Raw genomic sequence first — 114,832 nt, forward strand, 5'->3', positions numbered from 1 at the left:
TCAGCATCAGGAACGCTTTCTGAATAATGTTTCGTATAGTTTTAATCAGCGGAATACGCAAATGCGAAATGGCGTCAGAATCGCCCGAAGTCTGGTAACCTGCCTGTAACTCCGGCATCGCTGATCGACGTTCCACGCGAAAACATGATCGAGCAGAGCGGAATACGCATCGGACGGCGGACGGCACGCTATCCAGAGCTCCGGCTGGAGCCGGTGCACGGTGCTGAAGCTGTTCTTTAACCGGTGGATATAAATACGCGTCCCGGTAAAATCCACATTCTGCACCTTCAATCCGGTCAGCTCGCTGACCCGCAGCCCGCGTCGGGCGTTATCCGTTGCCCGCAGCACCCTTTCAGTTTCGTTCAATGTCAGATACAGCCTGTTCTTCATTTCTGATCCCCTGACGAATATATCCAGTCGTTCAGGGGCAGGAAAATTCTCAACATATCCATCGGGAATAATTAACAGAGATCACATTCATGGTGAATCACTATGCTGGCGGTTACGTGCTCCGGCGCTGACGTCGTGCGTGAATCTCAGGCGACACCCCGCTTCGGCGGAAAGTACTGACGGCCGGTGGCTATTCTGTGACGTTATTCGTTGATTTCCCTGTATACCCGTTGCGATTGTCTGTCCGGTATGTGTATGGCATATACCGGGGAAAGGTTTTCTGCCCCGTTCAGTGGTAAAAAAAATCAAAGCAGAGGCTATTCAGATGAAATTAAAGGTTCTTTCCCTGCTGGTTCCGGCACTGCTGGCCGCAGGTGCTGCACACGCCGCGGAAATTTATAACAAGGACGGCAACAAGCTGGATCTGTACGGTAAGGTCGACGGCCTGCATTACTTCTCCGATGACAAAGGTGCCGACGGCGACCAGAGTTATGCCCGTGTCGGCTTCAAGGGCGAAACCCAGGTGAATGACCAGCTGACCGGCTACGGTCAGTGGGAATACAACGTTCAGGCTAACAAGGCTGAAGGCTCTGGCAATCAGTCATGGACCCGCCTGGGCTTTGCCGGACTGAAGTTTGGTGAATGGGGTTCATTTGATTACGGTCGTAACTACGGTGTGGTTTACGACGTGACCTCATGGACTGACGTTCTGCCGGAGTTTGGTGGCGACACATATGGATCAGACAATTTCCTGCAGCAACGTGCCAGTGGTGTGGCCACGTACCGTAATAACGACTTCTTCGGTCTGGTGAACGGCCTGGATCTGGCCCTGCAGTATCAGGGCAAAAACGGCAGCGTATCCGGTGAAGGTGCCACCAACAACGGTCGTGATGCCATGCAGCAGAACGGTGACGGTTTCGGTGGCTCCCTGACGTACGATATTGGTGAGGGCTTCAGCGTGGGCACTGCTATTGCCAGCTCAAAACGCACCGATGACCAGAACCATCTGGATTTTGGCAATGGCGATAAAGCTACCACATACTCCGGCGGGCTGAAGTATGACGCCAATAATGTCTACCTGGCGACCCAGTACACCCAGAGCTACAACGCCACCCGTTTTGGCAGCAATGACGGCGATCATTCGTACGGCTTTGCCAACAAGGCGCAGAACGTTGAAGCTGTGGCACAGTACCAGTTCGACTTTGGACTGCGTCCGTCCATTGCTTATCTGCACTCCCGCGGCAAGAACATCGAGGGCTACGGCGATCAGGATCTGCTGAACTACATCGACCTCGGCGCGACCTACTTCTTCAACAAGAATATGTCCACCTATGTTGACTACAAAATTAACCTGATCGACGACAATAAGTTCACCCGCGACACCGGCGTGGCAACGGATAATATCGTGGCCACCGGTCTGGTTTACCAGTTCTGATGTGATACCAGCGACACCTGAACCGGTCACTGGCTGGCCGGTTTTTTCACCGCAGCATCGGGTATGTGGCAAGAGGCCGACGTTTTTCCCGGCGGAAGTTGACGAACCCGCTTCCTCGTTGCGCTAATGAGTCCGTTATATGCCACTGCTTCATTTTTGTATTAACCGGATTATCAACCCTCATTTTTATACAGCGCGCAACACTGGCCCTTTTGTGTTGCGCTTTTTTATGCCCGACGTCTGCCGTGCCGGGAAGATGTGGCAGCGTGGTGCTGGCAGCGGGTTTTTCGGACCTCGGAATTGGGTTTGTGGGAGAGGCGCAGTTGCATCTGCCTGTATTGACTCCGTTTGTCTCCCGGTTACATCTTCACCGTTGATATTCCCTTAACAGTCAGGAGATGTTGCCATGTCAAAATTATCGGTTGTCCTGCCAGGGGCTACGCTGTCCCTTTTTGCTACCAGCTCTTTCGCAGCCGTTTCGGTATCCCCGCTTAACCAGCATGCTCAGGCTGGTACGCTGAAACAGGACGCTGCGAAGGTCACGAAAAAAAATGCCAAAAAGAAAGCGGTGCGTAAAGCGAAGAAAAAAGTGGTTCGCTCGCGGGTGAAATAATGCATCAGCGCTGTTTTCGATTATGGAACCGTCCTTTAATAAAGATATCTGTTGAATAAACACATCTGGCAGAATGATTACCATTCAAAATGGTCAGTGGTTATTTTTTAAATAAAGCATAACCAATAACACATTCTGAATATTTCAGCGTTACAGTCTTTGTATTCGAAAAGGAATTTTCATGCATAATCCTGAAGCCATGAATGCTGATGAATTTAATGCACGCTCACGGGCTGTGAGAAGAAGCACACTGGTCAGCATTGTGGTCAATATCTTGTTATCGCTTTTTCAGATAGTGGCAGGCGTCTTTTCTGGCTCGCAGGGGCTGATTGCTGACGGTATACATTCCCTCTCGGATTTAGTCGCCGATTTTGTTGTGCTGATTGCCAGCATCAAAAGCCGCCAGCTACCAGACAGCAATCACCACTACGGACACTGGCGCTATGAGAATGGCGCATCGATGATACTGGGTGCGCTGTTATTTTTGGTGGGCGTGGGCATGCTCTGGTCTGCCATCGGGAAAATATTACATCCTGAAACCATCCCGACGGTTCACGTTATCGCCCTCTGGGTTGCCCTGGGAGCTCTTGCGACCAAGGAGCTGTTATTCCGGTATATGTTCGCTGTTGCCACGCGTATCAAGTCTTCATTGCTGATAGCGAATGCCTGGCATGCCCGTTCAGACGCAGCGTCATCGCTGGTGGTAGCGACGGGTATCATCGGGAATCTCATGGGGCATCCGTACTGCGATCCGATTGCGGCACTGATTGTCGGTGTGCTGGTGGCCCGGATGGGGTATACGTTTGCGTTCACTGCCCTGCATGACCTGATGGATCGTTCAGTGGATCCTGTTACAGAGCAGGCAATCAGAGAGACCCTTCTTGCCACGCCGGGTGTTGCTGGCCTTCATGACCTGAAAACCCGAAAGTCCGGTGACCTCATTCTGGTGGATGTGCATATTGAGGTTCCTGGCGAACTGTCTGTTATCGCAGGGCACGATATTGCGGTCGATGCGCATAACAGGGTGCTCACCCGCCACAATGTTCTCAATGTGATGATTCATATCGACCCCTGTGAACCAGGCGTAAGTCAGGTAGGGGCTTATTACGAACCGATGCGATAATCTGCCTGTCGCTCATTAATACACCAATCTGGAGTGCAGTTTGACAGTAACTCTTCCTGAACGTCCGACCGAAGATCTCGCTCACCTCGCCTGGTGCATCCTGGTGGCAGTTGGTCTTGCCAGACAGGAAGGTAAAGCGCTTTCGGGGCTACAGACGCATATGTTCATCATGCAGTGGTTGCTGACGGCGCAGAAACGCAAGCTGCTTCCCCGAACGTTAGCACCGGACATCATCTGGCTACAGGAACAAGGGAAACGTTACGGACCATCAGCGCAGCTTTACAGCAGGGTGGAGTACATCTGGCTCGCCAGCTCTGGCGAACTCACGCAGCAGAGCACGTTGTTTCGCTTTACGTATATGATCGACACGCTTCGGACGATGGGCTGGAAAGATATGTTGTTGTCAGCGAAAGAATGGGCGGCAGGTGGAACCCCGGCGGGGAACGTCTGTGCCATCTACACACCGAAAGATGAGCTGCATACGTCGTTTACCGAAAAGGGCGAACTCATGCGACCGATGGAGTTGCGGCTTACCGGCGATATCAGCGGTATTCCTGCGCTTCTGGCGCAGTGTAATCTGAACGCTGAACGGTTGCCTGATGATGATTATTATTTCGTTTATCGGCTGCTGACTGAACAAAAAAAGAACATTACGTAAAAGGACGCCCGGCCATGAAGGCTGAGCGTCCTGTTTTTTTGCCTTGTATATGTGATGATATAACATCAGTAATGAATCATTCAGGCAGAGAACCTGCCAGATTTTTCGCTGAAACACTGCTGGTGGTTTTCTCCGTTACTACTGACCGTGGTTCTGTGGTCGTCACCGTTACAGATGGAGCCGATCCCGGCTGAATGTGCAGAAACGATGCCAGCATGGTTCGCAATGTTTCCGGGCTCGTGTTGTCAGCTAATAACGCCGCCAGCACCGATGGTAACCTGCCGTCAATCTCACCCAGCGCGATCCCCGCCAGTAACGCTGTGCGCGATAGTTCACCGCGATCGCCCCGGTGATGCGCCTCTATCCTCGCATCTGCAAAGCGCTCGCTGGCATGTGTTTCAGGGCGCAGGTAAATCAGTACTTTTCTACGAGTCATGACCACCTCTGTTAACCAATGGCTTTCAGACCATGAACCAGAGCAAACTGCGGCTCCTGTGCCACAAAGAAACGATCTTCGCGCAGGTTAACATGAGTACGAATGTCATCAGACAGCAGACAGGCCCCACCACCCACGACAGCCACATGGGTATAACCCTTAAAGCGATCAATCGCCTCCAGCACCCGCGCCCGGTATCGCGCAATACCGCTGTGGATAGCCTGCTTTATGCCATCGACAGCACGCGGGTCGTTGATATTGTTCGCCAGGTACGTATCGTCGAAACGCTTAATAATCAACCGATCCACGTTGTGGCGGGACAACGCCATACCGGATTTACGCAATGCCTGCTGCACTTCATCGGTCACCAGCGACACCCCTAACGCCGGATCGCCGTAGATACGTGATACCGAAGACATCTGACCCGCGACCTGTGAGATATCAAGCGTCGTCCCGCCAAGGTCAACAATCAGTACTGAGTTAGAGGACGAAAGTTGGTCGCACAGCGCAATCCCGGCAGGAATGGACTCCGGGCGTACGGTAACGCGGGTGATGGTGAATACGTGACCGTTATTCAGCATCACCGGTTGCAGCAGGTTCTGTTTCTTGCGCTCAATGTTATCAAGTCTGTACTGTGCATCTTCGTCGTAGAACTCTGCCAGCGGCAGCGTTACCACAATATCCACGCACTGTGGCGTCAGTGCGCTGGTCTGTAGCGCATGCTGCACAGCGACGGCATTGAGTGGGCTGTACTGCCATTCGATATTGCTGGTGGTCAGGGAATCGGGGGAAATAAGGTCAAAGGAGTATTTCTCTTTGCCTGCGGTGTAGTTAAACGGCTTACCGCTGCCAAACGTGGCTGACCATCCGCGTTTGAAGCTGTTGGGGCTGAGGTGGGTAAAGGTTCTGCCGTGCTGCTCCCACAGCATTTTGATATGGGTCGAACCATCGTCGATATAAATGCGCATATTGCACCTTAGTTGAGTCAAATGTGAGTTGAGATTGAGCCGTCTGGCATTAACAGGGGTGTGAAGAGCGGTTATTGAGTCAAAGCTGAGAGCACAATGAGATGAATCAGCGCCAGCGAGCGCTCAATGAGAAATGGCAGTATTGCCAGTAAGACAAATATGAGAAATCCGTAAAACCGGATATATTGGTTATTAGAACCTATCCCAAAAGGAATTGTCAGGTAATAAATAATGGCAATTTCTGAGGGCGAAAGATGGCGAGCAACAAGTGGCAGATCAGTGATCAACTTTGGGAGAAAATGGCACCCCTCATCCCGGAACATAAAACTCAGCATCCGCTGGGTACGCATCGCCGGCGGGTTGATAATCGCGCTGCAATGAACGCCATTTTCTTTGTACTCAGAACAGGTTGCCAGTGGAATGCCCTGAATGCCACAGAGATCTGCTCGTCAAGCTCAGCCCACCGACGGTTTCAGGAGTGGCGGGATGCTGGAGTGTTTGAACGCTTCTGGCAGAACGGCTTGCTTGCCTGCGAACATCTGGACGGCATTGACTGGTCATGGTTATCGATGGATGGCTGCATGACCAAATCACCGCTGTCAGGAACAAAAAACAGGCCGCAACCCCACGGACAGAGGGAAACAAGGCGTAAAGCGCAGTTTGATGACGGATGCCAACGGGCTTCCTCTGTCGCTGGTCGTTGCAGCGGCGAACACGCATGACATCAAACTGGTTGCGGATACACTCGATGCTCTTCAGACGGGGCGTCCGGGGCAAAAACTCAGGCTATGCCTGGACAAAGGCTACGAAGCGGGCTGGTTGAAAGCATACCTGCAAAGCCGCCATTACGAGCCTCATATCCAGTCCCGAAAAGAGGAATCAGATGCCAGTAAATCCGCGGACTTCAAGGCCCATCGCTGGGTCGTCGAGAGGACTCATAGCTGGATGAACCGCTTTCGCGGGGTCCTGATACGTTGGGAAAAGAAGTCTGAAAATTACGAGGCCATGTTGCATTTTGCCTGTGGTCTCATCGTATGGAATAAAGTCCTATTGAGATAGGCTCTTAGCAAAGTGCATTCGTTTATTTCCTTTTTAGGCGTGAAATATAATATTCAATCAGATAATATATACCTGAAATATTTTTCAATTAAATATAATTTATAAATATCGTACTTCAATAGGGTTATTGCATTCCCTCTGATAAAATAACAACCTCAGCTTATACATGACTGGCTGGATTTACACTCATCCTTCAGTATTTATTTTCTGGACATGAGTAATATACCTGCCAGCCAGGTACAATGTGTTCAAATGTTGGGTGTTTCACGTTGTAGCAGCCATTGATCCAGCTCTGCTTCCAGCCACCCTACAGATTGTTGCCCCAGTCGCCGCTGTTTTGGAAAAGTAGCATCGTAGCGTGGCGACTTCGGATTGAGCCAGTCGTAAATGGTTGAACGGGCGATGCCGAGTTTGGCTGTAAGTGCACGCATGCGAAGAATCTTCACGGTCGGGGTATGGACGATCATTTTTCTACCTCATTAAACTGTTCGAAATTAAGTTGTCTGTTGAATAACGATTTGCCGTTATTCGTCACCTGAGCCGACTGGCTGGTATGCGATGGATTGTAATGAGGTCGAATGGTGTCTAAAATTGGCAGTTATCACTTACTTTTATTGACACTAACTTATGCCAGCGACAACCCCCTTACAGAAAGCAGCGTTTGATGCCATCGACAGTCTTCACTTCAGTCAGGTTGTAATGAGTCTCATATACGGCGAGCCCGCTGCAGAGTGGTATCCGCACATACTTGGCAGAATCAGCGGTCTACTTGCGAAAACAGGGATAACCGGAAAACAGGCTGAGATAACCCGGCACTATCTGCTGGCTGCTCTTGAAATTTATCTGTCTGTTGACAGCAACTATTTTGCTAATATGGCTGAGCATCATAAAGAGTCTGATGCTGGCGGTACGCCTTATAACAGGGTGATGCATGAACAATTTGCTGAACACGCCCGAAATTTTAGTATCGCCATGCTCTGCAATATTGCCCGTGAGAATGATGTGGACAGTGAATTCCTTCTTGGGGCAGCGGAAGAGTTGATGAATGATAAGGCGCTGGCATTATCATCCATGCCGTATCTAATCAGATACAGACTAACTGAATGTTGCTATGCGCTGGAATATCCCGATGCTCCTCTCGGTTTTTATCGGGAACTGGCGAGTAGAGAGATTATTTCATGCAGGAAATACTCACACAAGGCTCCGACTACTGTAAATGAACCTGGTTCAGAACTATCACTGCTTTTCATCCGGGCAGGCTTGCTGTTTGAGTTTAAAATGCTGCAAAGATCACTGGCTGTAATGATTTCTGTCCAGGAGAACGGCTCTATTGTTTTTCCTGCTCTTGACGCCAGAATGCCTCGTACAGACCGTAAAATTATTGCTGATTACTATAAAAAGATTGTTGATATCTGGTTACTGGAGGCACAGACAAATTCTTCGATATCTTTTAAGTGTAACAACCATGTTTCGGATAAAGATGCCGAACTGCTACTTAAACACATAAGCAGATTTTATTTTCATAAACGAATGTTTGGTGGCACGCAGGGAAGCTGGTTGGGGACACTGGGAGCATTTGATATTGAACTCAGCCGTTGGGAAGAACCAGGGACAGCAATTTATTATGAGAGTAATAATAAACATACAATCTCGGATAAAACAAGTTCGAAGTTTAAAGTGTATGGGTTTAGTATATCAGCAAGAAACTTGTACTTGCGGCATAAGGTGATAAAAAAAGATAGTTACTCTAAAGTTCGATATTATTGTGGTCTTTTAATGAATCAGCCATGCATGATCCCCTGGTATCTAAATGACAACAGCTATTACGACATGGCTCTGAAGTTTGAAGAAGTAGAATAACCATCGGGTATTCATATGCCTACCTGTTAATATAACCTCGGCTGGACTTGCATGATGGTTATGGTATACAGGTAGTACCTGTAGTTCTGTACCAGTCAAACGCTGATGAACAGTTAAGCCCCAAAAAAAGAAAAGCGCCCCGAAAGGCGCAGAGTAAGTTTATTTCACTGCTGAAAACACGTAATCAGCCCATGCCTGCATCATCGGACGGCGTTCATCCAGCAAATCTGTGCGGTGATAGGCGGCTTCAGATTTATTTTTGATCGTGTGCGCAAGGGCTCGTTCTGCAATATCGTGGGAATAGTGATGCTCACTACACCAGTCACGAAAGCTGGAACGGAAACCGTGAGCCACTGCGCAACGACCCGCCGTGTCGCTAATGGCTTTTGTTTTGCGCAAAAATGAAGTCAAAACCATATCAGTGAGTACAGTTTGATTCCTCGGTGAGGGGAACACCAGTTCTTCGTGCATTCCTTTCATTTGCTCCAGTATTTCAATGGCCTGACTGGAGAGCGGAACTCTGTGTCGAAGACTGCCTTTCATGCGCTCAGGAGGTATGGTCCATATTTTGCGCTTAAAATCGACTTCGGCCCAGTGCATTGCTCGCGCCTCTCCGGAGCGGCAGGCTGCCAGAATGACGAATAATAACAATGCACGGGTAACGTTGTAGCGGTCGTCGCTGTATACGCGGGAAGCAATATATAAAGGAATGATTTTCCATGGCATGGCTGGTTGATGTTCAGTGCGTATACTGACGCTGACTTGCTGAGGGAGAAGGTGATCGACGACATCGACAGGATTTGCAGAGCAATATCCGTGCGCCCATGCCCATTGCATGATTTTGTGGATCCGCTGCTTAACCCGTCCGGCAGTCTCAGGGATTGTCATCCAGAAAGGGCGTAGCACATCAGCGATGTTTGCCGGAACGATTGCATCAAGAGGCACTGAACCTAATGAAGGGAATACATGTTGTTCGAGAGTGGAAATCCATTGTCTGGCGTGTTTTTTGTTACGCCATCCTGGAAGTAATTCAGTGTGGACTTTCCTGGCCGCTTCTTCAAAAGTTGGGATAACGACTTTTGTTGTTTCTGCCTTTTTGAGTTCAAGGGGATCATCACCAGATGCCAGTTGTTCGCGCATAGACTGAGCCAGACGGGAAGCTTCGGCGATGCTGATTTCAGGATATGTTCCAAGACCTGCATTGCGGCGTTTTTGCGTTACCGGGCTGACGTAACGAAGAACCCATTTTCCGCGACCTTTCGTCGAAGATGGATGAAGAGTTAAACCAGTGACACCCCCATGTGGAAGAGGTTTGTCATCAGGTTTGATATGACGGGCTTTAGTATCAGTAAGTAATGCCATGAACCGTAAATCCTGTTATTTCGGGTATGCCACCAGTATGCCATTCAGTATGCCATCAGTTAGGCGCTTATCTAAGTTTAAGTTGATTTGTATTAGACGAGGATTTTGTTAATGTTGCGTGGTGTATGGTATTTTTATTGGGTTAGATGATGAGGTTGGCTTGTTTTGGATAAATATAGAGCAGACGTCCGTTCCGCCACTATTCAGAAGGCCTGAATCAGAAATGATTCAGGCCTTCGTCGTTTCTTCGTCTGCAAATCTTCTTTATCCGCCCCCCCTGTCTTTATTAACAAAAAGTTAATATCTGTGGTGCAATTAATTAACATTTGATCAATGATAGTGCACAATTTGCACCGTATTTGTGCATTTTGCCACCGATTGTCATTATGGCAGCGGAGCAGATGTGTAATTTTGTAAAAAATAATTCACAGAAAATCATTCGCTTATCTCCATCCCTTCAGAAAGTTCATGAACCAATGATTTATTGGTTCGTTTATTGCTTAATCATTAGCACGGTAAGTAGCACGTCATATCAATAACTTATCGTTAATAAAAATAAAGTAATGATGATAGCGAGCGAACCAATATGGAAAAACCGTCACGGTTTCTGGCCAATTCCAGCACCGCGCTTGAGCAGCTGCGCGGACTGATCAACCAGCATGAGTCAACACCAGGCACTCCGCTGCCCACTGAACGTGAGCTGTCGGAGACTCTCGGCGTAGGACGACGTGAAGTACGTCGTGCGCTGGATGTGCTGGAAGAGGAGGGGCGGATCTGGCGTAAACAGGGCAAAGGGACCTTTATAGGCCCGTCTGCACCTGTTGAACCTCTGGCCCTTCAGGGATTGGTTCAACAAACCAACCTTCTGGAAGTCATGGAAGCTCGTCTACAGCTCGAACCCGGCTTAGCCCGGCTTGCGGCACTGCGTGCCACCAGGGAAAACCTCGCGCTTATGCAGCGCATGCTGGAACGCATTGATAAGGTCAGCCCGGACGACCGCGATCTCAACGAACTCTGGGATAGCGCATTTCACCGCGCCATTGCCGAGGCTGCCGGTAATCGCCTGATGCTTGGCCTGTTTGATGCCATTGATGCCGTCAGACGTGAACCGGGCTGGCAGCATTTGCGCGAATTAGCCCGTACACCCGAGCGGGTTGATCACTATAACGACCACCATCAAAAAATCATGTCTGCGATTATCCATCGCCAGCCTAATGAAGCAGCGGCCGCCATGCGCGAACACCTGCTTAGCCTGCAGTCAGCCCTGATTCAGGCTATTCACCTTGAGGACGACTTCACGCTATGACGACGATCCCGTTTAAGGACCCCACGCCTGTACTGCGGCTGCAAAATCTTAACGTAACGTTCGCCGGCTCTCCGGTGAGCGTGCTTGATGGTATTTCACTGACGGTCAACGCGGGAGAAACGCTGGCGCTGGTGGGGGAATCCGGCTGCGGGAAAAGTATCACCTCATTAGCGCTGATGGGCTTACTGCCCGCCAGCGCACAGATCGTCAGCGGCGAGATGCAGTTCCGTCGTCACGACTTACGAAAGCTTTCACCGCGGGAATATGCCGATCTTCGCGGCAGCGAACTGGCAATGATTTTCCAGGAGCCAATGACCTCGCTCAACCCTGCCTTCACGCTGGGAGACCAGCTCAGTGAAGCGGTGATGCGCCATCAGAAACTTTCTCGTGCAGAGGCGATGAAGGTTGCGCTGCAGATTCTGGAGAAGGTGCAGATCCCGGCAGCAGAAATGCGCCTGAAAGCGTATCCGCACCAGCTTTCCGGGGGGATGCGTCAGCGCGTGATGATTGCGATGGCGCTGATTAACCATCCACGTTTGCTGATTGCCGACGAGCCGACAACCGCGCTGGATGTGACCATTCAGGCGCAGATCCTCGCGCTGCTTAATACCCTCAAAGAAGAGACCGGTACGGCGGTGTTAATGATCACCCACGATCTGGGCGTGGTGGCGGAAGTCGCGCAGCAGGTGGCGGTAATGTATGCCGGACAGGTGGTAGAGCAGGGGAGCGTGGAGGCCATTTTTGCCGACCCGCAACACCCGTACACCATTGGGCTGATGGGCTCGATACCGTCCCTCGGCGCACGTAAAGGCGCGCTTTCCACTATTCCCGGTGCCGTTCCGCTGCCGGAATCCATGCCCAAAGGGTGCCGGTTCGCTACCCGCTGCCCCTTCGCGCAAACGCGGTGTCATGACGAAAAGCCGTCGCTGACGGCGATGGGGACCGACCATCAGGTGGCCTGCTTCCGCGTGCCGCTGGAACAACATATTGCGCTGGGAGAAATTGCATGACGACGCCCATTCTTGAAGCCCGGGACCTGAGCAAGCTTTTTCCCGGCCCTAAAAAACTGTTTACCCCAGCACGTTTTGTCACCGCGGTCGATCGGGTTTCCCTCTCCGTCATGCCTGGTGAAACGCTGGCGATTGTGGGCGAGTCCGGATCCGGAAAATCGACGCTGGGCCGTCTTCTTCTGCGCCTGCTGGCGGCCAGCGAAGGACGCGTATTTTATCAGGGTGAAGAGATCACTCACGCCTCGGGAGCGCGTCTGAACCAGCTGCGGCGGGAGCTGCAGATCATCTTTCAGGATCCTTTCGCATCGTTAAACCCGCGCATGACGGTCGAGCAGATCGTCGGTGAGCCGCTGTGGCTACACCAGTCGATGAAGAAAGCCGACAGGCAATATCGGGTGGCGGAGCTGCTTAACACCGTAGGGCTGCCAGCGGCCTGGGCGCAACGTTATCCGCACGAATTTTCCGGAGGGCAGCGTCAGCGAATCGGCATTGCGCGTGCGCTGGCCTCCGGGCCAAAGCTGTTGCTGGGGGACGAGCCGGTCTCCGCGCTGGATGTCTCGGTTCAGGCGCAGGTGGTCAACCTGCTGGAAAGCCTGAAGCACCAGCTGGGGCTGACAATGGTGATTGTCGCCCATGGCCTGGCGGTGATTCGCCATATGAGTGACCGCGTGGCGGTGATGTATCTCGGGCAAATTGTTGAGCTTGCGACCGTCGACGAAATCTTTGATGCCCCGCTACACCCCTATACGCAGGCGTTAATCGCCTCCGCCCCCCAGATGCAGCCAGGCGCGCCGCGTGTGGCACCTCTGCTGCAGGGGGATTTACCGAACCCGGCCAGCCCACCGTCAGGCTGCCGTTTCCATACCCGTTGTCCGTATGTCACGGATGAATGTCGCCAGGTCGAGCCGATCAATCAGGTGCTGGACGGGGGACGCCAGATTGCCTGCCATCGCTGGCAGGAGATTAACCGCGATCGCAGTGTTATCCAGATAGCACCGCCATCCGCAGCCTTTCTGCGCCGCCGCGCGCTGTTTGAACACGCGGCCACTCACTCCTCCCTTCCTTCAAGGAACTCATGATAATGACAATGCGTAATTCTCTTTTGACCGTACTGGGAAGTGTTATGTTGCTTGGCGCGGCGCTGCCCGCCCATTCTGAAAGCGTACTGCGAATTGGTCTGGGGGCGGATCCGGACATGCTCGATCCGCATCTTGCGCGCACCTATTATGGCCGTTTCGTCTTTGCCTCTCTGTGCGACCGGCTGGTGGACGTGGATGAGCATCTGAAAGTGGTTCCCGGGCTGGCGAAATCGTGGGCCTGGAGTGACGACGGCAAAACGCTGACCATGGATCTGCGTGAAGGTGTGACCTTCCATGACGGTGAAAAATTTGACGCCGCCGCGGCAAAATACAACCTCGACCGCGCGCTGACGTTAAAAGGTTCGCTGCGTAAAAGTGAAATCTCGTCCGTTGAGTCCGTTGAGGTGACAGGCCCGATGCAGATTGCCCTGCATCTGAAAACACCTGATGCCGCACTGCTGATGCAGCTTACCGATCGCGCCGGGGCGATGATGGCACCCGACGCCGCGAAAAAGCCTGACTTTGCCGCCCATCCGGTCTGCTCTGGCCCCTATAAGTTCGACAGCCGCGTCTCGCAGGACCGTATCGTTCTGACGCGTTTTGACAACTACTGGAACAAAGACGCTTACCACTTCGACAAAATTATTTATCTGCCGATCCCGGATGCTTCCGTGCGTCTGGCTAACCTGCGTGCCGGAGATCTCGATCTGACCGAAGGCATTGCCGCCAGCGACGTGAAAACCGTAGAAGCCGACAGCAAACTGGCGCTGGCGAAGGTGACCGGTCTGGGTTATCAGGGCATTACCTTCAATATCAATAACGGCAAGGTCCCGGCGAACGATCCGTTTAAGGATGCCCGCGTGCGTGAGGCATTTTCTCAGGCAATCGATCGCGATGCGTTAAATCAGGTGGTCTTCGAGGGGCTGTACACCCCGGCAAACCAGGCGTTTTCTACCGTAAGTCCGTATCACGTTAACCTGCCGGTGCCACCACGCGATGTCGACAAAGCCAAAGCGCTGTTGAAAGCGGCAGGCGTCACTACGCCGCTGAATGTCAATCTGCTGGTGCCCAACAACCCAACTTCACAGCAGGTCGGTCAGGTACTGCAGGCGATGGTCGCAGAGGCTGGCTTTAACCTGAACCTGCAAATGACCGAGTTCGCCACGCTGCTCGACCGCCAGCAAAGTGGTGATTATCAGCTGAGCTTCTCTGGCTGGTCGGGTCGTCCGGATCCGGATGGCAGCATCTACGGCTTCATTAACAGCAAAGGCACCCTTAACGACGGTCGTTACAGTAACGCGCAGGTGGATGAATGGCTGACGCAGGCGCGCCTGAGCAACGACAAAGCCGTCCGTCAGCCGCTGTACGACAAGGTGGTGAAACAGCTGCAGACGGATATGCCCATCGCCTACCTCTATTTTGAACCGCGTATTTTTGGTCTGAACAAGAGCGTGCAGGGCTTTAAACCGTATCCGGACGGCATTGTGCGTCTGGCTGGCCTGACGCTGGCGAAATAACTGGCCTGAGGAGAACCCATGCTGGAACTGATTTGCAAACGTCTGCTGCTGGCCATCCCGACCTTACTGCTGGTGAGCATGATGGTGTTTGGCCTGCAAAAACTGCTGCCCGGCGATCCGCTGATCGCCATGGCCGGGGAGGAGCGCGATCCGGCGGTGATCGCCCAGCTGCGTGCTGAGCTCAATCTCGATGCGCCCATCCCTGTGCAGTACTTCAACTGGCTGACGCGCGCGCTGCAGGGCGATCTTGGTGTCTCCTTACGCACTCACGAGCCGGTCACCCAGCTCATTGCCAGCAAACTGCCGGTGACGCTGGAGCTGTCGCTGCTGGCGATGATCATCGCGCTGGTGTTTGGCATCAGCATGGGGATCCTCGCGGCGGTCAATAAAAACAGCTGGGTCGATCACGGTGCCAACTTTGTGGCGATCTCGGGGATCTCGATACCGCATTTCTGGCTCGGGATCCTGTTGATTCTGGTCTTCTCGGTCAATCTGCAATGGCTGCCAGCGTCGGGGTTCGTGCCGTTTAGTGAAAATCCGATCCAGAACCTGCGTACGCTGTTGTTGCCTGCCTCGGTACTGGGAACGGGGCTGGCGGCCACGCTGATGCGCCATACCCGCGCCTCCATGATCGCGGTAATGAAGGCCGATTACATCCGCACCGCACGGGCTAAAGGGCTGTTGCCAAAGGCGGTGATTTTAAAGCATGCGTTTCGCAATGCGCTGGTTCCGGTGATCACCCTGACCACGCTGCTGTTCGGCGAACTGCTGGGTGGCGCGGTACTGACCGAACAGGTCTTCACCATTCCAGGGTTCGGCAAGATGATCGTCGATTCGGTCTTTAACCGTGACTATGCGGTGGTGCAGGGGGTGGTGCTTATCGTGGCGATCGGTTTCCTGCTGCTGAACCTGCTGGCCGACGTGCTTTACGTTCTTATCAACCCGAAAATGCGAGGTTAAGCATGGCGGAACTGACAACTCAAACCATTGCCGCGGTTCAGCCCCGTGCGCAGAACCGGGTGCTGAAGAAATTTCTCGCCAATAAAAGCGCGGTGATGGGTGCCGTAGTGGTGGGCTTTTTTGTGCTGGTGGCACTGCTGGCACCGTGGATCGCGCCTTTTGATCCGGTGAAAGCCAATTTCCTGGCGGTGCGTAAAGCGCCTTCGGCGATGTACTGGTTTGGGACCGATGAACTGGGCCGCGATATTTTGTCCCGCATTATCTGGGGGGCGAGAACGTCGTTGATGGCTGGCTGTATGTCGGTGGTGATCGCCGTGGTCATTGGCGTTCCGCTGGGGCTGGTGGCGGGTTACTTCCAGAAGATGTGGGACGGCGTGATCTCGCGTTTTATTGAAGCGCTGCTGGCCTGTCCGTTCCTGATCATGGCGATCGCGCTCGGGGCGTTTCTGGGCCCAAGCCTGACCAACGCCATGATCGCCATTGGCCTCTCCGCAATGCCGATCTTCGCCCGCCTGACGCGCGGCCAGGTGATCGCCATTCGCAACGAAGAGTATATCGACGGCGCAAGGGCAATTGGCCTGCCGGATCGCTGGATCATCATTAAGTATGTGTTACCCAATGTGATGTCTCCGATTCTGGTGCAGGCCACGCTGGCCATTGCCTCGGCAATCATTGCTGAAGCCAGTCTGTCGTTTCTGGGGTTAGGCCAGCAGCCGCCGAACCCGTCTTGGGGCTCAATGCTTAATACCGCGAAAGGTTTCCTTGAGCAGGCTCCATGGATGTCTGTATTCCCCGGTGTGGCGATTTTTCTTGCCGTGCAGGGCTTTAATTTACTCGGCGACGGGCTGCGCGATGCGCTCGATCCGCGCCATGACTAAGGAGTCATGATGACCAAAGCGCTTGATTTCACTTCCGGTTACGATTCACGACGCCCGCCGATGATGGGCCACAACGCCGTGGCGACATCTCAGCCGCTGGCGGCCCAGGCGGGAATGAAAATGCTGCAGCTCGGCGGGAACGCGGTTGATGCGGCGGTTGCAACCGCCATGGCGTTGACGGTGGTTGAACCCACCGGCAACGGTATTGGCAGCGATGCCTTTGCCATCGTCTGGGATGGTGAAAAACTCCACGGCCTGAACGCCTCTGGCCGCTCGCCTGCCAGCTGGCACACGGATCTGTTTGCCGGGAAAACCGCGGTACCAGAAATTGGCTGGGACGCCGTCACCGTGCCGGGTGCGGTATCGGGCTGGGTGGCGCTGGCAGAACGTTTTGGCACGCTGCCGCTCACTACGCTGGCGCAACCGGCCATTGAGTATGCGCGTAACGGTTTTCCGGTCTCCCCGTTGATTGGCCATCTCTGGCAGCGGGGTTATAACAAGCTGAAAGATCAGCCAGGCTTTAGCGCCTGCTTTGCACCGGAAGGGCGTGCTCCCCGGGTTGGCGAGATCTTCCGTAACCCGGCGCAGGCTCATTCGCTGGAGCTGATTGCCAGAACCAACGGTGAAGCGTTTTACCGCGGCGAGCTGGCGCAGAAAATTGCCGCTTTCGCGAAAGAGCATGGCGCGCACCTGACGGCAGAGGATTTGGCCAATCATCGTGTGGACTGGGTAGAACTGCTGTCGCGTGATTTTGCCGGTGGTTCAGTGCAGGAGCTGCCGCCAAACGGGCAGGGCATCGCCACGCTGATTGCGCTCGGTATTCTGGAGCAGTGTGGAATTGAAAAACATCATCCGGATTCCGTGCAGTCGCTTCATCTGTCTATTGAAGCGATGAAACTGGCGCTGGCGGATCTCGATCGCTACGTCGCTGATGAAGAACACATGGAATTCGCGGCCCAGGCGTTGCTGAGCGATCGTTACCTGGCGTCGCGCGCGGCGCTTATCGACCCCGATAACGCCTCCGATTTCGTCTACGGTTCGCCGACGCAGAGCGGCACGGTCTACCTGAGCGCTGCAGATTCCAGCGGTATGATGATCTCCTTTATTCAGTCCAACTATATGGGCTTTGGATCCGGGATTGTGGTGCCGGAGACCGGGATCAGTCTGCAAAACCGCGGCTGTGGCTTTGTGCTGGATCCAAACCATCCGAATGCGCTGGCGGGCAGTAAGCGTCCGTTCCACACCATCATTCCGGGCTTTGCGATGGACGGCAACGGTAAACCGCTGATGTCCTTTGGCGTCATGGGCGGCCCAATGCAGGCGCAGGGGCATATGCAGATGGCGCTGCGCATCATGCTGCACGGGCAAAACCCACAGGCGGCAATTGATGCGCCTCGCTGGCGCGTGGTGCAGGGCAGGGAAGTGATCGTCGAATCGACGTTCGATCGCAATACTATCGCCGCACTGCGTGAGCGCGGGCACCAGATCGTGGTGGAAGATCCGCTCCAGGATTACAACTTCGGCGGCGCGCAGGTGATTTATCGTATGCCGGAAGGGCATTATGTGGCGGCGACAGAGAGCCGCAAAGACGGGCAGGCGCTGGTGAGTTAATGATGTCCCCTCCCTCTACCTGTGAGAGGGAGGGGAAACCGTTATCCAATGCTAAAGGGATCCGCATCCTGCCATGCCGGAAACTTCTCGCGATATTCCTTCAGGGCCGTTAGTGACAATTCAGCATCAATGCGCGTTGCCTGATGCGGCTCGGCGGTGGCAATAATTTCACCCTGCGGGTTCACCACCCGGCTATCCCCCCGATAATGATGCCCGTTGCCATCGGTCCCCACGCGGTTACAGCCGACCACATACGCCTGGTTTTCAATGGCGCGTGCGACCAGCAGCGACTGCCAGTGCAGGGAGCGCGGGGCAGGCCAGTTGGCGACATACAGCGCCAGGTCGTAATCGTTGCGGTTGCGTGACCACACCGGGAAGCGCAGGTCGTAGCAAACCAGCGGCAGAATACGCCAGCCGCGCCATTCGAACACCACGCGTGTATCACCCGCTTCATAGTGATGATGTTCATCTGCCATGCGGAACAGGTGGCGTTTATCATAAAAATGCACTTTCCCTTCCGGCTCGACCAGCAGGAAGCGGTTGACCGGCCCGCGTTCGGTTTGCAGCGCAGCGCTGCCGGCAATCAGCGCATTGGTTTGCTGCGCTTTGGCGTGCATCCAGGCGACCACCTCTTGCTGTGGCATTGACTGTTGCGCCGCTTCCATGGCGAAGCCGGTAGTGAACATCTCCGGCAGGACAATCACATCACGCCCGGTAATGCCTTCCAGTTGACGATCAAAGTGGCGCAGGTTGGCAGGGCCGTCCATCCACACTAAAGGTTGCTGCAAAATCGAAATCTTCAGACCAGGCACAATTCAGACTCCTCAAACGACCACTTTTTGACACTGTAGCACGACATAAAGAGAAAATGTGGCAATAAAAAACCCCGCGCGTGGCGGGGTTTGTAGAAGCGAAACGCGTTATGCAGCTTCAGGTTTGCGGACCTTCTCCGGCAGCTTTACCGGCTGTGTCGCCAGCTCATCCGGGTCGAAATCATCCACGTTAATGCTGCGCAGACGGCTCTCTTCGGCTTTCACCAGCAGAGCGGCTTCATCATTGTTGATGATCCCGCCCGTCAGGGCCTGTTTCGCCAGTTCATCCAGGCGGGTGAACGGCAGGTTTTTGCCCAGCTGTTTGCAGATCTTCTGGTGGATGGGATCGGCAGCCATCACGTCCAGCAGCGCTTCTTCCAGCAGACCAACCGGGTTATGCGGTGTTGGAGCCAGATACTGACCGCGGCCGATACGGGAACGGGTTGCGCTCGGTACCTGCAGGATCTTCGCCACTTTGTGATCCAGTTTGTCAGACGGCGCCAGATGATGACGACCGGTCGGGAAGATCACCACGCGAAGGGCGCCTGCAACAAAGCGGTTCGGGAAGTTCGCCAGCAGATCGTCAATGGCCTGTTCCGCCTGATACATCGCATCCTGAACGCCCCAGTGAACCAGCGGCAGATCGGCTTCCTGACGGCCTTCATCGTCGTAGCGTTTCAGGACCGCAGAGGCCAGGAAGATTTGGCTCAGCACATCACCCAGACGGGCAGAGATACGCTCGCGACGCTTCAGGCTACCGCCCAGCACCGCCATAGAAACATCTGACAGCAGAGCGAGGTTGGCACTCAGGCGGTTAAGATGCTGGTAATAACGCTTGGTCGCATCACCGGTTGGCGTGGCGCTGGTAAGACCGCGCGTCAGACCCAGCCAGAAGCTGCGCACCTTATTACTGCCCACATGACCGATATGTTTGAACAGCAGCTTGTCGAAAGCATCCACGTCGTTATTCTGCGCGGCGGCCATCTCTTCCAGCACATAAGGATGGCAACGGATTGCCCCCTGGCCGAAGATCATCATGCTGCGGGTCAGAATGTTTGCCCCTTCAACGGTGATGGCAATTGGTGCGCCCTGGTAGCCGCGCGCCAGGAAGTTGCCCTCGCCGAGCATAATGCCTTTACCACCCGCAATATCCATTGCATCAATGATTGACTGCTGTGCGCGGTGGGTACAGTGATACTTCACGATAGCTGACAGCACGGCCGGTTTTTCGCCCAGCATAATGCCGTAGGTAATCAGGGAAGCGGCAGCATCCATCACGTAGGCGTTGCCTGCGATACGTGCCAGCGGCTCTTCGATCCCTTCCATCTTGCCGATAGAGATTTTGAACTGACGGCGGATATGGGCGTATGCACCAATCCCCATCGCGACAGATTTCAAACCGCCGGTCGAGTTCGACGGCAGGGTAATACCGCGGCCAACCGACAGACATTCCACCAGCATGCGCCAGCCCTGACCGGCCATTTTCGGACCACCGATGATGTAATCAATCGGTACAAAGATATCCTTGCCGCGGGTTGGGCCGTTCTGGAACGGTACGTTCAATGGGAAGTGACGACGACCAATTTCAACGCCTGGGGTGGAGGTTGGGATCAGCGCACAGGTAATGCCCAGATCTTCTTCACCGCCCAGCAGTTTTTCCGGATCGGAGAGCTTAAAGGCCAGGCCCAGCACTGTCGCGATAGGGGCGAGCGTAATATAACGTTTGTTCCAGGTCAGGCGCATACCCAGCACCTGTTGGCCCTGCCATTCACCCATGCAGACGACGCCGGTATCCGGGATCGCACCCGCATCGGAGCCCGCTTCCGGGCTGGTCAGCGCGAAGCACGGAATTTCCTGGCCGCGTGCCAGACGCGGCAGGTAGTGATCTTTCTGCTCTTCGGTACCGTAGTGTTGCAGCAGTTCACCCGGGCCTAACGAGTTCGGCACGCCAACGGTGATCGCCAGGATCCCGGAAACGCCTGCCAGTTTTTGCAGGACGCGGGCCTGAGCGTAAGCGGAAAACTCCAGACCGCCGTACTCTTTCTTAATGATCATCGCGAAGAAGCGGTGTTCTTTCAGATACGCCCACAGTTCTGGCGGCAGGTCCGCCATTTCATGGGTAATCGCGAAGTCATTTGCCATGCGGCACGCTTCTTCCACCGGACCATCAATAAAGGCCTGTTCTTCAGCGGTCAGACGCGGTTGCGGATAGTTGTGCAGCTTTTTCCAGTCCGGGTTGCCCTGGAACAGGTCGCCTTCCCACCAGGTGGTACCGGCATCAATCGCTTCTTTCTCCGTACGCGACATGGGCGGCATCACTTTGCGGAAGCCTTTGAACACCGGCGCGGAGATCATCGATTTACGCATCGGCGTAAAGTTAAACGGCAGAAGAATGATGGCCAGCGGGACTAAAAGCCAGATATTCCACAGGCCAGCGACGCCAAGCGCAGCCGTCCAGGCCAGCAGAATCAGACTGCTCAGGAATAAACTCACCCGGTGATAGAACAGCACACCGAGCAGAACAACGGTTGCGAGAATGCTCAAAATCATCATAAAGAAAAGCTCCCTTGCTTGTAGGAGGTCTGACCACTTGTGATGATATGGTTGTAGTTGATGTTATTTCCTTTAGCAATGTGTTTACAAAATAATTACAACCTGGTTCACATTGTTCAGGTTTAAGCCGGCACGAAAACGCAAAACGCCAGACGATTCGCATGGCTTTAGCTTCTCGCTTTTCCCGCTATCCGGTACACTCCACTGTGTTATTTCATCAATACTGAAGGATTATCCTCATGTACCAGGATCTTATTCGTAACGAACTGAACGAAGCGGCGGAAACGCTGGCTAACTTTCTGAAAGATGATGCCAATATTCACGCTATTCAGCGCGCAGCGGTCCTGCTGGCCGACAGTTTCAAGGCCGGCGGTAAAGTGCTCTCCTGTGGTAACGGTGGTTCCCACTGTGATGCGATGCACTTTGCAGAAGAGCTGACCGGGCGTTATCGTGAAAACCGTCCGGGCTACCCGGCGATTGCGATTTCCGATGTGAGCCACATTTCCTGCGTCAGTAACGATTTTGGTTATGACTATATCTTCTCTCGCTACGTCGAAGCCGTGGGCCGTGAAGGTGACGTGCTGCTGGGTATTTCGACGTCCGGAAACTCGGCTAACGTGATCAAAGCGATTGCCGCAGCGCGTGAAAAAGGGATGAAAGTCATCACCCTGACCGGTAAAGATGGCGGTAAGATGGACGGTACGGCGGATATCGAAATCCGTGTTCCACACTTCGGTTATGCTGACCGTATTCAGGAAATTCACATCAAAGTGATCCACATCCTGATCCAGCTGATCGAAAAAGAGATGGTTAAGTAAGACTTCGCTGGGGGCATGATTGCCCCCGCTGTTGTGGAGGTGATGTATGTGCGAATTGCTCGGGATGAGCGCCAATGTGCCAACCGATATCTGCTTTAGCTTCACCGGGCTCGTTCAGCGCGGCGGGGGCACCGGGCCGCATAAAGACGGCTGGGGCATTACCTTCTACGAAGGCAAAGGATGTCGCACATTCAAAGATCCCCAGCCCAGCTTTAATTCCCCGATTGCCAGACTGGTGCAGGACTATCCCATTAAGTCCCGCTCGGTGATTGCCCACATCCGTCAGGCAAACCGTGGGGAAGTGGCGCTGGAAAATACCCACCCGTTCACCCGCGAGCTGTGGGGCCGTCACTGGACCTACGCGCACAATGGCCAGCTCTCCGGCTATAAGTCGCTGGAGACGGGCAATTTCCGTCCGGTCGGTGAGACCGACAGCGAAAAAGCGTTTTGCTGGCTGCTGCACAAGCTGACGCAGCGTTATCCGCGCACGCCCGGCAACATGACCGCCGTCTTCAAATACATTGCGTCGCTGGCATCAGAACTGCGTGAGAAGGGCGTGTTCAACATGCTGCTGTCTGACGGGCGTTATGTGATGGCGTTCTGTTCGACCAATCTGTTCTGGATCACGCGCCGCGCGCCGTTTGGCGTCGCCAAGCTGCTTGATCAGGATGTGGAAATTGATTTTCAACGAGAGACTACACCGAATGATGTGGTCACAGTGATCGCGACCCAGCCACTGACGGGCAACGAAACCTGGCAAAAGATTATGCCAGGCGAGTGGGTCTTATTTTGTCTCGGGGACCGAGTAGTTTGATGCCAGCTGTGGCTGGACGACTTCGTGGCTCAGCGGCTTGCTGACCACATAGCGGCCATCGACAACCGAGACAACCGGCGGCTTGTGCGTCTGCTCAAAGTAGTCGTAACCCGGTTTCAGCTGTTTCCAGAAATCCGCGTAGTAGGAGTACTTGTGACGTGCCATGTTGGCATCGGTCATGCGGAACGGGTAGATGCTGACCTGAACGTTCGGCTGACCAAAGACCAATGCGCCGGTGACAAACTGGAAAATCTCATCAATGCCGGTATCGGTCATCGCATAACAGCCGATAGACACGCATGCACCGTGGATCATCAGGTATTTGCCTTCATAACCGTGGGCACGGTCATAGGCGTTCGGGAAGCCAATGTTAATGGCTTTATAGAAGCGGCTGTCAGGTTTTAGCTGGCTACGCTGAACGTTGTAAAACCCTTCCGGACTTTTGAAATCGCCCTGACGCTGTTTTGGCCCCAGACCACCGGAGTAGTTACAAATCTTGTAACTATCAAGCAGCTGATATGTCTCGCCCATTTTTACAAACAGATCGAGTGTGCGTTCTTCCTTGAAGATTTGAATATAAACCGGTGATCCCATTAACTGCTGTTTATATTCTTTGCTGACCGGCGTGGTTGAGCTATTGCTGCTGAGCAGCCCGGCAAACGATACGCACGGAATCAGGAGCATCGCAATGAACAATGCGATTTTACGCATACTACTAGTTCCTTGATAAAACTAAGACCAAATTGCCAGGACGGCAAAAGAGACCCGAAATCAGATTATTCTGTTAGGTGCGCTCACATTAGCACCGCCATAGATTTTCGCAAGAGCCGGACGGTGAGTTTACAAATTAGTTTTACTTTATAAACCATCAAAATCGCGTTGGCTCCAGGAACTTTGCGTAATACCTCGCACTTTAGCGCCTGCAACCGAGGTTTTGGTGCCCGAAAAACAGCGAAAATGGTACACTTCGCCCCCTCTGGATTGAAGTTCATGGAAGCTTGCTAACCACATGTTTAAAATCAGAAAAGGACTTGATCTGCCGATTGCAGGCGTGCCCGAGCCGCACGTTTCGCCTGGCGCAAGTGTCCGCCATGTCGCCATTTTGGGCGATGACTACCTGGGAATGCGTCCCTCAATGCTGGTGCAGGAAAGCGATCGCGTCATTAAAGGACAGGCGCTCTTCGAGGACAAAAAAAATCCTGGCGTTATGTTTACGGCCCCCGCGAGCGGTACCGTGGTGGCAATCAATCGCGGTGAACGTCGCGTCCTGCAGTCGGTGGTTATCCGTATTGAAGGCGACGAACAACGTGAGTTTTCCCGTTTCGACGCAGCAGACCTCGCCGCCCTGAGCCGGGAAGCCGTTCAGGCACAACTGCTGGCGTCCGGCTTGTGGACGGCGTTTCGCACGCGACCTTTCAGCAAATCGCCTGTTCCGGACACGCTTCCGGCCGCTATTTTCGTCACCGCCATTGATACCAACCCGCTCAGCGCGGACCCGGAGCCCATCATTCTGGCGCAGCGTAACGCGTTTGATGCCGGGCTAACCGTGTTAACCCGTCTGACCTCGGGGAAGGTCCACGTCTGTCAGGCGGGCGGCGGCAAACTCGGGGGCCATCCGCAGGGGCAAGTTACGTTTAATACGTTTGCAGGCCCGCACCCGGCGGGGTTAGTCGGAACGCATATCCACTTCCTGGAGCCGGTGAGCCTGACGAAACAGGTCTGGCATCTGAATTATCAGGACGTGATTGCCATTGGTAAGCTCTTTACCACCGGTGAACTGTGCGCTGAACGGGTGATCGCCCTCGGCGGGCCACAGGCAGCAAATCCACGCCTGGTGAAAACGCTGCTGGGTGCGGACATTAATGAACTGCTTGCCGGTGAAACGAAAGAGGGTGAAAACCGTCTGATTTCCGGCTCGGTGCTCAGTGGCCGTCATGCGGCTGGCGCGCAGGCGTATCTTGGGCGCTTCCACTTGCAGGTCAGCGTGGTTCTGGAAGGTCGCGAGAAAGAGCTGTTCGGCTGGGTTTTGCCGGGCGCTGAGAAGTATTCCGTGACCCGCACCACCCTTGGGCACTTCCTGCGTCGCAAACTCTTTAATTTCTCGACCAGCACCCACGGCGGAGAGCGCGCCATGGTTCCGATTGGCAACTACGAGCGCGTTATGCCGCTGGATATTCTGCCAACTCTGCTGCTGCGCGATCTGCTGGCCGGCGACACCGACAGTGCCCAGGCGCTGGGGTGCCTCGAGCTTGACGAAGAAGATCTGGCGCTCTGTACCTATGTCTGTCCGGGAAAATACGAATATGGACCGGTATTGCGCGAGGTGTTAACCCGCATTGAGCAGGAAGGATAACTGATGGGCTTAAAACACCTCTTTGAAAAAATAGAGCCGCACTTTACGCACGGGAAGCTCAGGAAGTACTACCCGCTGTATGAAGCAACGGCGACCATTTTCTACACGCCGGGGCTGGTCACAAAAGGGGCGGCACACGTCCGCGATGCTATCGACCTCAAACGAATGATGATTCTGGTCTGGTTTGCGGTCTTCCCGGCCATGTTCTGGGGTATGTACAACGTTGGCCTGCAGACCATTCCGGCGCTGCATCATTTATATGATGCCCCACAGCTGGCTCAGGTTATCCAGTCGGACTGGCACTACCGCCTGGCCCAGACGTTGGGCGTCAGCTTTGCAGCCGATGCCGGCTGGATAAGCATGATGACGCTGGGAGCCGTATTCTTCCTGCCAATCTACATCACGGTGTTTATCGTGGGGGGCTTCTGGGAAGTGCTGTTCGCCATTATTCGCAAACATGAGATCAACGAAGGCTTCTTCGTGACGTCGATTCTGTTTGCCCTGATTGTTCCACCGACGTTGCCGCTCTGGCAGGCGGCACTGGGGATCAGTTTTGGCGTGGTGATTGCCAAGGAGATCTTCGGTGGCACCGGGCGCAACTTCCTCAACCCGGCACTGGCCGGGCGAGCTTTCCTGTTCTTTGCGTATCCGGCGCAAATCTCGGGCGACCTGGTGTGGACGGCCGCGGATGGGTTCTCGGGTGCGACGCCGCTTTCGCAGTGGGCCGCGCACGGGGGCGAAACGCTGGTTAACAACGCCACGGGTCAACCCGTGACCTGGCTGGATGCCTTTATTGGCAACATTCCCGGCTCTGTTGGGGAAGTTTCCACGCTGATGATTTTACTCGGTGGCGCCATCATTCTTTTCGGACGCGTCGCGTCGTGGCGCATTGTCGCAGGGGTAATGATTGGCATGGTGTTAACAGCCACGATGTTTAATTTCATCGGTTCTGCCACCAACCCGATGTTCTCCATGCCCTGGTACTGGCATCTGGTGCTGGGTGGGTTCGCTTTCGGCATGATGTTCATGGCCACCGATCCTGTCTCTGCGTCCTTTACCGACAAAGGTAAATGGAGCTATGGCGTGCTCATTGGTGCGATGTGTGTCCTGATTCGTGTGGTCAACCCGGCTTATCCGGAAGGGATGATGTTGGCCATTCTGTTTGCCAATCTGTTTGCGCCGCTCTTCGACTATCTGGTCGTGCGCGCCAACATTAAGCGGAGGAAAGCGCGTGGCTGAAAGCAAGAATAACGACAGCATCGGCAAAACGCTGCTGGTGGTGCTGGTCCTTTGCCTGGTCTGTTCCATTGTCGTGGCTGGCTCTGCCGTGGGATTAAAACCACGGCAACAGGAGCAGCGTGCGCTGGATAAACAACGCAACATCCTGGCTGTGGCCGGATTAATGCAGGAAGGGATGAGTACAGACGACGTGGCTGAACTCTTCGCGGAGCGAATTTCGGCGCGTCTGGTGGATTTAAAAACCGGCCAGTTGCTGGATAAAGACCCGACGAAATTTAACCAGGCGCTGGCACTGAAAGACCCTGAGATGAGCCTGACGCTGGAGGCATCGCAAGATCCCGCTGGCATCAAGCGTCGCAGTAACCTCGCCGAAATTTACCTTGTGCGCGATGAGCAGAAGCGGGTGCAGGAGGTCGTGCTGCCGATATACGGCAACGGGCTATGGTCGATGATGTACGCCTTTGTGGCACTCGATACGGATGGTCGCACGGTGAAAGGGATTACCTATTATGACCAGGGCGAAACGCCGGGGCTCGGCGGTGAGGTTGAAAACCCTAACTGGCGCGCGCAGTTTGTCGGCAAGAAAGTGCTCGACGATAACGGACTGCCTGCCCTGAAGGTGATGAAAGGGGCTGCGCGTCCGGGTGACGAATATGCCGTAGACGGGCTTTCCGGGGCAACGCTCACGTCAAAAGGGGTGCAGCACAGTTTTGATTTCTGGATGGGCGAGCTGGGCTTTGGTCCTTTCCTGAAAAACGTACGTGAAGGAGCGCTGAACAATGGCTGATACGGGTGAACTGAAAGAAGTCAAAAAGGTGCTCATTGGCCCGCTGCTGGCGAATAACCCTATTACCTTACAGGTACTGGGCGTCTGTTCGGCGCTGGCGGTCACGACAAAACTGGAAACCGCGCTGGTTATGACCGTCGCGGTCACGCTGGTGACGGCATTTTCCAGCATGTTTATCTCCATGATCCGCCACCACATCCCGAATAGCGTGAGGATCATTGTGCAGATGGCGATCATCGCGTCGCTGGTGATCGTGGTCGATCAGCTATTGCGCGCTTTCGCGTATGAAACGTCAAAACAGCTCTCGGTGTTTGTCGGCCTGATTATCACCAACTGCATCGTAATGGGGCGTGCCGAAGCTTATGCAATGAAAATGCCTCCGCTGGCGAGCTTTATGGATGGGATCGGTAACGGTCTCGGTTACGGCGTTATCCTGCTGACCGTTGGGTTCCTGCGCGAGCTGATTGGCAGCGGTAAGCTGTTTGGCGTCACGGTGCTGGACACGGTACAAAACGGCGGCTGGTATCTGCCAAACGGACTCTTCCTGCTGGCCCCAAGCGCATTTTTCATTATCGGTTTGCTGATCTGGCTGATTCGTACCCTGAAGCCAGAACAGCAGGAAAAGGAGTAACCGACGATGGCTCATTATCTGAGTTTATTTGTGCGCGCGGTGTTTGTTGAAAACATGGCACTCGCGTTTTTCCTGGGCATGTGTACGTTTCTTGCCGTTTCCAAAAAGGTATCGACGGCATTTGGTCTGGGTGTCGCGGTCACGGTGGTGCTCGGCTTATCTGTACCGATTAACAACCTGGTGTACAACTTTGTGCTGCGCGACGGTGCGCTGGTAGACGGTGTCGATCTCAGCTTCCTGAACTTCATCACCTTTATCGGTGTGATTGCGGCGCTGGTACAAATCCTGGAGATGATCCTCGACAGGTATTTCCCGTCGCTATACAACGCGCTGGGGATTTTTCTGCCGTTGATCGCGGTGAACTGCGCCATCTTTGGTGGCGTATCGTTTATGGTTCAGCGTGATTACAACTTCAGTGAATCCGTTGTGTATGGTTTCGGCTCCGGCATCGGCTGGATGCTGGCTATCGTCACCATGGCGGGGATCCGCGAAAAAATGAAATATGCCAATGTGCCTGCGGGTTTACGTGGCTTAGGGATCACCTTTATCACCACCGGGCTGATGGCGCTGGGCTTTATGTCCTTCTCCGGTGTGCAGCTATAAGGGCTAACAGATGGAAATTATTCTTGGCGTGGTGATGTTCACGCTGATTGTACTGGTGTTGTCAGGGCTGATTCTGGCGGCACGCGCGAAGCTGGTGAATTCCGGCGACGTGGTGATTGATATCAACGGTGAGCCGCAAAACCAGATCCGCACGCCGGCGGGGGATAAACTGCTCAATACGCTCTCCGGCAACGGGATCTTTGTCTCCTCGGCCTGCGGTGGCGGTGGCTCCTGCGGTCAGTGCCGCGTCACGGTGAAAGAGGGGGGCGGGGATATTCTGCCCACTGAGCTGGCGCATATCACGAAGCGTGAGGCAAAAGAGGGTTGCCGTCTGGCCTGCCAGGTCGCGGTGCGCCAGGACATGAAAATTGAGCTGCCGGAAGAGATCTTCGGGGTCAAAAAATGGGAGTGCGAAGTTATCTCTAACGATAACAAAGCGACTTTCATTAAAGAGCTGAAGCTGCGCGTGCCGGAAGGGGAAGATGTTCCGTTCCGGGCAGGGGGATACATCCAGATTGAGTGCCCGGATCACACCGTGGCGTATGCGGACTTCGACGTTCCGGATGAGTACCGTGCCGACTGGGACAAATTCAATCTTTTCCGTTTTGTGTCTGACGTTAAAGAACCGACGCTTCGCGCCTACTCAATGGCCAACTACCCGGACGAGAAGGGCATCATTATGCTCAACGTGCGTATCGCCACGCCGCCGCCGAATGTGCCTGATGCACCTCCGGGCGTCATGTCGTCGTATATTTGGTCCCTGAAACCGGGTGATAAGGTGACCATCTCCGGTCCGTTTGGCGAGTTCTTTGCTAAAGAGACCGAGGCTGAAATGGTCTTTATCGGTGGTGGCGCGGGCATGGCACCGATGCGTTCGCACATTTTTGACCAGCTCAAGCGCCTCGGGAGCAAGCGCAAAATCAGCTTCTGGTACGGGGCACGCTCGCTGCGAGAGATGTTCTATGATGATGAGTTTGAGCAACTGGCGCGTGAAAACCCAAACTTCACCTTCCATGTGGCCCTCTCCGATCCGCAACCGGAAGATAACTGGACCGGCCACACGGGGTTCATCCACAACGTGCTTTATGAAAACTACCTCAAGCAGCATCCTGCGCCAGAGGATTGCGAATTTTACATGTGTGGGCCGCCAGTGATGAACGCTGCAGTCATTAAGATGCTAAAAGATCTGGGTGTGGAAGATGAGAACATCCTGCTGGATGACTTCGGGGGGTGATGATGCTGACGTTTCTGGCAACTTTCGCGGTTTTTTTGCTTGTTGTACTCGGCATGTCTCTGGGCTGGATCATAAAGCGTAAAAGCATTCAGGGCAGCTGTGGTGGTATCTCCGCGCTCGGGATGGAAAAAGTGTGCGACTGCCCCGAACCCTGCGACGCCCGTAAAAAACGCATGGCGCGTGAGGCCCGGCGGATCCTGTAGTGAATCCGGTGTTTTCCCTCTTCCAGGAGGAGAGGGGAAACACACTTCTCAACTCTCATTTCTTTACTGTATACTTATCCAGTGATGAGTGAGGGCTTACTATGCGCAAAATAATCCATGTCGATATGGACTGCTTTTTTGCCGCAGTGGAGATGCGTGACAATCCGGCGCTGCGGGATATACCTATTGCGATTGGCGGTAGCCGTGTCCAGCGCGGTGTGATCAGTACCGCCAACTACCCTGCGCGTAAATTTGGCGTGCGCAGCGCTATGCCAACTGCCATGGCGCTAAAGCTGTGCCCTCATCTCACACTGTTGCCCGGCCGATTTGAAGCCTACAAAGAAGCCTCCCTGCATATCCGCGAGATCTTCTCTCGCTATACCTCGCTGATTGAACCTCTGTCACTGGACGAAGCCTACCTGGATGTCACTGACAGCCTGCACTGCCACGGCTCCGCAACGTTAATGGCGCAGGAGATCCGCCGGACTATCTTCAACGAGCTAAATCTGACCGCTTCCGCGGGCGTCGCACCGGTGAAATTTCTCGCCAAAATAGCGTCTGATTTGAATAAACCCGATGGTCAGTACGTCATCACTCCGGAAGAGGTTCCGGCGTTTTTAAAAACGCTGCCGCTCGGCAAAATCCCCGGCGTGGGGAAAGTGTCTGCTGCAAAGCTGGAAAGTATGGGATTACGGACCTGTGAAGATGTACAGCGAAGCGATCTGGCCATGCTGCTCAAGCGTTTCGGTAAGTTTGGTCGCGTGCTGTGGGAGCGCAGTCAGGGAATTGATGAGCGCAGCGTGAGCAGTGAGCGGCTGCGTAAATCGGTCGGGGTTGAACGCACGCTGATGGAAGACATCCATGACTGGTCCGAGTGTGAAGTCATTATCACTGACCAACTTTATCCCGAACTGGAGCGGCGGTTAGCGAAAGTAAAACCCGATCTGCTGATTGCCCGTCAGGGCGTTAAGCTGAAGTTTAACGATTTCCAGCAGACGACGCAGGAGCATGTCTGGCCGCGACTGAATAAAGACGATCTTATCGCCACCGCGAGAAAAGCCTGGGAAGAACGACGGGCAGGGCGGGGAGTCAGGCTGGTGGGGTTACACGTGACGCTGCTGGACCCGCAACTGGAGCGGCAGCTGGTATTGGGGTTATAGCAGGCGGATTTGTCAGCCCGGCAGGCAACGTGCTACCGGGCATCATACGGCGAATTACTTAGCAGGGATCGCTTTCAGCAGTTCAGTCAGCAGAGTCCAGTAATGACCCACGCTTTCAATATGAACCTGCTCATCCGGCGAGTGCGGGCCGGTAATGGTTGGCCCGATAGACACCATGTCCATGTTCGGATACGGTTTCTTGAACAGACCACACTCCAGACCGGCGTGGATCACCTGAATGTTCGGGGTACTGTTGAACAGACGCTGGTAAGTTTCACGCACCAGCGCCATCACCGGGGAACTGGCATCCGGCTGCCAGCCTGGGTAGCTACCTTTTGCGGAGGTGCGCGCACCCGCCAGTTTACCCAGAGACTCCAGCATGCTCACCACATACTCTTTACCGCTGTCGATAAGCGAGCGGATCAGGCAGATGATCTCCGCGCTGTCATCACTCATGGTGACCACGCCCACGTTCAGGGAGGTTTCAACCACGCCTTTCGCGACGTCTGAGTTACGAATTACGCCGTTTGGCGTCGCGTTCAGCAGCTGAACGAAGGCGTCACGAGACGGGGAGGTCAGTGCCGCTTTGTCGGTAGTCACGGACTCCAGCACCACGGTCAGGTTCTTCTCTTTCGCTGACAGTTCGTTTTTCAGGATATCCAGGTATACGCTGGAAAGCTTTTTCAGCTCGTCAGCTTTAGCTGCGGGTACTGCCACGGTCGTGAAGGCTTCACGCGGAATGGCATTGCGCAGTGTGCCACCGTTGAAATCCACCAGACGCAGATCCAGCTCAGCCGCGTGGCCAGCCAGGAAGCGTGCCAGCAGTTTGTTGGCGTTGCCCAGACCCAGGTGAATATCACCACCGGAGTGGCCGCCTTTCAGCCCTTTCAGCGTCAGCTTGAAGGTCTGGAAACCAGCAGGGATCGCTTCGCGTGACAGTGGCAGGGTAGTGATGAAATCAATCCCGCCGGCGCAGCCCATGTAGATCTCACCCTCTTCTTCAGAGTCGGTGTTGATCAGAATGTCCGCCTGCAGCCAGTTCGCCTGCAGACCGAACGCGCCGTCCATGCCTGCTTCTTCCGTCATGGTCAGCAGCACTTCCAGCGGACCGTGCTCAACGCTGTCGTCCGCCAGGACGGCCAGAGCAGACGCCATACCAATGCCGTTATCTGCACCAAGGGTCGTGCCGCGCGCTTTCACCCAGTCGCCATCGATGTAAGGCTGGATAGGGTCTTTGGTGAAGTCGTGAACGGTGTCGTTGTTTTTCTGTGGAACCATGTCCAGGTGCGCCTGTAGCACAACCGGTTTACGGTTTTCCATGCCTGCGGTCGCCGGTTTGCGGATCAGAATGTTGCCAACCTGGTCGCGTTCAGCATGCAGACCTTTTTCCTTCGCCCAGCCTATAATATGTTCGGCAAGCTGTTCTTCATGGTAGGAAGGGTGGGGAATGGAACAGATTTTGGCAAAAATATCCCACAGTGGCTGTGGAGATAATTGAGACAGTTCAGACACGATAAGTCTCCTTGTCGATGCCCTGCAAAGCGAGTTGCAGGTCACAGGGTTAGCAGGTTAATAGTTACCACAAGACAGGCTTGCGAGATGCAACTGAGAATACCACTTTCTCCGGTGGCTGGTAGCATAAAGCATGTAAAAACTCAGGCTCCGGGCGCTAAACACTGGTTTTTAGTGCGTCAGATCTCTATAATCTCGCGCAACCTATTTCCCCCTCGAACACTTTTTAAGCCGTATACAAACAGGCTGGGACACTTCACATGAGCGAAAAATACGTCGTCACCTGGGACATGTTGCAGATTCACGCACGCAAACTGGCTGCGCGTCTGATGCCTTCCGAACAGTGGAAAGGCATTATTGCCGTCAGCCGTGGCGGTCTGGTACCGGGGGCGCTGCTGGCACGTGAGCTGGGTATTCGTCATGTCGATACCGTATGCATCTCCAGCTATGACCATGACAACCAGCGTGAGCTGACCGTGCTGAAACGTGCGGAAGGCGACGGTGAAGGCTTCATCGTTATCGACGACCTGGTTGATACCGGCGGTACCGCGGTGGCTATCCGCGAAATGTATCCAAAAGCCCACTTCGTCACCATCTTCGCGAAGCCAGCAGGCCGTCCGCTGGTTGACGATTACGTGATTGATATCCCTCAGGATACCTGGATTGAACAGCCATGGGATATGGGCGTGGTATTCGTACCGCCAATCTCTGGTCGTTAATTCTCTTACGCACTTATTTAATGCCCGGTGATACCGGGCGTTGTTTTTTTTAGTCTGACGCGCGTTACAATGGTCTCTATATGACGTATTCATGGAGGCAACGTAATGACGCAGGCGAATCTCACCGAGACTCTCTTCAAACCCCGTTTCAAACATCCTGAAACGTCGACGCTGGTGCGCCGGTTTAATCCGGGGACCATGCCTGCCGTCCAGTCTGCATTAGACGGTAAAAACGTGCCCCACTGGTACCGCATGATTAACCGTCTGATGTGGATCTGGCGCGGTATTGATCCCCGTGAAATCCTTGATGTGCAGGCGCGTATCGTGATGAGCGAAGCCGAGCGCACCGACAGTGAACTCTACGATACGGTCGTGGGTTATCGCGGGGGAAACTGGATCTACGAATGGTCTAAACAGGCGATGCTCTGGCAGCAAAAAGCCAGCCAGGAAGAGGATGCCACGCTCAGCGGCAAACACTGGCTGCATGCGGCCAACCTCTATGCTATTGCCGCATACCCGCATTTGAAAGGTGATGAGCTGGCCGAGCAGGCTCAGGCGCTGGCGAATCGCGCCTACGAAGAGGCCGCTCAACGCTTGCCGGGCCGGATGCGCGAGCTGGAGTTTACCATCCCGGGTGGCGCGCCCGTCACCGGGTTCCTGCATATGCCAGAAGGCGAAGGCCCGTTCCCGACCGTTCTGATGTGCGGCGGGCTGGATTCACTGCAAATCGACTATTACAGCCTGTATGAGCGTTACTTCGCACCAAAAGGGATCGCGATGCTGACGCTGGATATGCCCTCAATTGGCTTTTCATCCAAATGGAAACTGACTCAGGACTCGAGTCTTCTGCACCAACATGCACTAAAAGCGCTGGAAAACATTCCATGGGTTGACCACACGCGTGTTGCTGCATTTGGCTTCCGCTTTGGCGCCAACGTCGCCGTGCGTCTGGCTTACCTTGAAGCTTCGCGCCTGAAGGCCGTCGCCTGTCTCGGTCCGGTGGTGCACGCCCTGCTCAGCGATCCGACCCGGCAGGGCCGCGTGCCGGAAATGTACCTTGATGTGCTGGCCAGCCGCCTTGGCATGCATGATGCATCAGACGAAGCGCTGCGCGTTGAACTCAATCGTTACTCGCTAAAAACGCAGGGGTTGCTGGGACGGCGTTGTCCTACGCCGATGATGTCAGGGTACTGGAAAAACGATCCCTTCAGTCCCGAAGAGGAGTCACGCTTAATCACTTCGTCATCTGCGGATGGCAAATTGCTTGAGGTACCGTTCAGCCCGGTGTACCAGAATTTTGACAAAGCATTGAGAGAGATCACACGCTGGATCGCGCAGAGATTGTGTTAATAGATTGCTAAATTTTGCTGGTTTGGTAAAACAGTGGCTTCACAAAAGGAGATCGCAATGACGTTACCGAGTGGACACCCGAAAAGTAGACTGATCAAGAAGTTTATGGCTCTCGGCCCGTATATTCGAGAAGAGCAGTGTGAAGAAAATCGCTTTTTTTTCGACTGCCTGGCTGTATGCGTCAACGTGAAGCCTGCACCCGAAAAACGTGAATTCTGGGGCTGGTGGATGGAAATGGAAGCGGAAGAAAAACGTTTTACGTATAGCTACCAGTTCGGCCTGTTTAATAAAGACGGCTACTGGCAAACAGCCCCTATCAAAGACCAGGAAGTGATCGACCGCCTGGAGCATACTTTGAAAGAGTACCTCGAAAAGGCAAGAGCACTGCTGGCCACCCTGGATCTGAAGCTTGAACCCGCGGATAACTTTTCCAGCGAAGCGGTTAAGCTGACGGCGTAATCGCGATATTTCTCTCTTCGCGAGGGATGGGGTGAGGGCAGTAAACCCGACCCCCTCCAGGCAAAAAAATCCCGGCATCTGCGCCGGGATTTTTTATTTCAACAATATCAGAACTGGTAGGTCATACCCAGAGCAACGATGTCATCACTGCTCACGCCCAGTTTATTGTCGTCATCAATCTGGTTGATTTTATAATCAACAAACGCGGACATATTTTTGTTGAAATAATAGGTCGCGCCCACGTCGATGTATTTCACCAGATCTTCGTCACCCACACCTTCGATATCCTTGCCTTTAGACTGGACATAACCCAGGGACGGACGCAGACCGAAATCGAACTGGTATTGTGCAACAACTTCAAAGTTCTGAGCCTTATTCGCAAAACCACCCGAAATTGGGGTCATATTGCGGGTTTCAGAGTACATCGCTGCCAGATAAATATCGTTAGCGTCATATTTCAGACCGGTTGCCCATGCTTCCGCTTTTTTACCTTCACCGCGCGTCAGCAGGTTTTGTGCGTTAGTACGGTCAGAGTTGGTGTAGGCACCGCTGACGGCGAAGTCGCTGCCACCGAAGTCATAGGTCAGAGAGGTACCGAAACCGTCACCGTTCTGTTTTTTGACGTCGCGGTTTTCGTTTTTGCCCTGATACTGCAGGGTCATATCCAGGCCATCAACCGCACCGAAGAAGTCGGTGTTACGGTAGGTGGCAAGACCGCTCGCACGTTTGGTCATGAAGTTATCAGTCTGGGCTGAAGAGTCACCGCCGAACTCAGGGAACATATCGGTCCAGGCTTCAACGTCGTACAGTGCGCCCAGGTTACGACCGTAATCCAGAGAGCCAATGTCTTTCAGTTTCAGACCAGCAAACGCCAGACGCGTTTTCTGTGTAGAGTCGCTTTCTGCTTTGTTACCGGCAAATTCAGCTTCCCAACGGCCATAGCCCGTCAGCTGATCGTTAATCTGTGTTTCGCCTTTAAAACCGAAACGGACGTAAGTCTGGTCACCATCTTTAGTGTCATCATCGCTGATGTAGTGCATTGCTTTAACTTTGCCGTATACGTCTAGTTTATTACCGTTTTTATTATAAACTTCGGCTGCGTGTACAGATGCGGAAGCCACAACGCCCATTACCACTAATGCCAGTGTGCTCTTTTTCATTTTCGATCCTGTCTTATAAACGCGCTAAAAAAATTCGCTGGACGATAAGCTCATGCTTAAGTCCCGTGAAAAAACAGAAAGGGTTTTAACGTTACGCAATGAAACTTTTATGACAAATTAAGAATAATTTTAAAAAACTGTGATTTATTATTTCGGTAATAAAACTGTCAAATTTTGCCGCTACGCTTCCTGATCCCGCGCAACAAAGTGTTTCGCGATGTGCTAAGGCAGTTGGCAACGGGGCTGACACCTGTTAAAACGTTCGTTTGACATCATTTTCCCTTATCGTTGAACGGCAGAGAATCATGAGTGACAGCCAGACGCTGGTGGTAAAACTCGGTACCAGTGTTTTAACAGGCGGATCGCGCCGCCTTAATCGCGCCCACATTGTTGAGCTTGTACGTCAGTGCGCTCAGTTGCATGCCGCAGGGCATCGTATTGTAATTGTGACCTCCGGGGCGATTGCCGCCGGGCGTGAACACCTGGGTTACCCCGAACTCCCCGCGACGATCGCTTCTAAACAGCTGCTGGCCGCCGTGGGACAAAGCCGACTCATTCAACTCTGGGAACAGCTGTTTTCTATCTATGGCATCCACGTCGGGCAGATGCTGCTGACGCGTGCGGATATGGAAGACCGGGAGCGTTTCCTGAACGCGCGCGATACGCTGCGCGCGCTGCTGGATAACAACATCGTTCCCGTCATTAACGAAAACGATGCCGTTGCCACCGCTGAAATCAAAGTGGGTGATAACGATAACCTCTCGGCGCTGGCCGCGATTCTGGCAGGCGCAGATAAATTACTGCTCCTGACCGACCAGCAAGGGCTCTTCACCGCCGATCCGCGTTCAAATCCAGATGCTGAACTGATTACCGATGTACACGGTATCGACGATGCGCTACGCGCCATCGCAGGTGACAGCGTTTCAGGCCTCGGGACCGGCGGGATGGGGACCAAACTGCAGGCTGCCGACGTGGCATGCCGTGCCGGTATCGACACCATCATTGCCGCGGGCAGCCGTCCTGGCGTGATTGGCGACGTGATGGAAGGCATCTCCGTGGGAACCCGTTTCCACGCGCAGGCCTCACCGCTGGAAAACCGTAAACGCTGGATCTTTGGCGCACCGCCGGCAGGCGAACTCACCGTTGATGAAGGGGCGACCGCCGCAATTCTGGAAAGAGGGAGCTCATTACTTCCTAAAGGAATTAAAAGCGTGACAGGCAACTTCTCGCGTGGTGAAGTGATCCGTATCCGTAATCTCGAAGGTCGTGACATCGCCCATGGCGTAAGCCGCTACAACAGCGATGCCCTGCGCCGTATTGCGGGTCACCATTCACAGCAGATCGACGCCATTCTGGGTTATGAATATGGCCCGGTTGCCGTGCATCGTGATGACATGATTATTCGTTAAGGAGCCAGAAAATGCTGGAACAAATGGGCGCAGCCGCGAAGGCCGCCTCTTACAAACTGGCGCTCCTTTCCAGCCGCGAGAAAAACCGCGTACTGGAAAAAATCGCTGATTATCTGGAATCGCAGTCGCAGGAGATTCTGCTCGCCAACGAGCAGGATCTGCTCGAAGCGCGTCGCAATGGCCTGAGCGAAGCAATGCTCGACCGCCTGGCGCTGACCCCGGCACGTCTGAAAGGCATCGCTGACGATGTCCGCCAGGTCTGCAATCTTGCCGATCCGGTTGGTCAGGTCATTGATGGTGGGCTGCTCGACAGCGGGCTGCGCCTTGAGCGTCGTCGCGTGCCGCTGGGCGTGATTGGCGTGATCTATGAAGCCCGTCCCAACGTTACGGTTGATGTCGCTTCCCTGTGCCTGAAGACTGGCAACGCTGCCATTCTGCGTGGCGGGAAAGAGACCTGGCGTACCAACGCCGCGACCGTAAACGTTATCCAGCAGGCGCTGGAAGAGTGCGGCCTGCCGGCAGGTGCCGTACAGGCAATCGAGAGCCCGGACCGTGCGCTGGTGAACGAGATGCTGCGCATGGATAAATACATCGACATGCTGATCCCACGCGGTGGCGCGGGCCTGCACAAGCTGTGCCGTGAGCAGTCGACCATTCCTGTGATCACGGGCGGTATCGGCGTGTGCCATATCGTGGTTGATGACAGTGCCGAGATTGAACCGGCGCTGAAGATTATCGTCAATGCCAAAACCCAGCGTCCAAGCACCTGTAATACGGTTGAAACGCTGCTGGTGCATCAGGGCATCGCCAACACCTTCCTGCCTGCGCTGAGCAAACAGATGGCCGAAAGCGGCGTGACGCTGCACGCGGATGCCAACGCGTTGGCACTGCTGAAAGACGGCCCGGCGTCGGTGGTACCGGTCAAAGCGGAACAGTACGACGACGAGTTTCTGTCGCTGGATTTGAACGTGAAGGTGGTTGCGAGCCTTGACGATGCCATTGCTCACATCCGTGAACATGGTACCCAGCACTCGGATGCGATTCTGACACGTACCCTGCGCAATGCCGATCGCTTTGTGAATGAGGTGGACTCCTCCGCCGTGTACGTGAATGCCTCAACCCGCTTCACCGACGGTGGCCAGTTCGGCCTGGGCGCAGAAGTTGCTGTCAGCACGCAAAAACTGCATGCAAGAGGCCCGATGGGCCTGGAAGCACTGACCACCTACAAGTGGATCGGCTTCGGTGATGATACGATTCGTGCGTAAATAATCACGGGTGATGCAAAAATAGCCGTTTGATTCAAAAGGGCATTGACGCATCACCCGGTTAGATCTAACCTTTTGCCCCGTGGTTACGCTCGTAACCGGCCTTTCAGGGCCGATATAGCTCAGTTGGTAGAGCAGCGCATTCGTAATGCGAAGGTCGTAGGTTCGACTCCTATTATCGGCACCATCCTAACGTCTCCTCAGGCCGACTAAATTTCACCAAAATCCCTTATATCCTGCGGTCTGAAACCTTTTAGTACCTCCACGTCTACAAAAATCTCCTGAAAATCAATGGTCAGTAGGTGCAAGGGTATTTGCAGTTCGGTCTTAAGTAGGTATCTCCAGGTGAAACTTAATGCCACTAAGAGAAGGCTTACAAGTTGTCCGATGGTGATGGTCTGTATTTCTTGATCAAACCTTATGGCGGCACATACTGGCGCTTAAAATATCATGTAGCCGGTATAGAGAAGCTGGGTTAGTCGGCAGAAGGTTTACGGCTGGATAGCCCGCGGTGAAATCGTTATTTCAGGCGAAAAAGTGGATGTCGACGCATCACATGCTAAACAAAATTCCGCCGGTGCTGGCGAACACCAGACTGAAATGACGTGGGGGCAGGCTGCCGCATGGGTATGGGAGCATGACGGCGGGAAAGCGCTGCTGGCAGAGATGGATGCTGGCCAGCGGATAGAGGCCGCTGCCGCTGAGCTGGGTTTTGATATTTAGCACGAGCCCGAAGAGCAACTGCTGATTCTCTTCCGGCCGGATGAAGAAACCCACAGCTTCTATGACAAAGACCGTGCAGCAGGCGCTTTACGGTTTCTTCGTTCTGAGCTGGCTTACGTTACCACAATGCACCCCGATACGCTGGATGACTGGAACAAAACTGGTTTAATGTCACTCTGCCTGCTGGACGGCGAAAAACTGTAAACCCCCCAGCCCCTCAAACTTGACACTTTTTCGCGAGAAACTGGGAAAAGTGTCAACCCAACCTAACGGATCCTGACGCCTACGAACAGCAGCTACAGCAGAAGTGTAAAGGGCTGGCGTTGAGATTTGTTGAGCCTTGGCTGTTAGCTTTTGTTAATCCTGATGCGAAGCAGGGCAGGTGTCAGCCTGTTATGGTTTGTTATGCCTTACTAGGGAAAACTAGGGGGAAAGTGTCAACTGCTACCGCTTCAGAAAACTTCAGGTACACGAACTCGTGAAGGGGAGGTGTTAAGCACTCCCCCTTTGCAACCATCCTCGAGCCTCTTTCAGATCGCTGTTCTGGTTTGCCCGGACACTGGCGTTCAGATTGAGTTGTCAAAAGTTGTCACCCACCGGCAGCGCCAGTGGGGATTTTTGGCAGAACGCGCTCTAAGTTACAGTTGCTTCATTGTGAAAGCTTGAATTTGAGATAAACCAGAAAAACATCCTAACATCGCAAGACTATAATGACAGTTAAAACAGTTGGTTAATGTATTTTTGTCAAATTTAAACACTTTTAGTTGAACAACTAATTTTGCCAAACCAACAGCAAAAATGAATAAAATTATGGAGATTTAATCCGCTATTGACATAATGATGTTCACTATACTCATGCAGGACAGTCGAGCATTTTATGAACATTTTAATCATCCCTCGAGAGCAAAGAATCCCTTATTCAGGGGTAAACACAGCTTATTTACATGTTGATCGCTGGGATGATTATTCGTTCATAACAATGTTTTATTTGTCTTTACATGATGAATCAGGAAATTTGCATGAAATTGGAAATGTCAAAATTGGATTTCAAGGGCAAGTTATTGGAAAACCAACATATACAACCTTAGGACATGCATTTCAGGCTTTACCAAATGGATATTTTTCAGTTGGTCAAGACGTGGAATATTATCAAAAAATATTTAACCTTTCCGATTCTATCAAAAATAAAATTCTTGAATCATTAAAGGATATAGCTTATTCAACAGAGGCCATGGCAATAGCCGAGACAGAAGCTGTTTTTAAAACATCTCTTCTTAGAGGTGTTAGTTTGTCAGTTATCAAAGGACAGTTCACTAGGGTTATAGAAGGAAAAAATCCATTAACAAACTTTAAATTTAAATTCTTGAGGCCTGCTACGGAAAAGATGTCAGGTATAGAGTTGATATTTAAAGTTGAAATAGACGAAAAACCCAGTACGAATATTCATGCAATAATAGGTAGAAATGGAGTAGGTAAAACAACCCTACTAAATGGAATGATTGAGGCAGTGACCAGCAGAGGGCAATCAAATTCAAAATTTTATGATGTTGAAGGCTTCTCTGAAAGTCCAATAGGAAAAGATTATTTTAGTAGTTTAGTGTCAGTCTCTTTCAGTGCTTTTGATCCTTTCGAACCTCCAACTGAACAAGATGATCCTTCAATGGGAACATGTTACTTCTATATAGGTTTAAAAAAAGAGGGAGAAGTACTTAAGGGTCTTAATGATATTCATGAAGATTTTATTCAAGCATTAAAGCAATGTTTTAGCCAAGGCCCTAAAAAAAATAGATGGGTTAGCGCTATTGATACTCTTGAATCTGACGAAAATTTTGAAAGTATGGATCTTAAAGACCTTGTGCGTTTTACCGGTGTAGATTTAGTTAGTAATGCTCGAAAATTAATTAAGAAAATGAGTTCAGGACATGCTATTGTTTTATTAACCATCACGCGATTAGTTGCTACTGTGGAGGAAAAAACATTAGTTCTAATCGATGAACCTGAAAGCCATCTACATCCTCCATTACTTTCAGCCTTTATTCGAGCTCTATCAGATTTGTTACTTGACCGCAATGGTGTAGCACTCATCGCAACACATTCACCAGTAGTTCTTCAGGAAGTGCCAAGAAGTTGTGTTTGGAAACTCAATCGCTCTCGATTAGTAACCGTAGTGCGTAGACCAGATATAGAAACTTTTGGTGAAAATGTTGGGGTTTTAACGAGAGAAGTTTTTGGTCTAGAAGTAGTGAAATCGGGTTTTCATGACTTATTAACAAAATCTGTTGAATCAGGTCTATCTTATCAAGATATCATTGATGAATATAAAGGTCAGCTTGGGGTTGAAGCAAGGGCATTATTAAAAGCTTTAGAAATCCACCGGGATAGGGGGGCCAACTAGTGTTTAAACTTAAAAGACCAATATATACTTATGGTAATGCATTAACTTTATGTTGTAATGGAATTACTGGGAATAACGCTTTGCTAGAAAAAGTTCATAATGCTTCAGCTGATTTGGAGTTACAAGTAAGTGCTTATGAAAATTCAGCATTAACTGAAGAACTATTCACAATTCAACCTATCAATATTGATGGTGTTGCAGACCCTATAATATTAAATGATTTGAAAAAGTCAGATTTCATAAAGTTATACAATAATTATTTGGTCGGAATGACGAAGCCAGCAAGAGTAATTTATGATGTACTTATATCGTCAGCTAATGAAAAATGTCCTTTTTGTGGTGGGATAGGGCGTCCAAGGAATCTAGACCATTACTTACCTAAGGCATATTTTCCACAGTTTGCCATTGCACCGTTGAATCTTGTTCCATCCTGTCGCGATTGTAATATGGACGGTAAGGGAGAGAATTTTGCCATATTAGCTAGTGAGCAAATACTTCACCCCTATTTAGATAATGATCGTTATTTTAATGAGCAGTGGATTTTCGCACGATACTTAGCGGGTGCCCAAGGTGAACCTGGGGTAATTGAATATTTTGTTTCTCCTCCTAATGAATGGGACGCAAATCAAAAAGAGCGTGTGATAAAGCATTTTAATGATTTTAATTTGTCGTTAAGGTATTCGAAAGAAGCAAGCGCAAGACTTGGCACCTTATTGTCTCAATATAATGGATTGCTTCAAATACCATTGGATAAAGAAACATCGAAGCAAATTATATTTCAGACAGTTATAGACAATGCGCCATTTGTCAATCATTGGGAAAGGGTAATGTGTTTGGCACTTCTGCGAGATCTTTAGTATAGCAAAAGTTTTATTCCAGCTCATTCGGGACAACCAACCTGCAAACGGCATTGTATAAAGATGGATGATTAAAAATTTTGGGGGTATCTTTGGGGGTACCTTGCGTATTGTTTTTCAATATTATCTAAATAAATCAATGATTTTTCATCTAGAAATTGTTCCTATTATCGAATCGCCAGGTACTATGTCATTCATCACCTTGCCTGAATATAAGTAAAATAAAAGGCATACAAGAATCCAAATGTGCCTCAATATCGGTTTTCTCAACGGGATCAATTAAACCAATCGCCGCCTGCCGAAGAGGTTCGGCGACACACATGGCGAGTATGACTTTGGCACAGGTATCTGCAGGTAACATCGGCAACCAGCCCTGTTTTTGCTGTCGTGTAATCCACTCAGTGAGTAATTGTTGGCCGCGCGCTATGCCATTTTCATTGTATTTCTTGAGGAGATCATCTTTGCCAGGAAATTCACTATTGAGAAGACGAAACATTTTCACGGCCGTTACTGATAGCGCCTGACCACAAATCGCAGCCAGTAATTTTCTTAACGCCGGTAAAACGTCATTCTTATCTTTCGGATCGCTCTGCAGGAGTGGGGCATAGTTATCCGTCCAGTTTCGAACCGAAAGGCCAAGCAATTCCTCCCTGTTTTTCGCAAAGCGATAGACGGTCTTTTTGGCAACGCCTGCATGCGATGCAACCGCCTCAATTGTTGTGGCGTCATAGCCTTTGTCAAAGAGCAAGGCCATCGCGCTACCAATGATTTGTTTCTTCACCTCTTCCTCAGGGACTGAGGGACGTCCGCGTGGTTTGGTTGGTGAGGTCATCCTGGAGATTCCTTTTCGCTTGTCATACGACCATTCTATCGGTAATGTTTAGGAAACGCACTTCGTTTCCTAAATGGTGCGAATTTCCCAATGCTAATGGAGAAAAAAATGCGACAACACGATATTGCCAGGCCCTGGCTGGATTATTCGACATTGCTTGATCCTTCTCCCATGCCGCTGGAGACAGGTATTAAACGTCTGGATGACGGGAGTCTGCTGGTCGCCGTACGCACCGATTTACATGGCTGCAAAGGACGTATGATTAACTGGTGGTTTACCTTCTTTGAAACGACGCAGCATATAAAATGGTGGCATCCCGTTGATCATGTTGAACATCGTGGATGGGATGCCAACTGGAAGCGTGGGGAAAGTTTTTACGGCGCAAGCATCCATGCAGTTGAATCATTAGCTGAAATCCCTCCCATTCCCGCGCGTCTTAAATTCCATCACCCTGCATCGGTATTTGGCGAAATGGCTGTCGACAAGGCAATGGCGGATGGGAGTGTCTCGGCAATCATTGCCGCAAGGATAGGCTTCGGTGAAAAAACTGAACTGGATAGTCAGGGCGACCCGCTGGACGGACAAATGCTACATGTTGTCCGGGATACGCCTTTTGGGTGTGTGCTGCGTAGCCGGTTTATTCTGGGTATGAGTAATGACGACCACGCTGAACCTGCCGATGACGTTGGATTAGCGCTTATGCGACACTGTTATACAGAGTTCACGTTCTTGTCTCGTTTCCTGCCTTCTCTGTATTACGGCGAGAAAGCGAATGATGAGAAAATTGCGCTTCCCTGGTAACACGCAGGTTTAACTGCTCAGGTAAACCTGTTGACGAGGGTAATCATGCCCACCGTGTATTACCGGGCCAGACCAACGTTATCTCAAGCGTGACGCACACTGGCTAAGCAGTGATGCCTGGTTTAACCAACGCGTAGCCAAACCGGCATCACTTCATATCTGAAATGAAGTCAGCGTAACAAAATCAATCGACAGATTTTACTGTGATTCCAGTAATGCTGAAATCGTTACCATCGCCGCTGGCTTTATGGCTGAAAATTTCCAGCACATTATCGCCCTGCGCCGCCGTAAACTCTCCTGACAGCGTGACCCACTCGCCTTTCACGGCAAGTGCTGTAACCGAGGTAATATCCTGGCCTGCCACCCGCAGTGACAGTTCGGGTATCACCTTGTAGTCATTATCCCTGCGAGCCTGAAGGCTGAAGCGATAGCGTTTCCCCGGCAGGAGTTCCGAATAATGTTTATAAAGCAGCACACCATTGTGTGTCCGGCCTTTAACATTGGTGGTCGGAAAACGAATCATGGTCGCGCCACCTTCTGAGTAAAACTCATGCTCAGGCGTTGCCGGTCCGAACTGCCAGTGATTCAGATGATTATTCGTAAACTTACTCTCATCCAGGAATGGTTTTGCTGGCGGCTCGGGACTGACAGGGGGAGTGTCCGGCGCAGCGGGGGGTGAGGAGGGGGGCACCGGTTTGTTGTGATGTTCCTGACACGGGCAAGGGGGCGTTTTCTCTTTGCAACGACAGTCGCTGGCGCAAGCGTCAATCAGGTTCTTAAGTACATCGGCAAGCGTATTCACCGCCCGGACAATCTCAGGGGCCTGTGCGCACAGATCGCTGCCATTACCAGGCGTCTTCGCTGGCGTTTTACCTTCCAGCGCATCTGCTTCTTCTTTTTTGTTCGCCACGCTGTCGTGTTGCGTGGCCTTACTGGCGCAAATGGTGCTTTTTAAAACCGAGGCAAAATCGGCAATGCCGGAGGTGTAGATATAATGCTCACCACCCGTACGAAGCGCCAGGCGCTTGTATTCCCGAACCATGGCTTTCTCATCATCTGGGGTGGGATAAGGTAATGAGACATGAGGCGTGCCCAGATAGGAGTGGATTTTGACACCGTACTCCAGGGCGGTGGCAATGGCATCATCGCAGGCTTTGATGCGGTCCGCATCCAGGGTCATCTCCCCGCCTTTCAGACTTTCGTCTCCCAGCACAAAAACATTCTTTTCAGCGCCGTCACGCCAGTTGTAATGACGGATAACGTCCTCCGCAGCAGGCGCCACATCTTCCTGAGCGGGGTTCCCCTCTTTGACATACTCTCTGCCTTTCAGGGCGGACGGGTTAGCACCGGCCTCGCTCGTCAGGAACTGACGGACCGTTTTATTAAATTTGGTGCCGGCAAAAACGCCTTCGATACCCAGAAAATCAGTTCGTAAATCCGAAGGGCAGGCTTTTCTGGCCTCCTCAATGGCGCTCTCAAGTTTTGCACAGAGCGCTTCCGCTTCATCCTTCATTGAAAGACTGCTGTCGATGATGAAAACCAAATCAACTTTTTTATTGTCCATAATGCTCATATCAGGGGCTCCATTAACGTTCATTTTTGTTTTCCAGTGAACCGGCAGGGAAGGCCGTGAATGGCACGTTGCCTCCCTGCGGGCATTTCAACCGAGCACAACAAACCTGACGTCATAGCCTCCCGTATTATTGGCGTATTCAGACGCAACATTTGTATCGTTAAAAATGAATGAAATTTCGCCATCAGCAGGGACTTCCCAGTCGCTACCGCCGCTTCCGATACCGTAAATATGCTCACCCGCTTTGATCAGTAATTTCCCCGCCAGTGCTTCTGGCAGGACAAAAGTGGGATCCGGTTTTTGCGCTGACGGATGCTGGCTGTCGCCGTCAGGTCCAAAGCTGCGACCGCGGCTGTCGTACTGAGCGGTACCGGCTGCAATTAGCATCACCTTGTCCCCTTTGCTCACGGATACGCCGGTGTGGGTCCAGTCACTGCGCGTTGCGGGAACATGACCTTTCCAGTCCGCCTTTTGAGCCGCCGCTTTCTTTTCGTCTTCAGCGATATACACAACCGCGCTGAAAGCGCCGCTGTTGTCGCGATGTGAAGAGTCACTGACCACGAGAATCAGCTCACCGTCTTCCGGTACTGACCACTGGTAAACACCACTGCCAATGTCATAGCTTTTTCCGGATGCACTGAATCGGGCTTTCAGCACCTTATCGTTCCGTAAGACAAAGCCCTCTTTTAGCCTGCCGTATGGCGATGCCAGGGCGTAGTCTTCTTTACCGTATTTAATCCATCCTTCCGCAATAATACTGATTTTTTGCCCGGCTTTTAGTTTAAGTCCGGTATTAATGCCCGTGTCAGCAGTTGCGTCAATATTGCCCGACCATGCAGGTGAAACAGTCATATAATTCTCCGTAATCGTGACAGCATCCAGCTTGTCAGTGGTATGAGGTAATAAATAGTCTACAGATAATGTTTTTTGTTACTAAGGGGTACGGCATTCACAATCAGAATATAAACAGATACGCCACTCAGCAAATAATATTCTGGAAATGATGCTGGTGATTTCTGTTCGTCTCCCGTCTGCTGCAGTTCTGTGAATTAAATATTAGGATTAATCTCATGCTGTGTTTTGTTACTCCAGAGCGGTAATGCGTGTGAGTGAGAGGTATATGTTGAAACCAAAAGAGTAATGCACATGGTAACTAAGTGGATATTTGTTAACCCATTCCTTTTCCGTCGGGGAGGCGTGAAATTAAGTGGAAAGGTAGATGTTTTTTATTGGACGGATATCACGGCAGGCGGTGCTGTAATGCGCCCTCTCACTGCTTTGTGTACCTATTATTACCGCCATTCGAGTATGGTAATTAATTTACTAAAGGTATAATTACAGTCATGATTAAAAGTGCGATTACTCCTATAGTTAACATTAAAATCAATTGCAAATCAGTTACTTAGTGTTTGGTTGTGTTGATGGATTTATATAATCGCAGCGTAAAAAAAGAAATAGCATTATTCTTTCGACATAAGTCTGGAAAAGATAAATATATTCATATGCATCCATGATGAAATGTTATGAATACTAAATGTGATGTCTGTCACATGCAGGGGAGTTTTGTCTTTGATTGATGCAAAGCACGCATCAAATGTAATGTTAATGAAGTTTGATAAAGGAGAATAGCATGACGGCTAAGCCAGAATGGTCCGGAGAAGTTCCTGCAAATATTCCTGCCGGTATTAATACAGGCCTGCAACTGAATGCCGGTGATGAGATAACGATAATGGCCTCTGGCTGGATTAAATACGGTAAAGAAGAATTTGCGCTGGCGGTGCCGGATGGCAGGGTGAAAGAAGGGCTCATTACCTGCAATGATAAGGTGCTGAAGGCGAGATTTGATACCTCTGGGAAAGGTTATGATATAGGCGGTGGAGTATATAAATGGGCGGCTCCCCAGAGCGGTATCCTGCATCTGTATATTGCCGATACAGAGGCTGGATACTCTGATAATACCGGCAGTTTCAGTGTCAATGTATACCGGTAAGAACGGGGCGTTTCGGATACAGCGATTTCAGCCCCATTGATATGGCGGCAGGGATTATGTCCGGCGTTCTCAAACCGATATCTTATTCATTCCAATATTATTCGCAGAACTCAGCAGATGATAAGAAGACTAATCAACAATATTCTCTGGTACTCTACCGGGTGGGTGTTTTTTGGCCTGATAGTGCTCAGTGGAATCGCAGGGGGACTGGCAGCTTCAGTCCTGCATTTTACTACAACGGATGCATTCCTGGCCGCATTTTGCCTTTTTCTGTTGCTGTCATTGCCCGTTTGCTTCTGGCTGCACCGGTTATCTCGCATACACCGGCGTCAGTAATGTATACGCCCACAAGGAGTGTCCCTGTGAGCGTGTAGTGTTTTCAGTGCTGAGCATGCACAGTCGCGTTACTGGCGCTTATCCTGCAACGTCTTCAGGGGTAAACGCCATACGTCATAGCGCTCCTGGCCAGGTTTGACCGCGCCAGCAAAATGGTCGTTCAGGCTGCTGGAGGTAAAGATCAGGTCCCCGTCCGGATTGATGGCCGGCGTGTCCGGCCAGTGTACGCCGTCGTTTGACGCCATCAGGGTCATTGAGCCGCTCTTCGGTTCATACCTGACAATACCGTTGTGTGTCACATCGGTGATATAGAGGTTGCCTTCGGCATCGGTCACGATACCGTCGGTATTGCCTCCCACCGAACCAAGATCCCGGATCTGCGCCGCAATCTGCGCATCGTCAGCACCTGGCTTTCGCAGAATGTCAGTCGGTACCGCAAATGCATGGGTCCCTGTCGTTACCGTCCAGTAGAGCGTGCCGGTATCCGGAGACAGCGCAATACCGTTGATGCCAATCAGTAATGGATGACCAGGCCAGACTTCAGCCCCGTGCGAGACCACCTTCACACCCGGCTCAATCTGCAGGTCTGGATGACGGTCGAGCACGCGTCGGGCAGTGCCGGTTGCGAAATCGGCGATGATAAGACCGACGCGGTTCTCAGGCGCACTGCGCGAGCCGCTGTCGGAGATATAGGCGACACGGCGCGTCTCATCAATAACCACATCATTGAGGAAGCTCGCCTTGCGGTCTGCCACGCCATCCAGTGGAATGCGTTTGATTGTGCGGCCGGTATTCAGATCCAGCACCATCAGTTTCTGCGAACCCACGGGGGATTCCGCTTCTCCCGCGACGAACCCCATATCCAGGGCCCACAGCCAGCCATTCTTACGGTCAATATAGAAGCCAAGCACGTTACGCAGGTTCTGATCGGGAGCGGTTTCCACCGCATTCCCCTCGCGGGACGGAAATGCCGTGAGGCGCGCCGGTCCGGTCTGAACGGTCGTATCAAGAATACTTAACGTCGCGGGTGCACCGGCTGAAACCAGTCGAGGGGTACTGACAAAGGCTCTTCCCATTGCATCAAAGTGGATGCCTGCGATGGGCGCGTTAACCGAGCCGGAAAATGGCGTCGGCGTTTCCCCCTTCTCAGGCGTATTCCAGGTTACGCCGGTATAGCTGCGCCAGCGCTCAAGAGGGGCCTGGTTCGCTGCGCTGGCTACGCTCGCAAAAGAGAACAACATTGCCATCGCGATGGCGGACATATTACGGGTACGTTTGAACATTTCTATGCTCCGGTAAATAGGGGAAAGCAGGGGACACTGATTCCCCTCAGGTCATTACGGCTGCTGCATTAAAGAATGGAGCGGAAGGTGCCGCCTTCGACGCGCACCGCGGCGCCGTTAGAGGCAGCGCCCAACGGGCTTGCCAGCAGCGCGACCATCGCGGCTATCTCATCAGCATCGATCATTCGCGCGATAAGAGAGCTGGGGCGGTAGGTCTGGAAGAAATTCGCTTCGATCTCCTGGTCGGTCATACCCGGTGCAGGCGCGGTCTGGCGCAGGTATTCGATAATGCCGTCGGAGCGGGTCGCTGAAGGCAGTACGCTGTTGACCGTAACGCCCGTCCCCTTCGTGAGTTCGGCCATACCGCGCGAAACGGCGAGTTGCGCCGACTTACTGACGCCGTAATGCACCATGTCTGGCGGCGTGAATGCGCCGACTTCGCTCGACATAAATATCACCCGGCCCCAGTTGCGTTCCAGCATGCGCGGGAAGTAATGCCGTGACAGGCGAACGCCGGACATGACATTGATGTTGAACATGTTCAGCCACTCATCATCGGTGATGTCGGCGAAGTCTCGGGCTTCGTAAAAGCCCAGGTTGTTGATGAGAATATCGGTGTCAGGGCAGGCCGCGATCAGGGCTTTTGCCCCCTCAGCGCTTGCCAGGTCGGCAACGATGGCGGTGACCTGCGCCTGAGGCTGAGCGGCGGTAATGTCTGCCACGGCGTTTTGCAATTTCGCGTGGTCACGACCAGTAATGGTGACGGCCACGCCTTCGCGCGCCAGCGTGCGGGCGATGGCCAGACCAATCCCCGCGGTTGCGCCAGTAACGAGTGCTGTCTTACCGGTGAGTTGAAGATCCATGATTTTACCCTCTGGTGATGAATGCGCACACTTTACTCATCGCCCAACTGGAGATAAATTAGCGGAATTGAAAAACATTTGTTCCTGAAAGAGCATAATGAGCAGAAAATTCGATTATCTTGGCGATGTTGAGGTCTTCATCGCTGTCGTTGAACACGGCTCATTTACTGCTGCTGCCGTCGCCCTGTCCACCACGCCCTCGGTGTTGAGTCGTGCGGTTTCTCGCCTTGAGACGCGTCTGGGACGACAGCTTTTACAGCGAACCACCCGTCGGGTAGGCCTGACCGAGGCAGGGCGAGTCTATCTGGAGCAGGCGCGCTCTGCTTTTTCCCTGCTGGATGAAGCCGAACGTGATGGGCAGGGTCAGGAAGGCGACCTGACCGGACGCGTGCGCATGAGTGTACCGACTACCTACGGTCACTATCGTCTGCCGCCCTTGCTGGCGCAATTCTCCCAACACTACCCGCGCGTTCAGGTGGATCTGAACATCACCAACCGCAACGTCGACCTGATTGCTGAAGGGTTCGATCTGGCGATTCGTTTGGGTCAGATGCCCGACAGTGGTTTAGTCGCGCGTAAACTGGAGGATGCCGCTTTGCTGCTGGTCGCATCACCCGCGTACCTTCACAGGATGGGGACTCCGCAAACGCTGGAAGATTTGCACCGACACATGTGTCTGCCGTTTATTTTGCCGCGCACCGGTCGCATCGCTCCGTGGGTGTTTCGGGAAGACGAACGCGATGTGGACTGGCTACCCGTTTCACCTATCGAAACATCGGATGATGTGCTTGGCGTCGTCTCCCTGGCTGAACACGGTATGGGGATTTGCCAGAGCTATGAATTTATCGTCCAGGACAGGATACAGCGCGGTCAGCTGGTGGAGGTGCTTCCTCACCTTCGCGGACGCTCGCGGCCGTTCTCGGTGATCTTCGCGCCACACCGGCGCCAGTCCGCTGCCACCCGCGCGATGATTGATCTCCTGACCAAGCAATAACGACAAGGGAAGGGTGCAATATGAAAAAAACGTCTTATTCGTTTTTGATTCCAGCGATTGTTGGGGTATTGACGCTGGTAATTTGTTTTATTACCTGGCGCGTAGAAATTTACCGTGTGACATTTATTAACGCTCTCGCAATGCAATACATCGCGACCGGCTCATTGCTCTTGTCGCTGGCTTTGATGGTCATTTTTATCTGGAAGGGACGGTTGAAAGGCTGGCCATTTTCTGAGCGTCTAAAAGTGTTCATTGGCACCTTTTTTATCAGCATGCCTCTCGCCATTTTCGTCGTCTTTACGGCGGTTTATTTACTGGATGGGAAAGTGTCGTCCTGGAGTGCTCCTTACAAATATAAATCTGTAGGCAGATATAATTGTGAAGGGGCTGAAGTATATGAACCTGAACTGAAAGAGAAGATACGTATTTGTCACCCAATGGGCGACTATCAACTCGATAACACCTTATATGTTGAAAAACGCAGTAATGCGCTGGGTATCGTGGTGCTTTGGGCTATCACGCGCTCATGAACAGGGGAAAGCCTCAGTGGCGCAACATGAGGTCTAGCCCGCCTCCAGCATCCCAAAACTTACAATCCGCGATCGGCCCAGTTCTTTAGCCCGGTACAAAGCCACATCGGCTGCACGCAGCAGGTTGTCACTCTGGGCGTGCTGCGGATAGCTGGCGATACCAATCGAAACATCGACTGGCCCAATCTCCGTGAGTCCATAACGTAGCGACAACCCTTGTACGCCGTTGTAAATCTGTTGAGCACAGTCATGCGCTTCTTCTTCATCAGCACCGGAAAGCAGTACTAAAAACTCCTCCCCGCCGTAGCGGAAAGCCATTCCGTTGTCATGGGTAGCCCGCTGAACAATCGTCGCTACGCTTTTAATAACCTGATCACCCGCTTCATGGCCAAACCGGTCATTAATGTTCTTGAAGTGATCGATATCGATCATCATGCAACTCAGTGGTTCGCCGTTACGAATGGCCTGTGTCATTTGGGTATGAAGCGTATCTTCCAGATGATGGCGATTGCGCAAGCCGGTCAGCGGGTCGAACAAAGCTTTTTCCAGCAACGCATCGCGTAGCCGCTGGTTTGCCAGCGCCAGACCGAGCGCTTCGGCCATCAGTTCGAGATAAGCACGGGCAGGGGCATTTTCCGCGGTGATATTCTGGAATGAGAGCAGACCAATGGCCTCGCCCTGGGCAATGAGCGGCACGCACAGCGAACGATAAGCCAGTGATTCCGGCAGATGATAGCAGGCGATATCCGGCTTACCGCTGAACGGGGGATGGCTCTGACCACGCCTTACTGCCCAGCATTCGTCAGGATGAAACGTCATCTCCTCTCCCGTGGGGGAGAGCCACTGGGCAACGCAGCGCATCTGCCAGGGATCGCGGTCAAGGACATAGAGCCGGCCAGGGACCCCCGGGGCGATATTGGGGGCAAACATCTCCGCCACGTTGATAACATCGGTAAAGTTCTCACACCCTTGCAGCCGCTGCGTCATGCGGGCCAGCAGTTCGCGGACAGCCCAGTCGGCGTCGCGCTCTTTTTCCAGCCGTTGCCGGGCAAGGCCGTTTTCACGAAAAATACGGATCGCCTGCGCCATATCGCCAATCTCATCAATCTGATTAAAATTCGGCGTTTCGACGGCGTAATCCTGCGACGCCAGACGGTATACCACGTCGCTCAGACGCACCACGGGGCGCAGCACGCGACGTTTCAGGATAAAGCCCAGGACAAACAGAAACAGCAGGGCGGTCAGGCCAACCATCAGTTCAGAGGCCGTACGCAGCGCTTTCGATTTTTTGGTGGCATCCTGCACGGACGCAATCACCCGCTTGTCGAGGATCTGGCGAAAGTGATCAATCTGGTTTTGTGCGCGTTCCAGCGCCTGCTCATAGGGGGCACCATAAAGCAGGGCAATGGCCTGAGCATCTTCTCCCCGCTCTGTACTGGTCAGGGCCGTCTGCTGTTCATCCTGTAGCTCATCGATAATCTTGAGACCTTCCCGCAGCAGGGACAGCTCCTCATCGGACGCGCCGTTATCGCGCAGTTTATCCAGCCTCAGTTCGACATTTTTCAGGTTGTTCTCTGACTGGCTGTATTGTCTGAGGGTTTGCGGATCTTTTTTTATCACGTACAGGCGGGCTAAATCGGACTGCGCCCAGGCGTCGGTTTCAATATCCTCCGTCAGCTCATCAAAGCGCTGCCGCTGTTCAACGGCGTGACGTTCCACGGTGTCGGCATTGGATGCCATCAGCATGATGATGCCTGAGACAAGGGTCAGGCAGACCGTGGCACCATAGGCCCAGTTAGTTATCGTTGCGATTCGCACCTGTGGATCCTTTTACGACATGAGAAGGATGGCGTTCTTTCAAATTATAGAAAACGTTTGATTTAAGGCGAAAAAAAAGGCGGCACAGTGCCGCCTGGTGTGGTCTTTATCGTCATATCATCACAAATCTGGAGGGTTTTTTCCTTCCTCGATGAAATCCGCATCCAGCTCTTCGGCGTTACCCGCGTGATCGCGACCGGAGAACAGGTTCCAGCAGGCGATGAACAGCGCAGCGATCAGCGGCCCAATCACAAAGCCATTAATGCCGTACAGCTCCATCCCGCCAAGGGTTGAGATGAGGATCAGGTAGTCCGGCATTTTGGTGTCTTTCCCCACCAGCAATGGACGCAGAATATTGTCCACCAGCCCGACAATGATGACGAAGAAGCCAACGATAAAGAGACCCTGCCAGAGCTGATGCGTGGCGAACAGGAAGATGGCGGCCGGCACCCAGACAATGGCCGAGCCGACGGCCGGAACCAGCGAAAGGAACGCCATCAGCGCGCCCCAGAGTACGCTACCGTCAATACCAGCGATGGCAAATGCAATCCCGCCGAGCGTGCCCTGAACCACCGCCACTACCGCCGTACCTTTTACCGTTGCCCGCGAGACGCCGACGAATTTGGCGAACAGATGCTGTTTGGCAAAATCAGACAGAGGAAGCGAATCAAGGATCTGGCGTACCAGATACGGACCATCTTTCAGCAGGAAGAACAGCAGATAAAGCATGATGCCAAAGCTGATCGCAAAGCCAAACGTCCCTTTACCAATCAGAAACGCGCTGCCGGCCAGATACTGTCCGCCCTGCAGGGCCACATCGGAGAGTTTTTTCTGGATCTGTGCCGCGTTCGTCAGATTGTGGTCCGCAAGGAAGCCGCTGGCCCAGCCTGGCAGGTGGTTAAAGATGCTCGCCACCACTTCCGGGAATTGGGTGTTGTTCGCTTGCAGCTTGGTGTACACCACGTTCAGTTCAATGGCGAGCGATGAAAAGATCACCATCAACGGGATAAAGACGATGAGGCAGATAATGCCGATGGTTAACAGCGAAGCCAGTCCGTTGCGATCGCCCATCGCCGCGCGCAGCTTGTTTTTTACCGGGTTAAAGATAACGGTAAGAATGGCGGCCCATAAAATCGCGGAGAAGTAGGGGGAGAGCACGTCGAAGAAAGCCCAGGTGACAAGGGCGAGTATGAAGATAAAGAAACCTTTGGTCAGTCCGTTAAAGCGCATCAGTTGATCCTGTAACGATGAAACTGTGTCGACTATAGAACTGATTGAGGGATTTACCAAGAATTGCGCCACTGTAAAATCCCGCGTATGAACCCGCTCCTTACGGATACCACTTTCGACTGACCGAAGAACGCCAGGGTCCGCGCCATGCTGTAAGTATCTGCTTGCGGAGGTGCTTATGGCCTGGCGTCCGTTCCTGTATGTGATCCTCACAACCCACCCCAGACTCAGCGCGCGGCGCGCCCGATTACGTCTGGTCGTCTAGCTTTTTCTTAACAATCGCGGTATAACACACCTTCTTTGGATGTTTAGATGTCCATACGTATAGAAGGTAATATGCAAACACAACAAGAAAATGGGCAGCTTAAGCGCACCATGAAAACACGCCACCTGATTATGCTCTCGCTGGGTGGGGTCATTGGGACAGGGCTATTCTTCAATACTGGTTATATCATTTCAACGACCGGGGCCGCGGGAACGCTGCTGGCGTACCTGATTGGCGCGCTGGTGGTCTGGCTGGTGATGCAGTGTCTGGGCGAACTTTCCGTTGCGATGCCGGAAACCGGCGCGTTTCACGTCTATGCCGCCCGCTATCTTGGCCCGGCAACAGGCTATACCGTGGCGTGGCTTTACTGGCTTACCTGGACGGTGGCGCTCGGGTCGAGCTTTACCGCCGCCGGGTTCTGTATGCAGTACTGGTTCCCGCAGGTGCCCGTCTGGACGTGGTGCGTGGTGTTCTGCGTGGTGATCTTCGGCCTTAACGTCATCTCCACGCGCTTCTTTGCCGAAGGCGAGTTCTGGTTCTCGCTGGTGAAAGTCATCACCATTATTGCCTTTATTATTCTTGGCGGCGCTGCGGTGTTTGGCTTTATCCCGATGCAGGACGGTTCTCCCGCGCCGGGCTTAACCAACCTTACCGCCGAAGGCTGGTTCCCGCACGGCGGCCTGCCCATCCTGATGACCATGGTCGCGGTGAACTTCGCCTTCTCCGGGACAGAGCTTATCGGTATCGCGGCGGGTGAGACGGAAAACCCGCACAAGGTGATTCCGGTTGCCATTCGTACCACCATTGCCCGGCTGATCATCTTCTTTATTGGTACCGTGTTTGTGCTGGCCGCGCTGATCCCGATGCATCAGGCGGGCGTGGAAAAAAGTCCGTTTGTACTGGTGTTCGAAAAGGTCGGTATTCCGTACGCGGCTGATATTTTTAACTTCGTGATCCTGACGGCCATCCTGTCGGCGGCGAACTCGGGCCTGTACGCTTCTGGCCGCATGCTCTGGTCACTCTCGAATGAAAAAACGCTGCCGCGTTGCTTTGCGCGCGTTAATAAAAACGGTGTACCCATGACGGCGATTTCTGTTTCAATGCTTGGCGGCGTACTGGCGCTGTTCTCAAGCGTGGTGGCACCGGACACGGTGTTTGTCGCACTGTCCGCCATCTCAGGCTTTGCTGTGGTGGCGGTCTGGATCAGCATCTGCGCGTCGCATTTTGTCTTCCGTCGTCGCCATCTTCAGTCTGGTCAGCCGCTTTCCGCTCTGCAGTATCGCGCGCCGTGGTATCCGCTGGTGCCGGTGCTCGGCTTTATCCTCTGCGTGGTGGCCTGTGTTGGTCTGGCGTTTGACCCGAGTCAGCGTATTGCCCTTTATTGCGGGCTTCCGTTTGTTGCCCTGTGTTATGGTGCCTACTACCTGACCCGAAACATTACATCGCAGGAGCCTGAACATGTCGCAGAATAATCCGCTTACCGCCATCCTTGAAAAACAGCCATTTGTGGTGCTGGATGGCGCGATGGCGACGGAACTGGAAGCGCGCGGTTGTAATCTTGCAGACAGCCTGTGGTCTGCCAAAGTGCTGGTTGAAAACCCGGATCTTATCCGCGACGTTCATCTGGACTACTATCGGGCGGGAGCGCAGGTGGCGATCACCGCCAGCTATCAGGCCACGCCTGCGGGGTTTGCCGCACGAGGCCTGGATGAGGCGCAATCCCGTGCGCTGATTGGCAAAAGCGTGGAGCTGGCGCGTAAGGCGCGCGAAGCGTATCTCGCGGAAAACCCTCATGCAGGCACGCTGCTGGTCGCGGGATCGGTTGGGCCGTATGGTGCATACCTGGCGGATGGTTCTGAGTATCGCGGTGACTACGTGCGAAGCGCAGAAGCGTTTACCGATTTCCATCGCCCGCGCGTGGAAGCGCTGCTGGATGCCGGGGCAGATCTGCTGGCCTGCGAAACGCTGCCATCCTTTGCTGAAATCAAGGCGCTGGCGGCGCTTCTGGCCGAGTATCCCCGGGCCCGGGGATGGTTCTCGTTTACCCTGCGTGACAGCGAGCACCTCAGCGACGGCACGCCGCTGCGCGAGGTGATTTCTGCGCTGGAACGCTATCCGCAAATTGTGGCGCTGGGGATCAACTGTATCGCGCTGGATAATACCACCGCGGCACTGAAACATCTTCACAGCCTCACCGCACTGCCGCTGGTGGTCTACCCGAATTCGGGGGAGCATTATGACGCCGTGACCAAAACCTGGCATCACCATGGCGAAGCCTGCGAAACGCTGGCGGGCTATTTACCCCAGTGGCTGGCGGCCGGGGCGAAGTTGATTGGAGGATGTTGCCGGACCACGCCGAAAGACATTGCGGAGCTAAAGGCGCAGCGCTGATGCCGTGTGTCGTCTGATGCATTCACCTCATCCCTCTCCCGTCGGGAGAGGGAGCCAGAATAAACCCCACAAAATTCACTATCCTTTGCCACTTTTTTTCTAAAAACGAATCGGAATTAACGATTCTTTTTTATTCCTTTATCAAAATTCCTGCGCCGGAAATACTGCCCTCATAACAACAAGGGGAGCAGTCACAATGGCAATTTCATCGCGAATTACACTTCTCGGCGCGCTGGCGCTGTGGGCATTTCAGGCACAGGCGGTAGACGTTACCGTCGCGTATCAAACCTCTGCGGAACCGGCAAAAGTTGCGCAGGCGGATAACACCTTCGCCAAAGAAAGCGGCGCGAAGGTGGACTGGCGTAAATTCGACAGCGGGGCGGCCGTCGTGCGCGCATTAGCGTCCGGCGATGTGCAGATTGGCAATATCGGTTCCAGTCCGCTGGCGGTAGCTGCCAGCCAGCAGGTGCCTGTTGAGGTTTTCCTGCTGGCGTCACAGCTCGGGAACTCTGAAGCCCTGGTCGTGAAGAAAAACATCACCCGGCCGGAAGATCTGATTGGCAAGCGCATCGCCGTGCCGTTTATCTCCACTACCCATTACAGCCTGCTGGCGGCGCTCAAACACTGGGGCATCAAGCCGGGCCAGGTGCAGATCATCAACCTGCAGCCACCCGCAATTATTGCCGCCTGGCAGCGTGGGGATATCGATGGTGCTTACGTCTGGGCACCTGCCGTGAATGCGCTGGAAAAAGACGGCACCGTGCTGACCGATTCCGAACAGGTGGGGCAGTGGGGGGCGCCGACGCTTGACGTGTGGGTCGTGCGTAAAGACTTCGCGGAGAAACACCCTGACGTGGTGAAGGCGTTTGCTAAAAGCGCCATTGACGCCCAGCAGCCTTATCTCAGCAACCCCGATGCGTGGCTGAAAGAGACGGGCAATCTGGAAAAACTGTCGCGCCTGAGCGGCGTTCCGGAAGCGGACGTGCCGGGGCTGGTGAAAGGCAATACCTATCTCACGCCTGCACAACAGGTCCAGCAGCTCAATGGGCCGGTCAATAAAGCGATTGTCGATACCGCTACGTTTCTGAAAGAGCAGGGCAAAGTGCCTGCGGTGGCGACAGATTACAGCCAGTACGTGACCGATCGCTTTGTGAAATAAGGGGGAAGCGATGCTGAATATTACAAATCTGTCTGCTGATTACGGCGGTAAACCTGTGCTGGAGGAGATCAACCTGACGCTGGACAGCGGTGAATTGCTGGTCGTGCTGGGTCCGTCCGGGTGCGGCAAAACCACGCTGCTGAATCTGATCGCCGGGTTTGTACCGTATCAGCAGGGTTCCATCCAGCTGGAAGGGAAACGGGTCGAGGGTCCGGGTGCAGAGCGCGGCGTGGTCTTTCAGAGTGAAGGGCTGCTTCCGTGGCGCAACGTGCAGGAAAACGTCGCCTTCGGCCTGCAGCTTGCGGGGATTCACCGTGAACAACGGCTGGCGACCGCGCGTGAGATGCTAAAAAAGGTGGGGCTGGAGGGCGCTGAAAAACGTTTTATCTGGCAGCTTTCCGGTGGCCAGCGTCAGCGGGTCGGGATTGCCCGCGCGCTGGCGGCAAACCCACAGCTGTTGCTGCTGGATGAGCCGTTTGGTGCGCTGGACGCCTTCACCCGTGAGCAGATGCAAACGCTGCTTTTGCGCCTGTGGCACGAAACGGGCAAGCAGGTACTGCTGATCACCCACGATATCGAAGAGGCGGTGTTTATGGCGACCGAACTGGTGTTGCTTTCGCCGGGGCCGGGGCGTGTGCTGGAGCGGTTGCCGCTCAGCTTTGCCCGTCGCTATGTGGCCGGTGAACCGGTCCGCAGTATCAAATCCGATCCGCTGTTTATTGAACAGCGCGAATATGTTTTAAGCCGCGTATTTGAGCAACGGGAGGCATTCTCATGAGCATTGTCTTCAGTGAAAAAACGCGCCGTCCTCGTCTCGCGTTACGCTGGCCGTTCTCTCGCCAGATCACGCTGAGTGCGGGCACGTTGCTGGTATTGCTCGCGGTCTGGTGGGCAGTGGCAGCGCAACAGTGGGTTAGCCCGTTGTTCCTTCCGCCACCGGGACAGGTGCTGGCGAAACTCATCACCATCGCCGGGCCGCAGGGTTTTATGGATGCCACGCTCTGGCAGCATTTAGGTGCCAGTCTGGCGCGTATTCTGGTGGCGCTGCTGGCGGCGGTAGTGATTGGCATCCCGGTGGGTATCGCGATGGGGCTGAGCCCGACGGTGCGCGGCATTCTCGACCCGCTGATTGAGCTATACCGTCCGGTCCCACCGCTGGCCTATCTGCCGCTGATGGTGATCTGGTTTGGCATCGGGGAAACCTCGAAAATCTTGCTGATTTATCTGGCGATTTTTGCCCCGGTTGCTATGTCGGCATTGGCTGGGGTGAAGAGTGCACAGCAGGTGCGTATCCGCGCGGCGCAGTCGCTTGGTGCCAGCCGTCTTCAGGTGCTGCTGTTTGTGATTTTACCGGGCGCGCTGCCGGAGATTTTAACCGGGTTGCGCATTGGCCTCGGGGTGGGCTGGTCAACGCTGGTGGCGGCTGAGCTGATCGCCGCCACGCGCGGATTAGGGTTTATGGTGCAGTCGGCGGGAGAGTTTCTGGCGACTGACGTCGTGCTGGCAGGGATCGCGGTGATCGCCGTGATCGCCTTTGGATTAGAACTGGGGTTGCGCGCGCTACAGCGACGTCTGACGCCCTGGCATGGAGAAATACAATGAGTGAACGTCTGACCATCACCCCGCTGGGGCCATATATTGGTGCGCAGGTCTCCGGCCTGGACGTGACCCGTCCACTGAGCGATAACCAGTTCGAGCAGTTGTACCACGCGGTGCTGCGCCATCAGGTGGTGTTCCTGCGCGAACAGGCGATCACCCCGCAGCAGCAGCGTGCGCTGGCCCTGCGCTTCGGCGATCTGCATATTCACCCGGTCTATCCCCATGCGGAAGGCGTGGAGGAGATCATCGTGCTGGATACCCATAACGATAATCCGCCGGACAACGACAACTGGCACACCGACGTGACGTTTATCGAAACGCCACCTGCTGGGGCGATACTGGCGGCGAAACTGTTGCCGGACACCGGTGGAGATACGCTGTGGGCCAGCGGTATCGCCGCCTTCGAGGCGCTGTCCGTACCGTTCCAGACGCTGCTGAGCGGGTTGCGGGCCGAACATGACTTCAAAAAATCCTTCCAGGAGTACAAGTACCGGAAAAGCGAAGAGGAACATCTGCGCTGGCAGGACGCGGTCGCGAAACATCCGCCGCTGCTGCATCCGGTGGTGCGTACGCACCCGGTGACCGGTAAGCAGGCGTTATTTGTGAACGAAGGCTTTACGACGCGGATCGTAGACGTGCCGGAAAAAGAGAGCGATGCGCTGTTAAGCTTCCTGTTTGCCCATATCACCAGGCCGGAATTTCAGGTGCGCTGGCGCTGGCAGGAGAACGATCTGGCGATCTGGGACAATCGCGTGACGCAACACTATGCGAACGCGGATTATCTGCCGCAGCGTCGGATTATGCAGCGGGCGACGATTTTAGGGGATAAACCGTTTTACCGTGCGGGCTGATGCCTTCACCTGACCCTCTCCCGACGGGAGAGGGGAAAGCAGGGTTACAAATGCGCCTCAATATAGCGCTGATAGCGATTCGCCTTCAGATAACACAAATCCACCAGCACCAGGCCATCAACGCAGTTGTTGAATGCCGGGTCGCTCCCGAAATCAATAAACTGTACGCCACCCGGTTCGCACAGCTCGGAATACTGCTTGTAGAGCGGCGGAATGCCGCAGCCCAGATTGCCGAGCAGGGATTTCAGCTTCGTCAGATCGTCGACATAATCCACGCCGCCAAACTGCGCCAGCACATCCGGAAGCGATGCCGGGTAGGGCTGGCGTGACGCCGCGAGCGGATGGCTTGCCGGGAACCAGAGGCGGTAAAACGCCACCAGCAGATCCCGCGCGGCAGGCGGTAAGCCGCCGGATATCGAGACCGGACCAAACAGATAGCGGTAGTGGGGATAACGCGCCAGATAGGCACCAATGCCTGACCACAGATAGTCCAGACCTCGGCGTCCCCAGTAGCGCGGCTGAATAAAGCTGCGCCCGAGCTCAATGCCGTGCTCCAGCACATCCTGCATTTTGTCGTCGTAGTGGAACAGGCTGTAGCTGTACAGTCCTTCCGGCCCCCGACGCTCCACTTGTCTGGCGGTGGGCATAAAGCGATACGCGCCGACAATCTCCAGATCCTCATCGTCCCATAAGATCAGATGCAGATAATCATCATCGTAGCTGTCAGTGTCCCGGCGTTTACCGCTCCCTTCTTCCACCGCGCGAAAAGCAATTTCACGCAGGCGGCCCAGTTCGCGTAGCAGTGGCGCCTCTTCCTGGCCGTTACGCTGCCAGAGATAGATGGATTTTCCATCGCCGGTTTTGCCCAGACATTCAGCCTGCGCCAGCTCGCGTTTTAGCGTAGCCCGGTCTTCCGGACGGGCAATGGCGCACTGGGTTTTAAAGACGCCAGGCACTCCCTTGCCAAGACGTATCACGTGCTGACGGCACTTTTCGGCCATCTCACGCGACGAAAGGGTGGCGCTATACCAGTCACTCCAGGCAATCTGCTGACCGATTGTAATCGGCAGCTGGCTATGGCGACGGCGGAACATCTGCTGCATCAGCAGCAGCATGGATAACGTCGGCGACACCAGCGTGCTGGCATAAAAGAGGAGGCTGTTGTGCGCCTGAATATGTACCGGCAGCAGCGGGGCGCGCAGTTTGGTGGCGAGTTTGATAAATCCCGAGTGCCATTTTTTATCGCGAATGCCTTTTCGCGTCGGCCGGGAAACTTCACCCGCCGGGAAGAAGATCAGCACGCCCGCGTTTTGCAGATGTTGTTCCATCTGTACCAGCGACGTTTTTGCCGTTCTGCCGCCCATATTATCGACCGGGATAAACAGCGAGCTTAGCGGCTCCAGGTGGGTCAGCATCCGGTTGGTCACGACTTTGACATCGCGTCGTACGCGTGAGACGGCGTACATCAGCGCCAGCCCGTCCAGAGTACCTGTCGGGTGGTTGGCAATGATAACCAGAGGGCCATGTTCGGGGATTTGTTCGAGATCGCGGGCGGAAACGGTGCAGAGAATATCAAGGTGCTCCAGAACTTGCTCCACCATATCCAGTCCTTTCAGGTGGCGGTGTGCTGCGGCAAATTGCTGGAATTCTTCTTCGTAAAACAGCCTTTTTAACAGACTTTTTTGCCAGGGTGCCGGCCTCGCCTGAGGCCAAAGGTCATCGAGAACGCTATCGAGACTAAACATGATCACTCCTCCTGCCGTCTTGCGATGACAGTAGAAGGGGGAGATGTCGGTTGTATTGCAGTTTGGTGAAGTTTCGTGAGGCAGGGAGAGCAGGCCGGGTCAGGCGAAACCGCCCCCCGGCACCGTTGCGCCTTAGCGCAGAATTTTCTTCTCAGCCAGATCCAGCGCAAAGTAGCTGAAGATCAGATCCGCACCCGCGCGTTTGATCGCACCCAGGCTTTCCAGGATCACTTTCTCTTCATCGATCGCACCCGCCATGGCGGCGAATTTGATCATCGCATACTCGCCGCTGACCTGGTACGCGCCCAGCGGCAGCGAGGTGCGTTCGCGAATATCACGCAGGATGTCGAGATAGGCTCCCGCCGGTTTCACCATCAGGGCGTCTGCGCCCTGGGCTTCATCGAGCAGGGATTCACGGATAGCTTCCCGACGGTTGAGCGGGTTCATCTGATACGTTTTACGATCGCCTTTCAGCGCCGTACCGGCTGCTTCACGGAACGGGCCGTAGAAAGAGGAGGCGAATTTGGTGGAGTAGGACATGATGGCCGTGTCGGTAAAACCGGCAGCATCCAGCGCCTGGCGGATAGCCTGCACCTGCCCGTCCATCGCAGCCGATGGCGCGATGAAATCAGCACCCGCAGCGGCAGCAACCACCGCCTGCTTACCTAAATTCAGCAGGGTAGCATCGTTATCCACACCGTGATCGCACAGCACGCCGCAGTGGCCGTGAGAGGTATATTCGCAGAAACAGGTGTCGGACATCACGACCATTTCCGGCACGGTCTCTTTGCAAATGCGCGACATACGGGCGACCAGACCGTCCTCTTTCCAGGCATCGCTGCCGGTGGCGTCAGTATGATGGGAGATGCCGAAGGTCATCACCGAGCGGATCCCTGCATTGGCGATACGTTCGATTTCACGCGCCAGATGTTTTTCAGGAATGCGCATCACGCCAGGCATGGCTTCGATGGCCTTGTAGTCGTCAATCTCTTCTTCAACAAAAATCGGCAACACCAGATCGTTTAAGGTCAGTGTTGTCTCTTCAAACATAGCGCGTAGTGCGGGTGACTTGCGCAGGCGACGGGGACGAGCAATTAAATCGGTCATGGTATGCCTGAGGTTTGTGGAACAAAGAGGGTTAGTGTACCTCAAAGTGAAAGAAGGTGTTTTACCAAAGTGGGCATTTTGTCGAGGGGAAAATCCCGATGCCAACGCGTTATGCGATCAATAATATACACCCTTCCACTGGCGTTAATTGTTTTCGAAATATTGGTTTTATTTCTATGATGAAGTAAATATATCATTGAAAATGATCTATTTATTTTTATTATATTTGTTATCTTTATAAGGGGGTGTTTTAACTTACTGTTTTATAATCATTATTGATGGCGTTGTATCGCTGCTGCATTATTTTCATGTTGTTTGTCTGAATGCGGACTTAATGGAATGATTCATTGAACCTTTTCAGATTGAAAATGCATAATTCCCTCCGCAATTAAGTATTGCAAAATCGTTAGATGGACAAACTTGCTTACGTCCCTGAGGAGGGATGACCCAATGCAAACATGGAAAAAGAAACTGGTTGTATCACAACTTGCATTAGCCTGCACCCTGGCTATCGCTTCTCAGGCCAATGCGAAGGATATTTCTGGTACGACATATAATACCTTCGGATATGATAATACGGCAGCTGCACCCTGGTATTATGGTTACGCTGACTGGGATTACTCTGATGCGACGCACGATGGTGATATTTATCCGGTGATTAATAAATCCACCGTGAATGGTGTTATATCAACCTATTATTTGGATGATGGTATCAATGGGCGGGCGAATGCGCTGAGCATTTCCAACAGCACCATTAATGGCATGATCACTTCAGAATGCATGACCGCGTCATGTGCTGATGGCGTGGATACGGACGGCACAACCCATTCTCAATACGACCGTTTTAGCCTGACCGTCGATAACTCCACGATCAATGATACTTACGAGCATTATGCGTATGACGTTGTGAACGGGGAAAATACGGAAACGCACTATCTGGACACCTATGCGCTGGGCAATGCAATTACCCTGGATGTGGAATCGGATATTGTTATTCAGAATAACTCTCACATCGCCGGCATTACCCTGACTCAGGGGTATCAGGAACAGGATAATACCCCGTATGACGGTGTGGAAGGTGTGGCGAACAGCAGCAATGTCTTTACCGACACGCTGCTGGTGAAAGACTCGGTGCTGACCTCTGGCGCATACAGTGACCTTGGCACCAGCGGGTTCTATGGTCAAACCGCGAAGCCGAGTGATTACGGTGAAACCAATGCCACTGCGGCTGACGACGCGGCGCTGATTGTTGCTGCCAGCGCGTCTGACAACGCGATGCAGACCACCGCCATATTCGATCACTCCACGATCACCGGCGATATCCTGTTCTCCAGTACCTTCGATAACAACTTCTACCCGAACGGCGATCCGGCAACCGATACGACGGCTGACGGTATATACAACCCAACCACCAACGGCTGGGATGACACCGATAAGCTGGACGTCATGCTGACCAATGGCAGCAAATGGGTCGGCGCAGCGCAGTCCAGCGTTGAGGCCATCGGCACCGCGCAGATGTATGGCCTGGGCTACAGTGACGTTGACTGGCGCACCCTCTCTCCAGATAGCATCTGGCCGGATTCCACGTTCGACAATAATGGACATGTCGCGGGTGAAGCGGTCTATCAGAGCGGTCTGTTCAACGTCACGCTGGATAACGGCTCTGAGTGGGATACCCGTAAGCTCTCTAACATCGACACGCTGACGGTGAATAATCATTCGCAGGTCAATGTTGAAAACTCGGGCCTGCTGGCTGATTCCATCACCCTGTCCAATGCTTCATCTCTGAACATCGGTGACAATGGTGCCGTGGCAACCGACAGCCTCTATCTGGACAGCGACAGCCGTGCGGCCCTGACAGAGGAAACCGCGGAGCTGTATGCCAATACTATTACCGTGGACAACGGTGCGGAGCTGTCTCTCGGCCTCGGCCAGGTGGATACGCACAATATGGTGTTAACGGATGGCGGCGTGCTGAACGTGGCCAGCCGTGATTACGTGTTGAACAGCGATCTGAACAACGCCCGCTATATCACCAACGATATGAGCAAAGCCGATTACGACTACGGCGTTGTGGCACTCAACGCTGACGGCCATCTGGCCGTGAATGGTGACGTGGCAGGGAATTACGCCGTGCGTATCGACAACGCCACCGGCGCCGGCTCTGTTGCTGACTATAAAGGCCAAGAGATTATCCGTGTTTATGACAACAACACGGAGACCCGCGCCAGCTTCACTGCGGCAAATAAAGCCGATTTAGGGGCATATACTTATCAGGCGCAGCAGAAAGGCGACACTGTTGTTCTGCAACAGCAAGCGCTGACCGATTATGCCAACATGGCGCTGAGCATCCCGTCTGCCAACACCAACATCTGGAATCTGCAGCAGGATGCAGTTAGCGCGCGTCTGACCAACAGTCGTCATGGCCTGGCGGATAACGGCGGGGCATGGGTAAGCTACGTTGGCGGCAACTTCGACGGCGATAATGGCGTTATCAGCTACGATCAGGACGTGAGCGGTATCATGGTTGGTCTGGATACCCTGATTGACGGTAACAATGCGAAGTGGATCGTCGGTGGTGCGGCAGGTTTCGCCAAAGGCGATATCAGCGATCGCACCGGTCAGGTGGATCAGGACAGCCAGACGGCAATGATGTACGCGTCCGCGAAGTTTGCGAACGATCTGTTCATCGACAGTTCCCTGAACTACACCCGATTCAACAACGATCTTTCCGCGACCATGAGCAATGGTCAGTATGTTGACGGTAACACCACCACCGACGCCGTTGGTTTTGGGTTGAAACTGGGCTATGACTGGAAACCAAACCTCTCTGGTTATGTGACGCCATACGCGGCCGTGTCGGGTCTGTTCCAGTCCGGTGATGACTATCGCCTCAGCAACGACATGCGCATGGATAGTCAATCCTATGACAGCCTGCGTTACGAAGCGGGTGTGGATGCCGGTTACACCTTTAACTACGGCGGTGACCAGGCGCTTACGCCCTACTTCAAACTCGCTTATGTCTATGACGACGCTGATAACGATGCCGATGTTAACGGTGACAGCATTGATAATGGCGTGAAAGGCTCCGCAGTGCGGGTTGGTCTGGGTACCCAGTTTAGCTTTACGAAGAACTTCAGTGCTTACACTGATGCCACTTATCTGGGCGGCGGTGACGTTGACCAGAACTGGGGCGCAAATCTGGGTGTGAAATATACCTGGTAATAAATAAAAGCGGGGGATAAGCCCCCGCTTTTTTATAGATGACAATAAAAAATAATAGTGAACCGACAAATACGGATGTCTTGAGGTCTGCATGAACGTTAATGCGAAACCACTTTCTGAATTAAGCCGGCTCGAAGCATGTTTGATAGCAGCCAGTACCCCGTTTAAATCTGCTCCACAGCAATTAATTACCTCGGGCAAGGGGAGTGAGCCTTGTACCTACGTATTCCAGACCGGCGTTATTGAAGTTTATCGTCATTCAGACGATCTGCTGGTTGGCATTGCGTCAGCCCCTTTTATTTTTGGCCTGTCTGCCGTAGTGATTAACCACAGTCAGGAATACAGAGTCACTGCCAAAACGGCCTGTACCGGTTTTTATTTGCCCGCGGCGACCACCCGTCAACTCATTCAACAGCATTCGCTCTGGAAAGACGCGTTTTGCTGGTTATCCTGGATAAATTACATTCTGGGCAAACGCGACAGGCAACTGGTGGGAAATAACTCCTATCACCAGATCCGCGCAATGCTGCTGAATATGGCCGAGTGGGATGAAACGCTGCGTTCAAAAATTGGTGTGATGAATCATATACAGCAAAGCACGCGTATTTCACGCTCTGTCGTTGCCGAAGTGCTCGCTGCTTTGCGACAAGGCAACTACATCAATATGAGCCGGGGCAAACTGGTCAGCATCAACCGTTTGCCCACGGAATATTAAGGCTGGATGGAGGCGGTGAGCACCTGGGCTTTATTGGCGCTCAGCTCAGCCACCAGGTTATTGATGCCATCGCTCATATTGACGAAACGCGTATTTGGAGAGCGGGTGACGACCACAAACGCGCCCACGTTGGACTGCGGGATCATCGCCATATAGGTGATGAATCCACCGCCGCCACCGGTTTTCTGAATAATGCCCGGTCGGCCATTTTTGGGTGCCATATAGACCCAGCCCATGCCCAGCGCGTCGGCTTTACCCGGTACGTCCATGCCGATCACGCGGTGCAACTGGCTACGCTGGTAAATCAGGGTCTGCATGCGATCGGCCTGGTGACTGCGCGCATAGAAATCTGATGAGAGGAACTGCTGCATCCAGCGCATCATGTCGCCTGGCGTTGAATAGACCCCACCACTGCCGATGGCTGCCAGGGTGTTATTACACGGGCTTGCGCCTTTCTCTGCCACCATCAGGCGTCGGCACTGATCCGGAGAAGGGGTAAAGGTGGTGTCCTTCATGCCGAGCGGGCGCGTTATCTGCTCTTCAAAGAGTTGCGGGTAAGGTTTGCCTGCTGCCGTCGAGAGCGCATCTGCCAGCAGGTCAAACGCCAGGTTTGAGTAAGATGCCTGTGAACCCGGGGCCGATTTCAGCGTGGCGGTGCTCAGGTAGTTCCAGCGCTGTTCGCGCGTTGGCCAGACAAAAACGTCACGGTGCGCCGCGCCGCCGGGTTGTTCGCGAGGCAGCGCGCTGGTATGGGTGGCAAGGTTTACCAGCGTGATGGGCGTGCCCTGATAGGTTGGAACGCGTGCGCCTGGCGGCGCATATTTGCTGAGCGGATCGTCGAGCTTGACCACGCCCTGATCGAGTAATTTCACCAGCATTTCGCTGGTCATCAGCTTGGTTAAGGACGCAATGCGGATCACGGAATCCAGCTGCGGGTGAACGTTATTTCCCGGTCGCGTTTCGCCAAAGCTGCGAAATACGCGCTGGTTGCCGTCGATGACCACCATCGCCATCCCGGTCGCGCCACTGCCGTAATAGATAAGGTTCGCGTAGCGATCGGCAATATCTGAAGCCAAAACGGGGGCCGTCAGCGGCTGAGCTGCCTGGGCGGTGGAGAAGCTCACCGCACACAGCGCGGCAAAAGAGAGCAGACAACGTTTCAACGAAAAGCATCCATGAATTGAATGAGAAAAGTAATGGGTATTTATACTACTAAAGCGCACGGTGCAATGCCCCGAATTGCATAACGATAGCGAGAAAAACGTAACCATGGGTAAATAAGCATAATTTCCTGGCGACCAGTCTCCCATTTTGTGACATCGGCCGTATGATAGAGGCCAGTGTCACTCAATCTTGCGGAGAACGATATGTCAGTGAAGCGTGTGGTTATGGTTGTCGATATGCAGCAAGGGGTGTTTGCAACGCCGCGTTACCAGCGCGAAAAATGTGTTTCGCTTATCAATCAGCTCACGCAGGCCGCCGAACGGGTGATTTTTATTCAGCATACCGGTGAAGGCGGTCTGGAAGAGGGGAGCGAAGGGTTTGCGCTGCTGCCTGAACTCCATCAGCCCGCTGACGCGCTTTACGTCACCAAGACCGCCTGCGATGCATTTTATAACACCGCACTTGAAGCGGTGCTGCGCGAGCAAGGTATTCGCGAGTTTGTCATCTGCGGCTGTGCCACCGATTACTGTGTCGACGCGACCATCAAGAACGGGGTCAGCCGTGGCTATCACATTACCGTGGCGGAAGATGCCCATACCACGGCTAATCGTCCGGCAGCCGACGCGCCCATTCTGATTAATCATTACAACGACGTCTGGCGTGACTTTATTGCGCCGGCTAATCCTCTCGCGGTGAAACGCACCGAAACAATTCTCGAAAACTGGAAAGCGAACTAATAATTAACCCTCGGGTCTGACCTTTTTGCCTGCGCCGTCTGGCTCAGGCGAGATTTTCGTGTGGTGATGTGTTGAACACAGCAACAGCCATAACAACAAGAAGGATGCATTATGTTTAAGTCTTTTTTCCCAAAGCCGGGGCCTTTTTTCCTGTCGGCATTTATTTGGGCACTGATCGCTGTCATTTTCTGGCAGGCTGGCGGCGGGGCGTGGCTGGCCCGCATTACGGGCGCAACGGGTGACGTCCCGATCAGCGCCGCTCGCTTCTGGTCGCTTAGCTATCTGCTGTTTTACGCCTACTACATGGTATGCGTTGGCCTGTTTGCCCTGTTCTGGTTTGTCTATGCGCCGCACCGCTGGCAATACTGGTCGATTCTGGGAACCTCGCTGATTATCTTTGTGACCTGGTTCCTGGTGGAAGTGGGGGTGGCAGTAAACGCCTGGTATGCCCCGTTCTACGACCTTATCCAGACCGCGCTGAGTTCGCCGCATAAGGTAACCATTAACCAGTTTTACCATGAGGTGGGCATTTTCCTCGGTATCGCGTTGATTGCGGTGGTGATCGGGGTGATGAACAACTTTTTCGTCAGCCACTACGTTTTCCGCTGGCGTACCGCGATGAACGAACACTATATGGCGCACTGGCAACACCTGCGTCATATCGAAGGTGCAGCACAGCGTGTGCAGGAAGACACCATGCGTTTTGCCTCCACCCTTGAAGACATGGGCGTCAGCTTTATCAACGCCATCATGACGCTGATTGCCTTCCTGCCGGTGCTGGTGACGCTCTCGGCTCACGTGCCGGATCTGCCTCTTGTCGGTCATCTGCCGTATGGGCTGGTGATTGCGGCGATTGTCTGGTCTCTGATGGGGACGGGGCTGCTGGCGGTGGTCGGGATTAAGCTGCCGGGGCTGGAGTTTAAAAATCAACGCGTGGAAGCGGCTTATCGTAAAGAGCTGGTCTACGGTGAAGATGATGCTAATCGTGCCTCGCCACCAACCGTACGTGAGCTGTTTGGTGCCGTGCGTCGCAACTACTTCCGTCTCTACTTCCACTATATGTATTTCAATATTGCGCGCATTTTGTATCTGCAGGTCGATAACGTTTTCGGTTTGTTCCTGCTGTTCCCGTCCATCGTTGCGGGTACGATTACGCTCGGTTTGATGACCCAGATAACTAACGTTTTTGGTCAGGTGCGTGGCTCATTCCAGTATCTGATCAGCTCCTGGACCACGCTGGTGGAACTGATGTCCATCTATAAACGTTTACGCAGCTTTGAGCGTGAGCTGGACGGCCAGGAACTGCAGGAAGTTACCAATACATTTAGCTAATACAGGGAGTTGCTATGACCTTTGCCGTACCGCGTGCGTTACCGTTGTCCTTACTGGCCGCTCTGGTGCTGGTGGGGTGTGCCGAAAAAGGGGCTGCCCCGCTTAAAGAAGGGGAGAAGCCTGTTGATGTGGCAAGCGTTGTGCGGCAAAAAATGCCCGCCAGCGTGAAAGATCGCAATGCATGGGCGGATGCGCTGGCAAAAACCTTTGAAAGCCAGAAGATTGCTCCTACCGAGGAGAATATCTGCTCGGTACTGGCGGTGGCGCAGCAGGAATCAATGTACCAGTCAGACCCGGTCGTGCCGGGTCTGAACAAAATAGCCTGGAAAGAGATCGACCGCCGTGCGGAATCGATGCATATCCCGGTATTCCTCGTGCATACCGCGTTTAAGATCACCTCGCCAAATGGAAAAAGCTACAGCGAACGGCTGGACACGGTAAAAACCGAGAAACAGCTCAGCGCCATCTTTGATGATTTCATCAGCATGGTGCCGATGGGGCAGACACTGTTTGGCTCACTTAACCCGGTACACACCGGCGGGCCGATGCAGGTCAGCATTGCCTTTGCGGAAAAGCATACCGACGGCTACCCGTGGAAAATCGACGGTACGGTGCGTCAGGAGGTCTTCTCCCTGCGTGGCGGCCTGTGGTTCGGCACTTATCATCTGCTGAACTATCCGGCGAATTACAGTGAGCCGCTGTACCGCTTTGCGGACTTTAACGCGGGCTGGTATGCCAGTCGTAACGCGGCGTTTCAGAATGCGGTCAGCCGCGCAAGCGGCGTGAAGCTGGCACTGGATGGCGATCTTATTGCCTATGGCAGCAGCGAGGCTGGCACCACGGAGCGGGCGGTGCGGAAATTATCGAACAGGCTTGGCATGAGTGACAGCGACATTCGCCATCAGCTTGAGAAAGGCGATAGTCTGGCGTTTGAGAAAACCGATCTCTACAAGAAAGTCTTTACGCTTGCAGAACAGAAAAGTGGGAAAACATTACCGAGGGCAATCCTGCCGGGTATTCAGCTGGAAAGCCCGAAGATCACGCGTAACCTGACAACCGCCTGGTTCGCAAAACGCGTGGATGACCGCCGGGCTCGCTGTATGGGGCTTTAAAAGCGACGGCGAAAACGCAGTACTAATGCCACAACGCCTAAAATCATACACCCTGCGAGGAAAGGAATCAGGCCAAAAAGGGTGCTTACGCCAAAGCCAATTTCCACTCGCGGGCGTCCGTTATCCTGCACCTGCATCAGGTGTTCATAGACTCCTGGTGCATGAACCAGCATATTGAGTAGCTGCGAACCCGCCCAGAAACAGAACAAGACAAACAGGGCATAAGCGATATTACCCGCCGTGGAGGTTTTTGGTTGTTTACCGCCAAAAATCGGTTTCGACAATGTAAAGTCAGCCATCACGACCTCCCGATAAATCACTCTGTTTTATATGCGTCTTACAGGGTGAGTTTGACAGGTCATAGCATTTGTCAATATCAGAATCGTGTTAATTTACCCTAAGGAATTCTCCTGGATTGTCGAATTCTGCAGCGCATCACAATTTCTTAACTTAATTGAAACAACAGCGTGTTTCAGAATTTCCGCATCAGCCACAGACCTCGTCATAAATCTGTGAGAGGATATCTTTTTTTCCTGCCGGAGTTGTCATGAAGCTCACTTCCAAACTACGCCGTGACTGGCATTACTACGCCTTTGCTATCGGGCTGATCTTTATTCTTAACGGTGTCGTGGGGCTGTTGGGATTTGAAGCAAAAGGGTGGCAAACGTATGCCGTGGGTCTGGTGACCTGGGTTATCAGCTTCTGGCTGGCGGGGATGATTATCCGCCGTCGTCCTGAAGAGACGACAGCGGATGAGACGGAAACGGCGAAGAGTCCCGATTAACCGTTTACGGAGCTTTTCAGGGCGCTGTCCGCAGCATGACGCTCCAGCGCCAGTTCAATCAGGCGGGTGATGAGTGCTGAGTAGCTTAGCCCGCTGGCCTGCCACAGCTTGGGATACATGCTGATGTTGGTGAAGCCCGGCAGGGTGTTGATTTCATTAATCACCACCTCGTTTTCAGGCGTCAGGAACACATCCACGCGCGCCATGCCGCTGCAGCCGAGCGTCTGATAAGCGTTAATCGCGATCGCGCGGATCTTATCGTTGATTGCCGGATCGATATTCGCAGGCACAACAACCTGGGCGCCTTTATCATCAATGTATTTGGTGTCGTAAGAGTAAAAATCACTGTTTAACACCACTTCACCGCAGGTGCTTGCCTGTGGGAAATCGTTGCCCAGCACGGCGCACTCAATTTCGCGGCCTTTGATGCCCTGCTCAACCACCACTTTATGGTCAAACTCAAACGCCAGGCTGACCGCTTGCGTGAACTGCGCTTCGCTTGTCACCTTGCTGACCCCGACGGAAGAACCCTGGTTTGCGGGTTTCACAAACAGCGGCAGGCCCAGCTGACCGGAAATCTGAGCGAAGCTGTGTTGGTCACGGTTGGCGCGGGTGAGGGTGACAAACGGCGCAATATTCAGCCCCGCATCACGCAGCAGGCGCTTGGTGACGTCTTTATCCATGCAGGCAGCGGAACCCAGCACATCAGAACCGACAAACGGCAGGTTGGCCATGCGCAGCATCCCCTGCAGCGAACCATCTTCGCCAAGGGTGCCATGAACGATAGGGAAGACCACGTCAATCTGGGCAAGAGACTGCGCATTACCGGCGTCGATGAGTTGCCCTTGCACCACGCCGGGTACGGTCGCGACGCTGATTGCAGAAGGATTGAGGGCGATATGCGCCGGATCGTCAGCATTTAACAGATACTGGCTGGCATCGTTGACATGCCATTGCCCCTGTTTATCTATGCCCAGCAGCACCACGTCGAAACGGCTTTTATCGATTGCATCGACGATATTTTTGGCCGATTGCAATGAAACCTCGTGCTCCGCTGATTTTCCCCCAAAGACAATACCTACGCGCTGCTTTGCCATCTCACTCTCTTCCAGTCTGACGAAAAACCAATAACATACCACGATGCCCAGCGGGTTTCGCGGCCTTCTGCCATAATGTTTTGGGGAATGTTAAGGGGGGAGCGTGAAAGGAAAAACTCTGCTGACCGTTTTCATTATTGTGGGTGTCGCAACGGTGGGGTATCGCTGGTTGCCGTCTTACTACAACCCTTTCACGCCGCTACATCTCGACGACCCGCCAGGCCGCATTACCCAGTATAAGCTTCGGAACTTAACGCCCCAGGCGTGCACGAGCCTGTTATCACAGGCCAATCAACGCGCGCTTATCCGCACACAACCGGTCGCAGACAGCGGTGGGGAGTGTCCACTCCGTAACGTCGTCCGGGTACGTAACTTCGGTCCGGTCAGCCTGAACAGCAGTTTCCTTGCGAGCTGCCCGCTGGCGCTCAGTTCTGCCTTGTTTATCAGCCAGCAGGCCCGGCCACTCACCAGACGCTATACGGGAAGTGAGCTGACGCGTATTGAGCATCTCGGCAGCTTTGCCTGCCGCAACATTTACCATCGCCCCGACGCGCGACGCAGTGAACATGCTACGGCAGAGGCGCTGGATATCACGGCGTTTGGGCTGGCAAACGGTGAGAGGGTCACGGTACAAAACGGCTGGAAGGCGACAAAAATGCAGCCATGGCTGAAAGGCATGCTGGCGGCGAGCTGCAGCTATTACGGTAACAGCCTGGGGCCAGAGTATAACGCTGCCCATGCCAGCCACTTTCACCTGGGGATGCGCGGTTTCGGTCTCTGCCGCTGAAGCATAATATTCCGTCAGAAAATGGATGATTTGTGACTTATTTCACAAATATGATGACTGGGAAGATAAAACACCAAAGTCGGCAAGGGCGCATCTCTGGTGCGACGTCATTACGCGTAACTTGCTAATCTGTCGGCGAATTCGCCTAAAAATGAAGACTATTTCTTTTATGGAATCCTGGAAAGTTAATCTCATCTCGGTCTGGTTCGGGTGCTTCTTTACCGGGCTGGCCATCAGCCAGATATTGCCCTTCCTGCCACTGTACGTGTCGCAGCTGGGAGTTACCTCCCATGAAGCGCTCTCCATGTGGTCAGGTCTGACGTTCAGCGTCACGTTTCTGGTCTCTGCCATCGTCTCGCCGATGTGGGGGAGTCTGGCCGACCGCAAAGGGCGCAAGCTGATGCTGCTGCGCGCATCGCTGGGGATGGCGATAGCCATTCTGCTGCAGGCCTTTGCCACTAACGTATGGCAGCTCTTTTTCCTGCGAGCGGTGATGGGGCTGACGTCCGGGTATATTCCGAATGCCATGGCGCTGGTGGCCTCGCAGGTGCCCCGTGAACGCAGCGGCTGGGCGCTGAGTACGCTCTCTACTGCTCAGATAAGCGGGGTCATTGGCGGCCCGCTGCTAGGGGGCTTCCTCGCCGATCATGTGGGGTTGCGCGCGGTGTTTATCATTACGGCCATCCTGCTGGTGGTCAGTTTTCTGGTCACGCTCTTCCTCATTAAAGAGGGAGGACGCCCCGTCATCAGCAAAGCTGAACGCCTGAGCGGCAAGGCCGTTTTCGCCTCGCTGCCCTATCCGGGCCTGATGATCAGCCTGTTTGTGACCACCATGGTGATCCAGCTTTGCAACGGTTCGGTCGGCCCGATTCTGGCGCTGTTTATTAAGTCGATGGAGCCAGACAGCAATAATATTGCTTTCCTCAGCGGGATGATTGCCGCCGTCCCGGGCGTATCAGCCCTCATTTCGGCGCCACGCCTTGGAAAACTGGGCGACAGGATCGGCACGGCGCGTATCCTGATGGCCACGCTGATTTTTGCGGTGGTGCTCTTTTTCGCAATGTCGTTTGTCACTTCTCCGTTTCAGCTTGGCGTGCTGCGGTTTCTGCTGGGCTTTGCAGATGGTGCGATGTTACCCGCGGTGCAAACATTGCTGGTGAAATATTCCAGTGACCAGGTAACGGGCCGTATTTTTGGCTATAACCAGTCGTTTATGTATTTAGGTAACGTTGCCGGTCCGCTTATGGGAGCCGCTGTTTCGGCAATGGCCGGTTTCCGTTGGGTATTTGCTGCTACCGCTATTGTGGTGCTGATAAATATAATTCAACTGGCTATTGCACTGCGTCGCCGCAGACAAATGGCAGAGGCGAAGTCGGCGCGATAGTCGTTTCGTAGATGTATTATATATTCTTATGGTCGCCGCATTTTTATATAACTAAATGCGGCGTTTTTTATAGAAAAACGTTTCGCTAAAAGCCGCGAGGAATCTATTTTTCCTGCCGTATCACTTTTGCATAACATAATAAATTTCTTCTCTTTGCATAATGGATTCAGAATGCTAAGTTCAGACAAAACGGATAAGGAAATAGCACCATGAAAAATCTCATTGCTGAGTTGTTGGTCAAGCTTGCACAAAAGGAAGAAGAGTCAAAAGAGTTGGTCGCCCAGGTTGAAGCGCTGGAAATTGTGGTCACCGCGCTGCTGCGACAAATGGCGAAAAACGAACAACAGACGTTGATTGAGAACGTTGAAGGCGCGCTGGAAAGCGTCAGACCCGATTCCCAGGTGCCGGTTGAGGATGCTGAAATGCTCCGCCAGTACGTAAAAAAGCTGTTAAGGCATCCTCGCAACTAAACCATCACGGAACCTGACGGCGTGTCATAGAATTGTCATGCAGGATGCCTATAGTCGCTCTGTTTTATTTTTTATGTATTTGTACATGGAGAAAATAAATTGAAACAGAGCGCACTTTTCATCGCATTACTTCCCCTGTTAATGTCACCCGCTATTTATGCCGACAATCACAATACTAGCGTGCTGCATAATCGTGCGGCCAAAGGGGATATCACCCAGCCAGGCGGCGCGCGTCGGTTGACTGAAGATCAAACCGCCGCCATTCGCGCTTCGCTGAATGAGAAACCCGCTAAAAACATTATTCTGCTGATTGGCGACGGGATGGGCGATTCCGAAATAACGGCAGCACGAAATTATGCCGAAGGCGCGGGCGGCTTTTTTAAAGGTATCGACGCACTGCCTCTCACCGGACAATATACCCATTACGCGCTGGATAAAAAAACCGGTAAACCCGATTACGTGACGGATTCTGCTGCCTCTGCCACTGCGTGGTCCACCGGTGTGAAAACCTATAATGGTGCGCTGGGTGTGGATATTCACGAAAAAGATCACCAGACCATTCTGGAGATGGCTAAAGCGGCGGGACTGGCTACCGGCAACGTCTCTACGGCTGAACTTCAGGATGCAACGCCAGCGGCGCTGGTAGCGCATGTCACCTCGCGTAAATGCTACGGCCCGTCTGTGACCAGCGAAAAATGCCCCACTAACGCGCTGGAAAAGGGCGGTAAAGGCTCGATTACGGAACAACTGTTGAACGCACGTCCTGACGTGACGCTGGGCGGCGGGGCGAAAACCTTCGCGGAAACCGCAACGGCGGGCGAATGGCAGGGCAAAACGCTGCGTGAGCAGGCGCAGGCTCGCGGCTATCAGCTGGTGAGTGATGCATCTTCTCTGGCGGCGATTACCGAAGCAAGCCAGGATAAACCGCTGCTGGGTCTTTTCTCTGATGGCAATATGCCGGTGCGCTGGGAAGGGCCAAAAGCGTCCTACCACGGCAACATTGATAAACCTGCCGTAACCTGTACGCCAAACCCAAAACGTACCGACAGCATCCCGACGCTGGCAGCGATGACCGATAAAGCGATCTCACTGCTGAGCAAGAGTGAAAAGGGCTTCTTCCTGCAGGTGGAAGGCGCGTCGATCGATAAACAGGATCATGCGGCTAACCCGTGCGGTCAGATTGGCGAGACGGTCGATCTGGACGAAGCAGTGCAGAAGGCACTTGAGTTCGCGAAGAAAGACGGCAATACCCTGGTGGTCGTTACCGCAGACCATGCGCACGCCAGCCAGATCATCCCAGCGGATACCAAAGCACCGGGCCTGACGCAGGCGCTGAACACCAAAGATGGCGCGGTGATGGTGTTGAGCTATGGCAACTCTGAAGAAGAGTCCATGGAGCATACCGGAACCCAGCTGCGCATCGCAGCATACGGTCCGCATGCGGCAAACGTGGTAGGGCTGACCGATCAAACGGATCTGTTCTACACCATGAAAGCGGCTTTAGGGCTGAAATAATAAAAGCCCGGCGGAAATCACATCTGCCGGGTGGTTTTTTTCCTGTCACGAACCAGACTTACAGTGAATGTTCACAAAAGGATGGTGCAATGAAAACAACATTACTGGTTACTCTGCTCTCGGGTCTGTTCCTGATCTCATCGGCGAACGCGGAAGAGAAAACATTAACGCCGCAGCAGCAACGCATGACCACCTGTAATCAACAGGCGACCGCACAGAGCCTGAAGGGCGATGCCCGTAAGACCTACATGAGCGGTTGCCTCAAAAACGGTGCCGCGAAACCGGGTGAGAAAAGCCTGACGCCGCAGCAGCAAAAAATGCGCGAGTGTAATGCGAAAGCGACCGAACAGTCCCTGAAAGGCGACGATCGCAGCAAGTTCATGAGTGCCTGTCTGAAAAAAAACGTGTAGTCCTATCGGGTGAGTGGCCCCGGCGGCTCACCCGAAATTTCATACTTTCCCCGTAAGCCCCCTCTCTATAATTTGGGAAATATTTCAGAATATTCCCAAAAATGATGAATGATGAATCTTATTACAATATAAAGCGCATTCGGGAAGAGTGGAATATGACCCTTTCTCAGGATGACCCACACCGTACCGGGATCCCGTTTGCCCGGCGAGCCCGGCTGGCGCGTGTTGTCGGACTGGCAGCGATGTTCTTCACCCTCTCTGGCGTGCTGGTCACCTTTTCTGTATCCGGCGTCTGGTGGTTGTTCCTGGTGGGGTGGGCATTTATCTGGCCCCATTTCGCCTGGCAGTGGTCCTGCCGCTCTGCTTCTCCTCATCAGCAGGAACGTTTTAATCTGAAGATTGATGCCATTATTGCCGGGCTTTGGATCGGCATGATGGGGATCAATGCGCTACCTACGGCAGCGCTGCTGATGATGGTGGGAATGAACATGATGGGGGCCGGCGGCTGTCGGCTGTTTTTTACCGGCATCATGTTAACCCTTCTGTCTTCCCTGGTGACGCTCCCCGTCGTGGGCCGGGTGGCTGTCTTTAACCCGGAGCCTCTGGCATGGGGCTTAACGCTTCCCGTGCTGGTGTTATATCCGATGCTTTTTGCCTGGCTCAGCCATCGTACTGCCATCAGGCTTGCAGAGCATAAACGGCGGCTGGAGCTGATGAGTACTCGCGACGGCATGACCGGCGTCTTTAATCGCCGGCACTGGGAAGTGCTGCTGAGAAATGAATTTGAACACTGTCGCCGCAACCACTGCACCGCCACGATTTTGCTTATCGATATCGATCATTTTAAGAATATCAATGACACCTGGGGCCACGATGTGGGTGATGAAGCGATCATTGCCCTGACGCGGCAACTGCAGCTAACGGTGCGTTCCGGGGATGCGATAGGCCGTTTTGGCGGGGATGAGTTTGCGGTGATCATGTCCCGGACGGCGGCAGACAGTGCCATCGCCGTGATGTCACGCGTACATGAGCGGCTGGAAACGCTGTCGTTACCGTGTGCGCCCAAGGAATCTCTGCGTATTAGCGTCGGTGTCGCGCCCTGGGGACCGCAGTTCGGGCACTATCGGGAGTGGTTAAAAGCGGCCGATGTGGCGCTGTATAAAGCGAAAAATGCCGGACGCGGCCGCACCGAGGTGGCCGCCTGACGTCCGGATCAGATAATCAGGATTTACTCAGTTTCTCTGATTTTTCCATGCATTTTGTCATCGCTTCAATAACGGCCGAACGGAAGCCGCGCTCTTCCAGCACCCGCACCGCCTCGATAGTGGTTCCGCCAGGCGAGCAGACCATATCTTTCAGTTCACCCGGATGCTTACCGGTCTCCAGCACCATTTTGGCAGAGCCCATCACGGCCTGTGCAGCGAATTTATACGCCTGCGCTCGTGGCATACCGCCAAGCACCGCGGCGTCGGCCATCGCTTCTAAAAACATAAAGACATACGCAGGCGCTGAACCGCTCACTCCCACTACCGGATGGATCATGGATTCGGCAATGACTTCCGCTTCACCGAAGCAGCGGAAGATGTTCAGGACATCCGCCACGTCTTCCGACGTCACCAGCGCGTTAGGTGTGACGGAGGTCATGCCGGCGTTGACCAGTGACGGGGTATTCGGCATAGCACGTACGATTTTACGGTCATGACCCAGCGCGCGCGCCAGCTGATCGAGCGTGACGCCCGCGGCAATCGATACGACCAGCGTCTCTTTGTTCAGGCTGGTGGTGATGTCGCTCAGCACTTTGATCATGATGTTCGGCTTGACGGCGCCAAAGACAATATCGGCTACCTGAGCCACTTCCTGGGCGCTTTCGGCTGCGTTGATCCCGTACCGATCGCGTAACGCGGCGACGTTGTCCGGTGATGGGGTGTAGACCCAAATCTGACCCGGCAGCACCTGTCCGCTGGCGATCAGGCCACCCAGGATGGCTTTGCCCATGTTACCGCAGCCGATAAACCCGATTTTCTTATCCATCACGATTCTCCGTCATTATGCGTTGTTTTCTCTGATTGATAGCTTAACAACGAAATGCAGGCGACAATAGTCGGCAGAATCATTATGGGGAGACAATATGGCGATTTGGGTTGATGCGGACGCGTGTCCGAATGTGATTAAAGAAATTTTATTCCGCGCGGCCGAGCGCGTGCAGATGCCGCTTACGCTGGTGGCGAACCAGAATATTCGCGTACCACCTTCCCGATTTATTCGCGCGTTGCGGGTTCCGGCTGGCTTTGACGTGGCGGATAACGAGATTGTGCGTCTGTGTAGTCCCGAGGATCTGGTGATCACGGCGGATATCCCGCTGGCCGCGGAAGTAATTGAAAAGGGAGCGGCGGCGCTGAACCCGAGAGGGGAGCGTTATTCGCCGGCGACCATTCGTGAAAGACTCACCATGCGTGATTTTATGGATACGCTACGCGCCAGCGGCGTGCAGACCGGCGGGCCAGACAGCCTGTCCCAGCGCGATCGCCAGCAGTTCGCCGCAGAGCTTGATAAGTGGCTGCTCGAAGTCAAGCGTCGCACTGCGTAATGATAACCATTGTCACTTTGTGGTACAGTATGGCCTCCGCAGGGTTGTCATCCCGTACCGCTTTGCAGTAAAGTAAACGCAACATCTTCTGCAATTATTTCTTTACGCTCTTCGGCCATCCGGCATCAAGGGGAACACCTGGTTATGACCCAACCCATCTTTTTAGTTGGCCCCCGCGGCTGTGGGAAAACCACCGTTGGCCTGGAACTGGCACGCGCGTGCGATCGTCAGTTTGTTGATACCGACCACTGGCTGCAAACCGAAGCCGGGAAAAGCATCGCGGAAATCGTTGAGCAAGAGGGGTGGGAGAGTTTTCGCGCTCTTGAAACGGCCGCGCTGAAGGCGGTCACCACGCCGTCTGCTGTTATCGCAACCGGTGGCGGCATTGTTCTCGCCGAGTGTAACCGTCGCTTTATGCGTGAAAAAGGGATTGTCATCTACCTCAGCGCACCCGTTTCGGCCCTGGTAGGGCGGCTGGAAGCATTTCCGGAAGAGGGGCAACGTCCTGCGCTGACCTCCCGGCCGCTCAGCGAAGAGGTGAGCGAAGTGCTGGCCGAACGCGATGCGTTATACCGCGAAGCGGCACACCACGTTGTGGATGCTTCCGCTTCACCCGAGGACGTGGTAATTCAGATTATTACCGCCCTGCGTTTGGCTTGTGCCAGCTAAGCGGCGTCTATACTTATAGCTCAGACATAAAAAAAGGATGAGCTATGCCAACCAGACCTCCCTATCCACGTGAAGCACGCATCGTTACCGTTGAAAAAGGCAATGGCGATCAAACCGTCACCTGGTATCAGCTGCGTGCCGATCACCCTAAACCAGACTCTCTGATCAGTGAACATGAAACTGAACAGGAAGCGCTGGATGCCAAACGGCGCTACGAAGATCCTGATAAGTCGTGAATGAATTCCTAAAGGGCTAAATACCGTGCCTGAATCACACTTTTTACTCATCGCAAATGTTAAGCAGGAGTTAATATTTAGTTATTACAGGTAACTCCGTAACGGGCAGGCGATCTTTACATTTCGCGATGGAGATCACCTGCTACGCTTGGTGCTGTTTTGTTGAAAAAACGAACTGTGCAGCGTAGTGAGCCTGTACCTGTGTGAAAGATTTAGCGGTAATGGAAGGCGATGAAGATGAAGGCGACGTTGGCGATCCTCACTATTGGTGTGGTCCCTGTAAGCGAAGTGTTACCGCTCTTAACCGAGCATGTATCTGAACAACAGATAACGCATCTAAGCCTGCTGGGGAAGATGAGTCGGGAAGAGGTCATGGAAGACTACGCTGTAGAGGCGGGGGAGGATCCCCTGGCGACGTTATTAAGTGACGGTAAACTGGCGCATGTTTCGCGTCAGAAAATCGAGCGCTCGCTGCAGAGCGTAATAGAAGTGCTCGATAATCAAGGCTATGACGTTATTTTACTGATGAGTACTGCACCTGTTAAGGGACTCATCGCGCGTAATGCGATTTTGCTGGAGCCGATGCGGATCATTCCGCCGCTGGTGGCCTCCATTGTTGACGGGCATCAGGTGGGGGTCATTGTTCCCATTGAAGAGCTCATGGACAACCAGACGGCAAAATGGCACGTACTCGAAAAAATGCCTTTGTATGCGCTGGCCAATCCCTTCTGGGACAGCGAGGCTGCGCTGATTGAGGCAGGACGGGAACTGTTGGAGAGAGGGGCCGATGTGTTGATTCTGGACTGCCTTGGATTCCACCAGCACCACCGTGACTTACTGCAAAAGGCGCTGGATGTCCCGGTGCTGTTGTCCAATGTTCTGATGGCCCGGCTGGCCGCAGAGCTGTTGATCTAATGATTTTGCGTGACAGGTGATGATCATGGCCCCTATAGTGAATTTTTATCTAAAAATATAAGGGCCAGTTCATGCTTCAAAGTAACGAATACTTTTCCGGTAAAGTGAAATCCATTGGTTTTACCAGCAGCAGCACTGGCCGCGCCAGTGTCGGCGTTATGGCTGAAGGGGAATACACCTTTGGTACAGCCGAAGCTGAAGAGATGACGGTGATCAGCGGTGCGCTCAACGTCTTACTGCCGGGGGAAACAGAATGGAAAGTTTACTCTGCCGGACAAGCGTTCAACGTCCCTGGCCACAGCGAATTCCATCTGCAGGTTGCTGAACCGACCTCTTATCTGTGCCGCTACCTGAAATAAAACGTTTTATACCCTCTCCCTGTCGGGAGAGGGTCACTGCAGGCATTACCGCTGCGCTTCGCCGCCGAGGCCTTCTACCAGATTCTGAATTAACGCTGCCAGCTCTCCGGTCATCAGGATAAAGTCCGCGTCAAAGCGCTGGGCGTAATCTTCACGATCGATATCTTCGTTCTGATCGCGCAGCTCATCGCAGAATTTCAGACGCTTCACCGAGCCGTCATCGCACATCACAAACTGAATACGCTGCTGCCAGTCGAGTGCCAGTTTGGTCACCACTTTGCCCGCTTCAATGTGAACGGCGATCTCGTCGCTCACCAGGTCCTGCTTTTTCGCGCGGATCACGCCGCCATCTTCGAGCAGGGCTTTGAGCTCAGCTTCATCAAGGATCTGGAAGCCCTGGGCCGCTGTACCGCTGCGCACCCATTCGGTCAGGGTCAGTTCAATCGGCGTTTCCAGCGCCAGCGGAACGACCGGTAACGATCCGATGCTTTTGCGCAGCAGGGCCAGCGTATCTTCCGCTTTTTTGGCGCTGGCGCAGTCCACCATGATCAGCCCGTTAACGGTATCGATCCACATCATTGTCTGGCTGAAACGGCTAAAGGCGCGCGGCAGCAGAGAGTGAAGAACTTCGTCTTTCAGCGAATCTTTTTCGGTTTTTTTCAGCTTGCGACCCTGTTCGGCTTCAAGCTTGAAAATTTTCGCTTCGAGCGCCTGCTTGACCACCGGCGTGGGCAGAATTTTTTCTTCTTTGCGGGCGCAGACGATGATTTGACCCGTGCTGCTGGCGTGGGTCAATGCATCGCTTTGTGAACCCATTGGAGGAACCCAACCGGTTTTTGCCATATCCTGGCTACCGCAAGGGGAAAAGCTATAAGCGGCTAACTGTTTTTCCATCTCTTCTGCACGCAGCGAAACGTCGCGGCTGAGACGGTAAACCATCAAATTTTTGAACCACAGCATGATAATTTCCACGGCCTTGTCGTTAAATCAGCGGGCATGATAACGAATTGTCGCATCGCTTGCATTGCTAATCGGGAAGCGGGCTTCTACTCTGTTGATAATCAAAATAATGAGGAGTGTCTTGTGCGTATTGGGATTGATTTGGGCGGCACTAAAACAGAAGTCATCGCACTGAGCGAGCAGGGGGAGCAACTGTTCCGCCACCGTCTGCCTACGCCGCGCGATGATTATCACCAGACTATCGAGACGATTGCCCGGCTGGTCGTCATGGCTGAGCAGGCGACAGGGCAGACCGGCACCGTTGGGATGGGGATCCCGGGGTCAATCTCGCCCTATACCGGGGTGGTTAAAAACGCCAACTCCACCTGGCTCAACGGTCAGCCTTTTGATAAAGATTTAAGTCAGCGCCTGAACCGGGAAGTGCGTCTGGCAAATGACGCCAACTGTCTGGCCGTCTCCGAAGCCATTGACGGTGCCGCCGCAGGGGCCCAGACCGTTTTTGCGGTCATTATCGGGACCGGCTGTGGCGCAGGCGTGGCCCTGGGCGGGCGTGCCCATATTGGCGGCAACGGTACGGCGGGCGAGTGGGGACATAACCCCCTGCCGTGGATGGATGAAGATGAACTTAAATACCGCGCCGAGGTGCCGTGCTATTGCGGCAAGCAGGGCTGTATTGAAACGTTTATCTCCGGCACCGGTTTTGCCACCGATTACCACCGCCTGAGTGGCCAGCCACTCAAGGGGAACGAGATTATGCGCCGGGTCGGGGAACACGATCCGGTGGCTGAGCTGGCTCTCAGCCGCTATGAAATGCGGCTGGCGAAATCCCTGGCGCACGTGGTGAATATCCTTGACCCTGACGTGATTGTGCTCGGCGGCGGGATGAGCAACGTCGACCGTTTATATGCCACGGTGCCGAATCTGGTGAAGCAGTGGGTCTTCGGCGGCGAGTGTGAAACCCCGATCCGCAAAGCGGTGCATGGGGACTCCAGCGGCGTGCGCGGCGCCGCGTGGCTCTGGCCACTATAGCCTTCTCCCTCTCCCTACGTGAGAGGGGCGGGATGAGGGTGCCCTCATGCAGGGCACCCTCACTCCACCGCAAACACCTTATCCAGCTTGCTATACCCCAGCCCGTTAATCTTCTTCACTTTGATCTGCACCGGGATCCGCTCTTTCATCGCCTCGACGTGGCTAATCACGCCAATGGTTTTCCCGGTGGCGTTCAGCGCGTCGAGCGCATCCAGGGCGGTATCCAGCGTTTCGCTGTCGAGCGTGCCGAAGCCTTCATCCAGGAACAGCGAATCGATGCGTGTCTTGTGGCTCACCAGATCGGAAAGCGCCAGCGCCAGTGCCAGGCTAACAAGGAAGCTTTCGCCGCCGGAGAGGGTACGGGTATCGCGCACCGCGTCCGCCTGCCAGGTATCCACCACTTCGAGTTCCAGCGCATCGCTGACCTTGCGCTGCAGCAAATAGCGCCCGTGCAGGCGATTTAGCTGCTGGTTGGCAAGCCAGACCAGATTATCCAGCGTGAGCCCCTGGGCAAACTTACGGAACTTGTCGCCGGTGCTGGAACCTATCAGCGAATTCAGATAGCTCCAGTCATCGGCCAGCCGCGCGGCCTCTTCAATATGCTGCATGAGCACCTGCTGGTGCTGACGGTTATCGCTGTCCTGTTTAAGTTGCTGGCGGATCTCACCCTGATGAGTGGTGTTCTCCCGAAGCTGTTGCCCGAGTTGCTGTAGCTGCAACTGCAGGGTTGGCGCGTCGAGTTCCAGCCCTTCCGGTCGCTGCGTCTGATGAGCCCGCAGCTGCTGGTTTGCCTGTGCGAACAGCGGAGTTGCCTGCTGAAGCTGGTTTTCCAGGGTCTGCTTACGGTGTTCAAGACGGCGGATGGTCTCTTCATCAAGCAGTGCAGCCAGAAAGGCCTCCCGATCGGCGAAGCAGCTTGCGGTCAATGCGGCGGTGAAATGCGTCGTGGCGTGCTGCAGCCGTTCGCTTTCAAGGCTTTCCTGCTGTTGCAATGTGGCAAGCTGGCTCTGAAGAGAAACGCATTCGTCGTGCGTTTCGCGCCAGTTATCAGGAATGGCCGGTTCGGTTTCTGTGTCGTTTGTGGCGGGCAGGGTGTCGAGTAGCGGCATCAGAGCCGTCATGCGCTCCTGCATGACGCCATGCTGAGTCTGTTTTTCCTGCCACTGTGCGAACTCGGTTTCTCGTTCGTTCAGCCAGGCAGCCTCTGTGCCTTCCTCCGGGACGTTGAGTGACAGCGTGAGCAGGGTCGTTTCCAGCGCCTGGCGCGTGGCCGTCAGTTGCTGTTGATACTGACGCGCCTGCGCGTCCTGTTCATTCAGCTGTTGCTGCAGCGTCAGACGCTGGCTCAGCTGGTAAAGCTGACGCTCATACTGCTCTTGTTCGTTCATCCACGGGGCAATATCTTCCTGAATATTCAGAGTGATATTCAGGGACGCGCAAACGGATTGCCACTCTTTAGTGAGCGCTTGCTCCTCCTGAGAGAGCGTCTGAGCGTCGTCTGTCTCACGCTGGATCTGCCGGGTCAGGGCATTCACCTGGCCGAGAACTAACAATCCTTCCTCTTTAAGCGCAGCGACCTCTTTGGCTAACTGGTCGCGACGCTGCTGGTTGGCACTCAGCTCCAGCGCCTGATAGGCAGTGACCGCCGGGTGCGAGGTTGAGCCGCACAGCGGGCAGGGCTGTCCCGCCTGCAGCTGCGCACGCTCTGCCTCCAGACTTTTAATCTTCTCTTCCTGTCTGCAGAGCGTTTCAAGATCCAGATAATGTTGGTTTTTCTCCTTGTACTGCTGGCGGCGCAGCGTCAGCGTTTCATTGAGTTTTACCTGCTCTGCCTGGGCTTTCTGCAGGCTTTCACCGTTCTGGCGCAGACGTTGTTGCAGCGGCAGATAACGGGCCTGAAGCGACATCAGCCGCTGGCGGAAAGTCCATGACTGAGCCTGTTGCTCCATCGCCACGCTGACCTCGTCAGCCGTGAGCGTCAGGGCGTTTTCCGGCATCTCTGCCAGCTTCTGGCGTAATTCAGCAATGCGCGTGGAAAGCGTGGCGATCTGATTTTTATCGCGATTCAGCTGTGCAAAATGGGCGCGCCAGCCTGCTATCTCCTGGCCCCACTGACGATACCGCTCGTACTCTGCCAGCCACTGTGCCAGCGCCGTAAGGTCGGTCTGCAGTTGTGCATGGCTACGCTGGGCCGTATTACGGATACGCGAGCGCAGCGCGGTTTTTGCTTGTAAGCGAGCATTTACTTCAACAATGCGTTGCTTCGTTTGCCCCAGTCGGGTGGTTTGCTCTTGCTGGCTGTCCCACAGTGGTCGCAGCTGGGCGGCGGGGTGAGCAAGCTGGAGCGTTGCCAGCTCGGGCGCAGCCTCGGTCAGTGCCTGTTGCGCCTGTTGCTGCAAGGTGGCAACGCGTTGCTGCTCACGTATAAGCTCGTCATTGCGCGTAAGCCACTGAAAATCTTTCTGTTGATTCTGCTGTTGCGCCAGCAGCGTTTTTTCTTCGTCAGTAAGTGCCTGCAAACTTTGCTGTAACTGCTGCTGTTGCTCTTCACTCAACAATACGACGCCTGCAGCCTGTGCTTCATACACCTCAAGGGCGTTACGCGCGGCTTTGTGTTTCTCAAACACCATGGCGGAAATCTGACCGTAGATCTCGGTTCCGGTCAGTTCTTCCAGCAGTTCGGCGCGGTCGGAAGGTCTGGCATTGAGGAAGGCGGCAAATTGCCCCTGAGAGAGCAGCATTGAGCGGGTAAAACGGCCATAATCCAGCCCGGTGAGGGCGGCCGTTTGTTCCAGTTTATCCGACACTTTGTCGGCCAGAATTTTACCGTCCTCACAGCGTGCCAGCTCGACGCGTGGGGCCTGAAGATTACCGTCGGGCTGATTTCGCGCGCGGTTCTGACTCCAGAAAGCGCGATAGGCAATACCTTTGACTTCAAACTCAACTTCGGCAAGGCATTCGGCCGTGTCGCGCGTCATCAAATCGTTTTGTGCCTGGGAGACTTTCTGCAGACGCGGCGTTTCGTGATACAGCGCCAGACAAATGGCGTCGAGCAGGGTCGTTTTCCCTGCGCCGGTAGCCCCGGTAATCGCAAACAGTCCGTTGCTGGCAAACGGCTCCGCGGTAAAATCGATTTTCCACTCACCCTTCAGTGAGTTGAGATTTTTCAGACGCAGGCTGAGGATTTTCATGCGTTTTCTTCCTCATCGTTCAGGGCATGCAGGGTGTGCGTAAACAGCTCGTTCAGCCGTGCGCGTTTCGCGTCGTCAATCTCCTCGTGGGAGAGCCGGCGTTCAAAGACCTCTTCCACCCTGAGTTCGCTGAGCGTTTCGCGCTGAGCGCCAAGCAGAATTTTCTCGCGCTGCTCGCGGCTGCGGCGCACCAGCAGCACCTCTACCGGCAGGTCTTCCGTGAGTACCTGAATTTTACGCTGCACATCATGCAGGTAGTCGCCGCTGGCGATCTCAATATCCAGCCAGACCGGCGGGTTTTGTTCCACGCCGCGCCACTGTTCAAGCTGGGCGCTGATGGCGTCCAGATCGCCTTTCAGCACCGCCAGCGGCTGGGTGACGGGCACTTCCAGCGTGTCGACGGCGCTGAGCTTGCCGTCGCTAAAGCTCACCAGATGGACACTTTTGGCTTTGCCGGTCTCATCAAAACTCAGCGAGATGGGCGAGCCACAGTAGCGAATGTGCTCGCAGCCGCCGATAACCTGCGCCCGGTGGATATGCCCGAGGGCAATATAATCCGCGGGCGGGAAGTTTTGTGCCGGGAAAGCATCCAGCGTGCCAATATAAATGTCACGTACCGCGTCGCTTTTGCTGGCCCCAACGGTGGTGAGGTGCCCGGTGGCAATCACCGGAATCGCCTGGTCGCCGCGAAGGGCACAGGCCTGGGCATGCTGCTGGTGGTAATAGTCGGTGATGGCCTGCAGCAAATGCTGCTGTTTTTCTGCGCCGGAAAGCCCCGCCTGGCTTTGGACAATATCGCGCGGGCGTAAAAATGGGATCGGACACAGTACCGCACCCGGCGTCCCGTCGCGCTTTTTCAGGATCTGCGGCGCATGTCCTGCGCTGGCCACCACGGTAGTATTGAGAAACGCCAGAATATCGCGGGATTCATTTAACGTTGCGACGGAATCATGGTTGCCGGCAACAATCACCAGATGACAGCCCGTTTGCTGCAGATTGACGACAAAACGGTTATATAACTCGCGCGCATAGCTGGGGGGCGAGCCGGTATCGAAGATGTCACCCGCCACAATAATGGCGTCCACCTCATGAGAGCGGGCCGTATCCAGCAGCCAGTTCAGGAACGCTTCGTGTTCAGCCGCCCGGCTTTTGCTGTAAAAATTTTGACCCAGATGCCAGTCAGAGGTGTGTAGTATGCGCATTGCTGATCCGTGGCGAAAAAGAGAAAGCAGGATTATAAACTGTCAGGGAACAGAAAATAACCGCTGTAATAAAACAACAGTTTGCCCTTTATAGTGGTACTGTTTTTCATAAATCTGTCATAAATCTGACGCATAATGACGCCGCATTACAAACTTGTAACTTAAATAAGATAAAACAGGGCAAAGTATGGCGAGACGTATTCTGGTCGTAGAAGATGAAGCTCCGATTCGTGAAATGGTGTGCTTCGTGCTCGAGCAAAATGGCTTCCAGCCGGTTGAGGCGGAAGATTATGACAGCGCGGTGAACCAGCTGAATGAACCCTGGCCCGATCTGATTCTGCTCGACTGGATGTTGCCTGGCGGCTCCGGGCTGCAGTTTATCAAACACCTGAAACGTGAAGCGCTAACCCGCGATATACCGGTTGTGATGCTCACGGCGCGCGGTGAAGAAGAGGATCGCGTACGCGGTCTGGAAACGGGGGCGGACGATTACATTACCAAACCGTTCTCACCGAAAGAGCTGGTTGCCCGCATTAAAGCCGTGATGCGCCGCATTTCACCGATGGCGGTGGAAGAGGTGATTGAGATGCAGGGACTGAGCCTTGACCCTACCTCACACCGCGTCATGACCGGTGAAAATCCCCTCGATATGGGGCCTACCGAATTTAAACTTCTGCATTTCTTTATGACTCACCCGGAGCGCGTATACAGCCGCGAACAGTTGCTGAATAACGTCTGGGGAACTAACGTGTATGTCGAAGACCGGACGGTTGACGTACATATCCGCCGCCTGCGAAAAGCGCTGGAACTGAGCGGCCACGATCGCATGGTGCAGACGGTCCGCGGCACGGGTTATCGTTTTTCAACCCGTTTCTGAACAATGACAGGAGTGTGACGCGTGCTGGAACGTCTGTCATGGAAAAGGCTCGTCTTTGAACTGATCTTATGCTGTATTCCGGCCTTCATTCTGGGGGCCTTTCTTGGATATTTGCCGTGGTTTCTGCTGGCGTCGGTTACCGGGCTTCTGATCTGGCATTTCTGGAACCTGCTGCGCCTCTCGTGGTGGCTGTGGGTTGACCGAAGTATGACGCCTCCGCCGGGAAGCGGAAGCTGGGAGCCGCTGCTGTACGGTCTGCACCAGATGCAGATGCGTAACAAAAAGCGGCGTCGGGAGCTGGGAAGCCTGATCAAACGCTTCCGTAGCGGCGCTGAGTCGCTGCCGGATGCTGTCATTCTGACGACCGAAGAAGGGACGATCTTCTGGTGTAACGGCCTCGCGCAACAGCTGCTGGGCCTGCGCTGGCCGGACGATAATGGCCAGAACATCCTCAACCTTCTGCGTTATCCCGAGTTCACGCTGTACCTGAAAAAGCGTGATTTTACCCGCCCCCACAACCTGAAGCTCAATAATGGGCGCCATCTGGAAATCCGTGTGATGCCTTACAGCGACCAGCAGTGGCTGATGGTTGCCCGTGATGTCACCCAGATGCACCAGCTGGAAGGGGCGCGACGCAACTTCTTTGCCAACGTCAGCCACGAATTACGCACTCCGCTGACGGTGCTTCAGGGGTACCTGGAGATGATGCAGGAGCAAACGCTGGAAGGCGCGCCGCGCGAGAAGGCGTTGCATACGATGCGTGAACAAACGCACCGTATGGAAGGGCTGGTGAAACAGCTGCTGACGCTCTCGAAAATTGAGGCCGCCCCCTCGCTGGCATTGAATGACACCATTGATGTGCCGATGATGCTGCGGGTGGTGGAGCGCGAAGCGCAGACGTTAAGCCATAAAATGCATCAGCTGACCTTCGAGGTCGACAACACGCTCAAGGTGCTTGGCAGCGAAGATGAGCTGCGCAGCGCCATTTCTAATCTGGTGTATAACGCGGTGAATCATACGCCAGCGGGGACGGATATCGTGGTGCGCTGGCAGCACACGCCAACGGGCGCTGAGTTCAGCGTAGAGGATAACGGGCCGGGGATCGCACCTGAACACATCCCGCGTCTGACCGAGCGCTTCTACCGGGTGGATAAAGCGCGCTCACGGCAGACCGGCGGCAGCGGTCTGGGGCTGGCTATTGTGAAACACGCGGTGAATCATCATGAAAGCCGTCTCGATATTCAAAGCACGCTGGGTAAGGGAACCCGCTTCAGTTTCGTTATCCCGGAACGATTAATTGCCAAAAAGATCGCCTGACGACAGGCGTGTCAGTTTACCTTTCCACGGGCCAGCGTTTGCTGGCCCGTTTGCTTTGCAGTCAAGCGAAACGCGGCTGAATATTATACGGCTGGCTGTTTTTTGTTCGCATGATTAGCCATGGGTTTTTCTTATAATTAGCGTATTGTGCTGGTCTGATTTTTGATGCTGGCATATTGTTCTGGTTTCACGATCCCATCTTGCCTTTAAACGTTATAAGCGTTTAAATTGCGCCCCAGATACTGTCATACCGACTGTATTTGCGTGGTAAATCGAAAAACTATTCTTCTCCACGCCAGGACGGGAGCATATCCCGCTGAAATTGAGCAAATTTTCCGCTGTATCGTCCCGTCAGGGATAGCGAAAATCTCAATGTTTTCAACACCACATCCACAGGCAGTAAGGTTTTATGACCCATCACTTAAAATCGCGTGACATCATCGCGCTGGGCTTTATGACATTTGCGCTGTTCGTTGGCGCAGGCAACATCATTTTCCCTCCAATGGTTGGCTTACAGGCGGGTGAACACGTCTGGACCGCTGCGTTTGGTTTCCTGATTACTGCTGTGGGTCTGCCGGTACTGACCGTCGTCGCGCTGGCGAAAGTCGGTGGTGGCGTTGATAGCCTCAGCACCCCGATTGGCAAAGTGGCCGGCATTCTGCTGGCGACCGTCTGTTATCTGGCCGTTGGCCCGCTGTTTGCGACCCCGCGTACCGCGACCGTATCCTTCGAAGTGGGGATTGCCCCGCTCACTGGCGATGGCGCGATGCCGCTGTTTATCTACAGCCTGATCTACTTCGCGATTGTGATTCTGGTTTCCCTCTATCCGGGCAAGCTGCTGGATACCGTGGGTAACTTCCTGGCTCCGCTGAAAATCGTGGCGCTGATTGTGCTGGCGGTTGCGGCCATCGTCTGGCCCGCAGGCCCGATTAGCGATGCGATGGACGCCTATAAAAACGCCGCGTTCTCCAACGGCTTTGTGAACGGCTACCTGACGATGGATACGCTGGGCGCAATGGTGTTTGGTATTGTTATCGTGAATGCCGCACGTTCCCGCGGCGTAACGGAAGCGCGTCTGCTGACTCGCTACACCATCTGGGCTGGCCTGATGGCCGGTGTGGGGCTGACGCTGCTGTACCTGGCGCTGTTCCGCCTGGGCTCAGATAGCGCCATACTGGTCGATCAAAATGCCAACGGCGCGGCGATCCTCCATGCTTACGTACAGCACACCTTTGGTGGTGCGGGTAGCCTGCTGCTGGCGGTACTGATTTTCCTGGCGTGCCTTGTCACCGCCGTGGGGCTGACCTGCGCCTGCGCTGAGTTCTTTGCTCAGTATCTGCCGCTCTCTTACCGCACGCTGGTCTTTATCCTGGGCATCTTCTCCATGGCGGTGTCAAACCTCGGTCTGAGCCACCTGATTCAGGTCTCTATCCCGGTGCTGACGGCCATCTATCCGCCATGTATCGTGCTGGTGGTGCTGAGCTTCACCCGCCCGTGGTGGAACAACTCGTCGCGAATTATTGCGCCAGCCATGTTTATCAGCCTGATTTTTGGTATCCTTGACGGGATTAAAGCATCCGCCTTTGCGCAAATACTGCCAGCCTGGACACAGCGTCTGCCGCTGTCCGAGCAAGGCCTGGCCTGGTTGATGCCTACCGTTGTTGCACTGGTTCTGGCTATTATCTGGGATCGTGCTGCAGGGCGTCAGGTCGCATCGAACGCCCATTAATCAACGGCAACAAACTGTTTAACCACGGGGCTTAAGGCCCCGTGGTTTTTTGTTTTTTTCGAGTTGAATGGCAAGATTTAAATGGAAAGCACTAACAAACTCAAACGTGGACTCAGCACCCGCCACATTCGCTTTATGGCGCTGGGATCCGCTATCGGTACCGGTCTTTTTTATGGCTCGGCAGATGCCATTAAAATGGCCGGTCCCAGCGTTCTGCTGGCCTACATCATCGGTGGCGTGGCCGCGTATATTATCATGCGCGCCCTTGGGGAGATGTCGGTTCACAATCCGTCTGCCAGTTCGTTCTCGCGCTATGCGCAGGAAAACTTAGGCCCGCTGGCGGGCTTCATCACCGGATGGACCTACTGCTTCGAAATTCTGATTGTGGCTATTGCCGACGTTACCGCCTTTGGCATCTACATGGGCGTCTGGTTCCCCGCGGTTCCGCACTGGATCTGGGTGCTGAGCGTGGTGCTGATCATCTGTGCCGTCAACCTGATGAGCGTGAAGGTGTTTGGTGAACTGGAGTTCTGGTTCTCCTTCTTCAAAGTTGCCACCATCATCATCATGATTATCGCGGGCTTCGGGATCATCATCTGGGGTATCGGCAACGGCGGTCAGCCAACGGGGATCCATAACCTCTGGAGCAACGGCGGCTTCTTCAGCAACGGCTGGCTCGGTATGGTGATGTCGCTGCAGATGGTCATGTTTGCCTACGGCGGGATCGAGATTATCGGCATTACCGCCGGGGAAGCGAAAGATCCGGAGAAATCCATTCCGCGCGCCATCAACTCAGTGCCAATGCGTATTCTGGTGTTCTATGTGGGGACGCTGTTCGTCATTATGTCCATCTACCCGTGGAACCAGGTGGGCACTAACGGCAGCCCGTTTGTGCTGACCTTCCAGCATATGGGCATCGCGTTTGCCGCCAGCATCCTGAACTTTGTGGTGCTGACCGCCTCGCTTTCGGCAATCAACAGTGACGTCTTTGGCGTGGGCCGCATGCTGCACGGAATGGCGGAGCAGGGCAGTGCGCCTAAGGTGTTTGCCAAAACCTCTCGTCGCGGCACGCCGTGGGTGACGGTAATGGTAATGACCGTAGCCCTGCTGCTGTCGGTCTACCTGAACTACATCATGCCGGAGAATGTGTTCCTGGTGATTGCGTCGCTGGCGACCTTCGCGACCGTGTGGGTGTGGATCATGATCCTGTTGTCGCAGATTGCGTTCCGTCGCCGTCTGTCACCGGAAGAGGCGAAAGCGCTGAAGTTCAAAGTGCCGGGTGGGGTGGTGACAACCGCTGTCGGTCTGGTCTTCCTGGTCTTTATCATCGCCCTGATTGGCTATCATCCGGATACCCGTATCTCCCTTTATGTGGGCTGCGCGTGGATCGTCCTGCTGCTGCTGGGCTGGATGTTTAAATGCCGCCGAGACCGTCAGCTGGCGCAGGCACAGTAATCTTCCCTCTCCCCGCAGAGGGACTGGAAGGAGGCATCCGCTCACGCTGATGCCTCCTCCCCCGTCCTCCTCCCTCAATAAACCTCGTCATGATGAGCTAACCTTAACCACCCTGTGGCAAGGTGACGTCAATTTCATCAAAGGGGATTCGTGATGTTAAACGCCTGGCACCTTCCGGTTGCCCCATTTGTTAAGCAAAACAAAGACAACCTTGTGATTACGCTCTGGCTGGCGGGGGAAAATCAGCCTGAACGCGTGACGCTACGCGCCGAAATTGATAACGAAGAGACCGCGCTGAAAATGCATAAGCAGCGCAGCCAGCCGCAGCCCGGGATCACGGCGTGGCGGGCAAACATCGATTTAACCCGTGGACAGCCGCGTCGTCGCTACAGTTTTAAACTGCTGTGGAATAACCGCCAGCTGTGGTTTACCCCGCAGGGGTTTAGCCGTTTTCCGCCGGCCCGGCTGGAGCAGTTTGCCGTCGATTACCCGGACAATGGCCCGCAATGGGTTAACGATCAGGTGTTTTACCAGATTTTCCCGGACCGCTTTGCCCGCAGCGAAAAGCGCACTGCAGACCAGGACAAGGTTTATTACCACCACGCAGCAGGTCACGACATTATCCTCAAAGCATGGGATGAACCGCTGACCGCGCAGGCGGGTGGCTCGACGTTTTACGGTGGCGATCTCGACGGGATCAGCGAAAAACTCCCGTACCTGAAAAAACTGGGCGTGACGGCGCTGTACCTTAACCCGGTGTTTAAAGCCCCGAGCGTGCATAAATACGACACCGAAGATTATCGTCATGTTGATGAGCAGTTTGGCGGCGATGCGGCGCTGCTGCGCCTGCGACAGAACACTAAAAACGAAGGGATGCGCCTGATTCTGGACGGCGTGTTCAACCACAGCGGGGATTCGCACGCGTGGTTTGACCGTCATAACCAGTCGATGAGCGGGGCATGCCATAACCCGGATTCGCCGCAGCGTGACTGGTACAGCTTTAATGAAGAGGGCTACGCGCTGGACTGGCTGGGCTACCCAAGCCTGCCGAAGCTGGATTTCCAGTCGCCTTCTCTGGTCAACGAAATCTACGGCGGTGAAAACAGCGTTGTCCGCCACTGGCTTAAGGCGCCATGGAACATGGACGGCTGGCGTCTTGACGTGGTGCATATGCTGGGTGAAGCGGGCGGAGCGCGTAATAACCTTCAGCACGTTTCAGGTATCACCCGCTCAGCGAAAGCCGCGCAGCCGGAGGCCTTTGTCTTTGGCGAGCATTTTGGCGATGCACGCCAGTGGCTGCAAGCCGATGCAGAAGATTCGGCCATGAACTACCGCGGTTTTACCTTCCCGCTATGGGGATTTCTGGCGAACACCGATATCTCTTACGATCCGCAGCATATCGACGCCGAAACCTGTATGGCATGGATGGATAACTACCGCGCCAGCCTGTCGCATCAGCAGCAGTTGCGGATGTTTAACCAGCTGGACAGCCACGATACCGCACGTTTTAAATCCCTGCTTGGCAAGGATGTGGCACGTCTGCCGCTGGCCGTTACCTGGCTCTTCACCTGGCCTGGCGTGCCGTGCATTTACTACGGTGATGAGGTGGGGCTGGAGGGGAACAACGATCCCTTCTGCCGCAAAACCTTCCCCTGGGATCCGGCGAAGCAGGACAAGGCGCTGCTCAGCCTGTACCAGCGTCTGGCTAAGCTTCGTAAACAGAACCAGGCGCTGCGTTACGGTGGCTGTCAGGTGGTGTATGCCCACGATAACGTGGTGGTGTTTGCCCGCGTCTACAACCAGCAACGCGTGCTGGTCGCCATCAACCGCGGAGAAGCCTGTGAAGTGGTGCTGGATGACTCTCCGTTGCTGCACGTGAAGGCGTGGCAACGCAAAGAGGGTAAAGGCACGATTCAGGAAGGCATTCTCTCCCTACCGGCCATTTCCGCCTCCGTCTGGTTCGGAAATTAATCGTCATCAGCAACCGGTTTATTTCCCGGTTGCTGAAAATTCCCCTAAGTTGTTCGGTTAATTTCAACAGAGGGGACAAATATCTTTACTATCCGCTCAATCAATTCTCGCTATACTCAAATTGCTTTATCAGTCAGGGCCCTTTCTCATATAGCACACCAAAACGTTGGCTTTTAACACATTGATTAAAAGGTACTTTTATGTCTATTCGTGAACTGATTGACCCGTCCAATTCCGTACTGATTTTTATCGATCACCAACCGCAAATGTCTTTTGGCGTGGCAAATATTGACCGTCAGTTATTAAAGAATAATACGGTGGCTCTGGCAAAAGCAGGCAAAATTTTTGATGTTCCGGTTATCTACACCTCTGTCGAAACAAAAAGCTTTAGCGGATACATCTGGCCAGAATTGCTGGCGGTTCACCCGGCGGTTAAACCGATTGAACGTACCTCTATGAACTCCTGGGAAGACGATGCGTTTGTTGCGGCAGTGAAAGCAACGGGCCGCAAGAAACTTATCATCTCAGCCCTGTGGACCGAAGTTTGCCTGACCTTCCCGGTGCTGATGGCTCTGGATGAAGGGTTTGAAGTTTATGTAGTGACCGATACTTCCGGCGGTACCTCCGTAGATGCCCATGAACGTGCGATTGACCGTATGGTTCAAGCGGGCGCGGTTCCTGTGACCTGGCAGCAGGTGCTGCTTGAGTATCAGCGCGACTGGTCTCGCAAAGGCACTTACGACGCGGTCATGGACCTGGTCCGTGAGCACAGCGGTGCTTATGGCATGGGCGTTGACTATGCCTACACCCTCGTTCACGGCGCGCCAGAACGCAAAGCGTAAACCTTTCAGGGCGGGGTTCTCCCGCCCATTAATGACCAGGAAACTATTATGGCGCACACATCACATGTCACGCTGGTGATCACCCACACCTTGCTGCCGGGTCAGGCTGAGCGATACGAACAGTGGCTGGGTAAGATCATGCCCATCGCGGCGGAATTTCCGGGGCATCTTGGCGCGAACGTCATCCGGCCGACCGACGGACAACATCTGTGGACGGTGATAATCCGTTTCGACACCCTCGAACACCTCTCTGCATGGACCCAGTCCGATACCCGTAATGCGCTGGTAAAAGAGATTGAACCGCTGCTGGCGGAAGGCGATAAAACCGAAGTGCGTACCGAGGCGGCGTTCTGGTTTACCCCACCGGAGCCTCATGTGCGTAAGCCTAAACAGTGGAAACAGTTTCTCATTACCCTGCTGGTTATCTTCCCCAGTACCAACCTGGTGCCGCTGGTCACCGGTGCGTTGCTTCCTGGCCTGAAAGGTACGTTGTTACTGCATCTGATTAACGATGCCTGTGTGGTCGCGCTGGTGGTCTGGCTGTGGATGCCCATCGTGACCCGTCTGTTTGCCGGATGGCTCAAAAAAGCCTGATTCGGCTGAAAGGAGTACGTTATGTCTCAAACTGCCACACTGATCTTAACCAAAGGTAAGATCCATACCCTCGATCGCGAAAACCCGCTCACGGAAGCGGTGGCTATTGCTAACGGCAAGATCCTGGCGACGGGCAACCACGATCGCATTATGAGCTATGCGACGCAGGGAACGCAGATTGTCGATCTGAAGGGAAGTACGGTGATCCCCGGGCTTAACGATTCGCACCTGCACCTGATCCGCGGCGGGCTGAACTACAACCTCGAGCTGCGCTGGGAAGGCGTACCGTCGCTGGCGGATGCGCTAAGGATGTTGAAAGATCAGGCCGATCGTACACCTTCACCTCAGTGGGTTCGGGTGGTGGGCGGCTGGAGCGAGTTTCAGTTCGCCGAACGCCGGATGCCGACCATCGAAGAGCTTAACGAGGCGGCACCGGATACGCCGGTGTTTGTCCTGCACCTCTACGATCGCGCCCTGCTTAACCGCGCCGCGTTGAAAGCTGTCGGCTACACCAAAGAGACGCCAAACCCGCCGGGCGGGGAGATTGTGCGTGATAACCACGGCAACCCGACCGGGCTGCTGATCGCTAAACCTAACGCGATGATCCTCTACGCCACGCTGGCAAAAGGACCGAAACTCCCCATTGAGCAGCAGGTTAACTCCACGCGCCAGTTTATGCGTGAGCTTAACCGTCTGGGGCTGACCAGCGCCATTGATGCCGGCGGCGGCTTCCAGAACTACCCGGAAGATTACGAGGTGATTGCCGAACTGCACGCCAAAGAGCAGATGACGGTGCGTATTGCCTACAACCTCTTCACCCAGCGCCCTAAACAGGAGCTGGAGGATTTTGAGCGCTGGACCGATATGCTCAAACCGGGGCAGGGCACAGACTTTTATCGTGCGAACGGGGCAGGAGAGATGCTGGTCTTCTCGGCGGCGGATTTTGAAGATTTCCTCCAGCCGCGCCCGGATCTGCCGCAAGGGATGGAAGACGAGCTGGAACGCGTGGTGCGCCACCTGGTGGAAAACCGCTGGCCGTTCCGGCTGCATGCCACCTATGACGAATCCATCAGCCGGATGCTGGATGTCTTTGAGAAGGTGAACCGTGAGATTCCGTTTAACGGCCTGCACTGGTTCTTTGACCATGCGGAGACCATTACCGAGCGTAATATCGAGCGCGTCAAAGCGTTGGGGGGCGGTATTGCGGTGCAGCACCGTATGGCGTTCCAGGGCGAATATTTCGTCGACCGCTACGGCAAAGAGGCGGTGAAACACACGCCGCCGGTAGCGAAAATGCTGGAACTGGACGTGCCGGTTGGGTTAGGAACCGACGCAACCCGTGTGGCGAGCTATAACCCGTGGACGGCGCTTTACTGGCTGGTCTCCGGGCGAACCGTCGGCGGCCTGGCGATGTATGACGACAATAACCGCCTGCCGCGTGAGGTAGCGCTGGAGCTGTGGACCGCAGGCAGCGCGTGGTTTTCCAGCGAGCAGGGTAAAAAAGGCCGTCTGGTTGAAGGGCAGCTTGCGGACCTGGTGGTGCTGTCGAAAGATTACTTCAGCGTGACGGAAGAGGAGATCAAGGGCATTGAATCGGTGCTGACCGTTGTGGATGGCAAGGTCGTGTATGCCGCCGGTCATTTCAGTCCGCTGTCACCGCCGCCGATCCCGGTTGTGCCGTCGTGGTCACCGGTCGTGAAAGTCCCGGGGCATTACCGCTCTGCGCCGCCTGCAGCCAGCAAAGTGGGGGCGGTGGTACAGATGCACCAGTGCATTGGTAGCTGCGGGGTGCATGGCCATGCGCACGGCATTGCGCGGCAATCGGATATCCCGGTATCTGATGACCAGGCATTCTGGGGCGTGCTGGGGTGCTCGTGCTTCGCGTTTTAACGTGTGAAAGTGAGATCGTACAAAACAAAAAGGCCCGCTAATGCGGGCCTTTTCCGTAAACCGTGCCGATTACAGGCTGGATACGTTCTCAGACAGGTATTTAGCAACGCCGTCCGGAGACGCGTTCATACCTTCTTTACCTTTTTCCCACTGAGCCGGGCACACTTCACCGTGCTCTTCGTGGAACTGCAGCGCGTCAACCATGCGCAGCATTTCGTCGATGTTACGACCCAGTGGCAGATCGTTAACAACCTGGTGACGAACGATGCCGTTTGCGTCGATCAGGAAAGAACCGCGCAGTGCAACACCAGCGTCCGGATGTTCGATACCGTAAGCCTGCTGGATTTCGCGTTTGATGTCCGCAACCATTGCGTATTTCACCGCACCGATGCCGCCTTTGTCGACAGGGGTGTTACGCCATGCGTTGTGTACAAATTCAGAGTCGAAGGAGACGCCTACAACTTCTACGCCACGCTTCTGGAATTCTTCGTAACGTTTGTCGAATGCGATCAGCTCAGACGGGCAAACGAAAGTGAAGTCCATTGGCCAGAAGAACAGAACGGTCGCTTTACCGTTGGTGTGCTGTTTGAAGTTGAAGTTTTCAACGATTTCACCGTTGCCCAGAACTGCTGCAGCTGTAAAATCCGGAGCCGGACGAGTTACCAGAACCATGTGATTCTCCTGTAGATACTAAGGTTATTTGGAACGCAACGCCGCCCAGTATAGAGAGTGTTCATTGATAAGACAAAGAGGCGCTAACAATCGTTCAGCAAGCTTTCACCTATCAATGGCATTTCTGTTATAGCTGTTTGTTTTTCGCCTGGGTCATCATACGCGGATAGAACTGCCAGAATCGTGTCTCCAGCGCCTCGTAGTGGGCGTCCAGGTCATGCCAGGAGTCGCGCAGCGCGTCGAGTCGCGGTCGACGACTCGCCATCCCGTTTAATACATTCTGTATAAAGTCCATCTCGCGATAGCGCTCAAGCCAGCGTTCTGACCAGAGATAGTTATTCAGATTCACAAAGCGCGGCGGCGAGTCCGGCAAAATAATCGACACCTGCTGGTGGGCATAATGCACGAACGCGTTAAGGGGCATCTCGGGAGAGAGTGTTTCCCAGTGCCGCGAGAGGAAATGGTCCCACATCACATCAAGCGTGATTGGCGCGACGCGCCGCGTTTCAGGGCGGAACCACGCTTTGGCTTCCTGGACTTCCGGCAGGTTATCGGTCAGCACGTCGATACGGCGATGCATAAAAATCCCGTCGACAACCTCTGCGGAGTACGCGTCGGCGGGATTACCGCGCACGAAATCGGCCAGCAGATTGCCGGAAAGAGAGCTGTCAGCGAGATGAGCAAGATGCAGGTGAGCGAGAAAATTCATGCGTTTTATTTGTCCAGGGGCGGCTAGTTGTTGCAGCAAAAGGGTGTGAGCACTAGACTATGCCGCCTGTTTTTAAGTCACGAGTATACGTCATGCGCGTCGCCGATTTCTCCTTTGAACTACCTGAATCCCTGATTGCTCACTACCCAATGCCTGAGCGCAGTAGCTGTCGTTTGCTGTCACTGGATGGGCCGACGGGCGAGCTGACGCACGGTACTTTCACCGATTTGTTCGACAAGCTCAACCCTGGCGATCTGCTGGTCTTTAACAATACCCGCGTGATCCCGGCGCGTCTGTTTGGCCGTAAAGCCAGCGGCGGCAAGATTGAAGTGCTGGTCGAACGTATGCTTGATGATAAACGTATTCTGGCACATATTCGCGCCTCTAAAGCGCCGAAGCCGGGTGCAGAGCTGCTGCTTGGCGATGATGAGAGCATCCGTGCAACCATGACCGCGCGTCACGATGCGCTGTTTGAGGTGGCGTTCAATGACGAGCGCACGGTGCTCGACATTCTGAATGCGATCGGCCATATGCCGCTGCCCCCTTACATCGAGCGCCCGGACGAAGAGGCTGACCGCGAGCTGTACCAGACCGTCTATAGCCAGAAGCCTGGCGCGGTCGCCGCGCCGACGGCGGGTCTGCATTTTGATGAACCGCTGCTGGAAAAATTGCGCGCGAAAGGTATCGAGATGGCCTTCGTGACCCTGCATGTCGGTGCGGGTACGTTCCAGCCGGTGCGCGTGGACAGCATCGAAGACCACATCATGCACTCCGAATATGCCGAAGTGCCGCAAGAGGTGGTGGATGCCGTTCTGGCCGCCAAAGCACGCGGTAACCGCGTTGTGGCAGTGGGCACCACGTCGGTACGCTCCCTTGAGAGCGCCGCGCAGGCCGCCAAAAATGACCTGATTGAGCCTTTCTTTGGCGATACGCAGATCTTTATCTACCCGGGCTATCAGTACAACGTGATTGATGCCCTGGTAACCAACTTCCATCTGCCTGAATCAACGCTGATTATGCTGGTGTCCGCTTTTGCGGGTTATCAGCACACCATGACGGCGTACAAGTCTGCGGTAGAACAAAAATATCGCTTTTTTAGCTACGGGGACGCGATGTTTATCACGTACAATCCGCAGGCTTTGAATGAGCGTGTCGGGGAATAAGTCCGCGGCACCGTTTTACAACGTTGGACTGTTTTTCTGACGTCGGAGAAAAAATGAAATTTGAACTCGATACCACCGATGGTCGCGCACGTCGCGGCCGCCTGGTGTTTGATCGCGGCGTGGTGGAAACCCCCGCGTTTATGCCTGTGGGCACCTACGGCACCGTAAAAGGGATGACGCCGGAAGAAGTGGAAGCCACTGGCGCACAGATTATCCTCGGCAATACCTTCCACCTGTGGCTGCGTCCTGGTCAGGAGATCATGAAGCTGCACGGCGATTTGCATGACTTCATGCAGTGGAAAGGCCCGATCCTGACCGACTCCGGTGGTTTCCAGGTCTTCAGCCTGGGCGACATCCGTAAGATCACCGAGCAGGGCGTACACTTCCGTAACCCGATCAACGGCGATCCGATTTTCCTCGATCCTGAAAAGTCTATGGAGATTCAGTACGATCTCGGCTCTGATATCGTGATGATCTTCGACGAATGTACGCCATACCCGGCCGACTGGGATTACGCGAAACGCTCCATGGAGATGTCGTTGCGCTGGGCGAAGCGTAGCCGTGACCGCTTTGACTCCCTGCAGAACAAAAATGCGCTGTTCGGTATTATCCAGGGCAGCGTTTACGAAGATTTACGCGATATCTCTGTTAAAGGTCTGGTAGAGATAGGTTTTGATGGCTACGCTGTCGGCGGTTTGGCTGTGGGTGAACCGAAGGAAGACATGCATCGCATTCTGGAGCATGTCTGCCCACAAATCCCGGCAGATAAACCCCGTTACCTGATGGGTGTGGGTAAACCTGAGGACCTGGTTGAAGGTGTGCGCCGCGGCATTGATATGTTCGACTGCGTTATGCCAACCCGCAACGCGCGTAACGGTCATCTGTTTGTGACCGATGGCGTGGTGAAAATCCGTAACGCGAAGCATAAGAGTGACACCAGCCCGCTCGATTCCGAGTGCGATTGCTACACCTGTCGCAATTATTCTCGCGCGTACCTGCATCATCTTGATCGTTGCAATGAGATTTTGGGCGCGCGTCTCAATACCATTCATAATCTTCGTTATTATCAGCGCTTAATGGCTGGTTTACGCAAGGCTATTGAAGAGGGTAAATTAGAGAGCTTCGTGACCGATTTTTACCAACGTCAGGGTCGAACCGTTCCACCTTTGAACGTTGATTAATTTTAATAATGAGGGAATTTGAATGAGCTTTTTTATTTCTGATGCGGTAGCGGCAACAGGTGCTCCGGCGCAGGGCAGCCCGATGTCTCTGATTCTGATGCTGGTTGTGTTCGGTCTGATCTTCTACTTCATGATCCTGCGCCCACAGCAGAAGCGTACCAAAGAGCACAAAAAGCTGATGGACTCCATTGCCAAAGGTGATGAAGTGCTGACCAACGGTGGTCTGGTCGGTCGCGTAACCAAAGTGGCTGAAAGTGGCTACATTGCTATTGCCCTGAACGACACCACTGAAGTGGTTATCAAACGTGACTTCGTAGCTGCCGTTCTGCCGAAAGGCACCATGAAGGCGCTGTAATCCCAACTTTTCCCAAAGGGAACTGCCGTGTTAAACCGTTATCCTTTGTGGAAGTACATCATGCTGGTCGCCGTGATTCTCGTCGGCCTGCTGTACGCGCTTCCCAACCTGTATGGTGAGGATCCGGCTGTTCAAATCACTGGCGCGCGCGGTGTCGCCGCCAGTGAGCAAACGCTGATCCAGGTCCAGAAATCGTTACAAGAAGAAAAAATTACCGCTAAGTCTGTGGCTCTGGAAGAGGGCGCAATTCTTGCTCGCTTCGACACCACCGACACGCAGCTCCGCGCTCGCGAAGTGCTGATGGGCGTGCTGGGTGATAAATACGTCGTGGCGCTTAACCTTGCTCCTGCAACCCCGCGTTGGCTGGCTGCGTTGAATGCAGAGCCAATGAAACTCGGTCTTGACCTGCGTGGCGGTGTTCACTTCCTGATGGAAGTGGATATGGATACCGCGCTCGGCAAACTGCAGGAACAAAACATCGACAGCCTGCGCAGCGATCTGCGCGAAAAAGGCATCGCTTACACTACCGTTCGTAAAGAAGATAACTACGGTATGAGCATCACGTTCCGCGACAGCGCGGCGCGCGATCAGGCTGTAGATTACCTGACTCAACGTCACCGTGACCTCGTGATCACCTCTCAGGGCAGCAACCAGCTGCGCGCGGTGATGACCGATGCTCGCCTGAAAGAAGCCCGTGAATACGCCGTTCAGCAGAACATCAATATTCTGCGTAACCGTGTAAACCAGCTGGGTGTTGCTGAGCCACTGGTACAGCGTCAGGGTGCTGACCGTATCGTGGTGGAACTCCCGGGGATTCAGGACACGGCACGTGCGAAAGAGATTCTGGGGGCAACTGCCACGCTGGAATTCCGTCTGGTTAACTCCAACGTCGATCAGTCCGCTGCTGCCGCAGGCCGTATTCCGGGCGATTCGGAAGTGAAACAGACCCGCGAAGGTCAGCCAGTTGTGCTGTACAAACGCGTGATCCTGACCGGTGACCACATCACCGACTCCACATCCAGCCAGGACGAATACAACCAGCCGCAGGTTAACATCTCGCTGGATAGCGCGGGTGGTAACATCATGTCTAACTTCACCAAGGACAACATCGGTAAACCGATGGCGACCCTGTTCGTGGAGTACAAAGACAGCGGTAAGAAAGATGCAAACGGCCGCGCGGTGCTGGTGAAAGAGGAAGAGGTGATTAACATCGCCAACATCCAGTCTCGTCTGGGTAACAGCTTCCGCATCACCGGTATCAACAACCCGAACGAAGCGCGTCAGCTTTCGCTGCTGCTGCGTGCCGGTGCGCTGATTGCACCGATTCAGATTGTTGAAGAACGTACCATTGGTCCAACGCTGGGGATGCAAAACATCAAGCAGGGTCTGGAAGCGTGTCTGGCCGGTCTGGTGGTCTCCATCCTCTTCATGATCTTCTTCTATAAGAAGTTTGGTCTGATTGCGACAAGCGCACTGGTTGCGAACCTGGTGCTGATTATCGGCATCATGTCTCTGCTGCCGGGGGCGACGCTGACCATGCCGGGGATTGCCGGTATCGTCTTAACCCTTGCGGTGGCGGTCGACGCCAACGTACTGATAAACGAACGTATCAAAGAAGAGTTAAGCAACGGTCGCTCTGTTCAGCAGGCGATTGACGAAGGCTACAAAGGGGCATTCAGCTCCATCTTCGATGCGAACGTAACAACACTGATTAAGGTTCTTATCCTGTATGCAGTGGGGACTGGCGCTATCAAAGGCTTTGCGATCACCACCGGTATCGGTGTTGCAACGTCAATGTTTACCGCTATTGTCGGCACCCGTGCCATCGTGAACCTGCTGTATGGCGGCAAGCGCGTCAAAAAGCTGTCTATCTGAGGAGTGCGTTGTGGCACAGGAATATACTGTTGAACAATTGAACCACGGCCGTAAAGTCTGGGACTTTATGCGCTGGGACTACTGGGCTTTCGGCATTTCAGGTTTACTGCTGATCCTCTCCCTTATCGTGATGGGCGTGAAAGGCTTTAACTGGGGTCTTGATTTCACCGGTGGTACGGTAATTGAGATCTCCCTGGAAAAACCGGTCGATATGGACCAGATGCGCCAGTCTCTGCAGAAAGCGGGCTTTGAAGAGCCGTTGCTGCAGAACTTCGGCAGCAGCCGTGACATCATGGTGCGTATGCCGCCGGTGCACGATGCGAACGGCAGCCAGGAGCTGGGCAGCAAGGTTGTTAACGTGGTTAACGAAACAACCAACCAGCATGCGACGGTTAAGCGTATCGAGTTCGTCGGGCCAAGCGTAGGTGCTGACCTGGCGCAAACCGGTGCGATGGCGCTGCTGGTGGCTCTGATCTCCATTCTGGTGTACGTCGGTTTCCGCTTTGAGTGGCGACTGGCGGCGGGTGTGGTTATCGCCCTGGCGCACGACGTGGTGATCACCATGGGCATACTGTCTCTGTTCCACATTGAGATTGACCTGACAATCGTGGCATCCCTGATGTCCGTTATCGGTTACTCACTGAACGACAGTATCGTGGTATCTGACCGTATTCGTGAAAACTTCCGTAAGATCCGTCGCGGTACGCCGTACGAAATCTTTAACGTGTCGTTGACCCAGACGCTGCACCGTACGTTGATCACATCCGGAACCACCTTGATGGTGATCCTGATGCTGTTCCTCTTCGGTGGCCCGGTACTGGAAGGCTTCTCGCTGACCATGCTGATCGGTGTCTCTATCGGTACGGCTTCGTCTATCTACGTCGCCTCCGCACTGGCACTGAAACTTGGCATGAAGCGCGAGCACCTGCTCCAGCAGAAAGTCGAGAAAGAAGGGGCGGATCAGCCGTCTATTCTGCCGTAAGACGACGTGTCGTTCGTTCCTGAAATCCCGGTCTGTTGACCGGGATTTTTTTTATCTGCTCCTGCCAAACACTCCTGACAGTATGCTGTCAGGAGCCCTGTCGTAGACTCTTTTCGAACCCAAACAACAGGCAGGAGGATGTATGAAAAGTGTGATTAACTGGTTTGAAATTCCGGTCGCCGATATGGATCGCGCTATCAAATTTTATGAGCCCGTGATGCAGGTACAGCTGAGACGAGAGAAAATGGATGTGGCTGAGCTAGCCGTTTTCCCGCATGACGATCCGGCCACCGGCGGCGCGCTGGCAAAATTTGAGGGCATTACACCGTCCGTACAGGGCGCTATTATTTACCTGCATACTGACAACCTGGCGGCAACGCTCGATCGCATCGCGTCTGCGGGTGGCGAGTGCGTGTTTGGCCCGCTGGAATTGCCGCGTGGCATTGGCACCATAGCCTTGTTTACCGACAGCGAAGGTAATCGCGTCGGCCTCCATCAACCTGCCTGAGAGCTGAATACGATATGACCCGACGCGCAGACCGTTTGTTTCAGATTGTGCAGATCCTGAGAGGCAGGCGTCTGACAACGGCAGCGCATCTGGCGGACAGGTTGAGCGTATCGGAACGGACCGTATACCGTGATATCCGCGACCTGTCGCTTTCCGGCGTGCCGGTGGAAGGGGAGGCGGGAAGCGGCTATCGGCTGATGTCCGGTTTTGACTTACCTCCGCTGATGCTGACGAACAAAGAATCTGAAGCGCTGATGGTCGCCATCCGTCTGCTGAAAACCTGGGGCGGCGACTCGCTCTCGCGTGAGCTTGAGTCGGCGCAGGAGAAGGTACTGGCGATCCTGCCCGAGGAGAGCCGACGTAAGGCGGAGCAGACGCGGATATATGCGCCGGATATTGCGCTTCAGCCGCATTCGCGCAGCGACTTTGATGTTATTCATCAGGCTATTTCTGCCCAGTGCGTACTGGCGCTGCATTATCGTGATGAAGCCGGGCATCTGACATGGCGCGACATTCAGCCGCTGGGGCTGTTCTTCTGGGGAGAGCATTGGCTGCTGGCCGCGTGGTGTGAACGGCGTGATGACTACCGCTGCTTCCGGCTCGACAGGTGTCTGAATATTACGCTCACGCAGAGGCGTTTTAGCGAAAGCGCAGAGCGATCGCTGGCGGATTTTCTGCGCAAGGTGAAGCAATAAAAAAGCCAGCATATCAGCTGGCTTTGTCCGTTTTTGCCTTCTTTCACATCAGAAGTTGTAACCGACAACCAGGTAACCACCCCAGCCGGTAGAACGTACGCTGAAGTCGCCATTGCCGAAGTTCAGGCTTGCGTCATCGTTCCACTGACCGCCGTTATGCCAGTAACGCGCAACAACGGAGTAGTGCCAGTGATCGTAGTTCAGCGCCAGGATGTGGCTGGAGGCGATGGAGTCGTTGGTACGCGCTTTCTTACCGTTCAGGTCACGGAAGTCGTTGTCGCCCAGGTCTGAACCCCAGTCAAAGTTAGTGAAACCGATATAGCTCAGGTTACCGCCCCACAGCTGGGTAATTGGCACAAAGTATTTCACTTTGAAACGGTAGCCATCCCACTCGTTTTCGTTCGCGGCACCGTAGTTCTGCCACTGGTATTTCGCATAGACGTTCAGGGACAGGCTCATTGGCAGACCGGTATCGATGTCGGTACCCAGACCCATATACCAGGTGCTCTGACGACCGGACGCGTTACGGCCCATGTCGTAGATGTAGTTATTCGCGAAGTACCACTCTTTGAATGGACCAAACGCCAGGCTGGTGCCCGTCAGCTTATCAATGGAGAAGCGGGGTTCGATCTCCATGAACAGGGGGGAACCGTGGTTCCAGATACCTTTCGCATCGGTGTTACCGCCGAAGAAGACCGGTGCATCCATATAGCCGTAGAAATCGAACCAGTCTTTCTTGGCGAAGGCTTCGTACTCCAGGTAGGTATCGTTGCGGATCTGTGGTCCGAAACGGGTGTGATAGCTGCCGACCACGTTAACGCTCTGGTGCCACCAGTCGGAGAGGTATTGTGGTTTATCGTTTTCCGCTGCGTTAACAGTGAAAGTGGAGGAGAGTGCCAGCACGGCGCCAGCCGCGAGTAATGTTTTTTTCATAATCATGCCACTGATTGAAATTCCCTTCCGGGAGTGAAAAATGCGCGAATTGCGTTTCTAAATATTTCGTGTTTCTGCGGAGCCTATTATAGGAATCCTTGCTCACAAAAATATGTGTTGTTTCACATATCTCTCACACGCGTAATCGATTGCGTTCACGTTTGCGTACTTTAAACGGCGGGGATTGTAGCGGCAATGATTTCTGTTGCCAATCTTTGCGGATTGTAAATGTTAGCGGAGTGACATTGCACTCCGCTGAAAGGGGATTACTGCGCGGCGGGCTGGATATCGTGAATGCGGATGAAACCTAACTGATCCGGCGTAAGTCCGTTCAGCTGGATCGGAATGTCAACATCGCTCGGGGCCAGCACGCTGGCGGGTGCGGTGAACAGCTGGCTCTTCACGTTCACTTCCTGATAGTTCTCGGTGGTGCCCTGAATCTGCCCCCACTCGACGGTGCCGCTAAAGGCTGGCAGAGGATCGTTGGATTCCCCCTGAATGCGTAATGTTGCGCGAGTACCATCCGCATTGGCCGCCACGTTAACCAGCGACATTTTCAGCGTGCCAATCTGGCTGTTAAGGCGCGCCGGGGTGTTAGACCCGGGCAGCAGATAAACCCCGCTGCTGGATTTGGCATTCAGCGCGTTTTGCTGGGTGATCTTCACAGTTTCTTTGTTCAGTTTGTCCATCGCGGTATTGAGCGTATTCACGCTTTGTTTCATTTGACGGACTTCGGTTTGCTGTGCACAGGCGCTAAGGGTAAACAGACTCCCCACCAGCAATATTTTCAGGTAACGTCTTGTCATTGCGTTTATTTCCTTGAAATAACGGATCTCCGTAATGGTAGCCAGCATCGCATCAACAGGCATAGATCCTTTGTCTCAAAAAGCTCTTCCTTTGTTGTCAGGCCAGATCAGGGTAAAATGAAAATCAGTTAACCACATAACAGGGATACCGTATGCATTGCCCATTCTGCTCCGCTGTGGATACCAAAGTTATCGACTCTCGCCTTGTGGGCGAAGGGTCTTCCGTACGCCGCCGCCGGCAATGTCTGGTGTGCAACGAGCGTTTCACGACCTTTGAGGTTGCAGAGCTGGTAATGCCGCGCGTGGTAAAAAGTAACGACGTGCGTGAGCCGTTTAACGAAGAGAAACTGCGCAGCGGGATGCTCAAGGCGCTGGAAAAACGCCCTGTCAGTGCAGATGACGTCGAAATGGCGTTAAACCACATAAAATCTTACCTTCGTGGTTTGGGTGAGCGCGAGGTGCCAAGCAAGATGATTGGCAACCTGGTGATGGAGCAACTGAAAAAGCTCGATAAGGTCGCCTATATCCGCTTCGCCTCTGTGTACCGCAGTTTCGAAGATATCAAAGAGTTTGGCGAAGAGATCGCCCGCTTACAGGATTAAGCTCATGCAGGATGAGATTTACATGGCGCGAGCCATGAAGCTGGCGCAGCGCGGTCGTTTTACCACCCATCCCAACCCTAACGTCGGGTGCGTCATTGTCAACGATGGCGAGATCGTGGGCGAAGGGTTTCACTACCGTGCCGGTGAGCCCCATGCCGAAGTTCATGCCCTGCGCATGGCCGGCGAAAAGGCGCGCGGTGCAACGGCCTACGTGACGCTGGAACCCTGCAGCCACCACGGCCGTACCCCGCCGTGCTGCGAAGCACTGATTGCAGCGGGTGTCGCGCGCGTTGTCGCGGCGATGCAGGATCCCAATCCGCAGGTTGCCGGACGCGGCCTGTATCGACTGCAGCAGGAAGGGATTGACGTCAGTCACGGTCTGATGATGCAGGATGCAGAAGCGATCAACAAAGGCTTCCTGAAGCGCATGCGCACCGGGTTCCCGTACATTCAGCTTAAGCTTGGGGCCTCACTGGATGGTCGCACGGCGATGGCGAACGGCGAGAGCCAGTGGATCACCTCTGCGCAGGCAAGGCGCGATGTGCAACGTCTGCGCGCGCAAAGCCATGCTATCCTCACCAGCAGTGAAACGGTTCTGGCTGATAATCCTGCCATGACCGTGCGCTGGGATGAACTGAATGCCGATACCCAGGCGTGCTACCCGCAGGAAAACCTGCGTCAGCCGCTGCGTATTGTCATCGATAGCCAGAATCGCATCACGCCTGCGCACCGCATCGTGCAACAGCCGGGCGAAACCTGGATTGCACGCACGCAGGACGATGCGCGTGAATGGCCGCAAGGCGTACGCAGCATCATGGTGCCAGAGCATAACGGGCACCTCGACTTAGTGGTGCTGATGATGCTGCTTGGTAAGCAACAGGTGAACAGTATCTGGGTAGAAGCGGGGCCGACGCTGGCCGGCGCGCTGCTGCAGGCCGGGCTGGTGGATGAGCTGATTGTCTACGTAGCACCTAAACTGTTGGGTAACGATGCGCGTGGTCTGTTTGTGCTGCCGGGTCTTGAAAAACTTGGTGATGCACCGCAACTCAAATTTAGCGAGATTCGTCCGGTGGGCCCGGATGTCTGCCTCCATTTAACGCCAGCGTAATTGCTCCTGAAATAGGGAAGCAGTGCGCAAAGTATTATGATAAAATCCGCCCCCCTGCGGGGCCAAATGAACCCGTAAAGGAAGAGTATGAACATTATTGAAGCTGCTGTAGCTACCCCGGACGCTCGCGTCGCCATCACCATTGCGCGTTTCAACAACTTCATCAACGACAGCCTGCTGGAAGGTGCCATTGACGCCCTGAAACGTATCGGCCAGGTTAAAGATGACAACATTACCGTTGTTTGGGTTCCAGGTGCTTATGAACTGCCACTGGCAGCGGGCGCGCTGGCGAAAACCGGTAAATACGACGCGGTGATTGCGCTGGGTACCGTTATTCGTGGCGGCACTGCACACTTCGAATACGTTGCAGGCGGTGCAAGCAATGGTCTGGCACACGTTGCGCAGGATGCTGAAATTCCTGTCGCGTTTGGCGTGCTGACTACCGAAAGTATTGAACAAGCCATTGAGCGCGCTGGTACCAAAGCCGGTAACAAAGGTGCAGAAGCTGCACTGACCGCGCTTGAAATGATCAATGTGTTGAAAGCCATTAAGGCCTGATTTTTTTGTAAGGGGAATTCCGTGAAACCTGCTGCTCGTCGCCGCGCCCGTGAATGTGCCGTCCAGGCACTTTACTCCTGGCAGTTGTCCCAGAACGACATCGCTGATGTTGAATACCAGTTCCTGTCAGAACAGGACGTGAAAGACGTTGACGTTCTGTACTTCCGTGAACTGCTGTCGGGAGTGGCGACTAATAGCGCGTATCTCGATGGTCTGATGAAGCCATATCTGTCCCGTCTGCTTGAAGAGCTGGGTCAGGTTGAGAAAGCAGTGTTGCGTATCGCGCTGTTTGAGTTGTCTAAACGTGATGATGTGCCGTACAAAGTGGCCATCAACGAAGCGATCGAACTGGCGAAAACCTTCGGCGCTGAAGACAGCCATAAATTTGTAAACGGCGTGCTGGATAAAGCCGCACCTGCGATCCGTCCCCACAAAAAGTGATCCGCAAACCGGAGTTTTGCATTGCCTGCCGGGCAGTGCGGCTCCGGTTTTTTTATTTAATTTGCTGAGGCATAACGTATGGCATGCGGCGAATTCTCCCTGATTGCCCGTTATTTCGACCGTGTCAGAACCTCTCGTCTTGATGTTGAAACCGGCATTGGCGATGACTGCGCACTTCTCAATATTCCCGAAAAACAGACGCTGGCAATCAGCACCGACACCTTAGTGTGCGGACGTCATTTTTTACCTGATATCGATCCCGCCGATCTGGCGTATAAAGCGCTGGCGGTCAACGTAAGCGATTTAGCGGCCATGGGCGCCGATCCCGCGTGGCTGACGCTGGCGTTGACGCTGCCCGAGGTGGATGAAGACTGGCTTGAAGCCTTTAGCGATGCGCTGTTTGATCAGCTCAACTACTACGATATGCAGCTGATCGGCGGTGACACCACTGCCGGGCCGCTGTCGATGACGCTTGCGATCCACGGCTATGTCCCGCTGGGCCGGGCGCTGAAACGCTCGGGCGCAAAGCCGGGTGACTGGATCTACGTGACCGGCACGCCGGGCGACAGCGCCGCAGGGCTGGCGATCCTCCAGGACCGCTTACGCGTCAAGGATACCGACGATGCGGCATATCTGGTGAAACGCCATCTGCGCCCAACGCCGCGTATTTTGCACGGCCAGGCGCTGCGCGAGCGGGCAAGCTCGGCTATCGATCTCTCTGACGGGCTTATCTCCGATCTCGGCCATATTCTGAAGGCCAGCGGTGTGGGCGCGCGCGTAGATCTGGATCTGTTCCCACTGTCAGAGCCATTGCTTCGCCATGTGGAACCTGAGCAGGCTCTGCGCTGGGCGCTCTCCGGCGGCGAAGATTATGAGCTGTGCTTTACCGTACCGGAGCTGAACCGGGGAACGCTGGACGTGGCGCTAGCTCACCTTGGGGCGAAGTTTACCTGTATCGGACAGATTATGCCGGAAAGCGAAGGGCTGAAATTTGTGCGTGA

109 protein-coding genes and 1 tRNA gene (1 of these 110 cut by a window edge) are annotated in these 114,832 nt (G+C 54.0%); 80 read left to right on the forward strand and 30 right to left on the reverse strand.

Translation table 11 applies throughout. From position 1 onward, the window contains the following. Positions 1 to 45: 45 nt before the first annotated feature. Positions 46 to 390 (reverse strand): tyrosine-type recombinase/integrase, encoded by a 345-nt coding sequence (locus AAIR21_RS09280; protein WP_434680765.1) that lies wholly within the window; start codon positions 388 to 390, stop codon positions 46 to 48. Positions 391 to 715: 325 nt separating this feature from the next. Between AAIR21_RS09280 and ompC the strand changes: the two genes are divergently transcribed. From ompC to AAIR21_RS09300, 4 genes are all read left to right on the forward strand, one after another. Further along, a complete protein-coding gene (gene ompC, locus AAIR21_RS09285; RefSeq protein WP_434680768.1) occupies positions 716 to 1,825 on the forward strand; it encodes a porin OmpC in 1,110 nt (369 codons plus the stop codon). Between the two features lie 406 nt (positions 1,826 to 2,231). Continuing rightward, entirely contained in the window at positions 2,232 to 2,438 is a 207-nt protein-coding gene (locus AAIR21_RS09290; RefSeq protein ID WP_422712162.1) for a hypothetical protein, read from the forward strand. 181 nt (positions 2,439 to 2,619) lie between these two features. Beyond that, positions 2,620 to 3,561 (forward strand): cation diffusion facilitator family transporter, encoded by a 942-nt coding sequence (locus AAIR21_RS09295; RefSeq protein WP_422712163.1) that lies wholly within the window; start codon positions 2,620 to 2,622, stop codon positions 3,559 to 3,561. A 40-nt stretch (positions 3,562 to 3,601) separates the two neighbouring features. After that, positions 3,602 to 4,219, forward strand: a complete 618-nt coding sequence (locus AAIR21_RS09300) for a DUF2913 family protein (protein WP_422712165.1) — start codon at positions 3,602 to 3,604, stop codon at positions 4,217 to 4,219. Positions 4,220 to 4,295: 76 nt separating this feature from the next. Here the strand turns inward: AAIR21_RS09300 and AAIR21_RS09305 are convergent, their stop codons facing one another. Beyond that, positions 4,296 to 4,661, reverse strand: a complete 366-nt coding sequence (locus tag AAIR21_RS09305) for a plasmid partitioning/stability family protein (RefSeq protein WP_422712167.1) — start codon at positions 4,659 to 4,661, stop codon at positions 4,296 to 4,298. A 5-nt stretch (positions 4,662 to 4,666) separates the two neighbouring features. Beyond that, positions 4,667 to 5,623, reverse strand: a complete 957-nt coding sequence (gene parM, locus AAIR21_RS09310; RefSeq protein ID WP_422712168.1) for a plasmid segregation protein ParM domain-containing protein — start codon at positions 5,621 to 5,623, stop codon at positions 4,667 to 4,669. Positions 5,624 to 5,877: 254 nt separating this feature from the next. Between parM and AAIR21_RS09315 the strand changes: the two genes are divergently transcribed. Next, positions 5,878 to 6,682 (forward strand): IS5 family transposase gene (locus AAIR21_RS09315; protein ID WP_422712169.1). Its coding sequence is split into 2 segments (ribosomal slippage): positions 5,878 to 6,228 and positions 6,230 to 6,682, totalling 804 coding nucleotides; the frame shifts between segments, so codons are not numbered across the junction. 248 nt (positions 6,683 to 6,930) lie between these two features. Here the strand turns inward: AAIR21_RS09315 and AAIR21_RS09320 are convergent. After that, on the reverse strand, positions 6,931 to 7,149 hold the full coding sequence (locus AAIR21_RS09320; protein ID WP_422712171.1) for an AlpA family phage regulatory protein: 219 nt from the start codon (positions 7,147 to 7,149) through the stop codon (positions 6,931 to 6,933). A gap of 160 nt (positions 7,150 to 7,309) precedes the next feature. Here AAIR21_RS09320 and AAIR21_RS09325 point away from each other — a divergent pair, with 160 nt between their 5' ends. Continuing rightward, complete coding sequence (locus AAIR21_RS09325; protein WP_422712172.1) at positions 7,310 to 8,542, forward strand: hypothetical protein; 1,233 nt, start codon at positions 7,310 to 7,312, stop codon at positions 8,540 to 8,542. A 159-nt stretch (positions 8,543 to 8,701) separates the two neighbouring features. On the opposite strand, the gene AAIR21_RS09330 is transcribed toward AAIR21_RS09325, so the two are convergent. Then, a complete protein-coding gene (locus tag AAIR21_RS09330) occupies positions 8,702 to 9,904 on the reverse strand; it encodes a tyrosine-type recombinase/integrase (RefSeq protein WP_422712174.1) in 1,203 nt (400 codons plus the stop codon). A gap of 586 nt (positions 9,905 to 10,490) precedes the next feature. Between AAIR21_RS09330 and AAIR21_RS09335 the strand changes: the two genes are divergently transcribed. The 7 genes from AAIR21_RS09335 to AAIR21_RS09365 are packed head-to-tail and all read left to right on the forward strand — an operon-like array spanning position 10,491 to position 18,265. Further along, on the forward strand, positions 10,491 to 11,210 hold the full coding sequence (locus AAIR21_RS09335; protein ID WP_014168746.1) for a FadR/GntR family transcriptional regulator: 720 nt from the start codon (positions 10,491 to 10,493) through the stop codon (positions 11,208 to 11,210). Beyond that, positions 11,207 to 12,220: an ABC transporter ATP-binding protein gene (locus AAIR21_RS09340; RefSeq protein WP_014168747.1), complete on the forward strand. Its 1,014-nt coding sequence runs from the start codon at positions 11,207 to 11,209 to the stop codon at positions 12,218 to 12,220. Before AAIR21_RS09335 ends, AAIR21_RS09340 begins: the two co-directional genes overlap by 4 nt. Continuing rightward, positions 12,217 to 13,299 (forward strand): ABC transporter ATP-binding protein, encoded by a 1,083-nt coding sequence (locus AAIR21_RS09345; protein ID WP_183516633.1) that lies wholly within the window; start codon positions 12,217 to 12,219, stop codon positions 13,297 to 13,299. Before AAIR21_RS09340 ends, AAIR21_RS09345 begins: the two co-directional genes overlap by 4 nt. A gap of 2 nt (positions 13,300 to 13,301) precedes the next feature. Continuing rightward, entirely contained in the window at positions 13,302 to 14,816 is a 1,515-nt protein-coding gene (locus AAIR21_RS09350) for an ABC transporter substrate-binding protein (RefSeq protein ID WP_073395551.1), read from the forward strand. Positions 14,817 to 14,834: 18 nt separating this feature from the next. Next, positions 14,835 to 15,776 carry an ABC transporter permease gene (locus AAIR21_RS09355; protein WP_126488493.1) on the forward strand — a complete coding sequence of 314 codons (942 nt, stop codon included), beginning with the start codon at positions 14,835 to 14,837 and terminating at the stop codon, positions 15,774 to 15,776. Between the two features lie 2 nt (positions 15,777 to 15,778). Beyond that, positions 15,779 to 16,654 (forward strand): ABC transporter permease, encoded by an 876-nt coding sequence (locus AAIR21_RS09360; protein WP_014168751.1) that lies wholly within the window; start codon positions 15,779 to 15,781, stop codon positions 16,652 to 16,654. 9 nt (positions 16,655 to 16,663) lie between these two features. Continuing rightward, positions 16,664 to 18,265, forward strand: a complete 1,602-nt coding sequence (locus tag AAIR21_RS09365) for a gamma-glutamyltransferase family protein (RefSeq protein ID WP_183516665.1) — start codon at positions 16,664 to 16,666, stop codon at positions 18,263 to 18,265. 41 nt (positions 18,266 to 18,306) lie between these two features. Here AAIR21_RS09365 and AAIR21_RS09370 read toward each other — a convergent pair whose 3' ends face one another. After that, positions 18,307 to 19,077, reverse strand: a complete 771-nt coding sequence (locus tag AAIR21_RS09370) for an amidohydrolase (RefSeq protein ID WP_151887265.1) — start codon at positions 19,075 to 19,077, stop codon at positions 18,307 to 18,309. Positions 19,078 to 19,185: 108 nt separating this feature from the next. Continuing rightward, positions 19,186 to 21,630, reverse strand: a complete 2,445-nt coding sequence (gene fadE / locus AAIR21_RS09375; protein WP_014168754.1) for an acyl-CoA dehydrogenase FadE — start codon at positions 21,628 to 21,630, stop codon at positions 19,186 to 19,188. A gap of 239 nt (positions 21,631 to 21,869) precedes the next feature. Between fadE and lpcA the strand changes: the two genes are divergently transcribed. Next, on the forward strand, positions 21,870 to 22,448 hold the full coding sequence (gene lpcA, locus AAIR21_RS09380) for a D-sedoheptulose 7-phosphate isomerase (RefSeq protein WP_014168755.1): 579 nt from the start codon (positions 21,870 to 21,872) through the stop codon (positions 22,446 to 22,448). 46 nt (positions 22,449 to 22,494) lie between these two features. Further along, positions 22,495 to 23,262, forward strand: coding sequence for a class II glutamine amidotransferase (locus AAIR21_RS09385; protein ID WP_014168756.1), 768 nt, complete (start codon positions 22,495 to 22,497; stop codon positions 23,260 to 23,262). Here AAIR21_RS09385 and dpaA read toward each other — a convergent pair. Next, positions 23,233 to 23,973: a peptidoglycan meso-diaminopimelic acid protein amidase gene (gene dpaA / locus AAIR21_RS09390; protein ID WP_014168757.1), complete on the reverse strand. Its 741-nt coding sequence runs from the start codon at positions 23,971 to 23,973 to the stop codon at positions 23,233 to 23,235. The two genes, AAIR21_RS09385 and dpaA, sit on opposite strands and share 30 nt — an antisense overlap. Positions 23,974 to 24,271: 298 nt before the next feature. Here dpaA and AAIR21_RS09395 point away from each other — a divergent pair, with 298 nt between their 5' ends. From AAIR21_RS09395 to dinB, 8 genes are all read left to right on the forward strand, one after another. Further along, on the forward strand, positions 24,272 to 25,615 hold the full coding sequence (locus AAIR21_RS09395) for a Na(+)-translocating NADH-quinone reductase subunit A (protein ID WP_150344219.1): 1,344 nt from the start codon (positions 24,272 to 24,274) through the stop codon (positions 25,613 to 25,615). Positions 25,616 to 25,618: 3 nt separating this feature from the next. Further along, positions 25,619 to 26,854 carry an NADH:ubiquinone reductase (Na(+)-transporting) subunit B gene (locus AAIR21_RS09400; protein ID WP_020882790.1) on the forward strand — a complete coding sequence of 412 codons (1,236 nt, stop codon included), beginning with the start codon at positions 25,619 to 25,621 and terminating at the stop codon, positions 26,852 to 26,854. Beyond that, on the forward strand, positions 26,847 to 27,641 hold the full coding sequence (locus tag AAIR21_RS09405; protein WP_020882789.1) for a Na(+)-translocating NADH-quinone reductase subunit C: 795 nt from the start codon (positions 26,847 to 26,849) through the stop codon (positions 27,639 to 27,641). The genes AAIR21_RS09400 and AAIR21_RS09405 overlap by 8 nt, the downstream gene beginning before the upstream one ends. After that, entirely contained in the window at positions 27,634 to 28,272 is a 639-nt protein-coding gene (locus AAIR21_RS09410) for an NADH:ubiquinone reductase (Na(+)-transporting) subunit D (protein ID WP_025205100.1), read from the forward strand. The genes AAIR21_RS09405 and AAIR21_RS09410 overlap by 8 nt, the downstream gene beginning before the upstream one ends. 6 nt (positions 28,273 to 28,278) lie before the next feature. Next, positions 28,279 to 28,875 carry an NADH:ubiquinone reductase (Na(+)-transporting) subunit E gene (nqrE, locus tag AAIR21_RS09415; RefSeq protein ID WP_014168762.1) on the forward strand — a complete coding sequence of 199 codons (597 nt, stop codon included), beginning with the start codon at positions 28,279 to 28,281 and terminating at the stop codon, positions 28,873 to 28,875. 10 nt (positions 28,876 to 28,885) lie between these two features. Next, on the forward strand, positions 28,886 to 30,109 hold the full coding sequence (gene nqrF / locus AAIR21_RS09420) for an NADH:ubiquinone reductase (Na(+)-transporting) subunit F (RefSeq protein WP_020882788.1): 1,224 nt from the start codon (positions 28,886 to 28,888) through the stop codon (positions 30,107 to 30,109). After that, complete coding sequence (gene nqrM / locus AAIR21_RS09425) at positions 30,109 to 30,312, forward strand: (Na+)-NQR maturation NqrM (protein ID WP_020882787.1); 204 nt, start codon at positions 30,109 to 30,111, stop codon at positions 30,310 to 30,312. Before nqrF ends, nqrM begins: the two co-directional genes overlap by 1 nt. Before the next feature lie 101 nt (positions 30,313 to 30,413). Further along, positions 30,414 to 31,472: a DNA polymerase IV gene (gene dinB, locus AAIR21_RS09430; RefSeq protein WP_014168765.1), complete on the forward strand. Its 1,059-nt coding sequence runs from the start codon at positions 30,414 to 30,416 to the stop codon at positions 31,470 to 31,472. A gap of 54 nt (positions 31,473 to 31,526) precedes the next feature. On the opposite strand, the gene pepD is transcribed toward dinB, so the two are convergent. Further along, positions 31,527 to 32,984, reverse strand: a complete 1,458-nt coding sequence (gene pepD, locus AAIR21_RS09435) for a cytosol nonspecific dipeptidase (protein ID WP_183516632.1) — start codon at positions 32,982 to 32,984, stop codon at positions 31,527 to 31,529. 260 nt (positions 32,985 to 33,244) lie between these two features. Between pepD and gpt the strand changes: the two genes are divergently transcribed. From gpt to crl, 3 genes are all read left to right on the forward strand, one after another. Next, positions 33,245 to 33,703, forward strand: coding sequence for a xanthine phosphoribosyltransferase (gpt, locus tag AAIR21_RS09440; protein WP_010427903.1), 459 nt, complete (start codon positions 33,245 to 33,247; stop codon positions 33,701 to 33,703). 105 nt (positions 33,704 to 33,808) lie between these two features. Then, entirely contained in the window at positions 33,809 to 35,053 is a 1,245-nt protein-coding gene (frsA, locus tag AAIR21_RS09445) for an esterase FrsA (protein WP_014168767.1), read from the forward strand. 57 nt (positions 35,054 to 35,110) lie between these two features. Beyond that, complete coding sequence (gene crl / locus AAIR21_RS09450) at positions 35,111 to 35,512, forward strand: sigma factor-binding protein Crl (protein ID WP_020882784.1); 402 nt, start codon at positions 35,111 to 35,113, stop codon at positions 35,510 to 35,512. 107 nt (positions 35,513 to 35,619) lie between these two features. On the opposite strand, the gene phoE is transcribed toward crl, so the two are convergent. After that, the gene (phoE, locus tag AAIR21_RS09455; RefSeq protein WP_014168769.1) at positions 35,620 to 36,672 is read right to left on the reverse strand and encodes a phosphoporin PhoE; all 1,053 of its coding nucleotides are present in this window, start codon (positions 36,670 to 36,672) and stop codon (positions 35,620 to 35,622) included. A gap of 305 nt (positions 36,673 to 36,977) precedes the next feature. On the opposite strand from phoE, the gene proB reads away from it, so the two are divergent. The 6 genes from proB to AAIR21_RS09485 all read left to right on the forward strand — a co-directional run bounded on the left by proB (position 36,978) and on the right by AAIR21_RS09485 (position 43,321). Then, positions 36,978 to 38,081, forward strand: a complete 1,104-nt coding sequence (proB, locus tag AAIR21_RS09460; RefSeq protein ID WP_020882782.1) for a glutamate 5-kinase — start codon at positions 36,978 to 36,980, stop codon at positions 38,079 to 38,081. 11 nt (positions 38,082 to 38,092) lie between these two features. Next, on the forward strand, positions 38,093 to 39,346 hold the full coding sequence (gene proA / locus AAIR21_RS09465; RefSeq protein WP_183516631.1) for a glutamate-5-semialdehyde dehydrogenase: 1,254 nt from the start codon (positions 38,093 to 38,095) through the stop codon (positions 39,344 to 39,346). 111 nt (positions 39,347 to 39,457) lie between these two features. After that, positions 39,458 to 39,533 (forward strand) — tRNA-Thr (locus tag AAIR21_RS09470). Positions 39,534 to 39,883: 350 nt separating this feature from the next. Next, positions 39,884 to 40,069, forward strand: coding sequence for a hypothetical protein (locus tag AAIR21_RS09475; RefSeq protein WP_241211225.1), 186 nt, complete (start codon positions 39,884 to 39,886; stop codon positions 40,067 to 40,069). Between the two features lie 877 nt (positions 40,070 to 40,946). Continuing rightward, complete coding sequence (locus AAIR21_RS09480; RefSeq protein ID WP_410380039.1) at positions 40,947 to 42,464, forward strand: AAA family ATPase; 1,518 nt, start codon at positions 40,947 to 40,949, stop codon at positions 42,462 to 42,464. Further along, complete coding sequence (locus AAIR21_RS09485; protein ID WP_044858181.1) at positions 42,464 to 43,321, forward strand: HNH endonuclease; 858 nt, start codon at positions 42,464 to 42,466, stop codon at positions 43,319 to 43,321. Before AAIR21_RS09480 ends, AAIR21_RS09485 begins: the two co-directional genes overlap by 1 nt. Positions 43,322 to 43,511: 190 nt before the next feature. Here AAIR21_RS09485 and AAIR21_RS09490 read toward each other — a convergent pair whose 3' ends face one another. Then, the gene (locus tag AAIR21_RS09490; protein ID WP_183516624.1) at positions 43,512 to 44,153 is read right to left on the reverse strand and encodes a TetR/AcrR family transcriptional regulator; all 642 of its coding nucleotides are present in this window, start codon (positions 44,151 to 44,153) and stop codon (positions 43,512 to 43,514) included. A gap of 108 nt (positions 44,154 to 44,261) precedes the next feature. Between AAIR21_RS09490 and AAIR21_RS09495 the strand changes: the two genes are divergently transcribed. Beyond that, complete coding sequence (locus AAIR21_RS09495; protein WP_183516623.1) at positions 44,262 to 44,954, forward strand: DAPG hydrolase family protein; 693 nt, start codon at positions 44,262 to 44,264, stop codon at positions 44,952 to 44,954. A gap of 184 nt (positions 44,955 to 45,138) precedes the next feature. Here AAIR21_RS09495 and AAIR21_RS09500 read toward each other — a convergent pair whose 3' ends face one another. Both AAIR21_RS09500 and AAIR21_RS09505 read right to left on the reverse strand, forming a co-directional pair. After that, complete coding sequence (locus tag AAIR21_RS09500; protein ID WP_234047604.1) at positions 45,139 to 46,527, reverse strand: carbohydrate binding domain-containing protein; 1,389 nt, start codon at positions 46,525 to 46,527, stop codon at positions 45,139 to 45,141. 87 nt (positions 46,528 to 46,614) lie between these two features. Next, positions 46,615 to 47,379: a LecA/PA-IL family lectin gene (locus AAIR21_RS09505; RefSeq protein WP_014168780.1), complete on the reverse strand. Its 765-nt coding sequence runs from the start codon at positions 47,377 to 47,379 to the stop codon at positions 46,615 to 46,617. Between the two features lie 778 nt (positions 47,380 to 48,157). On the opposite strand from AAIR21_RS09505, the gene AAIR21_RS09510 reads away from it, so the two are divergent. Then, positions 48,158 to 48,517 carry a LecA/PA-IL family lectin gene (locus AAIR21_RS09510; protein WP_041162440.1) on the forward strand — a complete coding sequence of 120 codons (360 nt, stop codon included), beginning with the start codon at positions 48,158 to 48,160 and terminating at the stop codon, positions 48,515 to 48,517. A gap of 404 nt (positions 48,518 to 48,921) precedes the next feature. Here the strand turns inward: AAIR21_RS09510 and AAIR21_RS09515 are convergent, their stop codons facing one another. Both AAIR21_RS09515 and AAIR21_RS09520 read right to left on the reverse strand, forming a co-directional pair. After that, on the reverse strand, positions 48,922 to 50,136 hold the full coding sequence (locus AAIR21_RS09515) for an L-dopachrome tautomerase-related protein (protein WP_183516621.1): 1,215 nt from the start codon (positions 50,134 to 50,136) through the stop codon (positions 48,922 to 48,924). 68 nt (positions 50,137 to 50,204) lie between these two features. Next, on the reverse strand, positions 50,205 to 50,999 hold the full coding sequence (locus AAIR21_RS09520; RefSeq protein ID WP_020885260.1) for an SDR family NAD(P)-dependent oxidoreductase: 795 nt from the start codon (positions 50,997 to 50,999) through the stop codon (positions 50,205 to 50,207). 97 nt (positions 51,000 to 51,096) lie between these two features. Here AAIR21_RS09520 and AAIR21_RS09525 point away from each other — a divergent pair, with 97 nt between their 5' ends. Then, positions 51,097 to 51,993, forward strand: coding sequence for a LysR family transcriptional regulator (locus AAIR21_RS09525; RefSeq protein ID WP_183516620.1), 897 nt, complete (start codon positions 51,097 to 51,099; stop codon positions 51,991 to 51,993). Between the two features lie 20 nt (positions 51,994 to 52,013). Beyond that, positions 52,014 to 52,523 (forward strand): hypothetical protein, encoded by a 510-nt coding sequence (locus tag AAIR21_RS09530; RefSeq protein ID WP_063858387.1) that lies wholly within the window; start codon positions 52,014 to 52,016, stop codon positions 52,521 to 52,523. 33 nt (positions 52,524 to 52,556) lie between these two features. Here AAIR21_RS09530 and AAIR21_RS09535 read toward each other — a convergent pair whose 3' ends face one another. Further along, complete coding sequence (locus AAIR21_RS09535) at positions 52,557 to 54,341, reverse strand: diguanylate cyclase (protein ID WP_183516619.1); 1,785 nt, start codon at positions 54,339 to 54,341, stop codon at positions 52,557 to 52,559. Positions 54,342 to 54,461: 120 nt separating this feature from the next. Beyond that, the gene (locus tag AAIR21_RS09540; RefSeq protein WP_020885256.1) at positions 54,462 to 55,571 is read right to left on the reverse strand and encodes an AI-2E family transporter; all 1,110 of its coding nucleotides are present in this window, start codon (positions 55,569 to 55,571) and stop codon (positions 54,462 to 54,464) included. A gap of 336 nt (positions 55,572 to 55,907) precedes the next feature. Here AAIR21_RS09540 and mmuP point away from each other — a divergent pair, with 336 nt between their 5' ends. The 6 genes from mmuP to tauD all read left to right on the forward strand — a co-directional run bounded on the left by mmuP (position 55,908) and on the right by tauD (position 61,836). Then, on the forward strand, positions 55,908 to 57,308 hold the full coding sequence (gene mmuP / locus AAIR21_RS09545) for an S-methylmethionine permease (protein ID WP_138013531.1): 1,401 nt from the start codon (positions 55,908 to 55,910) through the stop codon (positions 57,306 to 57,308). Continuing rightward, positions 57,295 to 58,227, forward strand: a complete 933-nt coding sequence (gene mmuM / locus AAIR21_RS09550; RefSeq protein WP_434680796.1) for a homocysteine S-methyltransferase — start codon at positions 57,295 to 57,297, stop codon at positions 58,225 to 58,227. The genes mmuP and mmuM overlap by 14 nt, the downstream gene beginning before the upstream one ends. A gap of 196 nt (positions 58,228 to 58,423) precedes the next feature. Beyond that, positions 58,424 to 59,386, forward strand: coding sequence for a taurine ABC transporter substrate-binding protein (tauA, locus tag AAIR21_RS09555; protein WP_025205018.1), 963 nt, complete (start codon positions 58,424 to 58,426; stop codon positions 59,384 to 59,386). 10 nt (positions 59,387 to 59,396) lie between these two features. Next, a complete protein-coding gene (gene tauB / locus AAIR21_RS09560; protein WP_047355624.1) occupies positions 59,397 to 60,164 on the forward strand; it encodes a taurine ABC transporter ATP-binding subunit in 768 nt (255 codons plus the stop codon). Continuing rightward, positions 60,161 to 60,988: a taurine ABC transporter permease TauC gene (gene tauC / locus AAIR21_RS09565; RefSeq protein WP_014168802.1), complete on the forward strand. Its 828-nt coding sequence runs from the start codon at positions 60,161 to 60,163 to the stop codon at positions 60,986 to 60,988. The genes tauB and tauC overlap by 4 nt, the downstream gene beginning before the upstream one ends. Then, positions 60,985 to 61,836 carry a taurine dioxygenase gene (gene tauD / locus AAIR21_RS09570; RefSeq protein WP_183516618.1) on the forward strand — a complete coding sequence of 284 codons (852 nt, stop codon included), beginning with the start codon at positions 60,985 to 60,987 and terminating at the stop codon, positions 61,834 to 61,836. Before tauC ends, tauD begins: the two co-directional genes overlap by 4 nt. Before the next feature lie 44 nt (positions 61,837 to 61,880). Here the strand turns inward: tauD and AAIR21_RS09575 are convergent, their stop codons facing one another. Beyond that, positions 61,881 to 63,581 (reverse strand): lysophospholipid acyltransferase family protein, encoded by a 1,701-nt coding sequence (locus AAIR21_RS09575; protein ID WP_020885252.1) that lies wholly within the window; start codon positions 63,579 to 63,581, stop codon positions 61,881 to 61,883. Positions 63,582 to 63,713: 132 nt separating this feature from the next. After that, positions 63,714 to 64,688, reverse strand: coding sequence for a porphobilinogen synthase (hemB, locus tag AAIR21_RS09580; RefSeq protein WP_020885251.1), 975 nt, complete (start codon positions 64,686 to 64,688; stop codon positions 63,714 to 63,716). A 450-nt stretch (positions 64,689 to 65,138) separates the two neighbouring features. On the opposite strand from hemB, the gene AAIR21_RS09585 reads away from it, so the two are divergent. Continuing rightward, on the forward strand, positions 65,139 to 67,913 hold the full coding sequence (locus AAIR21_RS09585; RefSeq protein ID WP_183516617.1) for an autotransporter outer membrane beta-barrel domain-containing protein: 2,775 nt from the start codon (positions 65,139 to 65,141) through the stop codon (positions 67,911 to 67,913). 91 nt (positions 67,914 to 68,004) lie between these two features. Then, positions 68,005 to 68,628 carry a helix-turn-helix domain-containing protein gene (locus AAIR21_RS09590; protein WP_014168808.1) on the forward strand — a complete coding sequence of 208 codons (624 nt, stop codon included), beginning with the start codon at positions 68,005 to 68,007 and terminating at the stop codon, positions 68,626 to 68,628. Here AAIR21_RS09590 and ampH read toward each other — a convergent pair. Then, positions 68,625 to 69,791: a D-alanyl-D-alanine-carboxypeptidase/endopeptidase AmpH gene (gene ampH / locus AAIR21_RS09595; protein ID WP_020885249.1), complete on the reverse strand. Its 1,167-nt coding sequence runs from the start codon at positions 69,789 to 69,791 to the stop codon at positions 68,625 to 68,627. The genes AAIR21_RS09590 and ampH overlap by 4 nt on opposite strands. Positions 69,792 to 69,995: 204 nt before the next feature. Here ampH and AAIR21_RS09600 point away from each other — a divergent pair, with 204 nt between their 5' ends. The 3 genes from AAIR21_RS09600 to AAIR21_RS09610 all read left to right on the forward strand — a co-directional run bounded on the left by AAIR21_RS09600 (position 69,996) and on the right by AAIR21_RS09610 (position 72,973). Next, positions 69,996 to 70,529, forward strand: coding sequence for an isochorismatase family protein (locus AAIR21_RS09600; RefSeq protein WP_025205011.1), 534 nt, complete (start codon positions 69,996 to 69,998; stop codon positions 70,527 to 70,529). A 111-nt stretch (positions 70,530 to 70,640) separates the two neighbouring features. After that, complete coding sequence (sbmA, locus tag AAIR21_RS09605) at positions 70,641 to 71,861, forward strand: peptide antibiotic transporter SbmA (protein WP_014168811.1); 1,221 nt, start codon at positions 70,641 to 70,643, stop codon at positions 71,859 to 71,861. A 14-nt stretch (positions 71,862 to 71,875) separates the two neighbouring features. Further along, positions 71,876 to 72,973 (forward strand): DUF1615 domain-containing protein, encoded by a 1,098-nt coding sequence (locus tag AAIR21_RS09610; protein WP_025205001.1) that lies wholly within the window; start codon positions 71,876 to 71,878, stop codon positions 72,971 to 72,973. Here AAIR21_RS09610 and AAIR21_RS09615 read toward each other — a convergent pair. After that, positions 72,970 to 73,272, reverse strand: a complete 303-nt coding sequence (locus AAIR21_RS09615) for a DUF2755 family protein (protein ID WP_020885246.1) — start codon at positions 73,270 to 73,272, stop codon at positions 72,970 to 72,972. The two genes, AAIR21_RS09610 and AAIR21_RS09615, sit on opposite strands and share 4 nt — an antisense overlap. Positions 73,273 to 73,520: 248 nt before the next feature. On the opposite strand from AAIR21_RS09615, the gene AAIR21_RS09620 reads away from it, so the two are divergent. Continuing rightward, positions 73,521 to 73,757, forward strand: coding sequence for a DUF2754 family protein (locus tag AAIR21_RS09620; protein ID WP_020885245.1), 237 nt, complete (start codon positions 73,521 to 73,523; stop codon positions 73,755 to 73,757). On the opposite strand, the gene ddlA is transcribed toward AAIR21_RS09620, so the two are convergent. After that, a complete protein-coding gene (gene ddlA / locus AAIR21_RS09625) occupies positions 73,754 to 74,854 on the reverse strand; it encodes a D-alanine--D-alanine ligase (protein ID WP_020885244.1) in 1,101 nt (366 codons plus the stop codon). The genes AAIR21_RS09620 and ddlA overlap by 4 nt on opposite strands. 103 nt (positions 74,855 to 74,957) lie before the next feature. Here ddlA and AAIR21_RS09630 point away from each other — a divergent pair, with 103 nt between their 5' ends. From AAIR21_RS09630 to adrA, 6 genes are all read left to right on the forward strand, one after another. After that, on the forward strand, positions 74,958 to 75,641 hold the full coding sequence (locus AAIR21_RS09630; RefSeq protein WP_183516615.1) for an extensin-like domain-containing protein: 684 nt from the start codon (positions 74,958 to 74,960) through the stop codon (positions 75,639 to 75,641). A 169-nt stretch (positions 75,642 to 75,810) separates the two neighbouring features. Next, positions 75,811 to 77,025: a multidrug efflux MFS transporter gene (locus AAIR21_RS09635; RefSeq protein ID WP_020885242.1), complete on the forward strand. Its 1,215-nt coding sequence runs from the start codon at positions 75,811 to 75,813 to the stop codon at positions 77,023 to 77,025. Between the two features lie 209 nt (positions 77,026 to 77,234). Further along, positions 77,235 to 77,495 carry an anti-adapter protein IraP gene (iraP, locus tag AAIR21_RS09640; RefSeq protein ID WP_014168818.1) on the forward strand — a complete coding sequence of 87 codons (261 nt, stop codon included), beginning with the start codon at positions 77,235 to 77,237 and terminating at the stop codon, positions 77,493 to 77,495. A gap of 99 nt (positions 77,496 to 77,594) precedes the next feature. Continuing rightward, positions 77,595 to 79,010 (forward strand): alkaline phosphatase, encoded by a 1,416-nt coding sequence (gene phoA / locus AAIR21_RS09645; RefSeq protein WP_183516614.1) that lies wholly within the window; start codon positions 77,595 to 77,597, stop codon positions 79,008 to 79,010. 89 nt (positions 79,011 to 79,099) lie between these two features. Then, on the forward strand, positions 79,100 to 79,420 hold the full coding sequence (psiF, locus tag AAIR21_RS09650) for a phosphate starvation-inducible protein PsiF (protein ID WP_014168820.1): 321 nt from the start codon (positions 79,100 to 79,102) through the stop codon (positions 79,418 to 79,420). A gap of 101 nt (positions 79,421 to 79,521) precedes the next feature. Beyond that, positions 79,522 to 80,625, forward strand: coding sequence for a diguanylate cyclase AdrA (adrA, locus tag AAIR21_RS09655; RefSeq protein ID WP_183516613.1), 1,104 nt, complete (start codon positions 79,522 to 79,524; stop codon positions 80,623 to 80,625). A 16-nt stretch (positions 80,626 to 80,641) separates the two neighbouring features. Here adrA and proC read toward each other — a convergent pair whose 3' ends face one another. Further along, positions 80,642 to 81,451: a pyrroline-5-carboxylate reductase gene (gene proC / locus AAIR21_RS09660; RefSeq protein WP_020885239.1), complete on the reverse strand. Its 810-nt coding sequence runs from the start codon at positions 81,449 to 81,451 to the stop codon at positions 80,642 to 80,644. Between the two features lie 97 nt (positions 81,452 to 81,548). On the opposite strand from proC, the gene AAIR21_RS09665 reads away from it, so the two are divergent. The 5 genes from AAIR21_RS09665 (at position 81,549) to ppnP (ending at position 84,186) form a co-directional block, all read left to right on the forward strand. Beyond that, positions 81,549 to 82,007, forward strand: coding sequence for a YaiI/YqxD family protein (locus AAIR21_RS09665; protein ID WP_014168823.1), 459 nt, complete (start codon positions 81,549 to 81,551; stop codon positions 82,005 to 82,007). A gap of 144 nt (positions 82,008 to 82,151) precedes the next feature. Next, positions 82,152 to 82,676, forward strand: coding sequence for a shikimate kinase AroL (gene aroL / locus AAIR21_RS09670; RefSeq protein WP_059306748.1), 525 nt, complete (start codon positions 82,152 to 82,154; stop codon positions 82,674 to 82,676). 44 nt (positions 82,677 to 82,720) lie between these two features. Beyond that, entirely contained in the window at positions 82,721 to 82,912 is a 192-nt protein-coding gene (gene yaiA / locus AAIR21_RS09675; protein ID WP_013095817.1) for a protein YaiA, read from the forward strand. 237 nt (positions 82,913 to 83,149) lie between these two features. Next, a complete protein-coding gene (locus AAIR21_RS09680) occupies positions 83,150 to 83,827 on the forward strand; it encodes an AroM family protein (RefSeq protein WP_025204994.1) in 678 nt (225 codons plus the stop codon). A 71-nt stretch (positions 83,828 to 83,898) separates the two neighbouring features. Then, positions 83,899 to 84,186: a pyrimidine/purine nucleoside phosphorylase gene (ppnP, locus tag AAIR21_RS09685; protein WP_014168827.1), complete on the forward strand. Its 288-nt coding sequence runs from the start codon at positions 83,899 to 83,901 to the stop codon at positions 84,184 to 84,186. Between the two features lie 45 nt (positions 84,187 to 84,231). On the opposite strand, the gene rdgC is transcribed toward ppnP, so the two are convergent. Beyond that, positions 84,232 to 85,146 carry a recombination-associated protein RdgC gene (gene rdgC, locus AAIR21_RS09690; RefSeq protein WP_014882739.1) on the reverse strand — a complete coding sequence of 305 codons (915 nt, stop codon included), beginning with the start codon at positions 85,144 to 85,146 and terminating at the stop codon, positions 84,232 to 84,234. Positions 85,147 to 85,269: 123 nt separating this feature from the next. Between rdgC and mak the strand changes: the two genes are divergently transcribed. After that, positions 85,270 to 86,175, forward strand: coding sequence for a fructokinase (mak, locus tag AAIR21_RS09695; RefSeq protein WP_183516612.1), 906 nt, complete (start codon positions 85,270 to 85,272; stop codon positions 86,173 to 86,175). Positions 86,176 to 86,234: 59 nt separating this feature from the next. On the opposite strand, the gene sbcC is transcribed toward mak, so the two are convergent. Further along, positions 86,235 to 89,366 (reverse strand): exonuclease subunit SbcC, encoded by a 3,132-nt coding sequence (gene sbcC / locus AAIR21_RS09700; RefSeq protein WP_183516611.1) that lies wholly within the window; start codon positions 89,364 to 89,366, stop codon positions 86,235 to 86,237. After that, entirely contained in the window at positions 89,363 to 90,568 is a 1,206-nt protein-coding gene (gene sbcD, locus AAIR21_RS09705) for an exonuclease subunit SbcD (protein WP_183516610.1), read from the reverse strand. Before sbcD ends, sbcC begins: the two co-directional genes overlap by 4 nt. Before the next feature lie 187 nt (positions 90,569 to 90,755). On the opposite strand from sbcD, the gene phoB reads away from it, so the two are divergent. From phoB to AAIR21_RS09745, 8 genes are all read left to right on the forward strand, one after another. Continuing rightward, positions 90,756 to 91,445: a phosphate response regulator transcription factor PhoB gene (gene phoB / locus AAIR21_RS09710; RefSeq protein ID WP_008503265.1), complete on the forward strand. Its 690-nt coding sequence runs from the start codon at positions 90,756 to 90,758 to the stop codon at positions 91,443 to 91,445. Positions 91,446 to 91,466: 21 nt separating this feature from the next. Continuing rightward, on the forward strand, positions 91,467 to 92,762 hold the full coding sequence (phoR, locus tag AAIR21_RS09715; protein WP_014168833.1) for a phosphate regulon sensor histidine kinase PhoR: 1,296 nt from the start codon (positions 91,467 to 91,469) through the stop codon (positions 92,760 to 92,762). Between the two features lie 409 nt (positions 92,763 to 93,171). Next, positions 93,172 to 94,491, forward strand: coding sequence for a branched-chain amino acid transporter carrier protein BrnQ (gene brnQ / locus AAIR21_RS09720; RefSeq protein WP_014168834.1), 1,320 nt, complete (start codon positions 93,172 to 93,174; stop codon positions 94,489 to 94,491). A gap of 81 nt (positions 94,492 to 94,572) precedes the next feature. Next, positions 94,573 to 95,946: a proline-specific permease ProY gene (gene proY / locus AAIR21_RS09725; protein ID WP_014168835.1), complete on the forward strand. Its 1,374-nt coding sequence runs from the start codon at positions 94,573 to 94,575 to the stop codon at positions 95,944 to 95,946. A 153-nt stretch (positions 95,947 to 96,099) separates the two neighbouring features. Next, positions 96,100 to 97,917 (forward strand): maltodextrin glucosidase, encoded by a 1,818-nt coding sequence (gene malZ / locus AAIR21_RS09730; protein WP_183516608.1) that lies wholly within the window; start codon positions 96,100 to 96,102, stop codon positions 97,915 to 97,917. 200 nt (positions 97,918 to 98,117) lie between these two features. Beyond that, on the forward strand, positions 98,118 to 98,759 hold the full coding sequence (locus AAIR21_RS09735; RefSeq protein WP_183516607.1) for a hydrolase: 642 nt from the start codon (positions 98,118 to 98,120) through the stop codon (positions 98,757 to 98,759). A gap of 48 nt (positions 98,760 to 98,807) precedes the next feature. Next, positions 98,808 to 99,353: an antibiotic biosynthesis monooxygenase gene (locus AAIR21_RS09740; RefSeq protein ID WP_014168838.1), complete on the forward strand. Its 546-nt coding sequence runs from the start codon at positions 98,808 to 98,810 to the stop codon at positions 99,351 to 99,353. Positions 99,354 to 99,374: 21 nt separating this feature from the next. Beyond that, a complete protein-coding gene (locus AAIR21_RS09745) occupies positions 99,375 to 101,243 on the forward strand; it encodes an amidohydrolase (RefSeq protein WP_014168839.1) in 1,869 nt (622 codons plus the stop codon). 69 nt (positions 101,244 to 101,312) lie between these two features. Here the strand turns inward: AAIR21_RS09745 and AAIR21_RS09750 are convergent, their stop codons facing one another. Continuing rightward, a complete protein-coding gene (locus AAIR21_RS09750) occupies positions 101,313 to 101,915 on the reverse strand; it encodes a peroxiredoxin (RefSeq protein ID WP_014168840.1) in 603 nt (200 codons plus the stop codon). A gap of 127 nt (positions 101,916 to 102,042) precedes the next feature. Further along, positions 102,043 to 102,624 (reverse strand): ACP phosphodiesterase, encoded by a 582-nt coding sequence (gene acpH / locus AAIR21_RS09755; RefSeq protein ID WP_079231359.1) that lies wholly within the window; start codon positions 102,622 to 102,624, stop codon positions 102,043 to 102,045. A 92-nt stretch (positions 102,625 to 102,716) separates the two neighbouring features. Between acpH and queA the strand changes: the two genes are divergently transcribed. From queA to AAIR21_RS09790, 7 genes are all read left to right on the forward strand, one after another. Next, positions 102,717 to 103,787, forward strand: a complete 1,071-nt coding sequence (gene queA, locus AAIR21_RS09760) for a tRNA preQ1(34) S-adenosylmethionine ribosyltransferase-isomerase QueA (protein ID WP_183516606.1) — start codon at positions 102,717 to 102,719, stop codon at positions 103,785 to 103,787. 53 nt (positions 103,788 to 103,840) lie between these two features. After that, positions 103,841 to 104,968: a tRNA guanosine(34) transglycosylase Tgt gene (gene tgt / locus AAIR21_RS09765; protein ID WP_020885227.1), complete on the forward strand. Its 1,128-nt coding sequence runs from the start codon at positions 103,841 to 103,843 to the stop codon at positions 104,966 to 104,968. Between the two features lie 22 nt (positions 104,969 to 104,990). After that, positions 104,991 to 105,323: a preprotein translocase subunit YajC gene (gene yajC / locus AAIR21_RS09770; RefSeq protein ID WP_000007630.1), complete on the forward strand. Its 333-nt coding sequence runs from the start codon at positions 104,991 to 104,993 to the stop codon at positions 105,321 to 105,323. Positions 105,324 to 105,350: 27 nt separating this feature from the next. Beyond that, positions 105,351 to 107,198, forward strand: a complete 1,848-nt coding sequence (gene secD / locus AAIR21_RS09775) for a protein translocase subunit SecD (protein WP_014168844.1) — start codon at positions 105,351 to 105,353, stop codon at positions 107,196 to 107,198. A gap of 10 nt (positions 107,199 to 107,208) precedes the next feature. Beyond that, complete coding sequence (secF, locus tag AAIR21_RS09780; RefSeq protein ID WP_020885225.1) at positions 107,209 to 108,180, forward strand: protein translocase subunit SecF; 972 nt, start codon at positions 107,209 to 107,211, stop codon at positions 108,178 to 108,180. A gap of 142 nt (positions 108,181 to 108,322) precedes the next feature. After that, the gene (locus AAIR21_RS09785; protein ID WP_020885224.1) at positions 108,323 to 108,688 is read left to right on the forward strand and encodes a VOC family protein; all 366 of its coding nucleotides are present in this window, start codon (positions 108,323 to 108,325) and stop codon (positions 108,686 to 108,688) included. Positions 108,689 to 108,702: 14 nt separating this feature from the next. Next, positions 108,703 to 109,383: a helix-turn-helix transcriptional regulator gene (locus AAIR21_RS09790; protein ID WP_014168847.1), complete on the forward strand. Its 681-nt coding sequence runs from the start codon at positions 108,703 to 108,705 to the stop codon at positions 109,381 to 109,383. A 48-nt stretch (positions 109,384 to 109,431) separates the two neighbouring features. Here AAIR21_RS09790 and AAIR21_RS09795 read toward each other — a convergent pair whose 3' ends face one another. Both AAIR21_RS09795 and AAIR21_RS09800 read right to left on the reverse strand, forming a co-directional pair. After that, positions 109,432 to 110,316, reverse strand: a complete 885-nt coding sequence (locus AAIR21_RS09795; RefSeq protein WP_025204975.1) for a nucleoside-specific channel-forming protein Tsx — start codon at positions 110,314 to 110,316, stop codon at positions 109,432 to 109,434. Positions 110,317 to 110,582: 266 nt separating this feature from the next. Continuing rightward, a complete protein-coding gene (locus AAIR21_RS09800; RefSeq protein WP_025204974.1) occupies positions 110,583 to 111,122 on the reverse strand; it encodes a DUF3251 domain-containing protein in 540 nt (179 codons plus the stop codon). Positions 111,123 to 111,274: 152 nt separating this feature from the next. On the opposite strand from AAIR21_RS09800, the gene nrdR reads away from it, so the two are divergent. The 5 genes from nrdR to thiL all read left to right on the forward strand — a co-directional run. Beyond that, positions 111,275 to 111,724, forward strand: a complete 450-nt coding sequence (nrdR, locus tag AAIR21_RS09805) for a transcriptional regulator NrdR (RefSeq protein WP_008503337.1) — start codon at positions 111,275 to 111,277, stop codon at positions 111,722 to 111,724. Between the two features lie 4 nt (positions 111,725 to 111,728). Further along, positions 111,729 to 112,832 (forward strand): bifunctional diaminohydroxyphosphoribosylaminopyrimidine deaminase/5-amino-6-(5-phosphoribosylamino)uracil reductase RibD, encoded by a 1,104-nt coding sequence (gene ribD, locus AAIR21_RS09810; RefSeq protein ID WP_063925420.1) that lies wholly within the window; start codon positions 111,729 to 111,731, stop codon positions 112,830 to 112,832. Between the two features lie 87 nt (positions 112,833 to 112,919). Then, positions 112,920 to 113,390, forward strand: a complete 471-nt coding sequence (ribH, locus tag AAIR21_RS09815) for a 6,7-dimethyl-8-ribityllumazine synthase (RefSeq protein WP_006176874.1) — start codon at positions 112,920 to 112,922, stop codon at positions 113,388 to 113,390. 21 nt (positions 113,391 to 113,411) lie between these two features. Beyond that, positions 113,412 to 113,831, forward strand: coding sequence for a transcription antitermination factor NusB (gene nusB, locus AAIR21_RS09820; RefSeq protein WP_006809908.1), 420 nt, complete (start codon positions 113,412 to 113,414; stop codon positions 113,829 to 113,831). A 78-nt stretch (positions 113,832 to 113,909) separates the two neighbouring features. After that, positions 113,910 to 114,832: the 5' portion of a thiamine-phosphate kinase gene (gene thiL / locus AAIR21_RS09825; RefSeq protein WP_032677510.1), read on the forward strand. The gene runs 49 nt beyond the window's last position; 923 of the gene's 972 nt are visible here — the first part of the coding sequence; its start codon is at positions 113,910 to 113,912; its stop codon lies beyond the right edge, outside the window.

The organism is Enterobacter sp. PTB (genome assembly GCF_051130085.1).
Classification (GTDB): Bacteria; Pseudomonadota; Gammaproteobacteria; order Enterobacterales; family Enterobacteriaceae; genus Enterobacter; species Enterobacter ludwigii.

Coding starts and splice junctions, on each gene's coding strand:
- AAIR21_RS09280 (WP_434680765.1), bottom strand. CDS start 390: ATGAAGAACAGGCTGTATCTGACATTGAACGAAACTGAAAGGGTGCTG.
- ompC (WP_434680768.1), top strand. CDS start 716: ATGAAATTAAAGGTTCTTTCCCTGCTGGTTCCGGCACTGCTGGCCGCA.
- AAIR21_RS09290 (WP_422712162.1), top strand. CDS start 2,232: ATGTCAAAATTATCGGTTGTCCTGCCAGGGGCTACGCTGTCCCTTTTT.
- AAIR21_RS09295 (WP_422712163.1), top strand. CDS start 2,620: ATGCATAATCCTGAAGCCATGAATGCTGATGAATTTAATGCACGCTCA.
- parM (WP_422712168.1), bottom strand. CDS start 5,623: ATGCGCATTTATATCGACGATGGTTCGACCCATATCAAAATGCTGTGG.
- AAIR21_RS09320 (WP_422712171.1), bottom strand. CDS start 7,149: ATGATCGTCCATACCCCGACCGTGAAGATTCTTCGCATGCGTGCACTT.
- AAIR21_RS09325 (WP_422712172.1), top strand. CDS start 7,310: ATGCCAGCGACAACCCCCTTACAGAAAGCAGCGTTTGATGCCATCGAC.
- AAIR21_RS09330 (WP_422712174.1), bottom strand. CDS start 9,904: ATGGCATTACTTACTGATACTAAAGCCCGTCATATCAAACCTGATGAC.
- AAIR21_RS09335 (WP_014168746.1), top strand. CDS start 10,491: ATGGAAAAACCGTCACGGTTTCTGGCCAATTCCAGCACCGCGCTTGAG.
- AAIR21_RS09340 (WP_014168747.1), top strand. CDS start 11,207: ATGACGACGATCCCGTTTAAGGACCCCACGCCTGTACTGCGGCTGCAA.
- AAIR21_RS09345 (WP_183516633.1), top strand. CDS start 12,217: ATGACGACGCCCATTCTTGAAGCCCGGGACCTGAGCAAGCTTTTTCCC.
- AAIR21_RS09350 (WP_073395551.1), top strand. CDS start 13,302: ATGACAATGCGTAATTCTCTTTTGACCGTACTGGGAAGTGTTATGTTG.
- AAIR21_RS09355 (WP_126488493.1), top strand. CDS start 14,835: ATGCTGGAACTGATTTGCAAACGTCTGCTGCTGGCCATCCCGACCTTA.
- AAIR21_RS09360 (WP_014168751.1), top strand. CDS start 15,779: ATGGCGGAACTGACAACTCAAACCATTGCCGCGGTTCAGCCCCGTGCG.
- AAIR21_RS09365 (WP_183516665.1), top strand. CDS start 16,664: ATGACCAAAGCGCTTGATTTCACTTCCGGTTACGATTCACGACGCCCG.
- fadE (WP_014168754.1), bottom strand. CDS start 21,630: ATGATGATTTTGAGCATTCTCGCAACCGTTGTTCTGCTCGGTGTGCTG.
- lpcA (WP_014168755.1), top strand. CDS start 21,870: ATGTACCAGGATCTTATTCGTAACGAACTGAACGAAGCGGCGGAAACG.
- AAIR21_RS09385 (WP_014168756.1), top strand. CDS start 22,495: ATGTGCGAATTGCTCGGGATGAGCGCCAATGTGCCAACCGATATCTGC.
- dpaA (WP_014168757.1), bottom strand. CDS start 23,973: ATGCGTAAAATCGCATTGTTCATTGCGATGCTCCTGATTCCGTGCGTA.
- AAIR21_RS09395 (WP_150344219.1), top strand. CDS start 24,272: ATGTTTAAAATCAGAAAAGGACTTGATCTGCCGATTGCAGGCGTGCCC.
- AAIR21_RS09400 (WP_020882790.1), top strand. CDS start 25,619: ATGGGCTTAAAACACCTCTTTGAAAAAATAGAGCCGCACTTTACGCAC.
- AAIR21_RS09410 (WP_025205100.1), top strand. CDS start 27,634: ATGGCTGATACGGGTGAACTGAAAGAAGTCAAAAAGGTGCTCATTGGC.
- nqrE (WP_014168762.1), top strand. CDS start 28,279: ATGGCTCATTATCTGAGTTTATTTGTGCGCGCGGTGTTTGTTGAAAAC.
- nqrF (WP_020882788.1), top strand. CDS start 28,886: ATGGAAATTATTCTTGGCGTGGTGATGTTCACGCTGATTGTACTGGTG.
- nqrM (WP_020882787.1), top strand. CDS start 30,109: ATGATGCTGACGTTTCTGGCAACTTTCGCGGTTTTTTTGCTTGTTGTA.
- dinB (WP_014168765.1), top strand. CDS start 30,414: ATGCGCAAAATAATCCATGTCGATATGGACTGCTTTTTTGCCGCAGTG.
- gpt (WP_010427903.1), top strand. CDS start 33,245: ATGAGCGAAAAATACGTCGTCACCTGGGACATGTTGCAGATTCACGCA.
- frsA (WP_014168767.1), top strand. CDS start 33,809: ATGACGCAGGCGAATCTCACCGAGACTCTCTTCAAACCCCGTTTCAAA.
- crl (WP_020882784.1), top strand. CDS start 35,111: ATGACGTTACCGAGTGGACACCCGAAAAGTAGACTGATCAAGAAGTTT.
- phoE (WP_014168769.1), bottom strand. CDS start 36,672: ATGAAAAAGAGCACACTGGCATTAGTGGTAATGGGCGTTGTGGCTTCC.
- proB (WP_020882782.1), top strand. CDS start 36,978: ATGAGTGACAGCCAGACGCTGGTGGTAAAACTCGGTACCAGTGTTTTA.
- proA (WP_183516631.1), top strand. CDS start 38,093: ATGCTGGAACAAATGGGCGCAGCCGCGAAGGCCGCCTCTTACAAACTG.
- AAIR21_RS09480 (WP_410380039.1), top strand. CDS start 40,947: ATGAACATTTTAATCATCCCTCGAGAGCAAAGAATCCCTTATTCAGGG.
- AAIR21_RS09490 (WP_183516624.1), bottom strand. CDS start 44,153: ATGACCTCACCAACCAAACCACGCGGACGTCCCTCAGTCCCTGAGGAA.
- AAIR21_RS09495 (WP_183516623.1), top strand. CDS start 44,262: ATGCGACAACACGATATTGCCAGGCCCTGGCTGGATTATTCGACATTG.
- AAIR21_RS09500 (WP_234047604.1), bottom strand. CDS start 46,527: ATGAGCATTATGGACAATAAAAAAGTTGATTTGGTTTTCATCATCGAC.
- AAIR21_RS09505 (WP_014168780.1), bottom strand. CDS start 47,379: ATGACTGTTTCACCTGCATGGTCGGGCAATATTGACGCAACTGCTGAC.
- AAIR21_RS09510 (WP_041162440.1), top strand. CDS start 48,158: ATGACGGCTAAGCCAGAATGGTCCGGAGAAGTTCCTGCAAATATTCCT.
- AAIR21_RS09515 (WP_183516621.1), bottom strand. CDS start 50,136: ATGTTCAAACGTACCCGTAATATGTCCGCCATCGCGATGGCAATGTTG.
- AAIR21_RS09520 (WP_020885260.1), bottom strand. CDS start 50,999: ATGGATCTTCAACTCACCGGTAAGACAGCACTCGTTACTGGCGCAACC.
- AAIR21_RS09525 (WP_183516620.1), top strand. CDS start 51,097: ATGAGCAGAAAATTCGATTATCTTGGCGATGTTGAGGTCTTCATCGCT.
- AAIR21_RS09530 (WP_063858387.1), top strand. CDS start 52,014: ATGAAAAAAACGTCTTATTCGTTTTTGATTCCAGCGATTGTTGGGGTA.
- AAIR21_RS09540 (WP_020885256.1), bottom strand. CDS start 55,571: ATGCGCTTTAACGGACTGACCAAAGGTTTCTTTATCTTCATACTCGCC.
- mmuP (WP_138013531.1), top strand. CDS start 55,908: ATGCAAACACAACAAGAAAATGGGCAGCTTAAGCGCACCATGAAAACA.
- mmuM (WP_434680796.1), top strand. CDS start 57,295: ATGTCGCAGAATAATCCGCTTACCGCCATCCTTGAAAAACAGCCATTT.
- tauA (WP_025205018.1), top strand. CDS start 58,424: ATGGCAATTTCATCGCGAATTACACTTCTCGGCGCGCTGGCGCTGTGG.
- tauB (WP_047355624.1), top strand. CDS start 59,397: ATGCTGAATATTACAAATCTGTCTGCTGATTACGGCGGTAAACCTGTG.
- tauC (WP_014168802.1), top strand. CDS start 60,161: ATGAGCATTGTCTTCAGTGAAAAAACGCGCCGTCCTCGTCTCGCGTTA.
- tauD (WP_183516618.1), top strand. CDS start 60,985: ATGAGTGAACGTCTGACCATCACCCCGCTGGGGCCATATATTGGTGCG.
- AAIR21_RS09575 (WP_020885252.1), bottom strand. CDS start 63,581: ATGTTTAGTCTCGATAGCGTTCTCGATGACCTTTGGCCTCAGGCGAGG.
- hemB (WP_020885251.1), bottom strand. CDS start 64,688: ATGACCGATTTAATTGCTCGTCCCCGTCGCCTGCGCAAGTCACCCGCA.
- AAIR21_RS09585 (WP_183516617.1), top strand. CDS start 65,139: ATGCAAACATGGAAAAAGAAACTGGTTGTATCACAACTTGCATTAGCC.
- AAIR21_RS09590 (WP_014168808.1), top strand. CDS start 68,005: ATGAACGTTAATGCGAAACCACTTTCTGAATTAAGCCGGCTCGAAGCA.
- AAIR21_RS09600 (WP_025205011.1), top strand. CDS start 69,996: ATGTCAGTGAAGCGTGTGGTTATGGTTGTCGATATGCAGCAAGGGGTG.
- sbmA (WP_014168811.1), top strand. CDS start 70,641: ATGTTTAAGTCTTTTTTCCCAAAGCCGGGGCCTTTTTTCCTGTCGGCA.
- AAIR21_RS09610 (WP_025205001.1), top strand. CDS start 71,876: ATGACCTTTGCCGTACCGCGTGCGTTACCGTTGTCCTTACTGGCCGCT.
- AAIR21_RS09615 (WP_020885246.1), bottom strand. CDS start 73,272: ATGGCTGACTTTACATTGTCGAAACCGATTTTTGGCGGTAAACAACCA.
- AAIR21_RS09620 (WP_020885245.1), top strand. CDS start 73,521: ATGAAGCTCACTTCCAAACTACGCCGTGACTGGCATTACTACGCCTTT.
- ddlA (WP_020885244.1), bottom strand. CDS start 74,854: ATGGCAAAGCAGCGCGTAGGTATTGTCTTTGGGGGAAAATCAGCGGAG.
- AAIR21_RS09635 (WP_020885242.1), top strand. CDS start 75,811: ATGGAATCCTGGAAAGTTAATCTCATCTCGGTCTGGTTCGGGTGCTTC.
- iraP (WP_014168818.1), top strand. CDS start 77,235: ATGAAAAATCTCATTGCTGAGTTGTTGGTCAAGCTTGCACAAAAGGAA.
- psiF (WP_014168820.1), top strand. CDS start 79,100: ATGAAAACAACATTACTGGTTACTCTGCTCTCGGGTCTGTTCCTGATC.
- adrA (WP_183516613.1), top strand. CDS start 79,522: ATGATGAATGATGAATCTTATTACAATATAAAGCGCATTCGGGAAGAG.
- proC (WP_020885239.1), bottom strand. CDS start 81,451: ATGGATAAGAAAATCGGGTTTATCGGCTGCGGTAACATGGGCAAAGCC.
- AAIR21_RS09665 (WP_014168823.1), top strand. CDS start 81,549: ATGGCGATTTGGGTTGATGCGGACGCGTGTCCGAATGTGATTAAAGAA.
- aroL (WP_059306748.1), top strand. CDS start 82,152: ATGACCCAACCCATCTTTTTAGTTGGCCCCCGCGGCTGTGGGAAAACC.
- yaiA (WP_013095817.1), top strand. CDS start 82,721: ATGCCAACCAGACCTCCCTATCCACGTGAAGCACGCATCGTTACCGTT.
- AAIR21_RS09680 (WP_025204994.1), top strand. CDS start 83,150: ATGAAGGCGACGTTGGCGATCCTCACTATTGGTGTGGTCCCTGTAAGC.
- ppnP (WP_014168827.1), top strand. CDS start 83,899: ATGCTTCAAAGTAACGAATACTTTTCCGGTAAAGTGAAATCCATTGGT.
- rdgC (WP_014882739.1), bottom strand. CDS start 85,146: ATGCTGTGGTTCAAAAATTTGATGGTTTACCGTCTCAGCCGCGACGTT.
- sbcC (WP_183516611.1), bottom strand. CDS start 89,366: ATGAAAATCCTCAGCCTGCGTCTGAAAAATCTCAACTCACTGAAGGGT.
- sbcD (WP_183516610.1), bottom strand. CDS start 90,568: ATGCGCATACTACACACCTCTGACTGGCATCTGGGTCAAAATTTTTAC.
- phoB (WP_008503265.1), top strand. CDS start 90,756: ATGGCGAGACGTATTCTGGTCGTAGAAGATGAAGCTCCGATTCGTGAA.
- brnQ (WP_014168834.1), top strand. CDS start 93,172: ATGACCCATCACTTAAAATCGCGTGACATCATCGCGCTGGGCTTTATG.
- proY (WP_014168835.1), top strand. CDS start 94,573: ATGGAAAGCACTAACAAACTCAAACGTGGACTCAGCACCCGCCACATT.
- malZ (WP_183516608.1), top strand. CDS start 96,100: ATGTTAAACGCCTGGCACCTTCCGGTTGCCCCATTTGTTAAGCAAAAC.
- AAIR21_RS09735 (WP_183516607.1), top strand. CDS start 98,118: ATGTCTATTCGTGAACTGATTGACCCGTCCAATTCCGTACTGATTTTT.
- AAIR21_RS09740 (WP_014168838.1), top strand. CDS start 98,808: ATGGCGCACACATCACATGTCACGCTGGTGATCACCCACACCTTGCTG.
- AAIR21_RS09745 (WP_014168839.1), top strand. CDS start 99,375: ATGTCTCAAACTGCCACACTGATCTTAACCAAAGGTAAGATCCATACC.
- AAIR21_RS09750 (WP_014168840.1), bottom strand. CDS start 101,915: ATGGTTCTGGTAACTCGTCCGGCTCCGGATTTTACAGCTGCAGCAGTT.
- acpH (WP_079231359.1), bottom strand. CDS start 102,624: ATGAATTTTCTCGCTCACCTGCATCTTGCTCATCTCGCTGACAGCTCT.
- queA (WP_183516606.1), top strand. CDS start 102,717: ATGCGCGTCGCCGATTTCTCCTTTGAACTACCTGAATCCCTGATTGCT.
- tgt (WP_020885227.1), top strand. CDS start 103,841: ATGAAATTTGAACTCGATACCACCGATGGTCGCGCACGTCGCGGCCGC.
- yajC (WP_000007630.1), top strand. CDS start 104,991: ATGAGCTTTTTTATTTCTGATGCGGTAGCGGCAACAGGTGCTCCGGCG.
- AAIR21_RS09785 (WP_020885224.1), top strand. CDS start 108,323: ATGAAAAGTGTGATTAACTGGTTTGAAATTCCGGTCGCCGATATGGAT.
- AAIR21_RS09790 (WP_014168847.1), top strand. CDS start 108,703: ATGACCCGACGCGCAGACCGTTTGTTTCAGATTGTGCAGATCCTGAGA.
- AAIR21_RS09795 (WP_025204975.1), bottom strand. CDS start 110,316: ATGAAAAAAACATTACTCGCGGCTGGCGCCGTGCTGGCACTCTCCTCC.
- AAIR21_RS09800 (WP_025204974.1), bottom strand. CDS start 111,122: ATGACAAGACGTTACCTGAAAATATTGCTGGTGGGGAGTCTGTTTACC.
- nrdR (WP_008503337.1), top strand. CDS start 111,275: ATGCATTGCCCATTCTGCTCCGCTGTGGATACCAAAGTTATCGACTCT.
- ribD (WP_063925420.1), top strand. CDS start 111,729: ATGCAGGATGAGATTTACATGGCGCGAGCCATGAAGCTGGCGCAGCGC.
- ribH (WP_006176874.1), top strand. CDS start 112,920: ATGAACATTATTGAAGCTGCTGTAGCTACCCCGGACGCTCGCGTCGCC.